The organism is Rubrobacter tropicus (genome assembly GCF_011492945.1).
GTDB classification, from domain to species: Bacteria; Actinomycetota; Rubrobacteria; order Rubrobacterales; family Rubrobacteraceae; genus Rubrobacter_D; species Rubrobacter_D tropicus.
Genome location: NZ_CP045119.1, coordinates 3758193 through 3873535 on the forward strand (window position 1 = coordinate 3758193; position 115343 = coordinate 3873535).

Here is a 115343-nt window from a genome sequence, read left to right on the forward strand (position 1 = left end):
ACGCAAACCTGCACAGGCGGCTGGCTCAACAGCGGATGTTCAAGCTACCCGAGCTGCGTCCCCCGGACGCCAAGGCGTTGAGCCGGCACTTGCGGCTCCATCCCGAGACGGGATCCGGCGGAGAATTCCGGGCCGCCCTCGATGCGGCTGCCGATAACCTCATCAGGGAAGAGGGACTTATCGTGGCGATCGAGCGGCTCGCCGGCCTCCCGGTTCCTTTGCCGAAGCCCGTGATAGAAGCCGTCGCGGCCATGTCCCCCGCAGATCGTTGTTCGCTCTTCCGACGATTGCTAACCGCTCCGGGCTCGCCACCCTCAAAGATGCAAGTCGTTAGGCTCTTGAGCCGCTTCGCCGAAGACACAGAAGCCTACTATCGGCTCGGGCGCCGGATCGCCGCTCGGTACTTTTCCCTCGACGGAGCAGAAGAGTTCGATGCCTTCCTCTCGATACTCAAGTGGGTCAACGACGAGTTCGACCGCTGGCCGGAGGCACGTTCCTGGAGCCATACCATCCGTTCGACGATGGTTTGGGCCCACGCCCACCGGCTCTTCGTCATCCTGGTCTCCACGGGGGCTCCCTTTCACTGGCTAGGTCGCACCTTCGCCCAACCCGGCGACAGGCGTATGACATCGGAAGTGTTCGAGCGGTCCCGTGAATACTGGTTGGATGTCACCCATCCGCGCCGAGTAACCAGGGAAGCTTTCCTGCTCGGGGGCCTGCCTTACGGCCTCGGCGACAAGGCCCAGAGGTTCGCCAACGAGGCCTCCTTGGAGACCGCGGACGGGATGCAGGGGGCTCAGCTGTTCCGGGATCCCACGCTGGCGCGCAACGACCTGAGCTCCTACTTGGGCGGGGACAGGGGAGAAAGACTATCGAGTCTCCTCGGTTCAGAGCAATCCGACCTCTACTCCCGGCAAGCCCTCAGATCGTTAGTGAAGGAGAAGCTAGACAGACGGGGGGGCCCGGAGCAGGAACACTTAATGTGGGCCTCGATACACGCCGTAATCGGCGACCTGCCCCCCTACGAAGACTTGGTGGCACCCCTCGACGAAGCCGTCAGACAAACGGATTTCGTCGTATTGACGCGAAAGAACGTCCAGACCGGAATCCTCGCGGTACACACAGCTTCGCAGCTGTCGCTGAACTTGGGCGACGAGGGCTGGAGAAGTCGTCTAAAGGAACAACTCGTTGGGATAGGAGCTCTCTTTGCCGAGTCGGACAGCGGAGCAGGCAGTGAGCAGGCCAGTGTTCAAGCTTTTACGGGAAACGTGAACTTTTCGGCGTTGGTGGACGCGGCACTTGCGGTCTGTTCTCCAGGAGATGTCCACCCCGAGTTCGCCGCGCTTGTCGATCGACTAGCAGGCGCCTGGCCCGCAACAACTCCCTTCTTCAGGCTCACGGTGCTACGCCTCTGCGAGGAGTTACCAGTTTCGCAGGCCAAGAACTACTGGCCCCTGCTCGTCAGGCTGCGCGCAGAATAGCAAGCACGCTCGCGTTCAGCGGCTCATGAGCCACTCGTCGACCTCCCTGACGTTGTAGAGGATCCCACGCTCGCTGACGTAGTGCCTGGGAAGGTGCGGCGCGATCCTCTCGAACTGCTTCTTGGTCCTTTTGAGGTGCAGCCGGATTCCCTCACCGTCCGCCCACTCTTCTCGCTGTATCAAAGCGAGCTCCCTGGTGGTTTGCGACAAGCTCTCGGCGACCTCCGAGAGAGTACGCGCCACGTCGGCGAGAGCCGAGGTCTCGAACTGGCGCAAGGCCTCCCTCGTCTCCGATAGGGTCGTTGCCGCCTCCACTAAAGAGGATGTGCGATCTGCGCCAACGGGTTCGCCGCTTCTCTCCTTTTCGCCAAGCACGCGAGCATATTACCGACATTGTCGGTAAAAATCTACCCGTGTCTTGAGTCCGGTTGGGTTCTGAGGAAAAGCAGGAAGCGCTATGACGCTCACTTTCGGAGGCTAGGGCGAAGGGCACCATGATTCGAGACGTTTCGATGGTTATCGAGCCAAGATTTGGATCTGAATTGTGCCGATTAGGTGAAACCGACGACCTCCGTCATCAGACTCTTTGGGGCCCAATGCATCGTCGTAGAGCCGAAACTGCCATAAGCGATACCGCCCCCGTCCCGGCACGAGTGCGGCAGCAACCTGACGTGTAGACACGAGTTTGAGGGTTCAATGGGTTCTACGAGCCTTGCCTGTAACGCCCAGAGAAGCTATTCTCAACCAACGCTCTCGTGCTCAGCGCAACGCGGCGTTGATGAGGAACGCCTCTACACGCAGGTCCCCCTGTGAGAGTTTCGCGGCTTTCGCGTTGAGCTTGCGCAGGGCGTCCTTCGGATCGCGCCGCATGGCGGTCTTGTGCCTCGGATCCTCTTTGTCCCATTGGGGACAGTTGAACCACCCAACCAGGTACAGCCCGTGCCTGCAGCGGTTGTCGCGCAGGTACCTGCCCGCGAGCTGCGCCTCCATCTCGTGGTACAGCCTCTGGTACCAGTTACCCTTGGCCTCGATGATGACCGTCACGGGGCCGTACTCCTCGGTGCGCGGGCCGCGCACCGTGGCATCCACGCGTATGTCGGTCCTTCGGCCTTTGCTTTCGCCTTCGCCTCGGCTTATGACAACCTCCCGATTTACGACCACGCCCCTGCGCTCCAGGTCTTCCTGAAGGTGCCTCTTCACGTAGTCGGAAAACCTTTCTTCGCCCTTCGGCCTCTGGGTCCCATCGTCGCGCTCGTTCCAGAGGTCGGGCGCCGCGGGGGTTTCGCCCCGCAGGTTGTCCTCCAGCCTGCCCAGCGACTCGATCACGACATCCAGGAGTTGGTCCCCGTTTCGCACCAGCCTCGCTGTCCGTTCTGCGGTCAGCTTGCGCACCCCGGTAGGATCAGGGGCGGTCCAGGTCTTGAGCCGCGCTTCGGCCCTGGCCTGGTACAGGGTCCAGCGCAGCGTCTCGAGGAGGGCGGGCAACGCCTCCATGATTCGTTCGATCTGCCGGCAGGCCTCGAAGGTCCCGCGACCGCGCAGGTTTCCGGGTATGTCGTCCCGCCACATGGCGATGCTCTCCTTGAGGCCGATGGCGGTCAGGTGCCCGTCGTCGCGGTACTTCATGAAGTATTCGGAGGGCGGGTAGCGGTCCATCAGCCAGATGTACAGGTCGGCCGCCTCCGACTCGGAGAGGCGCTTCTGCGGGCGGTTGGAATGGTGGGCCGTGCTGGCGATGGCGTCCACCAACTCGTCGGCGAATCCCTCGTCTCTTTGCAAGGCCGGCCACACCACGGACCAGCCCGCGTCGGCCGCGTGAAATATGAGGGCCCCCGCGGCCACCACCGCACGTGCCCTCGCTCCCTCTTCTTCATTCCCGGCCCCGGAGACGACAAGCGACTCCGCGAAGGCCTCCGCTTCGTCGAGTCCGTAGTCCAACAGGTCGTTCAGCAAGGACGAAAGGCAGGAGGGCTTCAGTCGTTCGTCCTGTGCCTTCCTCAGTAGGGCATGCGCGAGCCGATCGTCCCAGCACTTCTCAAGATCGCGGGTGACCGACAAGAAGCCCTGTTCTTCGTTCTCTTTGTCGATCAGGAACAGCGCGGTGTCGATGACCGTCCCGGGGGCGTGTCGGTAGGCCATCGCTACCAGTTCGTGGTGCGGCTTCATCCCTTCGGTGCTCGTCGAGATCGGGTAGCCGAGGATCGCGGCGGCCCATCTCTCCCACGCCTCGTCCGGGATCTCGGCGACGAAGTCCGGCGCCAGATTTACCAGCAGCCGGAGCGCACGGTAGCCAGCGTCCGTAGGGTGAGCCTCCCAGATCGAGCCTTCGCCCAACCAACCGTCTAGTTCCGGCTCGCCTTCCAGGACGTACCGCTCGGCCGCCCCTACTATCCTGTCCCTGGTCGCGGCGTCCGCGGCCTCCCACCCGGGCAGAGCGGTGAGGTCCCACTCCGTCGGGCTTACTCGGGAGCGTCCGTCCTCGTCGAACTTCAGGAAGTAGTCGACGCGCCGCCAGAACGCGCCCACGTCGCCGGCCTCGGCATCGTCCAGCGCGCGGAGAATCCTCTCCTTCAGTGGCGGGTCCGGCGGCGGAGACTCCTCGCGGTTCTCGCGCCAGCTTAGACTCTCGCGGTGGTAGCGACGCTGCTCCTCGGCCTGAGTGGACGATAGCTCGACCGGGTCGAAGAAGCGGCCGACCTCGTCGGCGAGCGCCGGTGTTCTCTGGTAGGCAAGGTACAAGAGCTCGTGCTGCTCGTCGCCCCAGCCGTAAAAGGATCGTCGTACGAGGGCGGCCAGGACTTCCCTTCCGCGTCCAGGGGGCGCGGCCTCCAGCTCCCCGATCAGCCACGCGGCGTCCTTGGCGAGCAAGAGCGGCGTCTTGTATTGGACGAGGAGCCAGGCCCCGTCGTCCTCATCCTGGAGCAGCCCGAGCATCTCCACCATCAGGCCACGCCGCTTCCGGTCGTCTGCGGCGACTCGGTTGCGGAAGGACGGTTCGTCGGAGTCGGACGCCACGAATACGGGCCTCCGCTCCTGCACTATCTCGTCGTGCTTCCTCAGACGCGCGAGGGCGGCCCTGGCGAAGGCTTCCTTGACGCCCGGATCGTCCAAGTGATCCCAAGCCCGCAGCATGATCTGGTCCATAAGGCCCGCGAGCCTGTAGGACGCCTCGTGGCGTCGCTGCTGACCTTCCACCCACGCGAGCGCCTCAGGAAGATCGGCCGGCCGTAGGCGCTCGGGCAGGTCGTCGTTGAGGAACGACGCGTAGGACCCGAAGTAGTTGTCGTTTGGCCTTGCCAAGGACCGGAACAACTCATCGGCGGTCAGGTGCTCGGGCCACAAGGCGTGGAGTCCCCACCCCCTGAGGTCGCCGTTCGGGTCTTCGCCGGCCTCTCCCAAAGCCAGCGGCCTGAGCAGAGACCTCGTCGGCCCGTCCCCGACGTGGGCCACGAACGACGCCGCTTCCTTACGGACGAAGTGGGGCTGAGAGGCGTCCAAGGCCACCTCGGCTGCCGTCCCCTGCAAGGTTCGCAGTTCGCACGCCTCTGCGATGTCCAGCGCGACCCTGCGCACCACGAAGTTACGGGTAGCGTCCGCGATGTAAGGTCTGAGCTGTTCCGCCAGGCCCGGATGGGCAAGCTTCCTGTAATCCTTGTGCGGGATAAGGCCGATGTCGAGCAATTTCCCCTCGTCGTACAGCCGAAGCATGGCGGCTACCAACCCCGCCCTGGCTTCCACGTCGGTGCTCGCGACGTCGCTCCGGAGTAGCACCTCGGGCTCTGAGTCCATCACGGCCCAAAAGAATTGGTCAGACACGCTCGCCAGCCAGGCCGCCGTCTCGTGCAGCTGCGGGACGAGCCTGCCTTCCTCGTCGTCGGGGTGCAGAATGAGCGACATCGCCTGTTCCACCCCTACGTCCCTGCGCGCTAGATAAAGGGCGGCAAGGAACTCCGCGTAGGTCTGGTGCGCCCAGCCGAGCCTCTCGGAGCCACGGGCGGAGAACAGGCCTGTGTCGAGGACCTCCCTTATCGCGGCCTCCCCCACGGGGAATTCTTGTCCGCTGACCGACTCCGCGCCGTAGGCAAGCTCCCTGACCGGGATGTCATCCTCCGCTTGGACGGCCCGCTCGAGTCCCGTCCAGACGGCCTGCTTACCCGAGAAGATGGTCAACGCCGCCATGCGGGCGGCGACTGCCAGCCGCTGATCGGCGCTGAGTTCCCCGACGAGCCCCCTGTCGACGCGGTCCTCGTTTCTCTCCTCGCACAAGCGCCGGCAGCCGTCGAGGTAGAGGTCGGCCTGGTGTTTCGGGAACCCGCCGGTTTCCCGGTAACTGTCAAGTAAGAACTCTAGCGTTACCGGTTTGATCGCCAGCGGCACGGCCTCCGCCTCGTTCACCGCCGCCAGGAAGCTATCCGGGCTCATGTCGTTGGTCTCGGCCGCCACGGCCACATCCACGCGCCGTAACGGGGCCAACTCGTACACGCCGACGGAGCCCTCTCTCCAGAGCTTGTTCATGCCTCCTTCCAGCTTCTTCGGCCAATCCGCCGTCCGACATCCAATACGTAGGGATAGGCGATCCACTGGGTGCTCCGCTAACTCTTCTAATAGAAGGTCCACCACGTTGGCCATGAGCAGGCGACATTCGTCGAGACCATCCAGGAAGACGTGGAGGCGGTAGTCTCCAGATCTCCACCCCGCGAACTCTTCACCGCCAAACAACCTGCGGGCGAGTCGGGTCTCACTTCCGTACCCGCCCAGGCTGATCCAGATAGTCTTGTCGCCACCGGCTTCGATCTTTTCCCACTCGTCCCGGAGGGCGGTCGTCTTGCCGATACCTGGTTCGCCCAATAAGGCAAGACAAGGCACGTCGGAGATGTGCTCGAACGGACGTAGGTCGGAGTTTGCGAACCGCCCGTAGGGACCTTCGGGATCAGTCAGGTACCCATGGTCACTCAGATCGAGGGCGCCGTTCCATGGACACCAGAATCGTTTCCAATCGTATCGAGATCGGGTCGGCGCGCTCGTGTCGCTCATCGCCCCCGACCGATCATGCGAATGTCTCCTCAAGGCGCCCACCGACGTCGCAGAGTTGCACCAAGGCTGAAAGCCACATCTCCGGCGAAGAGTGCAACGGCCGGGTTTCCTGATCTCGTGTCAGTGTCAGACCGCCGAAAGAACCAAGAAACACTGCCGGATGGTTCCCAAACTGCTCTACGTCCCTCTGGTGCAGACCGTCACCGTAAACAGCCAAGCTGTGCACACCCCTGCGTAGAAACACGGTTGCGCCGATCTTGATCGATTGTTTATGCCCCAAAAGGCCGCTACCTTCGGCCAGAAAGCGCTCCGCGCTCACAGGTCTATGTCCTCGTCGATCTCCTCGATACGCTCCTTCTCTGCCTTCTCTCGCAGGAAGGCCGCAAACTCCCGAAGCCAAGGCTTGGCAGCCTCGGGCGTTTCGCGATCCCCAAGGACCCTCTCAACATCTTCAAGCACGGATTCGGTTTGCCCGAACGAGGGGCCCCAGTGGGATATTATGCCTCCACGGATGCGATGGGCTCCGAGTGCTACGCCGTCCTGAATGTCCACGTTGTCGGGGTACCTCGCTAGCAAACCGACGGCCACGGGCCAAAATCCAGTTACTGCCGCGGTGATGCTGCGGGCGATCGTTTCGGCCTGTCTTTCGTCCTGATCGGCCAATGCTATCAGCAGGTCGCGGTCCGCTTCCTGGTCGAGCACGCCCTGCAGCAGCTGCGGGACGCCGATTATCCTGCGTTGCGGCCCAACCGCCGACGAGATCACGAGTCGGATAGCCCTCTCGCGATCGATACCTCGTAAAGTCGCCCAGAGTTCGTTCTCCCGACGGTCTCCGAAAGGCTCCCAACCCGCCGCATCAGCCCGTCTCAACAGCGTTTCGAGGAGCCGGAAACCCCTTTCGGGGTCCCGCCGGGCGAGCGCGGCGCTTAAGCGGTCGAGGTCGTAGTCATCATGATCGGAAGAGGATCGAGCCGCTTCCAAGCACCTCCACACGAAGTTTGCGAGCTCCCCTTCCAGAGGCTTCTCTATCAGATCCCAAAAGTTAGCCACCCTGACGGCGACCATCGCGTGTTCGAGATCTGGGGTCGCGAGCAGACGCAGCAGTTTCAGGCAATCTTCGGACTCAAGAGGCTCGGTCCACCGTCCGTGCAGGATCCGCTCGACCAACCCTGGGTTCGCACGCCCTTCCGACAGCAACACGCCGATGCGTTCGATACCAGGCACGCTGCCCCCCAGCCGGCTCGTAGCCACCAAGATGGCCAAGTCGCTGACCTCGCGCGTCTCGGATAGCTCGTCGAGCTGGTCCTCCACCGACGCGCGGTCGTGCTCCGCTAGGCCGGCCAGGTACGCCCCGAATGGGTCCGCCCCGCCGTCGCGAGATCCGAGACTCTCCACCTTCGCAAGCCAACGTTTTTCTGTGTCCAGCTTGCCGAACTGCCAGAAGAAAACGTGGCTCTTTTCGGCCTCCTGTGACAGCAGCCAGTCGAGTAGATCGTCCGTCAGCTGCTCCGGGTTATCCAAGATCTCCTGGGCAAGGTCCCGCAACTTCCGAGCGCCCCGTTCGAGGTTGTGCCCGTGCTCGTCGACCTCACGGTCGTAGTCTTCGAAGGTCCACTCGCCGGCCAGCCTCTTCAACCGGACCGGAAAGCTCCCCGAGTCGAGCCGCTCCATCAGGCGATCGACGTCTTCCACGGGTTTCTGGGTCTCACCCCCGGGCTCGGTCCCGGGCCGGCTCAGCCCGTCTCGCACCCGGCGTAGCTGGAACGCGAGGTCTGCCACGGGTATGGCCACCTCCTGGGTCAGCGCCCACTCGACCGCCGTCTCCAGACGCTCGACGGCGACGCGCGGTCGGGCGTAGAAGGCGGACGTGGCGATGGACTTCGGAAGAACGGCCATCGCCGCGTCGGCGGCCTCTGGATCGTCCGAGCGCGCGACGTCCATGAGCAGCCCGACCAAAGCTTCGACGTACCGCGAGATCTCGTCGCTGGTCATCGGGGGTGCCGTGTCTAGGGGCGTTGGCCCCTGACTGACGAACAGCATCATTCCCCGCTGCGGGATGCTCCCCTCGATAGCCTTGACCGCCAGCGTGCGCATCCCCACAAACTCTTCTTTCTCGAACATCTCCCGGAGTAGCAGTAGTCTCCTGTCGAGCGTCAAGGGAAACTGTGGATTGGTCCAGAAGAAGCTCTCGCAGAAGACGCTCGTGGCGTTGCTGCCGTGGTCGTCGGTCTCCGCCTCGGCCAACAAACCCAGGCACCGCAGCGCCGTTTGGGCGGTTTCTCTGCGGTAGAGGCATTCTTGCAGGGCCCACACCAGCTGCTGACGTTCATATCCCGCGATTTCGCGCCGCTCCTGCCGGCTCATCACCGATAGTCCCCTCCAGACCATGTCCACGAACCGCCCGGGCTCCGCGGAGGCGGCGGGCCGTAGCAGATCGGGAAGGGACCAAGCGCTGGGCAAGTCTCGGAGGGGGCCGCTCGAGTTGAGCATGGCGTCCCAGAACAGGGATGCCTCCTCGACGGTCAGGCCTTGCAGGCGCCGAATCATCCTCCGTCTCGCGCGGTCGCTCAGGGCGGAGAAGAGGCCAACGAGTTCGGAGGCCCGCCCGCGGAGGGCCATCGCGCAGAGGTGGTTGGCGAAGAAGGTCGGGGTCACCTCGGCGTAGGATCCCCTCGGGCGTACGAGGCCGGCGGCAACCAAGCTATCCAATGTCCCAAGAATGTCGTGCTTGGTTGCGCCATCGCCGAAGTTTTCTAGCACGGCTTCGAGCTCTTCGAGCGCCGCCCTGGCGACACCGACTTGCGGAAGCAGGCTGAGTAACGTCAGCACCTTGAGGGCTTCTTCTCCCAACTTGCGCTTGACCCGGCGCTCGAACGCCTTGCCCACCTGCTCGGAGAAGGAGCCTGCCCTGGCCCTAAGATCCGGACCGACGCTCGCGGCCGTAAGCAGGATGTCGGGGTTGCCGCCGGCCCGCTCGATCACCCACTGCTCCAAACCGAAGTCCAAACTTGGCCCGGCTGCCCGCAGCAGCTCCCCCGCCCGCTCTACTGGGAGAGGCTCCAGCTTGAGGGTTGACACCCGATCGTCTTGTCCGAAGTTGGGCGCGGGCGCGTCCTCGGGCGTGGGTAAGACGATGAGCAGCTTGAGCCCTTCGATGGCCAAAGCGCCGTGGACCAGCTCTTCGGCCTTATCGGGGTCTGGATCGTCCAAGATGAGGACGACTTCGTTGTCGCACGATCCGAGCATTAGCAGATCCCCTAGTTCGAGCGACCGCGGCTCGACGGCGACGATGGTCTCGAAGGGGCGGTTACGTTTCGCAGCTTCCAGAGCCAAGCGCGTTTTTCCCATCCCTTGCGGTCCCGCCAGAACCATAGCCCGAGCACCCTGGTCCTCTAAAAACGAGGTAACGCTCTCCATCTCCGTCGCCCTGCCGACCAGGTCTACCCCCGCACCGAACGGTTTTCTTGAAGCGTGCGCGTTCCACTCGGTCTCCACCGCAGAGAACCCGGGCGTTCCCAGGTAGGCGAAACGGAGGTGCGGCATGTCTGTGAGGAAGGTGGCGATCTCCGCCGCACCGGCGATCTCCACTCGTACGGCCTCCGGCTTATCGTAGCCTTCGAGTATGTTCTCCCTAAGCTGACGCTTCTCATCGTGAGTGAGATCAAGGTTGACGAAGAGCACGTACCTGTCGGGGCATCGTTTTGCGTTCTCACAAAGGTCCTTAATGGCGCCCTTAAGATCGCTCTTGAGCTTGGAGAGCAGCGTCCCCCTGTTTGCGGTAGCAATGTCCCTTTGCTTGTACTGGAACACGTTCCACCCGGATCCGAGTAACGCGGAGGTACCATCGCCCTCTGGCACCTCCGTCTCCCACTCCGCGTCGACGCCTCCGTCGGGCACGTTGACGCGCTCCGTAAAGGACGGGAGGGAGGAAGGCCTCCTTTTGGCGGACGCCCAGGCGATCGCATTGCACATGGAAGCGAACCCCGCTGGGCCGAAGTCGCGACCAGTCAACCTCTCGACTTCCTCGGAGGTCACCGCCCGTCCGTGCGCCTGCGCCACGCCGCAAAATCCTTTCCGTCACACATAACCTACCCCCCTCCCCTAACTATATTTCCTGGTGCGCCAGGAGAGCAAGGTAAGAGACATACTTTGGCTTCTTATTGTCTTGCCGTCAGTTGAGGAAGGCGACCGTCTACCTGTACCAATCGGCGGCTTCGAGCATCAAACCCTTGAGAGCAGGATCTCCGGTAAGCCCGAGGGATTCCTCCAGTACCGCACTCAAGGTGGGAGCGTCGGGAGACGCATGCACCCCTAAGTCGGCGTATGGGTGCCTATGGGCAATGGTACCGAAATGGGATTTCGCCCGTCAGGGAGCTAGAGGCGCCGCGCCGCCAAAGCCGAGAGTCAGGCCGCTCAATCGTAGAGCCGGGTCTTTTCGTAGCGAACGTAGGGCGGGGCGTCGCCCAGCAGCGCCTCTGCCTCTCCCATACCGCCGTCGTAGAATGCCCGTTCGCCGTAGATCGCCCATGCGAGGCGCTGGCCGCTTCCGTTGAGGTAGCGGTCCAGGTGGTCTTTGCGGATGAAGGTGAACTCTTGCATGTCCGACAACCCCTCACCGTGTGCGAAAGACAACGATGCTCGGCGCCCGTCGGAGGCGAAAAGGTCGTAGGTCTGCGGTCTGTTGGTCAGACCTAAGTCGTCCGCGATCTGCCGGGCGGGAACGCAAGGCGAAAAGTCTGGCGTGACATCGCTGCGACCGCCCGAGAATCTATGCCTGTTTACGGGCATCGTCATCTGGCGCGATTCCATATCGAGGCGTCGCTCGTTCACCGTGACCTCTCGCTCCAGCAACTCGATACCCCGCTCCTGCAAAGCGCGGCCGAATTCTCTGACCGCAGCTTCGTCATCATCTTGCGTTTCGGAAACATCATCCTCATCGCCTAGACAGTGGGACATCAAACGCGTAACCTCGGCGTCGCTGACGCTCTCGCCGTCGCGGACGAACTCGATCTCGACCTTTTTCGTAGCGACCGTCGTTTCGCCCAAGATCAGGGCGATCTCGGAGGGTTCGGTCGACGGGTAGGTTTCGCACCATGGTATCTCGCCCGCGTAGGCATAGTGGATCTCCGGGATGTCGGTAGCGTCAAGACGGTTCTCTTCGGCGCCGTTTACCGCGCCCAGGATCTCATCCGCGTCCGCAGCTTCCAACAGGAGGCCCTGCATGAAGCAGAACATGTACCGCCGGTGCTTCTCGTCGTGCTGCGTAACGTGGCCCCACAGAAGTACCCACGGCCCCCGTTCGCCGTCCAGTGTTTCCACCTCGAGGACGTCCTTGAAGGCGAAATTCGGACCGCGCGAGATCCAGTCTCCGAGCGGCTCACGCCGGTCCCCGAGCAGGTCGCCCGGGACGAGCAGGAGTTCGGGTGGTCTCTCGGGGAAGCTGGGGTCTATATCGACGTGCGACGGGTTCACCTCCCAGTCGCCTTCTTCCCTGAGCAGACCGAGGTCGTCCCTGTGGCCCGCCAGCTCACGGGTCGCCACCCGCACATACTTGCGACCGTACCCTTCCGCCCATCCGCGCCCGTCGTCGTAGCGTCTCGCGTAAGAAGCTTCTCTGTTTATTCGGGCGTCCACAGGGCCGAAAGCGTCAAACGAGTAACCGAGGTCGTAGACGCGCCACCAGAGGTTGGCCTTCGCCGTCCTGTACTCAGGCGCGCCAGAGTGGTACTTGGAGATCCCGCGTCCCAGTTGCCCCATGGGGTCGTCTTCCAACGGGTTGAAGGGACTGCCTCCGCCGCGGTAGCCGCCCTCGTTTCTGTCCTCGCTCTGACCCCAGTCCCTGAGTCCCCCATCTCGGTAGGGTGGCCTCGTGCGACCGAGCCGCTCATCCGTAAACACATCGGGGTGGTGAAGCGCGGCGATCTCGATCGTCCTCCGCGCGTAGTTCCTGGCAAGGATGTGCGTGGTCGCGTGCGGCGCACCCACCGCGAACATGGCGGCGTAGAGCTTCTCCGCCCACCTCAGTAGCGTGCCTTCTACGAATCCGCGGTCGGCCGGGTCGTACCGGCGCGCCATCGCGACACCGTAGCAAGCTGCCAGCATGCGCTCGGAGACACACGGGTCGTCGATCTCGAAGGACCCCTCAACGAGCGTGAAAAACTCTTCCGGAAAGCGCCTACCGTACCAATAGAGGGCGCGCGTCGCCCTGTCCCTGAGGTCCCTAACCGTGGATGTCAGCGTCCACATGGCGTACTCTGCCGTCAACCGCAGCCTGTCGGCGAGCTCTGCCGGGGCCTCATCCGTCTTGCTGCAACGTGCCTCCAACAAACGGATCAGTTGTGCCGCAAGCCCTTGCGTTGTGCGCAAGTGCTCGGACCACGACAGGTCCCTTTCCGGCAGCGGCAGTCTCTTCAGCTGCTCGTGCCAGAAGTCGGCGTTCAAGGGGTGTCCTGGGCGGACGATGATCGGGTAGGACAGGCTCAGGAGCTCCCGCCGACGCGCCTCCTGACCGAAGCGCTCGGCAACGAGCCGCACGCTCGACTCTCCGACGTGCTCCGCGGAAATCTCGAACAGAGCGCGTACCGAGTCCGAGACGGCCACCTCGTTGTCCGTGAGCTCGTGCAGGTGCCGGCCCTTAAGCCCGGGCGCGAGGGCGGCGAGCGATCGTCGGATGTCCTCGTGGAGCGGATGCCGCTGGCTGAAATCGCTCCCGTAGAGGAGCTCGACGGCACGGTTTGAATTAAGGAAGCCCTTGAGGTCGTCGTTCTGTCCGATTATGTGGCGGGCGATGAGGTACCCGGCCATGAGGTCGTAGGTTATGAGGTACGCTTCCCCTTCTCCCAGCAGGTCCCGGCACACCACCAAGCCTTCGCTCTCCATCGCGTTAGTGCGCGATACGTCCCAAACGAGGTGCTCCAGCTCCGCCCCGTCGACGAGCCTCGCGGCTTCCCTAATGGGCACGAACCGGCCGCCGTGCAGCCACAGGTGCGCCGCCAGCCTTTGGAGTGCTTGGCTGACCACTGGGGTGCCACGGCGAAGTTCCAGGCGACGGGCCGCCTCCGCGTCACACCGCCGCAGGTACTGGTCGAAGATCTCGAAGAGGGTCTCCTCGCCTACCTGCACGTCGACCCACTCCCGCCGCTTGGGGTTCTTCGCCTCGCAGAAGAGCTTGAGGTATATGGGGTGGGCGAACTGATCGAGCGGGGTCGCGGTGAGGTCGGCCCGTATCTTGTAGGCGGCGAAGTACCTGTCGATCGCCTCGTCGACCCCGTCGAAACCGAAGCCGTCGACGAAGATGGCGTTCTCGGGCACCCCGCCCTCGTTCGGCCAGATCGCATCTCTATACGAGGAGCGCGACGTGGTAATGAGCGTCACCTCGGGCGCCTTGGAGATCTCCGCCACGAGGCCTGGCAGGTGCCTCTCCCAGACCGTGGAAAACCGCCCATTCCTGACGGCCTCGTTCAATCCGTCTATCACTATGGGGATGCGGGTGCGGTGGGCTTCGGCCGCCGCCTCCAAAGCCCCCACGAAATCGTTCCACCCGTACGATGGCGGCAGGTCGAGCAGCTCGCGCAGTTGGGTTTCGAAGCTCCCCTCCCCGACGAAGTTCTTGCCGGGGAGGAAGATCGCCGGTAGGCCTTTGTCTATCCTCTCGTCGCATATCCAGCAGGCGAGGTGAGTCTTGCCCTGTCCCGGGTCACCCAGCGCGTGGAGATCCGGCTTGTTCAAGTAGTCCAACAGGGAGCGTATTCGGCGGGCCCCGTCGTGGATCTCCGCGGCGTAGTTCCACGGACCGCCCAGCGTGCGCTCCGCCCGGAGCTTGTAGTCCTCCTCGTGGTCGGGCGGCCCTGAGTAGCCCAACGACGCTACGTCGATCTTATCTCGTACGTTTTGGTAAGCGCTTAGCTCCACGAGCAGGGATTCGAGAGGGAGGTCGTGTGCCCCTTGCCGAACGAGGTCCAACTCCCCGCGTCGTACGTGCTCGCGGATTTCGGACAAGCGATCTAACAGTCCTTCAAGAGCCGGACGCATGTCTCGCACGGCTTTAAGTAGGCCCCCCCGGACGTCGCCGAACTCCACTTGCCTGGGTATGCCCGCCGCAAGTTCTTCGACCCGCCGGTCGTAGTCGGCCAAGTCCTGCCGGAGGACGCCTAGCCTTCGATCCAAGTCGTCCCCAAAAGCGTCGTCCGCGAGCAGAGCGTGGACCAGCACCTCATCGTGGGTCTCGGTATGGAGCGGTCGCTCGTACTTGTCGCGCACGCCTCGTAATTGCTTCTCGAACTGGCCCCGGAACCACTGCACGGAGAGCTCCAACTCGCCGAAGAAGTAGCGCCTCTTGCCCGCAAAGCGCTCCTCGCTGAGCTTGTCGGAAAGGTATTGGTGGCCGAGAAACTCCAACGTCACGCTTCGCCCTTCGGGCACCACGGTCCTACCGCCGAGGATGGACCCAGGCAACCTCTCTTCGAACCACTTCCGCTCGGTCGTTGTTAGCTCCCCGGGGACGCACAGAAACCATTTGGTTAGGTCGGGGTGAACATCGCAGGCCCTTTGTAAAGACTTCTTTATCTGAGCCTTACGGCCGGGGGTGAGCCGGGTATCGGGAAAGAAGAACTTGGCCTGCCATCCCCACTGCGTCTCGTCGGGGAAGGTTGCGTAGAACTCGACGCCGTCCCCACCGCCGCTGTCGTCCACGGAGACGAACCGCGCCTCGGAGCCGTAGACTCCCTTCTCCACCTGATAGCACAATTCCTCGAACCTTCCGGTCTTGTCGCGCTGCCCGGGTTCGAGCCTAGACCAGTCGATCATCCAGAGGCTCTCTTCGCCGATAACTGCAACGACTCACCGGGGCTTCGCAAGTTGTTCACCGTTCCACGCCACTCTCGTGGCCGTCATTACCGGGGTACCCATACAAAGTGGATCTCCGGAGAAAACTTCAGCGTCGCCCTGAACTCGGGACGGTCCGCCTTACGCGACGAGACCTGCTCCTCGAAGAACCGCTTGCAGCACAACACCTCGAGGTCCCTGCGTTGGATCTCCATATTTCAGTCTTTCTTATCGACCTTGAAGTAACTGGTCCTCACAGGCCTATTGTCCTAGAAACCTTACTGTGTGTACATATGGAGACTCTGGAGACGAGTTCCGGCATCGAGCGTAACGTAGACAGTACCGCCCTGGCCAACTCCCGTGTTGATCAACTCTGCCAGTGCCAGGTCGGGCCGAAGCTTTTCGACATACGTTCATAGAATTCGACCCTAACCCCATGCGTATCGATAGGGGTCCACTGGAGTCTAGCGAAAACATCGAAAACTGAAAGTCCCGTAGAATGGGGCCCAAGCGGGGCTGCCGGATCTGAATTCGAACCAGGACTAAGTGATCCAGAGTCGGGCGTAACCACCGTCATCGGCCTAGATGCCGTCAGGTATATTTATGCTTGTTTGCAGGTAATTTGCGATGCGCCCGATCGGGGCGTGTAGCTTCCTATGGAGGCATTTGACCATAACTCGACCATAACCGGGTAAACAAACCTCGCCACGGCCGACGGGCTCTGTCGCTTTCCTGGTGAACAGGACTTACCGTTGGGCTCCGTCGAGCCAAGTAAGGAGAAGCGCCGCCATGAGGACCGTGATCGCGACCCACGAACTGCTCCCCGAAGGCCTGCGACTCGAAAACCTCCGCATCGAGACCGGACACGTGAGCATCTCGGTGTCCTCCGGGTCGAGGAGATGCGTCTGTCCGCTCTGCGAGCGCGACTCGTCCCGGGTACACACAGTCGCTATTCACGTACGGTCTCGGACCTGCCCTGGCACGGCATCTCCGTGACGCTGCGGGTCCGCGCGCGGCGCTTGTTCTGCGACGAGGCCCCGTGCGAGAGGAGGATCTTCTGCGAGAGGCTGCCGGACGTCGCCGCCCGTGCCCGAAAGACCGGCCGTTTGGAAGGGGCGCTGCTGGCGATCGTCTTGGAACTGGGAGGCAGGGCAGGAGCCAGGCTGGCCGCGGAGCTCGGCCTCGTGGTCGGCCGAGACGCCCTGCTCCGAAGGGCGAAGAGCGCGCCGCTACAGGACCCGGGTAAGGTGCGGGTGCTGGGCGTGGACGACTTCGCGTTCCGTCGCGGCGCCCGCTACGGGACGATCCTGGTGGACCTCGAACGCCGCAGGGCGGCGGATCTGCTCCCCGAGCGATCCCAAGAAAGCCTCGTTGCCCGGTTGGGGCGGCACCCCGAGGTGGAGACCGCCGCCCGCGACCGCTCGAACATCTACCGCGAGGCCCTGGCCAAGGGCGCCCCCGAGGCCATCCAGATCGCCGACCGCTGGCACCTTATGCACAACCTGGCCCAGACGCTGGAGGAGTTCCTGCTCCGGAAGGGACCCGCGCTGCGCGCGGCTGCCTCGCCCGAGGCGGCCCCAGAAGACAGGAGCGACAGGTCCTTCGCTTCGGGACCCATCATGCCCAACCGACCGAGGAACCACGACCGCAAGATAGAAGAAGCCGCCAGGAGGCGCCACGAGCGGCTGGTCCGCCAATGGGAGGACATCCGCCGCCTTTACCTGGCAGGCGCGGACCTCCGCCACATCTGCCGGGTGCTCGGCGTAAGCGCCAGGACCGTCTACCGCTGCAAGGACCTCACGGAGCCCCCGCCGCGCAGGTCGCACGGACGCAGGAAGAGCGTCATCGACCCCTACGTGCCGTACCTCCTCGAGCGGTGGGGCGAAGGGTGCAGGAACGGCTAGCGGCTGTTCCGGGAGATCCGCGAGCGGGGTTACCGAAACAGCCAGGAGACCTGCGCTAGGTTCATAGCCCAGATAAGGCGCGCCGAGGCGAAAGGCAAACCGCCGTCCTCGGTGCCGCGGGCGAGGAGGGGCTCCGTGGCCGGGTTCTCCCCGACCACCAAGAACGTCGCCGCGCTGTTCGTGCGAAGGCAAGAGAAGCTCAGCGAGGAGCAGGAGGGGTACCTGGAAAGGCTGTGCGCCTCCGACCAGGCGCTCGCCGACGCCCGCAGGCTGGCGCAGGACTTCGCGGTGATGGTCCGCGACCTCGAGGGCGAGAGGCTCGACGGGTGGCTCCAAGAGGCCGACAGAGCCGGCCGACGCTACACATATCCGTCACCGGACTGGCAGTAACAGGGCGAGCGCCGAAGAACAGCTCTCGGGTAGCCCCTGACCGCCGGATGTGGCATGGTTCTTCTCCCAGGACCGACACGCAGGTCCACCGCGGGAGGGGCGGAGTATGGGCGAACGGACACGCCGACGGCGCGTCGAGCCGACCGACGACTGGGAACAGCTGGAGCTACTCTGCCGTTGGCCGGAGCAGTTGGCCTACGAGGAGCTCAGGCCTCTGGTTCTGTTCGGCATGCCCGTCGCCGAACGAGCCGCGGAGACGGGTTCCTCGCAGAGGACCTTGTACCGTAGGGTTTCTCGGTTCCGGTCGGAAGGCATGGACTCGCTTTTCGCCGCGGGAGGCGCGAAGCGGCGCTCCCTGCCGCCCGCGATGCGCCGCCTTATCGTGGACCTCAAGGCCGAGCACCCGCCCATGCGCCCCCACGAGATCTCGACCGTCTGCTACGTTCGGTTCGGCAGGAGGCCGGACTACCGAACGGTCGAGCGGGTCCTCGCCGAGGAGCCGATCCCCCTGCGCATGGTCCGCCGTTTCCCGCTTTACCGCGAGATGGGTGAACCCCGCGAGAGGCGGACGGCGGTGGTGAGGCTGCACGCCGAAGGCTGGAACGTGAAGAGCATCGCCTCATACTTTGGGACCGCCCGCTCCACGGTTTACCGGGCGTTCCGGCGCTGGATAGAGGAGGGCGTGGAGGGCCTCGACGACAGGCCCAACACCGGTGGGGGCGCGAGGAAAACCGACCTGAGGGCCTATGCTGCCGTGAAGAGCCTGCAGGAGAACCCCCACCTCGGCGAGTTCCGTGTCCACGCCGCGCTGGCGCAGGTGGGCATCTACCTCAGCCCCCGCACCTGCGGCAGGATCTTCTTGGCGGTAAACCGAAAACTCTACGGCCTGGAGAAGCCTAAGGGACCGGCCAAGGAGAAGAGGGAGATGCCCTTCCTGGCCGGGAGGCGCCACCAGTGGTGGACGGCGGACGTGCGCTACATACAGGACCACAAACTGGGCGGGGGCACGGTCTACGTGATCTCCGTCCTGGACAATTACAGCAGGGCGATCCTGGCAAGCTCCGTCTCGCGTGCCCAGGACCAGGCCGCCTTCCTGTGCGTTCTCCACCGGGCCGTGGAGGAGCACGGCTCCCCGGAGGCGCTCGTCACGGACGGCGGCGGGATCTTCCGCGCCAAGAGGGCCCTCGCAGTTTACGAAGCTCTGGGCGTCCGCAAGGAGGAGATCGAGAGGCGCCAGCCTTGGCAATCGTTCCATGAGAAGGCACTATCTTGTCAAGTGGCCGACGTGGCGGCCTGAGCGCTGGGGCGTGTCGTTGTTCGCCGTCGCCGCGTTTCCATCCGCAGTCCCTTCGGCCTCGTTTCTGTGGGCCGGCTGCACTATGGGGTCCGTCCGAGGGCCGGCGCTCGCCTAAGGAGGTGCTCTCGTGGGTCCCGGGGGCGGGCCACCGGAGGGAGCAGCTGGACCGGGCCTTCTTCTCCGAGCGTTTCGTCAGGGTGTTGAATCCCTCTGGCTACGTCGTGTGGCGGCGCTGGAAGGTCTACGGAGAGGAGAGCCTCGCGGGCGAAGAAGCCGCCCTGTGGCTCAGGGAGAAAACGCTCACAGTAGAGCACGCTGGCGAGCCCCTTTCCCGCTACGACGTGGAGTTTGCGGCCGGCACCGGCAAGCCGCGGGCGTTCTCGCGTCCCGTGCTCTTCGAGAGCACGACCGCGCTAGCGCAGCTGCAGCTGAGGCTCTTTGGTCTCGACTCCCTCGGACAGGACGGATGGCTCAAGGCCCTGAGGCTGGAAGACTACGCTCCGAGAAGACAGCTACCCGGGTCGCTGCAGCAGGCCCTGTTCCCTTACCGCGAGGCCTGGGGCTAACGTCGGATCGATCACATCGCCCGGACTTCGGCTTGTTGCCCTTCTTGGAAGTGTGGCTTCTATTCATTTCCTCACCCCTAGTCGCAAGAGCTTCCGCATCCGACTGCCAAACGCCCACAGCAAACCTTAACGCTTGCCTTTGCCAACTCCCGCAGCACCGAGCTCTCCGTTTGCTAGATGTGTACGGATAAAACATACGATGCTGCGCATTTGACCGGCGTCTTGTGACATTGCTAACATGCTATTCGCGTGGGGACTAGCCCAAACGGGCTCTTTGGTTTGGTCGCCGACTGCGGTCAACGGGAAGGACGTAGCATTAGCAACGTGGAGAACAGACCGCAGCACAGTTCCGGTCTCCCCAAGTACCTTATCAAGACGGGCAGGGACACGCATCGTAACGAGGTCCGAGGGGGTGATTGCTTGCCTAAGGGGGAGGATAGTTGCTCCTTCCGCCGATCGCTTCTTTGAAGGTGGATCAAGGAGGAGCACGTGGCATACAACGGCAAGGAGGTACAGTAGTGAACCCTCATGGAAATCGGCTGTGGAGCCTCGGCACGGTGTTCGCCGCGGCCCTTGTGTTGGCCGCCTTGATGCTCGCGGCTCTTGCGGTCCTATCTCCGAGGCCCGCAGCCGCACACTCCGGAGACCGTGATCACGTGCACTCCCCGTCCTACCGCGACCGCTTTGATGTCATGAAGGCGGCCAACGAGACGGGGACCGGTCTCGTCTCGGTGACGACGGCGATCGAGGACTCCGACAGGCCGACCGTCCACGACGCGACGATAGAGTTCGGTACCGCCGAGTCGTACCCCGCGGCTTCGTCCTACCGGTGCCGGATCGACGGCGGATCTTGGAAGGTTTGCACTTCGCCGGTCACCTACCGCGGGCTCGCCCTCGAGGTCGAGCACACCTTCGAGGTGAAAGGTACCAGCCGAGGGATCACGGGATCGCCCGTGGCGAGCACCTGGACCACCGTGAACGAGACTGCTCCCGAGCAGGGCCTGGGGTTAGTGATACCCGAGGTGTTCTACGGCCTGCAATTAGACGAAGTGTTCGGTCACGTCTTTGGCAACGAATACGCCGGACTCTCGGGGCACGACCATCAAGGCTCGCCCGCGTATTCGCGCTTCTCCGTGGGCGGATCCAGAGATGTGAGTTTCTTGTACGCCGGAAGCGAGCCGGACAGCGTAATAGAGGTATGCAACCGCACGCCCGACAACGCGTCCGCGAAAGGGACCGCCTGGAATAATCAGACAGCCAATTGGCACGTCGCCATCGCAAGAAACGACGGGAACTGCAACGCCACCTACACTAACGCCAATCACGAATCGCACTGGACCACCAACGCGCTGGTTGGATCGGGCGGCGAGTCTTTCCACTGATAAGAGTCCCTGGTCGGCGTATTGGGATCATCGCAGGAAACGAGAGCGAAAAGCAAGTTCTGAGCTAACCGGAAAGCCTTGTTAGCTGCCAGCCCCGCCCCGGCGGGGCTGGCATTTGTTCGAGGGTGTTTCTGGCCGTGGTCAACCGCGTATACTTTTCTAGTTGCCTGTTGACGCAGCGCCAGAAGAGAAGGGCATCGTGCTGGCGATGATGGACCGTAGAACGGCGAAGGTGGCGGCGGGGGCGGTGGTGCTCGTCGCGGTGGCCCTGATCGTGGCGAGTCTCCTGCAGACGCCCACGTACGAGGCGTCCGCCGAGGTGCTGGTAGGCTTGCAGCACGGGAATCGGCAGGGCAACCCGCCGGCGCGCGGCGAAGCGGTGGTCCTGACGGAGGGGCCCGACGAGTGGGTAGTGCCGCTCATAGGCGTCATCGACTCGCGCCCCGTGGCCGAAGAGACCGTCCGAAGCTTGGGGTCGGCCGCGTCCCCGGGCGAAGTCCTGGACAACGTGACCGTCGAGCAGGTCTGGGGCACGAGTTCCATACGCATTACCTACAGGGGCACCGACCCGGAAGCGGCCGAGCGGATCGCCAACGCGTTCGCCGCGGTGTCCTCCGAGCGCATCTCCGAAATGAGCGTGGGCGGTAGCAATTTTACGGCCGCCGTGCGCGAGAAGGCGACGGTGCCCGACGCCCCGGCTCCCCCCGAGGCATTGAGGAAGGTTCTCCTTGCGCTGGTGATAGCGCTAGCGCTCTCGGCCGTGCTCGCCCGGGCCCTGCCCGGCCCCTTGGCCGCGAGCGTCGCGGTCGAGCTTGGCGGGCGTATCCGTCGAGTGCGCCGAAGGGTCGGCGAAGCAAGGGTACCCGCCGCGGCGCCTATCAGCTCAAGCGTTGCCGAGGGTATCAAGGAGAGGGAGCTGCTGGAGGCGCTCGGGCGCCGCGGGAAGCTGACAGCGGCGGGGGCGGCGCTGGAGACGTCGCTCAGGGGGGAGGAGGCCGACTGGATGCTACGGCAGTTGGCGGCCGAGGGCCGCCTCGAGGTGAGCGTCGAGGACGGTAGGCAGATGTACGCCCTTTGGGAGTGCGACCGACCCCAATAGGAACCTCGCCAAGATGCCTGAACGCACCTTCCTTGGCCCCTCGGGAGCGAAGGGGCAACCTACTAAGTTCGAAAGAGCCCAAATCGTGAGCGTCCTAGTCTGGGCGGGATTCCCGGAGCTTTCGAATCGCCTTAGAAGGGCACAGGTAGTCCGAAGAAGGTGAGAAGGGAGCGTACCAGGGCGAGCAGGATGCCGAAGATGGGGAGGGGTGTCAGGAAGGCTATCAGTATTAGACCCAGCAGGATCATCGGTCCGTACTGATTCATGAACATCACGAAGCCGTCCAGGGCGCGGGGCAAAAACGGGAAGAGGACCTTGGCCCCGTCTAACGGGGGGATTGGGATGAGGTTGAAGAAGAAGAGCAGCGCGTTGGTGAACGCTACCATCGCCACGACAATCGGCAGGTAGCCGCTCTGAAAGACCGGAACGAGGAAAAGGGCGGCGCAGACGGCCACGATCAGCAGGTTCGAGACGGGACCGGCGAGCGCGACGGCCACCGGCCCGAGCACCCCGCCCCTCAGCTTGGAGGGCACCACCGGAGTCGGCCTGCCCCACCCAAAGCCGGCCATCAGCAGCATCAGGCTGCCGAGCACGTCGAGGTGCGAGAGGGGGTTGAGCGTCACCCTGCCGTCGCGATAAGCGGTGTCGTCGCCGAGCAGGTAGGCGGAGGTTGCGTGGGCGGCCTCGTGTATCGTTATGCCCATGACGAGGCCCAACAAGAAGGCTACCCCCACCGCCGGGTCAGCTTCGAAGAGGCGCAAGAACATAGCACTATGATACACATCAGGCGTGCGCATGTTGTGACCGGAGGAAGAGCGCGCCGACGAACCTCGGACGTGGTCGACAACGTCGGGTGCGTGAGAACTACCTGGAGATACATATCTCCGAAGTTGGGCGAATAAAGATGCGGTCCGCCGAATTAGTATGCGGATTTTGGGGGCTCCTGAAGAGGCAGTTGGGATATGTTTGGGGTCTGATTTCGGAGTGGTGTTACAAGACCGCATAAAGATTCAGACCCTCGAAGCGTAGCCTGTCCGGATTCTGGGCCACTGACGTTTCTCAAACCTCACGAATCGAGTCGGGTTGTGGGTGTGCTACTGCCAGTCCGGCAACGGGTATGTGTAGCGTCGGCCCGTGGCTAGGTTTGGGTAGGAAACCCTTAGTTAGGCTTCAGTCGACATCTTCGTCCGTCCACTCGCCAAACAGCTCGTCGAGGTTAGCGACGTAGGGGGCCTGCATGGTGGGCAGGTAGTGAGTATACGTGTCCAGCGTGATCTTGACGTCCTTGTGGCCGAACATGCCCTGGACCGCCTTAGGATGGGCACGTAGCTCGGAGAACATCACGGTCGCCAGGGTGTGCCTGAGGTCGTGGAACCTTATCCTCGGCAAACCGGCGCGCCGGAGGAAAGGCCGGAAGTGCTTGGCGGAGAGGTTTGAGGGATCTATATGGGTGCCGTTGCGGGTGGTAAAGACCAGATCCCCGAGGTCGTAGCGGCGGGACTTCTTCATCCGCGGGACGCCCCAACGGTCGCCGGCGGCCAGCCTCTCCCCCTCCTGCTGCTTCCGCTGACGTTTGAGGGCACCGACGCCCATCCGGGTCAGCTCCACGGGGCGGCCCTCGTCGGTCTTGAGGTGCTCGATCTCGACGCCGGTCGAAGAACGGACCAGGTTCCGCTGCACGCGCAGGATCGGGCCGTCCGAGGCATCCAGATGCACGTCGCGCCACCAGAGGCCGAGGATCTCGCCCTCGCGGAGGCCCGTCGTCGCCGCTAGCACGTACAGCGGCCCCATCCTGTCCAGTCGCGCGGCCCGGAAGAACCGCAGCACGTCCTGCAGGGTCCACACGTCGAGCTGCCGCTTGACCTTGCGCGGCGGCTTGACCGCGCGGACCGGGTTGGCAGGTATCGTGCCCCTCCCTACCGCGTATCCAAGGGCCTTACCAAGGGTCTGCATGGCGTAGCGCACGGTGCGGTTCGAGAGGCCGGAGGAGAGCATCTCCGACTTGAGGTCGAGCACGTGATCCTGGTCGAGTTCTTTGAGCCTGACGTGGCCCAGAATGGGCGCGAGGTGACGACTCGCCATGCGGGCGTAGCCGTCCCAGGTCGTCTGCTTCACCGTGTCGGCCACGACTTTCTCCAGCCACCACGGCAGGTAGTCGGCGAGTTGGGGGTTGTGCGAGTCCAGAAGGACGCTGTCGTCGCGATCCCCGAGGGCGCGGATGAGGTTGCGCTCGCACTCGGTCGGCGTCTTGCCGTAGACGGTCCTCAGCTTGGGCACCCTCCCCTTCGGCCCCCTGACGTAGACCGTGTAGTTGGAGTAGAAGCGTCCGTCTTTGCGCTGCTTCGGCTTGCTACCCAGGCCGTTGGCCCGTTTCTTGTCGGTCATCTTCACCCCTTCCAGGCTTCCTCATACGAACCGTGCGCGTCGCACAGGAGGTCGGCACACCAAATTATACCGACAATATCGGTATAGCCCATCATGTTATTGTCCGGTCTCTTGTCCGGCCGCCGCGGTCAGAGGCGAGAGACGACGATTGCTGGCGGCCTGTGCCCGCGACGTATCCTGTTGCCTCGCGTACTCTTCTGGGTTGCGTTGGCCCTTGCTGGCCTTCAGCCTGCTCCGACTTCGGCAGCCACGATCTTATTCCGCCGGGTGGCGCAGGAAGCCTTCGTGGACGGGCACGCCGAGGTCAAACTCCCGCAGCCCGCGTTCGATCTCCGTCCGAATCTCTTCACAGGCCTCTTGCTGCCGGTCTTCGGTCTTGGCGACGGTCTCGGGTAGTTCCACGGCGTTGGAGGTGGTCCTGGTGTAGGAGACCCGGTCCCTCCCGTAGGCGAAAGCGGCGATTATGTAACGCCTGACGAGCGGAAACACGAAGTTCGAGGGTTGCCGGTCCATCATCTGTGCAACGAACACGCCCTTTCCCGTGACGCCGCGTCCGTTATGCCGGTCATTCTCGTCTTCCCTCTCCTTCAGCAACCGCAGAAACTCCTCGACGTTCGCGACCTCTATTTCGAAACCAGGCTCAGCGTTGGTCATGGCCTCTCCCCTCTCCCGACGATCGATAGGGCAGTCAGTGGGAGAACGAGCCCTCATCGCTCAGTGCGTGCGGACGCAGGAACTCCTCATTCGTAGGTGAAACGGTCAAACGGTACCGGCCCACTCCAAGCACTCCTTCCGAGGCTTTCCGGGGACCCTCGCCCGAGAGGGGTCCCCGGAGAGGCGACGCAAAGAGGACATGTAAATCGTTGTTTTGCGGGTCTTATTATATTTAGTCTATAAACTCTTTGCCCGCGGCTCCCTACGCTCGGTCCCATGGCCGAGGAGGAGTTGGCGAAGAGGTTCGGCGAGCTGGTGCGGCGCCTGCGCCAGGCGAAGGGCTACTCGCAGGAAGACTTCTCCTTCAGGGTGGGGCTGCACCAGACCTACGTCAGCTCGGTCGAGCGGGGGGAGAGGAACGTCACCATCGGGACCGCAAACCGGATAGCGCGGGCGCTCGGGACCACGCTGGCGGATCTGTTCGTGGAGCTCGAGCGGAGGCCCTCTGGTCCCGACGACTGACTACGGCGCGGCGTCTCGGCGCGCAAGGCCGTCTCCTATCCAGGATGACGACGGCTGAGCCTCGTCGGGTGGGATCGTCGCCGCGCGGCTACCAGGTCGAGCGCGCTTCGATGCCGTGCCTCGATAGAGCGTGCGTTGCCCTGGCCCCCGCGGGTGGGAAATCTCCGGCGCCCAGGTCGAAGGCCAACTCTTCCACCACGGCCGCCAGGAGCTCGGCCGACCTGCACTTCCCGTCCCGGCGTGCCTCGCCGAGCGAGGCGGTCGCCCGGAGGAAAGCCTCCTCGTCGCCGCACACTCCTGCCTTCTCGACCGCCGTATGCGTGGCCATTGCTTACCCCCGTCTCCTGATAACGCCTCCCATACTAGGCCAGGGACGGGTACCGCGGGTTAAAGGACTGTTAGGAATCGGTTACGAAGAGAATAAGGCTGACGTCCTAGGAGCCCGTACCGCGGCACCTTTCCTCACCTGTTTACAGTTCGTCCAATGGGTAGACGGGCCGGCTCACGTTCTCGAAGGGCAGGCGCGTCAGGCTCTCGGCGCACGGCCCCGGGAGGTCCAGGACGTAGCTGGCCCTCGCTATGGGACCGTAGGCCCGCTCGTGCTCGGTGGCGGCCTTGACCGCGATCACGAACAGATCTTCGGGATCGATGCCCTGGCTGCGCCACTGCGCGAGGTCACACGAGGGTGTTCTCCGGCTTGTCAGCAGCACGCTCACGCCCCCGTGCCTGACGACGGCGCACGGACCCATGTAGGTCTCTCCGCCAGATGAGCCGGTAAGATGGCCCTCCCGGTTCTCCGCCTCGAACCGTCCGTCACTCCTGTAGACCAACTCCACCTCCAGGGGCAGAGGCCCCGAGCCGATCTCCCCGCTCTTGCCACCGATCTCGACGGCGCGGCGCTCGCCCAGCACCGCATCTCCCAGGACTGCCACGGTCTCGGGGTCGTTGATCACCACCCCGGCGTCGGGGACGCCGTGGTCCACCAGCGCGCGCAGAACGTGCGTGGCGTCTCCCGCCGCGCCCGCGCCCACGTTGTCCGAAGGCTCGACGAGCAAGACCGGACCTTCAAGATGATCCCCCAGGCGCGTCATCGCCTCCTCCAGAGTCATCAGGGAAGGGGTTCCGGCTTCGCGTAGGGAGGATGCCATCACGTTGAGTTCCCGCAAAGCGCCGCGCGAGAGCTCCAGGTCGCCCGTAGTCACGGCAGAGAAACCCACCCCCGCCTCGGGCACGTCGGCGTACGGGAAGCCGGCGAGGACGTTGACGGCCAGGACGTCGGGAAGCTCGGCTTCGATCTCCCTTGCGCGCCTTTCGAGGGGGAGCATGGGTTCCTCGTCCGTCGTCGTCCCGGAGGGCGGCCACATGATCGGCGGGTGGTCCCGGACGGTCGTCGGCCGACTCTCAGTCTGCATCAGCCCTTCGAGTATGTCGGCAGCGAGGGTCGCCGCATCCCTCAAATCCGTCGGAGGATTCTGCCGATGGGCGATAAACCCGTCCGACTGGCGCCCCATGGCCTCCGTGAAGTTGGCGTGCGGGTCTATCACCCCGCAGATCGGCACCTGGGAGAGGTGCTCGACGCCGCGGATGCGACGCAGCATCTCGCCCTCGACGTCCTGCAAAGACTCACTCACCATCGCCCCGTGCAAGACGAGGAAGACGCCATCGATACCATCCTCCGCCTCCCTGTCGGCGACCGCCCGGAACTCGGCCCAGAAGAGGTCCACTACGGCGTCGGCGACCGTCGGTCCTGAGATGGCACGCACGTCCACAACGGGCAGCGCCTCCCAGCCTTTGTCCTCCGCGACCTCCATCACTCCCGAAACCGGCGAGGCGCCGGCCCGCATGCGCAGCATCTCTCCGCCGCGATGGATCTCGAAGTCCTCCAGGTTCGTACGCCCCTCGACGAACGCGTTCGTCTGATGAACGAACCCTGCCACGAGCACCCGTCTGTTTGCGTACAGGTCCTCTTGGGCTTGCTCCAGCAGTCCCTCCGGATCGATCATAGCCCCCTCCTCCCCGTCTCCTCAGATTGCCGTCAGCACCTCTACTCCTCGTTCGTGGTAAGTTCCGGTCTCGTCGACGCCGTAGCCCGTTTTCGTTTCGCAGGCGTGCGGACAAGGCTTCCTCCTTCGTCTCTCGCGAACGGTCGCCGTCAACCTTCGAGCCGCCCGACCGCGGCGACCGGTTGCGGGTGGCACGTAATGCCGAGTCTCGCGACCCGACGGGTCCTGCGCGGTCTCCGAGGATTGCAGCGACCCCTCATCTCTGGTGCTCGTTGCGCAAGTAACGGGTCTGTGCGATGGGAACGGGCGTCTTCACATCATGCCACCACGCGCGTCTCCACCAGCCGCCTGCAGGGCCGCTAACACTGAGTTCAGGTTCCTCAACGAGCCGACCGAGGCGTCCGCCTCCGCTAGCATTCTGGCGGGGTGCGTGGTGGTGAGGGCCACCACCGACATGCGGGCCGCCCGGGCTGCCTGGACACCGATGGGTGCGTCTTCCACCACCACGCAGTCCTGTGGCCTCACCCCGAGGAGGGCAAGAGCGTTGCCGAGCCCAATCGAAGAGTTCGGCACGCCGGAGGCCTAGCCACGCTTGCCTTCTTCCACGCCGCCGGTAGCAGTCGACCACATCGGAACCTTCGCCGTCGCGAACCCGGACTCGTACACCACCGTGCCCACGATCACGACGAGGTGTGGTTCGGCACGAAGTCGAGCAGTACCCTGATGCTCCGCTCGTGCGCCGTTTCGAGGATCTCGTCAAATTCTTCTAGCGTGCCGAACATCGGGTGGACGTCCTCGTAGTCAGAGATATCGTAGCCGAAGTCTGCCATCGGGGACGGACAGATCGGGCCAATCCACGCGGCGTCCACCTCCAGCCACTCCAGGTAACCGAGCTTTTCGGCGATGTCCCCGAGATCGTCAACCCCGTCGCCGTTGGAGTCTTTGAAGCTGCGCGGGTAGATTTGGTAGATCACCCCCGACCGCCACCACGGCGGCTCCTGGAGCTCCTGCGGCCCCGCGGCGAAGCCCTTCCGGACTTCTGTGGTATCTGTCGTCGGACCCGGCTCAAACATCCTTGCGAGCACCTCCTTTCTCGGGTGCCGTTTCTTTTTGCCCGGTCGCAGCCTGGTGGGCCCTTCTTCGGAGGCTTTGCGCGGTAGCGCCCATGACGACCAAGACAGCCGGATAGAGCAGTCCCCAACCGAACGACCCCGCCACGAGCAAGCAAGGCAGGAGGGCGCAGAGCCCGAATGCTCGCGCCGGCCACGACCGGACCAAGCGCAGGTAGGCTCCGACGCTGAACAGGTAAAGCAGGAAGAAGTTTTGTCCGGCCAGGGAAAGCATCGCCTGTTGGGAGAAGGCGCCCGCGGCGTGGGCCGCCACGACGACCAAGAAGGCCGCGGTGGTGACCACCACCGCGTTACGTGGCAGCCGCGAACCGGTGGTCACTCGCGCGAGGCCGCCGGGGAGAAGGCCCTCTCTGGCCGAGGAGAAGGCCAAACGGGAGGCCGCCCAGGTGGCACCGTTGACGTTGGCCACCACGATCGCCACCCCTACCCCCGCCATCGTCCCGCCGCTCCAAATGCCGACCGACTCCTCGAGCACCGCCGCTATGGGAGCCGACGAGATCCGCGGGTCGTCCGGCGATAGCAAGAGTTGTACCGCCAGGGCTAGCGCCACGTACAAGCCGATCACCACGACGAAGCTGACCGCCACCGCTATCGGGTAGTCGCGCCTGGGGTTCTTGTACTCCTCCGTCGTGAAGGACAGCATCTCCCAGCCGGTGAACGCGAAGAACACCAGTCCGAGTGCCGGAACGGCACCCGCCCACGCCGAGAGCGGCGCGATACCGGACCCCGCCGCGGATCCCGCGCCGGAAAAACCGGCCGTCAGACCGGCGACGGCCACGCCACACAGCACGGCGACGAGCAGGTAGGAAACGATCTGCTGCACGCTGCCGGAGAGGCGCGCTCCGGCAGCGTTGGTCGTTCCGGCGAGTAGCACCAGCACCGCCGCGGCGGCCGACGCCATCGCGTCCCCCCCGCCGGTCAGGTAAGAAAGGTAGTCCCCGCCGACGATCGCTATGGCGGGGATACCGAGAGAAAAAGTGCCCAAGAGGAGGGTCTCAGTGGCGGCCCCGGCCCTCGGTCCAAAACCCTCCCGGACGAAACCCGCGATCCCGCCGGCCTGCGGGTGGCGTGAGCCCAGATACCCGAAGATGACGAGCAAAGGCACGACGATCAGGCCGTCGATCACCCAGGCGTACACGGCGGCCGGACCCGCTTCCCGGTACGCGAGCCCGGGCAGGGCGAGCAACCCCGCGCCGATTACCACGCCGAGGGCGAGGGCCACAGCCGAGGTCACCGTGAGGGTGCCCTCCAAGCGCTCCCCGCGCTCCTCCCGGGAACCCACGCTTGGGTCGGAGTCGAGTATCGGCTCGTTCGGTCCCCCGCCCGAATTCGGCGCCTTCGCTATGATGCCCTCCTCTCCGGGACCCCTTAAGGTTGGCCCGTGCTGCTCGCCCCCGACGACGCCCTACGCCACCGTTTCCAGCGCGATCACGTACACGCACCCTTCCTCGCCCGCCACGGAGGAATGCTTCGTGCCCTCGGGCAAAAGGAGGCGGTCTCCCGACGTGCAGGCCGCCTCCTCGTCGTCGTAGCGGAACGTGATCGAGCCGTCGACGATCAAGAGCGTTTCGTCGGTCGGGTGCGTGTGAGTCTCGTGCTCGCGCCCCGGGGTGTCGCGCTGAACCTCCACCGAACCCGTCTCTGGCAGCAGCTCCATCACCGCCATCTCAAGCTCGACGCCCCCGCCGCGGACTATCTCGGGCCTTCTGCCCGCCTCTTGCGTCATCGCGTCCTCCCTTCGGTCGCCTTTTTCCCGGGCCCGTGTCCGTTCTCCCGCCAGGCCGCCGCGCGTCACCGCACGGTCCGTCGCGGCGTGGAAGGGACAGCGCCCGGTCACGGGCGTGTTGTCGTCGGGCAGGAAGTACTGTTTCCACTCGTGCGATGACGGGTCCCCGTAGCTTCCCATGTCCGGGTGCGCCTCCATGCCCTCCCACGCCTCCATCCTGGCTCGGATGATCTCGCGCGCCCGCGTCCCGGCAGGCGTCCCGCCCTCTATTCCGTCGAAGACCCTCCTGGGCTGGAACAAGAGGACCAGCGAATCGCCCATATTCCTCGAATCCCGGAGACGATACGCCGGCGCCGAGGCGAACACGAACATCGGCTCCCCGGCGAAACAGAACTCCCACTTGGGATCTACAGGGTCGTACGGACGATCCTCCGGCCATGGACTCTCGTCCAGCCCGTGCAGGAAACGTAGGACGTACCAGAACCGCTCCTCGTAAAAAGATAGCGGCCTCCGCGCCCGTTCGGGCTCGAAGAACAGCGCCAGGGCGTGCCTGACCTGCGGGTTGGCCTTCGAGAGGGCGAGGAACTCCCGCAGCAGCGCGGGTACGTGTCCGACGTCGTCTCCTTCGACGTACCCGTAGCGCAGCTCCCCCCGCTTCTCCGCGGAGGTCCCGAAGTAGCACGGGTACTCGGGATCGAGGAGACGATCTCGGAAACGGCCGTACTCGCGCACGAGCCAGCGCGGCACCATCCCATCAGCCCCGGACACGTCCTGCCCTGTAAGCAGCAACCTTTGCTCGACTTTGACCAACGCGTCACCCCCCGCGACAAAGTAGGTCAGGGTTCTTACCTTGTTAATCGCACGTAAACCGGGCTATGCTTACCGCCAGTCCGGTATCCGGCGTTGGTGACATAGTCACATAGGTAGGTAGGTGTGTCAAGCGACCCGTACCAAAATCTGCTCAACGTGGACGCCTCCGTGGGCGTTCCGATCCACGTGCAGCTCGAAGAACAACTCAAGCACCTCATCCTAAGCGGTTACTTTGAGGAGGGGGGCGAGTTCCCCTCGAACCGCGAATTGGCGGGTTACCTGAGGGTCAACCGGAACACCGTCGCGCGCGTCATGTCCCGGCTCGAGCGTCAAGGGTACGCTGAGAGCAGGCGTGGTCTGGGCCGGCGCGTGAAGCGCCCGCCTGTGAACGTTAGGGAGGCCGAGAGAGAAAGGCTTGTGGAAGAGGTTCTCTGGTCGGCGGCGGCTCGCGGATTTTCCGCCGAGGAGGTCGGACGAGCGCTGCTGGCGCGCGCGGGGGGTCCCGCGCTTGAGAAGATCCCAATCGTCTTCGTGGAGTGCAATCCTTGGCAGGTTCAGAAGTTCAGCGCGGAGCTCGAGGAACGGTTGCCGGTCCAGGCCAAGGGCCTCCTGATCTCGGAACTCCGCGATGCCATCGGGCGCGGGGAGGAAGTATCCTCGTCTTGGGTGGTGACGACCTTCTTTCACGTGCGCGAGGTCGAGAGCCTAACAGAAGGTACTGGGGTGGAAACCGTCGGTCTGTTGTCGGTCGCGACCCTCGACAATCTGCAGCGCCTTCAGGACCTTGACCCCGGGACGACCGTGGCGGTCCTCGGCGACGTGCGAGAGGGCGTCTACAACTTGGTGCGCTCGATCAAGGGAGCCGGTCTGGACCATCTTGACTTGGTGGCGCTGTGGGAGAACGGTGACGAGATGCGGGAGGTCTTTGGTCGGGCGCAGGCCGTGGTGTGCTCCAGCCGCGTAGCCCGCGACTTGGCGCAGCTTGGTGCTCCCGCTGACCTGCCGGTTATCGTCGAAGACAGGACGCTAGATCAAGGCGGCATCGACATGCTCGGACGCCTGCTCAAGCAGTCAAAGCCTGAAGGCCGATCAAGTCTTTAATGAGGATCTAACTATGAATCGGACGCAGGCCTCCTCGCTGTTCTGGTAGCCCCGCTGTCGGATCTCCCGGAACAGCCGCTTGCCGTTGCGGCACCCTTCGTTCCAGCGCTTGAGGAGGTACGTGACGTACGGGTCCAAGGCGCTCGCCTTCCTCTTGTACGCCCGGCGCGGGGGAGATTCTGAGAGGTCCTTGCAGCGGTAGACGGTCCTGGCGCTTTGCCGAGCCTTCGGCAGACGTCGCGGAGGTCGGCCCCGGCCAGGTAGAGGCACAGGATGTCCCTCCACTGATCCACTAGCCGCTCGTGGCGTTTCCTCGCGGCCTCCTCGACTTTGTAGTCGTGCTTCCTCGGCCGGTTCGGCAAGATGGGCCCGGAACCGAGGGCGTCGTCGCCCTCCTGTCTGTGGGATAAGGGCAAGCCCGATGGTCACGAGGTTGCCGTTAGGTCCCGTGATACAGAGCCGGAGAGGTCTCGATGGCGTCCCCACAAGCCCGGACAACAGGTTCTTGACGTTCGACACGGGTCTACCTCCCCCTGACCGAGGCCGGAGGCGGACTCCCGGCCTCGGCACGCGTTTTTAACCCTGCGGGGACCACTGCTCGCGCCACCGCTCCATCTGCCCTGTTTCGCGCCTCTGGGCGTCCACGATGTCCCGGGCGATCCCTTTTGTCTGCTGGTTGTCGCTCTCCTTCAGGGCGACCTTCGCCATCGCTATGGCCGAGCGATAGTGCGGCATCATGGCGTCGATAAACGCCCTGTCGAGCGGCCTCTTGTCCGCGAGCTCCTGCGGGTCGGTCATCCCCATCGCGTCCATCTCGCCCTGGGCCATGGCGGAAGGGATCTCAGAGGTGCCGAACTCTTCGCGCTTTATGCCGCGAAGCTCCTCTATCTCGGCCTCCTGGGCGCCGACTATGTCCTCGGCGAGGATCCTTATCTCCTCGTGCTCGGCGTTCTCCAGTGCCACCTCGGCCATCTCCACGGCGCCCAAGATCGTCACCGGGTTGGGGGGCGAGCCCGGACCGTAGCGCCATTTCAGGAATGCCGCGTCCTTCTCCACCACACACGGAACCTCGGCGGACACCTCCTCGGAGAGCCCGTCGAAGAGCTTGCCGGAGCCGCCCCCGAAACCGAACAAAGGCTCGACGGCCGGCCCCCGCCCGAAGGCGGCCCCGAGGGCCCGATCCACGGCCCTGAGTCCCAAGGTCGGCACTTTCATCGCGGGCCTGAGCGGGGCGGGGACCCTCGTGGGCCGAGAGAGGTCGAGCGGCGCCCAATTCTTGAGAGGACCCACGGCGGGGGCTCACTCTCCGGACTCCGATTCGTCGGAGGCGAACTCGCCGTGACCGTCGCGATCGCAGCGCCGCCTTTTCCGTGATCATCAATCCTGTTTTCGTCCTCACTCCAGCGGAGGATCACCCGCACGGCACGGCCTCCACCACGAGCCTTTCGAGCTTAGGTACTGCGCGCCTAGCTTCCGCGGAGAGCCTCTCTCTGATCCTCGCGATCTCCGATGCACTCACGCCGCCCAGCACGCCGATCTCGACCTCCGAGTGGATGCGGTGGCCAACCCACCGCGCCCTGACCACACCAACCCCCTCTACGCCGGGGACGCCGGCGGCTACCTCCTCTATAGAGTCGACGACCTCTGGCTCGACCGCGTCCATCATCCGTCTCCACATCGAGCTCGCCGAGTCCTTCACGATGAAGAGGATGGCGACCGTGATCCCGAGTCCCACCAGCGGATCCAGGATCGGGTAACCGAACGCCACCCCCAAAGCGCCGGCCACGACCGCCAACGAGGTGAACCCGTCCGTCCTGGCGTGCTGGCCGTCGGCCACGAGCGCGGCGCTCCCGATCTTCTTGCCAACCCGGATGCGGAACTGAGCCACCAACTCGTTACCCAAGAACCCCACTACCCCCGCGGCGGCGACCCACCCGACATTGGAGACCTCCGAGCCGTTGATGAGCTTCGTCACCGACTGGTAGCCTGCCACGCACGCGGAGAAGAGGATGAGGCCCACGATCGCGACCCCGGCTAGATCCTCAGCCCGGCCGTAGCCGTAGGTGTAGGCCCTGTTGGCTGGACGTTTCGCGAGCGCGAAGGCCACCCACAGGGGCAGGGCCGTAAGCGCGTCGCCGAAATTGTGGATCGTGTCCGCGAGCAGCGCGACCGACCCAGAGAAGGCGACCACGACAGCCTGCAGGAGCGCCGTGACCACCAGCGCCACCAGCGAGATCTTGAGCGCCCGGATGCCCTCCTCGTTCGAGGCCAGGGCGTCGTCCACCGAGTCCGCGGCGTCGTGGGAGTGGCCGAACGGGTTTAGATGCGAGAGCACGTGCGAGAACGAACGACGCACCCCGGCCCACCCGCCCCCGTGGTGCCCATCGGCGTCGTGATGGTCATCCCCGTGACCGTGGCGACCGCTCATACTCGCCCACCCCCCGAAGAGAGGCGGGCGTGGTCCACGTGGTAGAGCGACTCTTTGAGGAGAACCCCGAGGTGGTCGTCGGCCAAAGAGTAGAAGACCCTGCGGCCCTCCCTCCGGCGCTCGACCAGCCCCAAGTCCCGCAAGACCCTCAGCTGGTGGCTCGTCGCCGACTCGCTCATCCCCACGGCCTTGGCGAGCTCCCCGACCGCGAGCTCGCCAGCACCCAGCAGTGCGAACAGCGCCCGGATGCGGGTGGGGTTGGACAGGGCGCCCATCAGCGAGGCCACCCTCTCGTCCACGCGTCCCATCTCGCCGCCCAACACGTCCCCGGGCTCCAGGAGCCTGGCGTCGGGCGGCGCGTCCTCGAAGTGTGCCATGCGAGAGATTGTATGAAAACATGAAGACTATTTCAAATTTTGTCTGCGCTGAAATCCCGAAACGCCCTACTGGGACATAGGACACGCACCTGAGCACGGGAGCAACGTGGTGAGAGCTACCACGCTGGCGTTAGACTTTAGTTGCGGTGCCCTTACTATGCGTTCTCGCCTCTCGGCATCCCGATGGCGTAGGCAAAATCGCTACGGTGCGGGAGCGGGACGGGAGATTAGATGCTCCGATGTCTCGTTGGGCCCTCCGTTGATCGTCCGCGCCGAGCGCCGAGCCGCTAGTGCTCGTGGCCCCCGCCATCGCCGCCGTTCTCGCCGCTCGTCGGTTCGAGGGGCAGGGCGACCGGATCTCCGCCGACCCCGAGGCTCAGCTCCAAACCGTCGGCGTCTTCGGGGGCCTGGAAGACGACGGTGCCCGATATCCTGCCGCCTGCGGGAACAGGGCCGTCCGTGAGGGTGGTCCGGAGGGGCCCGGCCCCTTCCATCCCCTCGCCCGTGAGCCGGAAGTCGTCCGCAGAGTAGGCGAGGTCGCCGCCTTCCCCGGCCGCGAGCGTGACGTCCACGGCGAAGCGCCGCTGCCCTTCGGGCGCCATGTCCATGCCCATCGGATCACCCATGCTCATTCCCTGCTCGGCGAACTTGTCCATCTGCATGGCCGCCATGCTCTCGGGGGCCACCCTGTCAACGCGAAGGAGCCCACCAGGCGCCTGCACCCAGCTTCCGACCCGGGCGGCGGGCGGCTCGGCGCCGAGGGAGGAGGAGATCCCCCAGCCACCGGCCGAGAGAGCACCGACGACTCCGAATAGGAGCAGGACGTGCCCGACCGCGGCCCGGTAGCGGCCCACGAGGAGCGTGATGACGGCGACGGCGAGAGCGACCTCCGAGGCCGTCGCGGCGAGGTCTAGCCCGCCTACCTTCTCCGGGTGCCACGCGTGCGGCCCCAAGAACGGCATGCCGACGGTGCGCGTAACGACGTACCCACCCGCGATGGAGAGGTTACCCGCCACCACTGACAGCAAGAATTGCTGTCCCGGTCGGCGCAGCAGGCCCGCGGCAAAGATCGCCTGGACCGCCGCGGTCGCAAGGAACATCGCGCCGTAGCCCCACCACTGCTGGAAGTGTTGGAAGGCGGCCCATACGTGGATGAGGACAGCCGCCACCGAGAGGGCTGCCGCCGCGCAAAGCACCGCCCTCTTGGGTGTGGCCGCCGCTTCGCCGTCTCTTACGTTTCTGGGCGAAGTTAACGCTGCGGCCATCGGCGCTGTCCTCCTGGTTTCGGATCTTGTCCGACATGGTCGCACGGCGCGTCAAACACGCCGTCGCGTCGATGGGCCATCTTTGCCTAGCCCAGGTGGGCTAGCCGGTCCAGGGCGATTAGGATGGGACCGAGTGTTCGCTCGTGGCGGACAGTACAGATGGGGACCGGCGACGCGCCGGTCCCCTCAGACCACGGAGTTCGTTGGACAGGGCGTCTAGCTTCTGGCTAGCCCTTCGACCACGTTGCTCAGGTCGGTGCGCACCTGCTTCGCGATCGGCTTGAGCGCTTCGTTGCCCACGATGGAGAGCATCCGCTCCGGTTCCACCGCGCTCACGTGCGTGCGGCCTTCTCGCTCGTAGACGACGACATTACACGGCAAGAGCGCGCCGAGATCCGGCTCGGCGTCGAGGCCTTGCCTTGCCAGCGGCGGGTTGCAGGCGCCGAGGATCACGTACGGTTCGCGTTCGATCCCGAGCTTCTCCTCCAGCTTGGCCTGTACGTCGATCTCGCAAAGGATCCCGTAACCGGCCTCCTGAAGTAGGGTGCGCGTCAGTTCTACGGCCTCCCCAAACGGCAGGCGCGTCTCGCTCGATAGGGTATAGCTCTGACTGGTTCCCACTTCGACCTCCCTCAATCATCTTTTCTCTTCCTCGAGAACCAACGCCGGACAGGTCGGTCTCGCCCATCACCCTTGCGGGTCGTCCGACCCATCGTAGGTTGGTTCACTAGCCCTGGCTTTCTGCGCGCTCGATCTCTTCCAGGTACCCTTGCATCAGCTTTATCTCGGCCGACTGTTCGTCGATGATCTTCTTGGCCAGCCCCTGAATCTCTGGGTGCTCGGCCTTGTCGAGTGCCTGCTCGGACATCTCGATCGCCTGCTCGTGGTGCGGGATCATCATCCTGAGGAACATCTCGTCGGCCACGTCCGCGCCCATTGACTCCTGCATGGAGCCGCCTGCCATACCTTCCATCATTCCAGAGTTCATCGTACCGCCGGTCGTGCCGTAGGCAGGTCCCGCGTCGGGGTACCAGCGCTGACGCCACTCCCGCATCTGCCCGATCTGGTCGGACTGGCTCTTCTGGATGTCGTCCGCGAGCTTGCGGAGTTCCGGACGGTCGGAGTCCGAGATCATGTGCTCCGAAGACACGATCGCCATCTGGTGATGCATGATCATCTCGTCTATGAACCGCAGGTCGAAGGGTTGGCTCTTATCGAGATTCTCCGGTCTGGGGCCGCTGAACGTCCCCGGACCGTTCATCATGTGACCCATCATAGAGTCGGAGCCGTTCACCATCCCCGAACCGTATCCTGTAGACTGTCCGCCCATCATGCTCTGGCCGCCCCAGGCGGAGGGTCTACCGTCTGCGTAAACCGTTCCGATCCCCGCCAGCAAGATGGCCAATACCGCCAGGACGGGTACCAGGTACTTCGCCGTCATCCTAGACACCACCTCTCAGATAGTTCTCTTCGCCATTGAGCGCTCTCATCGAACGTCCCTACTCTTCGGCGTCGATCTGTCCGCGGGCGAAGCGTTCCCGCAGGACGTCTTCGGCCGACTCCGTGGGCACCCCCTGGTGCAGGCGGCCACTGCCTGCGTTCGGCACGATCCTCGCTACCGCCCAGATCACAAGCGCTATGAGGCCGACCCAGAACAGCAGCGGGATGAGCATCCCGAGCCAGCCAAACACACCCCATCCGCCCATCACTCCGTCCAAACCGCCCATCATTGTCGATCGTCTCCTCTCCTGGGTTGCCTCTGTTTACGGTTCCAGTCTAGAAGACGGACCTCAAGCGTCCGTCGAACTACGATCAAGATCGGGTCAAGATCCGGGGCCGGCGGCGGGCAGGGTGAAACTGAACGTAGACCCCTTGCCCGGTCCGGCGCTCTCCGCGTGAATCCCGCCGCCCATGGCCCGCACGAACGCGTGGGAGATGGCGAGCCCCAACCCCGAACCTCCTCCCTCCCGCGAGCGGGATTTCTCGATCCTGTACAGCCGCTCGAAGACGTGGGGCAGGTGCTCGGACGCTATCCCCGCGCCCGTGTCCCGCACGCTGAATCGGATCTCGCCGTCCCGGTGCTCGGCCTCCACCGTGACCCTCCCGCCGGCCGGCGTGTAGCGCAGCGCGTTGGCCAGCAGGTTCGTCAGAACCTGGACGAGACGGTCCCTGTCCGCGAGCACCGGCGGCAGGTCTAGGCCAACCGCCTCATCGAGTTCGACACCTTTTTCGGCGAAGAGGGGGAGCATGCTCTCGGCGGCGATGCGCGCCGCATCATGGGGAGGATGAGTCGCGATCTCGAGAGAGAGTTGTCCGGCCTCAGCCCGCGAGAGCTGCTGCAGGTCGTCCACCAGGCGCCGCATACGCTCCGCCTCGGCGTAGAGAACCGCCCAGGTCTCCTGGGAGGGTTCGACGACCTCGTCCATGAGCCCTTCCATGTACCCCTGAAGCGTCGAGAGCGGGGTGCGCAACTCGTGGGAGATGTCGGAGATGAACTCCTGCCTGTGCCGTTCGGTCTCTTCGAGGGCGGCGGCCATCGTGTTGAGGCTCTCCGAGAGGTCACCCAGTTCGTCGCCCTCGCCCACCGGCACGCGCTCGCCGTAGCGGCCCGTGGAGATGCGGCGGGTCGCGTCCAGCATGTGGCGCACGGGGGTCCAGATCCTCCGGGCCACGAAGAGGCTCGCTACGCTCGCGGTGGCAGCCGCGGCGAGGGTTGCGGCGATCAAGGAGTAGAGAAGCGTCTGCCCGAACGCGCGGTAGACCGACGCCATCATATCCCCCATGCCCGCCATGCCCCCCGGCCCCATCATTCCGCCCATCAGGTTCCCGAATACGACCGGCGCCACGATGGCAACGGCGGCGAGGAACGTAAAGGCGCCAACCAGCGCGACCAGCACGTGGGAGAAAAAGAGCCTGGTTCCGAGGCTCCTGATCAGGCGGCGAGGCAGCCTTCTCACCGGCCGAACCTGTAGCCGACCCCACGCACCGTCCGGATGTGACAGGGGTTCGCGGGGTCGTCCTCGATCTTTTTGCGCAGGTTCGCCACATGTACGTCCACCACGTGCTCGTCGCCGAAATAGGTCTCGCCCCAGACGCGCCTCAGCAACTGCCCGCGGGTGAAGACCATGCCAGGCCGGGACACCAGGGCCGCCAGGAGGTCGAACTCCAGGGCCGTCAGACTTACCTCCGCGCCCCCCGACCGCACCTCCCGACGCCCGGGGTCTATGGTGAGGTCTCCGAAGCTGAGCGGCGCCTCGGCGGCCTCCGCACCGCGATCCCGCGGTCTTCGCAGCATGGCCCTGATGCGGGCCACGAGCTCGCCGGGAGAGAAGGGTTTGGTCAGGTAGTCGTCGGCGCCCGCGGAGAGGCCGACTATCTTGTCCACCTCCTCCGCGCGGGCGGTCAGCATGATCACGTACGCGTCCGAGAAGCGCCTCAACTCTCCCAAAACCCGTGTACCGTCCAATCCGGGCAGCATCCAGTCCAGGACCACGAGATCCGGCCCCACCCGCCGGGCCACCTCGAGGGCCTCGGGACCGTCGAGGGCCTCGTGGACCTCGAAACCCTCACGTTCGAGGTAACCGCGCAAGAGGTTCACGAGGTTCTTCTCGTCGTCGACTACCAAGACCCGAACGCTCATGCCACCATTCTAACCATCGCGTGCCCGGTTCCACGCCTGCGCGAACTTCTTCGCCAACCCGCAACCGCCAAGGAGGACCCGACCAGCGGCCCCTTTCTTCTAATGCCTGGGAGCCTCTAGTGCGTCGCCTCTTCCCCCTCCATGCCTACGAAGGCTCCGTGCCAGGTGTGGTACCAGACCTCTCCGGAGTACCCGTTGACGCTGAGCATCCCGGTCACCTCGCCGTCGCGCTCGGTGTGCAGGGTGTAGTAGCCGTAAAAGGTGTCCGGCTTCTCCGCCTCCGTACCGGGCGAGACCCGGTCGAGGTAATCTTCGGCGATCTTCCGGGCTTGCTCTGGGGTCACGGGCATCTCGTCGGACGGCGTCCCGGGTATCCTCTGCGGGGGGCCGTTCACCGTGCCGTTTCCGCCCGCGCCCATCATGGGCCCCATGCCGCCGGACATCATGCCGTATTTGGTGTTCCACATCATGTTCGGCCCCGGCTCAGGGTAGACTTGGCCCGTGCGTTTGTCTATCAGGAGCTCCATCGCGTAGATACCGGTGCCGGATTCTCTGACCTCAGCGTAGTAGTTGCTCGAGAACTCCATCACCTCCCCCACCTCGAGGTCGGCGTTGCCGTAGCCTTCCACGGCCCGTTCGAAAGTCTCTCTGGCCTCCGGGAGACTCTCGACGCTGCTCGCAGACGAGAAAGGGTTGCCGCGCGCGGCAAAGGCGCTCGCCAGGATCGCAAGGACCACCGCGGCGGCCATCATCCCGAGCCCGGCCAGGAGGAGGCCCCTGCCCCTTCGTGTTCCGTGGGCGGTGGCCATCCTAGGCACCCCCGTGCAATATCCGGCGCCGCTCCTCGTACTCCTCGGCATCGATCTCGCCGCGGGCGAAGCGGCCCCTGAGGATCTCCTCGGCCGATTGCGTACCACGTTCAAGAGGCTCGCCGCCCGTCCGCGCGCCCGGGAAGATGCGCATCACGGCCCAGACTATGAGGGTCAGCAGGCCGCCCCAGAACAGCAGCGCGACGATCATCCACAGCCAGCCGAAAGCGCCCCAGCCGCCCATCATTCCGCCGTCCCAACCGCCCATCATGGCCGATCACTTCCTTTCTCCTCGGTCTCCTTTACGTCCCGAGTGTAGGGTGCGGAGGTCAAGCCCAGATCCGGACAGGGTCAATGTTCGATCAAAATCCCCTGTGTCCTCTGAAGTACCTCCAGGGTAGAACGCCGTCGCCGCAACATTCGAAGCGGCCCTGCCCTCTCGAAAGCTGAGGGTCAGGTGCCCCCGTGCGCCGGGTGGGCCGGCTCGCAGGCCATCTTGCGCTGGCGGCGGATCTTGAGCGCCAGGTAGATGATCCCGGCGAGGTTCATGACGATCCCGACCCACAGCAGCGGCGTCTTGTACGCGTTCAGGAACACGGCCGCCCCCGAGAGGCCGACGATCGGCAACACGTCGGTCAGGTGGTGGGCGCAGCAGGCGAGCATCGCCGCCGTGCTGGTTCCCGTGCTCGCGGCGACGCCGCCGGCCGCCGCGCGGCTGTGCATCCCGCGCAGGTAGACGAAGAGACCCACCTGGGTGCCGAACCCCGCCACGATGGCCCCGACGAAAGGCAAATCTTCGCCGAGCTGCTGGACGGCGTGCGTCCAGCCCTGCGCCACGGTGATGACGCCCAGGTAGAAGACGATAAGCGCGAGGGCGGCAAGAGCCCCGAAGACAGCTGGACGCAGGAGTCGTGGCCCACCCGACAACCCCGTTCCTACAAATTCCATTCGAAGCTCCTCTCGGGCACGCCCGCCACGTCGCGGATGATCAGCGTGATCTCCCTGGTGTCTCTACCGATCACGGCGCCACCGTCTGAGGCCTTCTCGGGAAAACTCAACTTCCCTTCTCGGTGGTGCCCGCCCTTCGGCGCAGCCCACGCCCTGGCCCGGACCTCCTGCCCGCCATCGTTGCGCAGCACCGCGAGCTTCCTGAGATCGTAGCCGTCGAGGTCCACGGAATGCGTGTCCATCGTCACGTCGAACGTGGGTCCGGCGTCCCTGCCTTCCCACACAACCTTGATGGTCACTTCGCCACTCTCGTTCGTCCTGGTCGCGGCGCCCTGCTTCGCCACCCCGTTCCCGGCTTCCGAGAACGAATCGTCGGGCGACTTCGTCGCCCCGCACCCCGAGAACTCCAGCGCGAGCGCGATGAGCAGGCCGGTGACCGCCAGCGCCCGAAAGGGACGCCCGGACCATTTCCAGAGCGCCTCAGGCATCCCTGCTCCTGGCGGGAGAGGTAACCACATCGCCTGCCTTCTCACCCCGAATGGCCTTGACTACGGTGTATATCAGGCTGCCCACCGCCAGCAGGAACAGGGCGACCGGCAGGATGACGAGTAGCACCACGGCCAGGAGGACAAACACCAGCTCCATGTCGTTCGTCTCCTTCCGCCGGACCCTTCGCGGTCGTCCACGGTCAGCTCCGGCTGTCTCTGTCTGGAGGTTAACCACCCGTGCTGAAGAAGCCCTGAAGCGATCCTGAGCGTATGCTGAAAGAGAAGGAGAATGACGACACCGGTCAAAGCAACCATACGAGAGCCCTGGTCTAATCGGGTTCTCGGTCGACAGGGACGAAAGAAAGGGGCGATGGTGAAGGTAGAGGTCCTGTACTTCGACGGCTGCCCGACGTACCGGGAGGCGGAGGAGACCCTGAGGGAGGTGCTTGCGGAGGCGGGCGCGGGTGCCGGCGTGGCGCTTGTCGCCGTGAACACCGACGAGGAGGCCGAGAGACTACGCTTTCCGGGGAGCCCGACGATCCGGGTGGAGGGCGAGGATCTGTTCCCAGCCGGCGAGCGGGGGGAATGGCGACTGGGCTGCCGGGTCTACGCCACCCCGGAAGGGTTGAAGGGTTCGCCGACAAAGGAGATGCTCAGGCAGGCGCTGGAGCGCGCCGCCGTCTTGCCCTCCTGACGGGTCGCGAGCGCCACGCGATGGTAGGGGTGACCGTAGCGGGCATGCGTCCTGGACGTCTACGGTTCGCGTGGGCTGCCAGGGCGCGTTTGCCCGGCCTCTACGTGTCCCGCGATGCGCCCTCCCTCCCCTCCCCGCGGCCCTCCTTCGCTCGTATCGGCAGGATGCGCTCGACGGCGGACGCGAGCTCGTCCACGGTCTCGTCGGGTCCGAGGTCGTTCCCGGCGGCGCCGTGCAGACGGTGACCAGCATGGTACTGAAGGACTAGCAGCGCGACCTTCTCCGACGCGGCGGCTACGGCCCCGATCTGGGTGAGGATATCCGCGCACGGGGCATCCTCCTCGACCATGCGTTGCACGCCACGCACCTGCCCTTCTATCCGCCGCAGGCGTATCTTCAGCTTCTCCCTGTCGTCCGCGCCGATGCAGGCCTCACCCGGCCGCCCGAAGTCCCGCTCCCCGTCGTGCGCGATGGGACTCACCTCACACCGCTTTCCGGTTAGCGCGGCGCAGGCGCGGGAAAAAGGCAGGGACGAGCGCGGCGTACCTTTCGTACTCCTCGCCGAATTCCTCCCTCACCTCCCGCTCCTCGCGGCGGGCAAGCCTAACGTACATCATCACCAGCACGGGGAACATGGCGAGCGTGATGAGCGTCGGCCACTGCATCAGGAAACCGAACATGATCAGGACGAAGCCAGCGTACTGCGGGTGGCGCACGCGGGCGTAGGGGCCCGTCGTGGCGAGCCGCTTCTCACGCTGCGCCCTGTAGAGCACGTTCCAGGAGGCGGAGAGCAGAATGAAGCCGGCGGCGATGACCACGTTGCTCAGGACGTGCAGCGGGTTCAGGTGCGGGTTCCCCTCCCACCCGAGAAGCACCTCCCACAGGTGGCCGTTCGCGTGCGAGAACGGGTCGATACCGGGGTAGCGGCTGCCGAGCCATCCGGAGAGCAGGTAGATCGTGAGCGGGAAACCGTACATCTCCGTGAAGAGCGCCACCAGAAACGCAGAGAAGGCGCCGAAGGAACGCCAGTCGCGCTTCGTACGCGGTCGCGCGAAGCTGAAGGCAAAGATGATGAAAATCGCCGAGTTGATTATGACGAGCAGCCAGAGGCCGTAAGCGGGCGAATCGGAGATCATCGCGTACCCTCCTTAGGCGGCTTTACACGTTCATCGTCGTCGGCCGAATGTCCGCCGTGCCCTCCATGTCCGCCGTGCCCCCTGTGCATGAAGAGGTGGAACACGATGAAGAGCGCCACCAGCGCGTACGGCAGGAACCCGGAGAGATGGACCCTGTGCTCCAGGACCAGAAAGAAACCGGCGACGGCGAGGGAGGCTAGCAGGACCACCCCCGCGCGGGAGCGCAAGAAGGCGATCATCGCGTACCTCCGTTCGTCGCGGGGCGGACCGTCACCCGGTACAGGTCTTCCCGCGTGGGCGGCAACGGGCAGAGTCCGTCCTCGCCCGTTCTGCAGAAGAGCGTCTGGGTGACGCCGATCCGGCCCGTCGCGAACGCCCGCGCGCAGGCCGCCATGTAGAGCCTCCAGATCCGGTAGGTCCGCTCGCCCGCCAACCGCGCAGCCTCCTCGTGCCGGTCTTCGAGGCGCCGCACCCAGTGTCGTAGCGTCAACGCGTAGTGCTCGCGCAAGCTCTCCAGGTCGCGCGCCTCGAATCCGGCGTCTTCGGCGTAACGCAACGCTTCTCCCGGCGTCACCAACTCCCCGTCCGGGAAGACGTGGCGCTGGAGGAAGGAGGTCCTCGGTGCGAGCGCCCTCCCCAGGGCCCGCCTGGGCGCAGAGACCGGGGAGAGGAGGACGATGCCGTGGTTCATGAAGAAGCCTCCGGGTTTCGTGAGCCGGTAGGACCCTGAGAAGTAGGCCGGGAGCCTCGTGCGACCGACGTGCTCGAACATGCCCACGCTGGCGACCTTGTCGAAGGCGATGCCCCGCGGGAGGTCCCTGTAGTCACACACCTCGACGCGGCACCTGTCCTCCAGGCCGGCCTCGCCGATGCGGCGGCGGGCCAGCTTCGCCTGGGGCTCGCTGAGCGTGATCCCCAGAGCTTGAACGCCATAGTTCTCGGCGGCGTGCAGCACCAGGCTCCCCCAGCCGCAGCCGATGTCCAGCAGGGTCTCCCCGGGCGTGAGGCGCAGCTTGCGGCAGATGTGGTCGAGCTTGGCCTCCTGCGCCGCGTCGATGCTCTCCGTGCCCGTCGTGAAGTAAGCGCACGAGTACACCATGCGTTCGTCCAGCCAGAGCGCGTAGAAGTCGTTGCCCACGTCGTAGTGGGAGCGCACCGCCGCGGCGTCCCGGTCCCTGGAATGGAGCCTGCCGGTCGGGTGACGCGGGACATCTCCGCCGTCACCCTGCGGTGGATAGTCGGGGGGCAGCGTGCGGAGGCGTGCCAGCAGCCGTGCGAGCACTACCGGCGACCGGAGGCGGGAGGAGATCTCGCCGGCCAGGGCCGTCGCGGCCTCCGCGTCCCCCTCCACGTCGAAGTCGTCATGCAGGAAGGCCTCGCCCAGCGCGAGCTCCGTTGGCGGCAGCAGCATTCGCCGGAGCGCCCCCGGCCGCCGCAGCACGAGGGTAAAGGAGGGCTGCTGTCCGTTATCCGGTAGCTCGACCGAGCCGTCCCACAGCCGCACGGCGAACGTCCGCACGGCAGGCGGGCCGAACAGGTTCTCCAGTACCCCTCTAGCCGTCAGCACCGCCGGCGCAGCGGTCTCGACCTCCGCTCTAGGCGCTCGTGGTTGCGCTGTTGTCGGTCCTGGTCTCCTCACCGCGGACGCGGCCTTCCTCGTCCCGGTCCGCCGCCAGCGCGCGCCGTGCTCCAGCCTAGCTTGTTGTACAGCGGGCAGTAGCCCGTTACTCCGGTGTAGACGAAGTCCGAACCTAGCAAGACAAGCGCCAGTCCGAGCACCCCCGCGCCTACCGAGGCCGGGACCGGCAGCAGGAGCATCAGGCCGACGAGCGCCGCCAGTCCCCCGCCCACGATCCGCAACCAGCGTTCGGCCGTCCCCACGTTCTGTACCTTCCGCGCCACTTCCAACTCCTTCCGGCAAGAATGCATCGACCCGTGCTCGCCTCGGGTTTCAGGCTCTACCTGACGATCAGCCACACGACTATCGCTATCATCGGCGCGCAGCACAGGGCCATCAACGCCCAGTGTTTCCACCCACCGCCTCCACCGCCGTGGTTCATCCGTCACCTCCTCCCGGTCTTCCTACTCGACCACCAGCTTGCCGCGGATCATGCCCATCTGGCAGGCAAACCCGTACTCGCCGGATTCCTCCGGAAGGAACTCCACGGACACCGTCTCTCCCTCGGGCAGGCGCGCGCTCTTGTCGAAGTCGCCGAAGACGACCATCTCCGAGCAGGCTGCGCTCTCCTCGCGTCGGAAGTTGAGACGCACGGGCTTGCCGCGCTCCACCAGGATCACGTCCGGCGTGTACCCGCCCTTGACCAGCACCATTGCTTCCTGGTATCCGCCGGAAGTTACCGGAACCCGGTAGCCTCCCCTGCGCGGCCCCCAGAAGAAAAAGGCGATGGCGGCGATGGCGGCGAGACCGCCGATAACGACCAGTACGTCTGCGGTAGTCATGCTTGAACCTCCCTGGTCTTGTGGGGCGTCTCGACGGAGCACGTGTCCGGCAATGACCGCCACCCGGTCCGGCAGTGGAGCCTCATCGGGCCACCGCCGCGAGGACGAGGGCGATGGCCCACAGGCCTGCGAGGGCCAGGAGCGGTCGCTTGAAGTCCGAGTCGATCACGACGTTCACCAGCGCCATCCAGCCGATCGAGGTCGCCCATACCAGGGCGAGAACGACCAGCGCGCCGCCTTCGCCCGAACGCAGACTGGTGTTTGCCAGGTACGCGACGAGCACCCCGGTCGAGACGATGTAGCCGCCCATCACCCAGAACACGCGCTTGAGCCATCGAGAGAGGTCGGGCGCGGCCTTTAGGAGGGCAGCCTGAGTAGTGCCCATGAAACGGGCATCCTCGGGTAGCAGGGCCGGGCGGGCGATGATGAAGTACCCGCCGATCCCGACGAGGGCGAGGCCGGAGAGGGTCAGCAGCCAGGCGGCTACCGAGGTCACTCAGTCACCCCCTTCGCTTCCTTCGGCTTCCAGAGCTTGAGCCGGTTGGCGTTGGTGATCACGGTGATGGAACTGAGGCTCATCGCCAACGCCGCCAGCAGCGGCGAGAGCAGTATCCCCGCGAACGGGTAGAGGAGCCCGAGGGCCACCGGGATGCCGAGCCCGTTGTAGACGAAGGCCCCGAACAGGTTCTGTCGGACGTTGCGCATGGTGGACTTGGAGATCTCGACCGCCGTCACCACGCCCCGCAGGCTGCCGCTGATGAGCGTTACGTCCGCCGCCTCTATGGCCACGTCGGTGCCGGTCCCGATGGCGAAACCGACGTCGGCCTGGGCGAGCGCGGGGGCGTCGTTTATTCCGTCGCCGACCATCCCGACCTTCTTGCCTTCCAGTTGAAGCTTCTGAACGTTGTGGGCCTTGTCCTGCGGCAGCACCTCGGCGAGCACCCGATCGATACCGACCTGCCGCCCGATCGCCTCGGCCGTGCGCTGGTTGTCGCCGGTGATCATGGCGACTTCGAGCCCCAGGCGCTTGAACGCAGCGACGGCCGACACGGAGTCCTCCTTGATGGTGTCCGCCACGGCGATGACGCCCGCCGCGGCGCCGCCGATGGCGACGTACATCGGGGTCTTGCCGTCGTCCGCGAGCCGGCGGGCCTCAGCTTCGAGCCTTCCGAGGGCGATGCCCCGGTCGTCCATCAACTTCGCGTTGCCGAGCATGACGCCCCTACCTTCTACGCCGGCCTCAACGCCGTGGCCGGGGATGGCGGAGAAGCCCGCCACCTGGGGCAAGTCGAGCTCCCCTGCGCCCTCGACTATCGCGCCGGCTAGCGGGTGCTCGGAGTTGCGTTCGATGGCGGCGGCGAGCCTGAGGACCTCGTCCTCGTCGAAGCCGTTCTCGGTTACGACGTTTGTCAGCTCGGGTTTCCCCTTTGTTATGGTGCCGGTCTTGTCCAGGACGACGGTCTGGAGCTTCGAGGCGGTCTGGAGGGCGTCTCCGGAGCGGATCAGGATGCCGTTCTGGGCGCCCAGGCCCACGCCTGTAGTCAGGCTGACCGGTGTCGCCATACCCAGGGCGCACGGGCAGGCGATGATGAGGGTGGTGACCGCCACGATGAGGGCGTAGGCGAGGGCCGGAGCTGGGCCGAAGACGAACCAGACGACGAAGCCCGCGATGGCCAGGATCATGACCGCCGGGGTGAAGTAGCTAGAGACTGTGTCCACGACGCGCTGGATCGGGACCTTCGACCCCTGGGCGTCCTGCACCATGCGGATGATGTTAGAGAGCGCCGTGTCCTTGCCGACCTTGGTGGCCGTAAAGCGGAAGCTCCCGGTCGCGTTGATCGTCGCCCCGATGACCTCGTCGCCCTCGTGCTTCTCCACGGGTATGGATTCGCCGGTGATCATGGACTCGTCCACAGACGAGGTACCCTCCAGCACGACGCCGTCCACCGGCACCTTCTCTCCGGGACGGACGACCACGGCGTCGCCAACGAGCACCTCTTCGACGGGTATGTCCATCTCCCGTCCATCCCGGACCACGCGTGCGGTCTTGGCCTGCAACCCGATGAGCTTCTTGATGGCCTCCGACGTACGTCCCCGGGCCTTGACCTCGAGCGCCAGGCCTAGAACCACCAGCGCCGTCACCACCACGGTCACGTCGTAGTAGACGTCGGTCATCGCCTCGTCCGGGAAGATCCGGGGGAAGAGCAACGCGATGGTGGAGTAGATCCAGGCGACGCCGGTGCCGGTGGCGATGAGGGTGTGCATGTTGGCCTGCCGGCGCTTGATCCCCTGCCACATACCCACGAAGAACTGGCTACCGCTGTAGACGAGCACGGCCAGGCTGGCTATTCCCATCAGTCCCCAAACGACGCGCAGCTCGGCGCTTCCTCGGGGCAGGACGTCCCGCAGAATTGGGATGATCCACGGGTAGGACAGGATCATGGTCGGCCCGCCGACCGCGGCCCCGAACCACCACTTGCGCATCAGGCGCCGGTACTCCCGCTCCTGCTCGGACACCTCTTCCTCTTCGGCCCGTTCGCCGGGCTCTCTAGCCTCCTGTGCGATGTACGGGCCGGCGCTCTCCACCGCCCGCTCCAGTCCCTTAAGGTCCACTACACCCGGCAGGTAGTCCACCTTCACCTCCTCGGTGGCGGCGTTCATGGTGGCATCCAGCACGCCCGGTGCGGCCTTGAGGGCTTTCTCTATCTGGTCTATGCACGCCGAGCAATACAGGCCCGTGACCTTCAGACGCAACGACGCGCCGCCGGTGTCGAAGCCGGCGTCCCGTACCGCCCGCACCAGCCGCCCGACGCCGACCCGCTCCGGGTCGTATTCGACGCGGGCACGCTCCCCGCGGACGTTGACCCGGGCTTCGCCCACGCCGGGCACGGCTTCCAGCGCCCGCTCCAGAGCTGGGCCACCCGGACGGCTTCGCTCCAGGCCCGTGAGCGGCAGCTCGATCCACACCCGACCGCCGGTCTTCGGCGGGACTCCCGTCGTCGCCGACGGCGTGGCCATGGGTGTCCCGCGTGCGTCGTGTTCGTAGCCTCCGGCGTGGGTGTGTCCCGTGTGGGCGTGGCCCCCGGCGCGCATGTGCTCTCTCATGTACGTGGCCTCCATGTACCTCTGCGGCTCCGCGTCGAACCGCCTCGCGCATCCTTCCGAGCAGAAGAAGAGATCCGTCCCGTCGTGGCGGCGCGAGGCTTTGGCCTTTCTCGCGTCTATCAGCATCCCGCACACCGGGTCCCAGCCCGGGCTCGGAGACCGGTTCACGTCCGGATTCTCCATCAGGCCTCTCTTTCTCTCCGGCCGCAGTCTCGCATCCGGCCCTGAAGCCTCCCTGAACCGGACCTGAGGCTTCGCTGAACGGCGGGACGAGCTCCCGGCTCCTACGCCACCTTGATGATGCGCGTCATGCCCCGCTCGGCGTGGTAGATCTGGTGGCAGTGGAAGGCCCAGTCGCCGGGGTTGTCCGCCAGCCAGTCGAAGGCGAGCCTCTGCTTCGGGTCGACGAGCACGGTGTCCTTGATCGGGCCGCGACCGGTGCCGTTGTCCACCCTGAAGAAGTGGCCGTGCAGGTGCATCGGATGGGGCATCATGGTCGTGTTCTCCATCTCGAAGCGCACCCGCTCGCCGCGACCCGCCTCTATGGGGTCGGCGTCGGGGAAGGCCTGGCCGTTTATGGTCCAGACGTAGGTCTCCTCGTCACCGTTGAGCGTGATGGGCAGCACCCGGTCCGGGCTGCCAGACTCCGGGGCTCCGGCTTCCTGTGTAGCCCTGAGTGCATCGTAGTAGAGCATCCGGCCTGCGAGCTCTGCCGGCCTTTGGTCGGGCCTGGGCCTCGGGTCTTTCGCTCCTCTGTAACGGAAGACGGCGCGGGCCTGCTTCTCGGTGCCTTCGGCGTGCGCGGCGAGTTGCCAGGCGCCGGGATTACTCGCCTCCACGAGCACATCGTAGCGTTCGCCCATGCCGATGCGGATCGTCTCGACCTCCACTGGCTCTACCGGCTGGCCGTCGGTGTGGGTGACGGTCATGCGGTGGCCCTGCAACGCCACCCGGTAGATGGTGGCGGATGAGGGGTTGAGGAGCCTGAGCCGCACCTTCTCTCCCCGCCGGACCTCCAGCTCCTCCGGTGAATCGGGGGGCTTGCCGTTTATGAGGTACATGGGGTAGACGACGTCCGGCGGCCACTGGGGAGGCGCGTCTCCGCCCTCCGTGCCGAGCATCCCCTCCATGCCCTCCATGTCCGCCATCGCGCCCCGGTCGGACTTCAGCTTCTCCATCTCCTCCTCCGGGGTGCCCCGCACGCCGTCGAGCCAGTCGTCGAGCACGAGCGTGTACTCGCGGTCGTAGGAGAGCGTCTCGTTCCTGGGCTCCACGATCAGGGGCCCATACAGGCCGCGGTCGAGCTGCGTGCCGACGTGGGAGTGGTACATGTAGGAGCCGGAGACGGGCACCTCGAACTCGTAGACGAAGTCCCCTTCAGGCTTTATGGGCTCCTGGGTGACGCCCGCGACGCCGTCCATGCGGTTTGGAACCGGCAGGCCGTGCCAGTGGATGGTCGTGTCCTCCGGCAAGCGGTTGCGCACCTCCACGCGCAGGATCTCGTCCTGCTTGAGCCTTATCTCGGGCCCCGGCAGGTCCTTTCCGTACCCCCAGGTCGAGACCTTGCGCCCGCCCAGGTCCAACTCCAGCGCAGAGGCCTCCAGGGCGTATTCGGCAATTCTGGACGCGCTACGGGCTGTCGGAGGGTTCTGTCTCGCGGGTGACAGGACCCCACATCCGCCCAGGACGAGCGCCCCGGCCCCCAATCCTGCCATTCCAATGAATCCCCGGCGGGTCAACCTCGGCGGTCTTCTGGACTCCCTCATTCCTTCGCGCCTCCTCTCGTTTCGTGCCTTCTCTTGCGCTTGTGTCTTCTTCTAAGCGTGCAGTCTCGCACCCGGCACTGAGTCGTCCCTGAGTTGCTCCTGAGAACAGTCTGAACGCCCGACAGAAGGGCGGCGCGGCCGGCCGGTATCGAGCGTCTACGAGCTGGATGGTGCCAGGCTCGACCTGATGAGCGGAGCTTTGCCCATGGGCCCCTTCGGGATCTCGGATACACGCCGTACCTCCAACTTGGGCGTGATCGCCCCCTGCGCGCCCAGCTCTCGCCTGAGGGCGTCCGTCAAGACCCCGTGCGCGAAGTCTTTCGGCGCTCCACTCAACAACACAGTCAGGCCGCCCGGCTCCTGCACCACCTGCCAGCCGGCTGCCGGCACCGTGTCCATAACGCGGTGAAACACGATAGGCTGCACGGAGACCTCCGCTCCGGAGTCGGAAGAGAAGCGCAGCACATCCTCTACGCGGCCCTGGATGCCATCGATGAGGTCAAAGGGACGACCGCAAGGGCAGTGAGGAGCGGTAGCTGGGCGCACGCTGTCGCTCATCTCGTAGCGAATCAGGGGCATGGTGCGGGAGAAGAGAACGGTGGCAAGCACCTTATCGCCGTAGGTTCCCGGAGGAACGGGGCGGTTCTGCCCGTCGACCACCTCGGTGATCACCAGGTCCTCGAAGAGGTGCATGCCGGCATGCCGGTCGCATTCGGAGGCTATGCCGGCGGGTTCTGTGGCCGCGTAGACGTTGAAAGGTTTTCTCTCCCAGGCCTCCTCGGCACGGCGCCTCGTCTGATCCGTGAGGACCTCGGAGGCGCTGAATATGATGTCCGGTGAGATCCGCAAAAGTCCGGCGATTTGCTCCTCGGCCAGAAGGCGCAGCATCGAAGCGTAGGCCACCAGCACTTCGGGCTGCCAGTGGTTGAGCCGCTCGATGATGCTCTCCATAGGGTCTCCGGAGTCCAGACGCAGAGTCGGCACCCAGGGGCTGTGGACCGACGCGCCGACCCTTGAGGACTGGTGCCAGGGAGTGGTGGAACTCACGATCGCCATCTTCGTGCGGCGGGTCAGGCCGGCCTTCGAGCCAGCCCAATCGAAAGAGCGGTTGTAGGAGGCCAGCACGGTAATCCACTCGTCCAGGTCCCAGAGAAAGATGCCCCTCAGGCCCGTGCTTCCGGAGGTGGAGGCGACGTAATAGCGCCCGTGGAAGCGCTCGTTACCGCGCAGAGCGTTTACGTGCGCCTCGACATCGGTGAGGTGTACGGAGCGATCCGCAACTATTTCGTCAAAGTGCTCCATCACCAGAGCTTTTGTCAGGATCGGCAACTCGTCGAGCGGACGATCGGTCAGGCCCTTATGGAAACGCCGGTAGAACGGGGAGTGGGAGTAAGCATGCTCGCGCATCAGCCGGAGCGAGCGGGCCTGATGTGCCTCCAGTTGGCGGCGCGTCCACCGGTCTCGTCGGCGTAGTTGACGGCGCGACCACAGAACCTTCAAGATAATCCGGGTGTTCATCACAGACCTCCTACAGCCTTCACCGCTCCCGCAGAACGCCGATGACCGTGACACCGTCGGGATGAGCTGGCGCCTACCGTGATGGCCGCCGAGCCGGTCGTCGTTTTGGGCGGCGGCTTCACCGCGCGATGGGCTCTCCGGCCCGGAAGCCAACCCTCTCGACTGCCGCCACGAGCCTGTTCGCTCCTACGACCGCGGGGTCGTACTCGACGTAGGCCGTCTCCGTCGCGGGGTTGACGTACACTTGCACCACCCCCGGTACTTTGGCGAGCGCCCGCTCTACGGTCAGCGCGCCCCCTCCTCCGCACCCCAGCTCGTAGATGAACACCGTGACCCGTCGGGTCTTCACGGCTGCTCCTTTCGTCGTTCGAGCGTCCTCGACCGCCTGTTCAACTGCCTTTTCTGTCTTGCAGAATCGCACTCCGAGTTGAGGAACGGCTGAGGTTTTCCTGATTTGTTGCTGAGAGCGCCGAGGGATCGTGAAAGTTAGCATTTCGGGCCGTTGGCGACGCGAACTACGGCGTCATCTTCTTCCCGAGCGCAGGAGGCCGAAGAGCAGCCAGAGGCCGAAGAACACCGCGCCGATAAACGAGACGCCGAAGAACCAGCCGGCGTAGTCGCTGCTGGTCTCGGGCGCGAACATGTGCAGGAACAGGCTCAGGCCCACGATCAGCGATCCTACGAGGATGCTGACGGCCAGCCGGTTGACCATGGCCTGGATCACGGACAGGAACCTATCCATGTCGCCCAGCTCGACCCGCGCCCCGAGCTGGCCGCGCTCCGCCTGCGTCATGAACCGCCTGAGGTGGCGGGGAAGCGTCATCCCGAGATCGGTCATCTCCGCGACCCCTTCGGCCATCCTCTCCTTTATCTTCTCCGGCGAACGTTTCGCGAGCCAGAAGCGCTTGAAGTACGGCGTGGCGAAGGGCACGAACTGGAAGTCGGGGTCGAGGCGTGTGCCCAACCCCTCGCTCATCGCCATGACCCTCGCCATGAGGAGCAGATCGCTCGGAAGGCCCAGGCGGTGGCGCCGGGCCAGTCCGGTCATCTCCTCGAAGATGTGGGCGGCCTCGAGTTCTTTGGCGGAGCTGTTTTTGTACAGGATGATCATGTGGTCCAGGTCCCGCTTCAACGCGATCCTGTTTACCCGGGTCCGGGAGACGTCCATCGCCAGGAGCTCGTCCATCATCCGCTCGGTGTCCCCTTTGAACAGGGCCATGAAGAGCCGCGTGAGGCTCTCCTGCAGCGGATCGTCGAGGTAGCCGATCATGCCGAAGTCCATCATGCCTATGCCGCCGTCTTCCAGGACGAAGAAGTTCCCCGGGTGCGGGTCGGCGTGGAAGAAGCCGTGCAAGAACATTTGCTCCAACGTCAGACACACGGTGTCCGCGGCGAGCTTCTTGCGGTCGACTCCCGCCGACTCCAGCGCCGCGAGGTTGTCCGCCTTGACGCCCCGCAACCGCTCCTGGACGATCACGCGGTCCGTGGTGTAGTCCCAGTAGACATGCGGGACGTAGAAACCGGGTTCCCCCGAGAACGCCTCCCGGAAACGATCGGCGTTCTGTCCCTCTCGGGTGTACATCAGTTCGCTGCGCAGGGTAAAGGCGAACTCGTCGGCCAGCCCGGTCGCATCGTAATCTGAGCCGAAGGCGGTGTGGTCCTCGGCAAGCCCGGCGATCTCGGTAAGCACGTCGAGGTCTCGCTCCACAGCGGCCGCCACGCCCGGCCGCTGCACCTTGACCACGACCTCCTCCCCGCTGTGTAGCCGCGCGGCGTGTACCTGGCCGATGGAGGCCGAGGCCAGGGGGCTCTCATCGAAGGCGGCGAAGACCTTCTCGGGCGCCGCGCCCAGCTCGGCTTCGAGGACGACGGCCACCTGGGCGTAGGGCGCCGGCGGCGTCGCGTCCTGCAGTCTGGATAGTTCGGCGATGTAGTCGGGAGGAAGCAGGTCCGGACGAGTGCTGAGAAGTTGTCCCACCTTGATAAACGCGGTCCCCAACTCCTCGAAGGCAAGACGCAGGCGCGCCGGCTGCGTCACTTTCTCAGGCTCCTCCGCCCGTCCAAGCCGCTGGGAGAACGGCACGAGGTCCCGTAGCCCGAGCCCGGCTACAAGCCAGCCGAAGCCGTGCCGGGCGAGCACGGCGGCGATCTCCCGGTAGCGTCCGAGGTTCGAAGTGCCGGGTAGCGAGGTGCTCACCTAAGCGGCCTTCCTGGAAGCGCGTCGGGTATTCTCATTTCACGACGGCTCCCCACCGGGGGACGTATCGTCGGAGGCGACCGGCAGCCCGAGGGTCATCCAGTCGTGCAGGCCGCCCCGGTAGTAGAGGATCTTCTCCGGCGAGTGGCCTGCTTCGATCAGGGCCTGGATGGCCGCCGGGGACTGCCCGCACTGCGGACCGTTGCAGAAGAAGACCGTCGGCGCCTCCCGGTCCAGCTCACCCAGGCGTGCGGCCGTCTCCTTGAAGTGGACGTTCGTGGCGCCGGGGATGGTGGATTCTTCGTAAGAGTCCCGCCCCCGGGAGTCCACCATGGGCAGGCCCTGTTCCAGGTGCTCGATCACCTCCGCCTCGCCAACGGTGCGCACGCCACTGGCCACCGTCATCGGCTGGATGGTACCCCAGGTCGCGTCCACCTCTACCAGGCCGGGGGCACCTTCGACGGGTCGCGGGACCCTCCGCGGCTCCGTCCTCTTCATGGCCCGCTCTACTCCGGGCATGCTCTATCCTCTCCTACCCGGGCCCGCCGGGCACACCGGCGGCCACTGGTAGCTCTCTGCTTGAAGGGCGAGGACAGCGGGCGTTTTGCCCGTACGTCTTTAACGCGGTGACCGCACAGTCGAGATCCCTCTGAGCCGCCGGTGTGCCGGACCCGTCGGATTTCACCGCCGGCCTCCACCCACGATCAACATCGTCACCGCGGCAATCAATGCGACCAGGAAACCCCAGAAGAGCAGCATGAACAGCAGCCCGAAGGCGCCGCCGCCCCACATGCCCCCGCCCATCATGGAGCCCACGCCCATCATGCCGCCGCCGGTGAAGACGGCGAGCAAGAGGAGCAGTAACAACGCTCCGATCAGGACCCATACGATCGTCCTTCCATCGTTCATCGAGTGACCTCCCGGTCCTGGCGCTCCACGAGTTCTCCAGTCACGTTCTCCGGATCCTTACGGACTCGCGGAGCGATGGGTTCGAGCACCGCGTTGTGGGCTATGCCAGGGAGGGGATCCGGCTCCACGAAGCCGACGCGCATCTCAGGCACCACCTTTCACGCGATCCTTCTCACCCCGCAAGACGTCTAGGGATCTCTCGTACTCCTCGGCGTCGATCTCACCGCGGGCGAAGCGCTCGCGCAGTATCTCTTCCGCCGAGCCCGTACGGCCGGCCGCCCCGAATCCTTCCAGCCGTTCCCGCCAGTCGGGGAACACCCTAGCCGCGGCCCAGGCAGCGAGGACAAGCAACCCTATGAAGAACAATATGCCCAATCCGCCCATCATCTTCCGTCCACTCCTTACTCGTTGTCTTACGGTTTTAGTCTAGAGTGCCCTCATCAAGCTCCCATAAGGTCGACGTCAAGCTCTGCTCAAGATCGAACCAACACGGGTCACGGGTGTTCTCGAGGTCCTGCAAGAGGATCTTTCACCGCCGACCACCACCTTTGGCTACAGGTCCCTTCCATTGTGCCGGGACTCCCTGAGGCGTTGCTGAAACGAGACTGACGGTATCCTGAGAGAAGCTGGTTTACGGGTAGAGGGGCAGGCGCACCGTAACGGTCGTCCCCTCGCCCGGCTTGCTGTCTAGCTGTACTCTGCCTCCGTGCGCCTCGGAGATCCAGCGCGCAATAGGGAGGCCGAGTCCCGTGCCGCCGGGGTCGCGGGCGCGGGCCGGATCCGCCCGGTAGAAGCGGTCGAAGACGCGCGGCAGGTCCTCGGGGGCGATACCGACGCCGGTATCGCGGACGGTGACCCTCGCCGACGCGCCGTTCCGGCAGAGGTTCACGATTATTTGTCCGTCTGGCGGCGTGTACTTGATGGCGTTGTCGAGCAGGATAAGGAAGAGTTCCTTGAGTCGATCGGCGTCCCCTTCTACTATCGCCGGTTCCAGGGCCGCAAGCTCCACCTGCTGTCCGCGGGTCATATGACGCGCGGTGGAGATCGCCTCCAGCACCACCCGGTCCAGCTCGACCCGATCACGCCGGAGCGAGACGCCTGCGTCCGCGCGGGCCAGCGAGAGCAGGTCGGCGACCAGGTGAGCGAGGCGTCTGGCCTCGCGGTTCGCCTCGCTCACCGCCTCGCGTTGTTCGGCCGGTGGTTTGTCCGGGTGACGCTGCAGCAGTTCCAGGTTGCCCTGAATGGCGGTCAGCGGAGCCCGCAGCTCGTGCGAGGCGTCGGCGACGAATCGCTTCTGGGCCTGATAGGCTCCCTCCAGACTGTCGAGCATCCCGTTGAAGGTGGCCGCCAGCCGTCCGAGTTCGTCCCGATCTTTGCCCACGGCCACCCGCCGGCCGAAGTCCCGCGAACGGGCTATGGAGCCCGCCGTCTCGTCGAGGTCCGCAGCGGGCCTCAGGGCGCGTCCGGCCAACAGGGCGCTGGCGGCCATGGTCGTTGCGACCGCGCCCAACGTCAGAAAGGCCACGAGCCAGCGTAGCTGCGCAACCGTTGCATCGACGTCCGCGATCGGTGTCGCGAACACGAAGTACCGGGCCGGACCGTTGTCGGCCGGCAACACGTAGAGGCGCCAACGGTTACCGTCAGAATCCGAGGTAAGGCCGAACGCGCCGCGGCCGGCCTCGATCTCTTCGAGCTGCGGCCCGAGCCTCGCTAACGGATCAAAAGCCGGTCCGGACGGCCGGGCGAGCACCCCGCGCGGGTCCACCTCGGGCGCGCGCCCGCGGGCGTTCGGACCTTCCGCCAACATCCCTTTATCAGGACCGTAGACCCGCACCGCCATGCTCGGCCCCACGGGTACCGAGAGCATCGCGTCGAGCTGCTGTTGCGTTGGGTTCTCCGCGTACCTCCCGACCGTGTGTTCGGCGACCCCGGTCAGCATCATGTCGACGTCATCGTAATGTGCCCGAGTGTGTACGACGTAGACGATCATGCAGACCAGCACGACGACCACGCCCGTCAGCGCACCGTACCAGAGGGTCAGGCGTAGCCGTATCGGCACCGCCTACCCCTCCCGCATCACGTAGCCGGTGCCGCGCAGCGTGTGGATCAGGCGCGGCTCCCCCTCCGCCTCCAGCTTCTGCCTGAGCTGCTTGACGTAGACCTCGAGCACGTTGGTGTTGCCCCCGAAATCGTAACCCCAGACGCGGTCCATAAGGAAGTCCCTCGGCAACACGCGCCTCGGGTGCTCCATGAACTGGAGCAGGAGGTCGTACTCGGTCGTGGTCAGGTCGATCTCCCTCTTCCCGCGCAGCGCCTGCCGGGTGCCGGTGTCCAGGCAGAGATCCCCGAAGCGCAAGACCGCGGGCCGCTCGGCCTCCTGGCGCCTCAAGAGCGCCTTCACCCGCGCCAGCAGCACGTCGAAGGCGAAGGGCTTCACCACGTAGTCGTCGGCCCCCTCCCCGAGGCCCAGGACCTCGTCAGAAGGCGCGTCCTTCGCCGTCAGCATCAGGACCGGGAGCTGCAAGTCTGCGGACCTGAGCCGCTTCAGCACCTCGATGCCGTCCATGCCGGGCATCATGATGTCCAGGATCACGAGGTCCGGGTAGCGCTCGCGGGCGATTGCGAGGCCGTCCTCGCCGCTCGACGCCACGTCCACGTCGAAGCGCTCGTAGGAGAAGCCCCGTTTGAGAAGGCTGGTTACTGCCGGATCGTCGTCGATCACCAAAACGTGCGGCATGGGCACATCCTCCTTACAACGGAAAATGTAACGGCCGGCAGACGCACCGTCCTGAGCAACTTGGCCCAACTACCTGATGAGAATTGCGCTAAAGGCGACCACACCAGGTAGATTGCCCTTATCCGTCGGCAGGTCGTATGATCCCCCTTCTAACGCGTTCAGCAGCCGTTCAGGCTCGCTTCAGGTTCTTCTCAGAGGGCCATGCTAGCTTGGGTCTTCGCGACTTTCAGGACGGGAGGACGAGTGGAGAACCGGCGCGGGGGATCACACCTGAACCGTTACCGGCAGATAGCCGAGGCCCTCTCTCGCCACGGACTCGGGTACATGGTCGGCATCTTCGGGTTGGAGCAGTTCGTACCCTTCCACAGAGGGCTGTTTAGCCACGAGCGCCGCGAAGAACCCTACACCCGCCCCGAGCACCTGCGCCTGGCACTCGAGGACCTGGGAGCCACCTTCATCAAGCTCGGCCAAATCCTCTCCACCCGCCCGGATCTTCTGCCCCCCGACTACGTCTCCGAGCTCTCGAAGCTCCAGGACGCCGCCCCGCCCGTACCCGGAGAGGAGGTCAGGGGACTGCTCGTCGAGGAGCTCGGCCTTCCGCCGGAGAAGGTCTTCGCCAGCTTCGACCCGGAACCTCTGGCCGCGGCCTCCATCGGGCAGGCTCACGTCGCCACGCTGGCGGCCGGCACGGACGTAGTGGTAAAGGTAAGAAGACCCGGCGTCGTCGAGCAGGTCGAGGAGGACTTAATGATCCTCCAGAGCCTGGCCGCGCGGGCGAACCGCCGCTGGGAGGTGGCCGAGCGTTACGACATCGTCGCGCTCGCGCGGGAGTTCGCCGAGACGCTCCGCGCGGAGCTTGATTACGTCCGGGAGGGCAGGAGCGCCGGGCGCTTCGCGGAGAACTTCGCCGGGGACGAGGACGTCCACATCCCCCAGGTGTACCAGGAGACGAGCACGGCGCGGGTCCTCACCCTGGAGCGCATCCGCGGGATCAAGGTCAACGACCTGGCAGCCCTGGACGCGGCCGGTATCGACCGTACGGAGCTGGCCGGGCGCGCGGCCGGGATGGTCCTGGACATGATCTTCGAGCATGGCTTCTTCCACGCCGACCCGCACCCGGGGAACTTCTTCGTCGAGGAGGGCGGGGTGCTCGGGATCATCGATTTCGGCATGGTCGGCACGGTCGACGAGGCCACCCAGGAGCAACTCGCGCGCCTGCTGGTCGCCATCACGAGCCAGGACGCCGATAGGCTGGTCGACGCCTTTCTCGAGCTCGGTTTCGCGAAGAGGAGGGTGCGGCGCGACCTCCTGCGCCAGGACCTCTCTCGGCTGCTCTCCCGTTACAACGGGCTCCCGCTCGGTGAGATACCGCTCGGGTCTCTGATCGAAGAAGCCCTCTCCATCGTCAGGCGGCATCACCTGCAGTTCCCTCCCAACCTCGTACTGCTGCTCAAGATGACGATCATGAGCGAGGGCATGGGCACGCAACTCGACCCGGGCTTCAACCTGACCAGCGCGCTCGCACCCTACGCCGAGCGGCTCGTGATGCGCCGGTACTCGCCGTCTGTCGTGGCGCGGCGCCTGAAGGCGACGGGGATGGAAGCGGCGCAACTCGGACTGGACCTGCCCGAACAACTGCGCCGGATCGCCGGCGATATCGAGCGCGGCGATCTCGAAGTCGGCGTGCGCCCGGAGGGCTTCGAGCCGATGTTCGGGCGCTTCGAGCGGCTCGCGAACCGGATCGTGCTCGGCATCATCACCGCCGCCTTCATAAACGGGCTCGCGGTGCTCGTGTCCGTCTACCATCCGGGCGGGCCGGGGCGGTGGATCGGGCTAATGCTCGCCGCGGGCTTCGCCACGGCCGCCGCGCTCGGGCTGTACCTGGCCTGGAGCATCCTGCGCCCCGGCCGCCGTCGTTGAGCCGGGACGCCCGGAGAACCGTTGCGCAACCCGCGAACAAGAAGGAGAAAACGTGGCAGATAGGGCAGATCTCGTGGTCGTCGGGGCCGGACCGGCCGGCTCCTCCACCGCCTACCACGCGGCGCGCTCGGGACTGAGCGTGCTGCTCCTGGACCGCCAGGAGTTCCCGCGCGACAAAACCTGCGGCGATGGCCTCATGCCCCACGCCGTCTCGGAGATCTCGCTGATGGGCCTTTCGGACTGGCTATCCGATCCCCGCCACGGCAGGTTCCGCGGCTTCGCGCTGCATACCCAGACCGCCGACTTCAAGGAGCCCGTCCCACCCTCCATCCATGGCCCCCGAGGCTACGTCGTCCCCCGGATCGAGACCGACGCCGCGCTCCTCGAACGGGCACGTAAGGCCGGGGCGCGCTTCCGCGGCGGGGTGCATGTTACGGAGGTCGCGCGCTCGGCGGATGGTCGGGTGGCGGGCGTCGAGGCGGAATCCAACGACGACACTTCACGCTTCGAGGCCCCGCTGGTGGTCGTTGCCGACGGCTCCGGCGGTGGGCTTGTCCACGAACGCAAGGCCCACCAGAACGCCGTCGCGAGAAGGCAGTACTTCAGGAACGTCTCGGGGCCGGACAAGGACCACCTGCACATCTTCGCCACGAAGGAGCTAAACGAGCGGGGTGCGGGCTACGGCTGGATCTTCTACCTGGGCGACGGGCGTGCCAACGTCGGGGCCGGGCTCACGAACGAGGCCCTCTCGCGCTCGTCCTATACCCTGCAACAACTCTTCGACCGGTTCCTCAAGAAGCAGCCCGTCGCGGAATGGCTCGCGGACGCAAAGCCCGACGGCCCGGCCAGGAGCTGGTCACTCAAGATGGGGATGTGGGGGGCCAGGAGAGTCGGGCAAGGCCTCATGCTCGTCGGGGACGCGGGGAGCATGATCCACCCGATAAGCGGCGAGGGCGTCGGTTACGCGATCCAGAGCGGCCGGCTGGCCGCCGCCTTCGCCCACGAGGCGCACGCCAAAAGCGACTTCTCCGCGAGGCTCCTCTCCGGCTACGAGAAGGGACTCAGACGCGAGTGGGCCCTAAGATACTTCTCCGGGCGCGCGCTCGTCAAGGCCTTACCGAACCTGGCCGTCCTAGAGCCGATCTTCAAGGCCAGTGAGGTGGACCGCGAGCTGCGTCGGACCCTGATCGAGAGCTTCACCGGCGACGCCTCCGTCTTCAAGCTGCTCAAGCACCCGAAAGTTTTCGCGAGCCTAGTTCGAGAGCGAGCTCGAAAGGCCGGTTGAGCAGCGTCTTCGCGGTGGACCTTTGTATTACGAAACGCTAGGCTGTGTTCCCGGCATCGAGCAACGTTCTGGAGGCCGAGAACGGAAAGCATACAGAGCACCGAAAAGGTGAGCGAGGACTTCGACCGCATTGCGGATCTTTCGGGCACGGGCGGATGGGACCACAACGTCCACTACCACGCCTTCCTGCTGGAGCAACTCCCCCTACGCCTAGGTGAGGCCCTGGAGGTCGGATGCGGCACCGGCCAGTTCGCCCGCTCGCTGGCGGAGCGCTGCGAGCGGGTCCTCGCCATCGACCTCTCGCCGCGCATGATCGAGGTCGCCAGGGACCGCTCGAAGGAGCACGCGAACATAGAGTACGCCGTCGCCGACGCCAACTCGTGGGAGTTCCCGGAAGAACGCTTCGACTGCGTGGCCTCCATCACGACGCTGCACCACCTGCCCCTCGCGCCGACACTCGCCAGGATACGTGACGCCCTGAAGCCCGGCGGAACGCTGCTGGTGCTCGACCTCTACCAGGTGCGGAGTGTGGGCGACTACCTCGTGGGCGCATTGGGGTTCCCTGCGAGCAAGGCGCTGAAGCTGGCTAAGACCGGTAGGCTGTCCAACCGTCAATCTCCGGAGTTGCGGCGAGCGTGGGAGGAGCACGGCGCGACGGACCGCTACCCGACCCTCGCCGAGGTGCGCGGGGCCTGCGCCGAGGCGGGGCTGCGAGGGGCGAAGGTGAGGAGGCACCTCCTCTGGCGCTACTCGCTGGTCTGGCGCAAGCCGGATTCGTAGGGTAGCAAGGAGGAGGGGGCCTGCGCCGGCCCCCAGCAGCGACGGTCTTCGGCCCGAGCATCCGAAGCTCCAGGCCAGGCTTCCGCGCCCGAAGAGCACTCGAGCGACTTCCGCCGCGTGCCGCCAACGCACGGACGTAAGCCCCGCGGCGAGAGGGCGGAGGGCCACCCTGCCGTTCCGGTAATCGGTTGGCGAGGGCCCTCCGCGAGGACCAGTTATCGATCCCTACCACCAGCTGTCAGACATCGCGTCGAGCAACAAGGCCGCCGACCAGGAGAAGAGATCGGAGCCGTGGCCCACCCCGGTTCTGGGGTTGAAGTATTCGTAGAAACCGTTGTCCCGGACGAGGTTCACGATGGACTCGCGCAGGCCCCGGGCGTGTTTCTCGTACCCGTATCGCTCGAGCCCGCGCATGAGGAGCCAGTCTATGTTGATCCACACCGGTCCTCGCCAGTACCTGGACGGCGAGAAGCCGAAGCCCAGGGGGTCGTAGGAAGGCACTGCGATCATACCCTCGCCCCCCAAATCGAATCCTGTCGTCTTCAGACGCTCGACCATCCGCCGGGCACACTGCTCCTCCGGTATGCCCGCGAAGAGAGGAAGGAAGCCCGCCGCGGCGTAGACGCGGATGGGCTGTCCGGTCGCGAGGTCGAAGTCCAGGTAGGTTCCGTGCTCCTCGTCCCAGAGCTTCCGGTTCACCGCCCCTGCGGTCTTGCCGGCCCGTTCCTCGTTTGGCGATGGGTCTTCGCCGATAAGTTGGGCGATCTGCGCGAGATCCCTCTCTCCCTGACACAACAGCGAGTTGAAGAGCACGTCCTGCACCAGGAAGGGACAGTCCTCCCTTATGCGGGCTTCGTCGTAGTTCAGCCTGGAGAAAAGCTGAACCAGGTAGGCGAAGCGGTCGTAGGCCGCGCTTTCGGGGCGATCCGCCGGGGAGACCACGTGCGTGTCGACGCGCCGGTAGGCTGGGATCTCGTGGGAGCGGAGTTGCATCCGCAGCATGATCGCATCCCACAGCGGAGAGTTGTCCATGCCCGACTCCCAGGGATGACGGATGTAGACGAGCCCTTCGTTCTCCGGGTCCCGCTCCCTGTAGAGATAGTCGTGCCAGGCCACGAGACGTGGGAACGCCTCCTCAAGAAACGCCCGAGCGCCCGGGCGGTCTACGCCGTGCCGGTATACGTGGAGGGTCGCGGTGGCGTGGATGGGCGGTTGGACGACGCCTGAGGTCTTGTAGACGCACACCGCGCTCTCGCTGCACTCGGCGTGCCAGAAGTCTATTCCGGGGAAGTACTCGCCAAAGTGCGGGTCAAAGACTATCTGCGGCAACAGCCCGTTGGTCCACTGGTTATCGAAGAGGTGCCGGAGCTCCTGTATGGCCCGCTTCTGGTCGTAGCGGGCGTAGCCAAAGGCGATGAACGCCGAGTCCCAGGACCACTGGTGCGGGTAGAGCCTGGGGCCGGGGCGCGTGTACTCTCCGGTCCAATTGGAGTCCAGGACCATCTTGGCCTGATGGATGAGCGTGTCGAGATTCTGTGGCACGGATCTATTCTCCTAGTTTCCGCGGACTCCAATGCGACGTCTCGCCGGGCCGGGCCACGAAGGCGATGCCGGAGACCGTCACCACGACCCCGATGACGCTCAGAAGGCCGAGCGTTTCGCCAAAGAGGAAGGTGCCCACACCCAGACCGAAAATCGGCACCAGGAACAAGAACAGCACCAAACGGCCGACGTCGCCGCGCTGAAGGAGCCAGTACCAGACGACGGTGGTCAACGAGGTCCCTACCAGCGCCAGGAAGAGCAGCAGACCCACGAACTCGACGGTCCAGTCGACCGCCGCGTCGCGCTCGACCAGGGCTGAGATCGCCAGCAACGGCAGGCTGCCAATGGTTGACTGCCAGGCGGTCAGTATCAGCAAGTTGGGTGGCGTGCCCATGCGTTTGACGAGCACCATGCCGACGGCCAGGCTGACCGAAGCTACCAGCGCGAGCACCGCGCCCGAGATGCCGAAGGCGTCCGGCCCGGTCAGCGCCGGGGCGGCGATCAGCGCGGCACCGGTCAGCCCGAGCGCGAGGGCGACCGCCTTGTCGCGGGTTAGCGGCTCTCTCAGAAACAACCCGGCCAGCCCGATGACGAGCAAGGGCTGCAGGTTGCCCAGCAAGGAGGCGATCCCGACGCCCGTCCGGCCTGGACTCAGGAACATCGCGCCGAAGGCAAGGGTGGTCGCGGTGAGAGCCAGGGTGAGCAGTAAAGGCCACTCTCGGCGGGCGGGGAACAACTGCTGGCGCAGGATGATCATAAGTCCGAAGAGGGCCAGGCCCGCGATCAACGCCCTCAGGCCGCCAAACCACAGCGGCGGCGCGAACGGCAAGCCGGCCTTGACCGCGGCATAGCAGGTGGCGTAGATCGCGCTCAACACCGCCACTATCAGGATTCTCATCCGGACGACCGCCGTCCCTTACGTTGTCCCGGGCGATGCAGGCCGCGATCTCGACCCGAGGACACCCGGCAAAGCCTGCAAACAACACCGTCTTCCGTCTTTCGCCGAGCAACCAGCGACGAGCGTGCGACCGCTATTTCGGTATCTCTGCGCCGCTCTTGGCCGCTACGCTGATCAGACAGACGGCGTCGCTGAGGGCTTCGACGGCGTGGCGTACGCCGGGGTCGCAGGCAATAAGAGTCTCCGGCCCGGCTTCGACCACCTCGCCCGCCGCCGAGAAGCGGACGCTGCCCTCGCGCACGCCGAGGGAGTTGGCCCCGGGGGCGGCGTGCTCTTCGAGCCTGTCTCCCGCCCTCATGACCATCAGCACCACGTTCATTCCCTCCCCTTGCGCAGGGTGATCGCGTTGCGACGACCCTCGGTAAAGGCGCGCTCCCCGCGCAGACGGGCAAGCTCGGCCTCCAGGTCGAAGTGCTGAAGTGGCCCGTGCATCAGCCGCTCGGATTCCGGGTGGGGTCGGTTCGTCATCTCTCTCCTTCCTTCGACGCGCCGCTAGGGGAGGCTGACCGTGTCGAATTCGGTGCCACTAGGCGTGGTCACTATGCCCGGGGGTCGCCACGGACGTGGGGTGCGGGGTCTCGGGGCTGTCGCCGGGCTCGGAGCGCTCCACGCCGGGTAGACGGGCCCGCTTCAGGAGCAAGGCGTTGACCGCCACCAGTAGCGAGCTTCCGGCCATCGAGAGCGCCGCTATCTCCGGCCGCAGTAGCAGCCCGATGCTCGGATAGAAAACCCCCGCCGCGATCGGGAAAGCCACGGTGTTGTAGCCCACCGCCCAGAAGAGGTTCTGCTTCATCTTGCGTACCGTCGCCCGGCTGAGGGCGATGGCGCCGATCACGTCCGACGGGTCGCTCTTCATCAACACCACGTCCGCCGCCTCCATCGCGACGTCGGTGCCCGCCCCAATAGCGACCCCAACGTCAGCCTGGGCGAGCGCCGGGGCGTCGTTTATCCCGTCCCCGACCATCGCCACCAGCTTGCCTTCGTCCTGGAGCTCTCTCACCTTGTCCGCCTTCTGGCCGGGCAGCACCTCCGCGAAGACCGTCCCGACGCCAAGCTCTCCGGCGATCCGTTCGGCGGTGGCGCGGTTGTCGCCCGTCAGCATCGCCACCTGGACCCCCAGGTCGCCGAGCTCCTCGACCGCCTTCTGAGAGGTGGGCCGGATCGCGTCGGCGATCGCGATGAAGCCGGCGGCTTCGCCGTCCGCGGCGGCGTAGACCACCGTCCGCCCGGCGCCCTCCAGGCTCGCCGCCCGCTCGCCGAGACCGTCCAGCTCGACGCCGCTCTCGCGCATCAGCTTGCGGTTGCCGACCAGCAACGTCCGGCCGTCCACCGCCGCCCGCAACCCGTGCCCGGGGATAGCCTCGAAGTCTGTCGGCTCGGAGAGCGTCAGGTGTTGCTCCCTGGCCAGGTCCACCACCGCCTGCGCCAGCGGGTGTTCGCTCGACTGCTCTGCGGAGGCCACGAGCTTCAGCAACTCTTCTTCCAAGATGGGGTTGCCGGAGGCCGCGACCTCGACCACCTTTGGCTCTCCCACGGTAAGGGTACCGGTCTTGTCGAAGATGATCGCCTCCACCTTGCTGGCCTGCTCCAGGGCCGTGGCGTTCTTGTACAAGATTCCGTTCATCGCCCCCAGGCCCGTGCCGACCATGATGGCGGTGGGGGTCGCGAGGCCCAGGGCGTCCGGGCAGGCGATGATGACCACCGTGATCGCCAGGGTCAGGGCGAAGATCAGACCGGCGCCGGCAACCCAGTACCAGCCGGCGAAGGTCGCCAGGCCGAAGAGTACCGCCGCGGCCACCAGCCACTGCGAGGCCCTGTCGGCCAGGCGCTGCGCCGGCGCCTTGGAGTTCTGGGCGAGCTGCACCAGCTTCACGATCTGGGCCAGCGCCGTGTCCGCGCCGACCTTGGTTGCGCGGAATCGGAAGGTGCCCGTCTTGTTGATGGTCGCCCCGATCACCCCGTCACCCGGTTTCTTCTCCACGGGTACGCTCTCGCCGGTTATCATGGACTCGTCCACGCTGGAATCGCCCTCGCTGACGACGCCGTCGACCGGGATCTTGTCACCGGGACGTATCAGGACGGTATCGTCCATCACCACCTCGGAGGTCGGCACCTCGATCGGCTCACCGTCCCGGATTACCGTGGCCTTGGGCGGCGCGAGGTCCAGGAGCGCCCGGATCGCGTCCGACGCCCCGGCCCTCGCCCTCATCTCCATCCAGTGCCCGAACAGGACGAATGCCAGCAGCACCACCGACGCCTCGTAGAACACCTCGCTCTCGAACAGGAACGTCGCACCGACGCTGAACAGGTACCCCGCCCCGACCGAGAGCGCCACCAGCACCGACATGTCCAGGACGCGGTTCTTGAGCGACCGGTAGGCCCCGACGAAGAACATCTTCCCGCCCCAGAGCACCGCGGGCGTGGCGAGCACGAACAGCAGGATGTCGTCCGGTATCCCGAAAGGGATCGGCAGCCGGATCCCGAACACCTCCGTCGCCAGCGGCGAGTAGAGCGTGACGAGGATTCCCAGGACGAAGGCGACCCAGAAACGGTTGCGCATGTCGCGCACCATCTCATCCATGCCCATCCCGGCGCCGTGGCCCATCTCGCGCGCCATCTGCTCCGTCCGACCGGAGGGAGCCTCTTCTTCCAGGACCGGGGGCCCGAGTTCGGTGGCTACTTCCTCTGGACCGACGAGGTTGCGAGGAATCACCTCACCCTCGCAATGGCAGCCGAACTCCTCGATCAGACGGCGCACTTCGGCCTCGGAGACCTCCGCCTCATCGTACTCCACTGTCACCGTCTCGCTCATGTAGCCGGCTTCGGCGCGGCGGATGCCCCGGTGGCGGAGCAGGAAGCTCTCCAGCGCCGGTCCCGAGCTGCCCCGCAGCAACCCGCCGGCTTCGAGCACTACCTCTTTCACAAAGTTCCTCCTCTACTGCTACCCTTGTCTCCGGGCACGCGCGCCGTTCGGTCGCGGTTCGGCGGGCGCCCAAGACCCGTCCCTTCGCCCGAGGCCGTCCATCCAACCGACGACGACATCCAGCGCCAGGCCCGTGTTACCGACCTGACAGTGATTCTGGGCCTGTTCGGTCCGCGTGAAGATCCTGCCGGTTACGGACCCGGCGCCGGTGAGCGCCCGGATCTGGCGGTAGAACTGGGAGAGCGGCACGTAGTGGTCATCCGCCCCCGCGAGCAGCAGGACGTCGCACTCGACATGACGGGAGACGCGGGCGGTGTTGTAGCGATCCAGTTCGCGCAGGTACTCGTAGGGGCTCTCGACCCCGAAGACGTTCATTCCGTGACGCAGGCCCCACTGCAACATGAGGCTCTTCGATATAGTGCGACGGGCCAAATCGTTCACCGTGTCGGCGGCGTGCACCGCGAGCAGTGACCGCAGCGCCACCCGCACGATCGGGTTCGTCTGCCGGAGGTTGCACTCGAGGAAGTCGAGGAGAATGTCCCAGGCGACAACCCTCCGTACGCGCCGGTCGAACGCCGCCGCCCGGATCGCCAGCCCGCCCCCCAGCGAGAGACCGACGAGCGTCACCTCGTCGAGCCCGAAGTGGTCTAGTACCGCCCCGACCGGCCGCTCCCACTCGGGGGTCATGGGGAGCCGCGACTCCTCCAGGGCTCCGCCCTGCCCTGGTCCCTCGAACACGACGACCTGATAGCCGGACGCCACGAGGAAGAAGGCCATCGGGAAGAGTTCCTCCGCGTAGCTGTCGAAACCGCCGAACAAGACGACCGTCCCCTTCGGATTCTCGGGAACGAAGCGGTGGGCCGGCAGGGAGCCGCCATCGTAGGGTACGGTCTCCGCCGCGCCCACCCCGTAGGAGGACCGCGCCAGGGCGACGAACCGTTCCCGGGCGGGCAGCTTGTCGGGGTCGTCGGGCATCATGTAGAACTCCGCGGCCCGGAAGTAGTAGGCTGCGTCTAGCCTCCTCCCGCCCGTGAGTGCCCCTTCTGCCAGGCTCAGCAGTTCCCGTTTCCAGTCGCGGTGGTCCCGGATCCTGGGTGCCGCCGCCCGCACCTCCCGAAGGACCTCTTCACCCATACCCCCGAAGAACCGGTTGAGCTGGAAGTTGAGGCCCGCGTCTTCGTGCAACCGGTGGTAGCCGACCGGGAAGGCCGGTGCCATACGAACCTCGCCCACGCTCAGGGTGTTGTCATGGGTCATGCTGCTCCTTCCTGGTCGTGCCGAGGCTCGCACGGCCGGCCGGGTGTCTTTGCGCACCGCGTGCGACCGCCCGCGCCGGCGTACAGGGGCGACGGCCCCCGACACGACGCCTCCGCCTCGCTACGTCGCCGGCTACCGGCGCCTGGCCCCTTTCGCGGAAGGTGTGGGGCCGGGCTTCATCTCGAAGCGGTGCTGCTCGACGAGCTTCAGCAGGTCGAGGGAACTGAGCATCCCCACGATCTCCTTCTCGTGCGTCACGACGACGTGGTGGACGCGGCGGTTGCGCATCAGCCGCGCCGCATGATGCACGTCGTTGTAGGGCGGGATGGTATGCACCTCGCTCGTCATCACGCGGCTGATGGGCGTTGCGCCCTTGAGGTTCGCGGCGAGGTCCTTCGACGAGACGATGCCCGCAGCCGTCCCGTCCGGGTCGGCGACCGGCAGCGCGTGGATCCTGTGGCGTCGCATAAGCTCGCGCGCGTGCTCCACCGTGTTGTGCCTCTGGACCGCCACCACGTCTTCGGCCATAAGATCCGCGACCTTGACGTTCATGCTCTACCTCCTATGCTCGCCTTCTCATTGGCTCTCCGGACCTTCCGTCCTCCTCCGCACCCCGGGACGCGCCCCGACTCGCTGCGCGCCGTCCCGGTCGAATTCTCGGCCTTCCCGGGGACCGTCTCCCGGTCCCCGGCATGAGAGGTCGTCCTCGTCCGATCGTGCTCGCCCATGCGCAAAACCCCTCTTCACGCCCCCTCCGGCTCCAGCCCGGCCAGCGCCTCTTTCAGTACGGCGGCCGACCGGCGCAGGCCCTCTATCTCCTCCGGGTCGAGATCCGGCCTGAGTACCCGCTCCACGCCCTCCCGGCTCACCACTGTGGGCAGGCTCAGGCAAACGTCGTCGACGCCGTAGTAGCCGTCGATGAGGCTGGAGACAGAGAGCACGGTGCGCTGGTCCCGGAGGATGGCCTCGACGATGCGCACCAACCCGGCGGCCACCGCGTAGTAGGTGGCGCCCTTGCGTTCTATGATGGCGTAAGCGGCCTCGCGCGTCCGCCGGAAGATGTCGTCCAGTTCCGAGGTATCGTGGGCCAGCCCCTGGGCGGCGCAGAAGGCTGGCAGGCGCATGCCGGCTATGTTGGCCAGCGACCACACCGGCACCTCGCTGTCGCCGTGCTCCCCCACGACGAACGCGTGGACGCTGCGGGGATCCACGCCGAAATGCCGGCCCAGCAGGTAGCGAAAGCGGGCCGTGTCGAGGACGGTGCCCGAACCGATGACCCGCCGCGCCGGCAGCCCCGAGCTCTTCCAGGCAGCGTAGGTCAGCAAGTCCACCGGGTTGGTGGCCACGAGCAGAATGCCGTTCGGGTTGACGCGGGCCACCGAAGCCGCCACCTCCTGGATGATCGCCGCGTTCCGCCCGGCGAGCTCTAGCCTCGTCTCGCCCGGCTTCTGCGCCGCCCCGGCGGCGACTACGGTCACCACCGCCCCGGCACAATCTTCGTAGTCGCCGGCCCAGACGTGGGCGGGGGGCCCGAAGGGGACCGCGTGGCCCAGGTCCATGGCCTCTCCCTCGGCCCTGGTCCGGTTGCTGTCCACCAGCACGATCTCCGCCGCCAGCCCGCTCAGGAGCAGCGTGTAGGCGAAGGTGGCGCCCACGCTGCCGGCGCCGACGATGGCTACCCGGGTGGGATGTTCGTCTCCGGCGCGTTTCAACTCCCCACCGTTACACTGACCACGGGTCGGTCGGCTCCTCGGAACCCTTGAAGCCGGTCTCCCTGAACCCCACGTGCGCCGCCCGCACCGCGCCCATGCCGGGATGTCCGACCTCCGCGCCGGCCAGGTGCTCGACCGGCTGCGTGGTCGCCGGCAGGAAGGCCTTGGCGATCCCCATCGCCGCGTCGGTCTTCTCGATGGAGGCCGCCCCGTCGGGCTCGATCCCGGTCAAGGCCCGGACACAATCGATGGTCTCCGGCACTACGATGGCCTCGTTATGTACTTGGAAGGTCAGGTAGACCTCGCGCTCGTCGGCGGCCAGGGCGTCTTCCCACACCGCCACCTCCCACATGTCCCCGCGCGGGCGGTCCAGGTCGCGCATCAGCTCGATCACGGAATTGAGCGCCACGACCCCGTCGGTCGCGCGCACGAAGGCCACGCGTGGCGCGTCCCAGAGGGCGTCGCGCAGCTCGTCGAGGCTCACCGGCCTGGTGGTCTCGATCATGGCGAAGTGGATGTGGCTCAGGTTGTAAGGGCCCGCGCCCGCGACGGTGGTGATATCCAGGTCCGGGAGGACCGTTCGGGCGTCGGGCCCCTGGTGGCTCGGGACCTTGGTTTCGGGGATGACCGTGTTGATCATGCCGTTCTCGTGCGACTCCCAGGGGTCGGTGCCGCGCCTCAGGAGCACGGCACGCACCCTCTTCACCCAGCCGTGGCGGTGCAGGGCGTGGCTGATGCGGCTCAGGGCCGTGGTGTTGCAGGAGACCACGCGGGCCGAGTCGCGCCCGACGGCGCCCTCGTAGTTGACCTGCGCCACGAAGGAGTAGCCGGCCACCTCGTGCTTCTCGCCCCCCTGCCAGATCGACTTCACCCCCGCCTCCGCGTAGCGCGGCCGGTTCTGGACGCCCACCTTCTTCGGCGTGCAGTCCACGACCACGTCAGCCCGCGAGAGCAGGTCGTCGAGAGTGCCGGCGACCGGGATTCGGGCGGCCTCCATCTCGGCCCGGCTTTCGGGGGTAGAGGCGTGGACTGGGTAGCCGCGCTCGACGGCCACCCGGATGCGGTAGTCGTGCATCACATCGGCGACGCCTACCAGTTCCATGTCGTCTTGCAAGGCGACAGCGTCGGCGACCCGCTTGCCGATCACCCCGTAGCCATTGATTGCCACCCGCGCTGTCTGCGTCATCTTTGCACGCCCCTTTCTGTTTCGATTGACATCCCTGCCCCAGACCTTCTAACCGGCATGGACCCTATTCTTGCCCCTCGCTCCTCCGGCAGCCGCTCTGGCGAGTCCGGCCTGGCCGATATCCTCCACGGTAAACACGCCCAACAACTCGCCCCCCTCGACGACTGGGATGCCGCGCAGCCCGCTTTCCAAAAGGAGATTCTGTCCTTCCTCGAAGAGGTCGGCCGTGGGCGAGACGGTCGGGAACTCAGTCCTCATCAGGTCGCGGACCGTCGCGTAGCGCTCCGGAGAGTGGGCCGCGGCGAGGATCTCCCGGCGGGTGAGCATCCCGACCAGACGGTCCTCCTCGTCGACCACCGGGAAGTCCTCCTGGTAGCCGTGGATCACCATGTCCAGGACCTGTCCGAAGGTGTGGTAGGGGGTTACGGTCTCCGTGCGGCCCCTCGTGCCCATCACGTCCGCTACGGAGAGGCCGCGCATCGTCTCCCGCTGGCGGACCATCTGCGTCTCGCCGCCGGCCCCGAAGAAGATGAAGACGGCCACCAGGACTAGGACGAAGTTGCCACTCAAGAGACCGTAGAAGAAAAACAGGAAGGCGAAGGCCTTCCCAACCGCCGCCGCGGCCTCCGTTGCCCGTACCGCTCCCATCCTGGCGGCGAGCAGGCCCCTCAGGACCCTGCCCCCATCCATCGGGAAGGCCGGTACGAGATTGAAGACGGCGAGGACGGCATTGAGCAGGGCCAGGTAGGCGAAGACGGCGCCCCCGGTGAGGCCGGGCGCGTGGATGTCTACCATCTGGAGGGGGGCGCTCCCGAAGCCCAGGTAGGCTATGGCGCCCAACGCGAGCGCCAGGACCACGTTGACCAGAGGGCCGGCGAGGGCTATCTTCACCTCGTCGGCGGGCCTCTCGGGGAGGGACTTCATCCGGGCCAGGCCGCCTATCGGCAGGAGGGTTATGTCCAGGATCTCGGTGCCGAGCCGTTGGGCGACGAGCGAGTGTCCGTACTCGTGGAGCAGCACGAAGGCGAAGAGCGCCAGGATAAGCCCGGTCATCAGGACCGCTCCGGTCAAATTCCCTCCCTGCACGTAGCCGTAGCCGGCGAAGAAGACCAATAGGAACAGGAAGGTCCAGTGAACCCTGACGTCTATGCCGAAAGCCCGCCCTATCTTGAAAGACCCGCCGCCCAACACATCTCCGCTTCGGGGTGACGGGTTGCCGCCGACCCTGCCGCCGTTTGAAGTTGTCCGAGTCGAGTTCTCTTGCGCCATAATCCGTGCCCCTTTCTGTTCGGTGGACAACGTCAGCTTCCCGGAGGGAAGACCGCCGATAGGTGGCTGCCCGTGGCGAGGCATCGCTTCGATCAACCGAACGATGTCTTCAATACAGGCAGCGCCACCTTCGGATCCAGCAGCCCGTGATAGATTCCGGGGATCTCCTTATCTATGCTGAGCAATCCGTACACGCCGTGCATGGCGCCGCGCACCGAGTACTCCACGGTGAACACGACGTCCTCGGGCACCTCGGCGTACTGTCCGAGGAAGGCGAAATTCCTTGAGCCTTTCGGAACGACCTGCGGGCGATCCTCGGGTTGTCGCCTCTCGAACTGGCTGGTGATGTAGGGCATCATGACCGTAACCACGGAGGTCGTGCGGCGGATCTCCTCCAGTGCGTCCTCGAACCCGAGCTGATGGACCAACTCGGTGAGGATCTCCTGTCCGGTGGCCTCGGAGAACTTCTTCTTGACGTAGTCTCCCTCGTTGTCGATGAACAACGCGTATCCCCACAGGGTGAAGACGTCCTCGGGCTGTCCGGCGAAGTGGGGCTGGTGCGGAACGACGATCGACATGAGCCAGCTAGAGTCCTTGAAGGTCATCAGACCGCCAGTGCCGGGTAGGTTGCCTGAGAACTCCACGATCCGGTGCAGCAGGAGAGGGCTGTGCATGGTCAGCGTGAACGATTCCCATTTGGCCTCGTCGACGTTCCCGTTGAAGACGTTCGGCCGGCCGAAGTCGGGCGCCTTCGGCGCGATCGCCTCCCAGAGCCGCCAGCCGCCGTCCCGCTTGTCCCGGATCAACTCCGGCACGCTGTCGCCGTCGCCGTAGGTCGCGTCGGCCGTCATCGAGCCCAGCGTCAGGAACGCGTAACCGTCGGCGCCCAGCTCGATCGTGTCGTGTCGTGCGTCCCGCGTGACGTGCAGACGCTCCAGGCGCCGCTCCCCGTGCCCGTCCGTTCCGAAGTCGGCGTCCTCGACCCGGACTCCGTACTCGACCTTCGCGCCGCGTTCCGCGAGCCACCGCTCGATCGGGCGAACCACCGAGTCGTACTGGTTGTACTTGGTCCGTCGCACGCCGCCGAGGGTATGGAACCGTGGGAGTTCCTGAATGAAGCGGAGGCTATAGCGTTTCAGTTCGATGGCACTGTGCCAGTTCTGGAACGCGAACGTGGTCCGCCACATGTACCAGAAGTTCGTCCGGAAGAAGTGGTCGGAGAAGAAGTCCTCGATGCGCCGGGCGCCGATCACACGCTCGGGCGTCGCGAGTAGCCGGGCGAATTCGGCGCGGTCACGGGCATTCAGTTGCAGGTCCGACGCATCGACGATGGCGTGATTCTCGTCGATCAGCCGCGCTTTGGAGTTCGACTTCCACTTCGCGTTGAACTTCCATGTCTCGTCCTTGACCGACGTGGAAGGATCCTCGAGCGAAGGAATGGTCTCTAGCAGGTTCCAGAGGCAGACGTAGGCCTCTTCCGTGAGCATGCGTCCACCGCGCGTCACGTACCCGCCGTCGGGCACGTTGGGCAAAGTGGTGCCGTCGAGCGAGCCGCCCGCGATCGGCAGTTCCTCCAGAATATGGACGTTCTCGCCCTTCAAACCGCCGTCGCGAATCAAGAACACGGCGGCGGCCAGAGAGCCGATGCCGGCGCCTACGAGATAGGCTTTGGTCTCTTGGTGGCTGTCTATCATTTTCGGACCGCTTCCCTTCTGCTGGGGTGTTTGGCACCCGGTTCCTACGCGGCCGTCCGCGCCAAGTCATCCCGCGTCACGTCCCGTTACTGCGGAAGCATAGGAGGACGCGCTGATGGAAGACTGAGCGAAGGCTGAGTGTTGGCTGAGGGAGCGGGGTTCACGGCGTCCAGACCCAGTCGCGTATCTCCGGCGGGTCCTCCAGGTGCTCGCGCGAGTAGGCCGTAACTCTGGAGATCAGAGACTCAAGCTCGGAGGTCAGAGTCGAGGCGCACGAGTGCGCCCGGCACCCAGGCCCGACGCATTTGAGGGCGTCCATCGCAAGGTGGTAACGGCTCATCTTGTTGAGAACGACCATATCGAACGGCGTCGTGGTGGTGCCCTGCTCGTTGAAGCCGCGAACGTGGAAGCGGTCCACGTCGACGTGGCCGTGCACGATCTCGTGTATCGCCCTCTGGTAGCCGTGGAACGCGAAGACTACCTGCTTGTCGGGCGTAAACAGCTCTACGAAGCGTGACTCACTCATGCCGTGCGGGTGGAACTCGCGCGGGAAGAGCGTCATGAGGTCCACGACGTTGACGACCCGCACCTTGAGTTCGGGGGCGTGCTCGCGCAGCCAGTGGGCCGCCGCGACGGTCTCCAAAGTGGGGATGTCCCCGGCGCATCCCAGCACGACGTCGGGCTCCTCGCCATCGGGCACGTTGGACGCCCACTCCCAGATCGAGACACCACGCGTGGCGTGTTCGATGGCCGCGTCCATGTCGAGCCACTGAAGCTGGGGTTGCTTGTCTATGACGATCAGGTTCACGTAGTCGCGGCTGCGAAGGCAGTGATCCGCGACCGAGAGCAGGGTGTTGGCGTCTGGGGGCAGGTAGATGCGCGCGACGGTGCCCCTCTTGGAGAGCATCACGTCTATGAGGCCAGGCCCCTGGTGGGAGAAGCCGTTGTGGTCGTTGCGCCAGGCCGTGGAGGTCAGGAGGATGTTGAGCGAGGAGATCGGCTCCCGCCAGGGCAGGTGGACCGCCTCCTCCAGCCACTTGGTGTGCTGGACCACCATCGAGGCGGGGATCATCGCGAAGGCCTCATAGGTGGCGAACAGGCCGTGTCGTCCGGTCAGCAGGTAGCCTTCCAGCCACCCCTCGCACAGGTGCTCGCTCAAGACCTCCAAGACCCTCCCGTCCGGCGAAACGTGGTCGTCTATCCGGATCGTCGGCCCAACAAAGCAGCGGTCCTCGACCTCGAAGACGGCGCCGAGGCGGTTGGAGTTGGTCTCGTCCGGGCAGAAGAGCCGGAAGTTCCGCCGCGCGGCGTTGAGCGTGAAGGTGTCGCGCAAGAGATCCCCAAGCTTGCGTGTGGACTCCTGGCGCATCGTGGCTGGCGCCGGTACCCCGACGGCGTAGTCGCGGAAGTCGGGAACTTCGAGATCCTTTAGCACCCGACCGCCGTTGGCGTGAGGGTTCGCGCCCATGCGCCTATCCCCCTCCGGGGCGAGCGCGACAAGCTCGGGAATCAGACGTCCCTCTTCGTCGAACAGTTCCTCGGGGTGGTAGGAGCGCATCCATTCTTCGAGCCGCGCGAGCTGGTCCGGGTCTGACCTCACCCTGGAGAGCGGCACCTGGTGGGAGCGGAAGGTACCGGTGGCCGGCAAGCCGCTCACCTCGCCTGGGCCGGTCCAGCCCTTGGGGGTGCGGAGCACGATGGCCGGCCATCGCGGGCGTTCCGAGATGCCATTCTCGCGTGCCTGACGCTGGATAGCCCGGATCTCCTCGTAGCACCGGTCGAGAGTGGCAGCGAAGGCTTGGTGCACGCGAGCCGGGTCGTCCCCCTCGACGAAGTGGACCCAGTAGCCGTGTCCCCTGAGGATGGCGCGGACCTCGTCGTTCGATGCGCGGCCCAGCACGGTGGGGCCCGAGATCTTGTAGCCGTTCAGGTGCAGTATCGGTAACACCGCCCCATCACGCGCCGGGTTGAGGAAGCTCGTGGACTTCCAGGAACCCTCCAGAGGGGCGGTCTCGGCCTCGCCGTCTCCGACCACCGCGGCGACGAGGAGGTCCGGGTTGTCGAAGGCGGCGCCGAAGGCATGGGAGAGCACGTAGCCCAGCTCGCCGCCCTCGTGGATCGAGCCGGGAGTGGGCACGCTGACGTGGCTCGGCACGCCCCCGGGCGTGGAGAACTGGCGAAAAAGCCTTTGCATCCCGGCCGCGTCCCCGGAGACCTCCGGGTAAACCTCGGAGTATGTTCCTTCGAGGTAGACGTTGGCCAGGACGGCCGGGCCCCCGTGGCCTGGGCCGGCCAGGTAGATGGCGTCCACGTCGCGCTCCCGTATGAGGCGGTTCAGATGCACGTAGACGAGGCTCAGGCCTGGGGAGGTGCCCCAGTGGCCGAGCAGGCGCGGCTTGATGTGCGAAGGGTCCAGGGGGTCGCGCAGGAGTGGGTTGTCCTTCAGGTAGATCTGGCCGACCGTCAGGTAGTTGGCGGCCAGCCAGTAGCGGTCTATTTTTTCCAACAGCTCCGGCGAGAGTGGCCCTTCCACCGGCGTTTCCCGTAAACGGGGCGGTGGGCCGCCGTCGCTCTCGACCGCGCTGGAGATATTGGGGTCGAAACGGTACGCGGGGCTCTCCTTCATACTACGCTCCTTCCTGTGACGTGAACCTTGCGAGTTTGTAGGTGTGGCGGGCGATCGTCAGGTCCTCGTCGGCGGGGATCACGTGAACGGCCACCGGTTCGCCGTCGCGGGAGACGACGGGCGCGTTCTGCGCGTTGCGCTCCGGGTCTAGCCGGATACCGAGGAACTCCAGCCCCTCGCAGATGCGCCACCGCACGGCCGACGCGTGCTCCCCGATGCCGCCGGTGAAGACGAGCGTGTCCAGCCCGCCGAGCGCGGCTGCTAAAGAGCCCAGGGACTTCTTCGCCGCGTAGCAGAAGAGGGCGACGGCCTCGGCGGCGCGCGGGTCTTCCGCCACGCGCTCCAGCAGGTCGCGCATGTCCGCGCTGGTCCCCGAGACCCCGAGGAGCCCCGACTCCCGGTTGACGAGTTCGCGCAGGGCGCCGGGGTCCATCGACCGTAGCAGGTGGAGGATCACACCGGGGTCGAGGTCGCCGGGCCTGGTGCCCATCACGAGCCCGCCCGAGGGGGTGAAACCCATCGTCGTGTCCACGCCCACGCCTTCTCTTACCGCGGCCATGCTCGCCCCGTTCCCGAGGTGTGCTATGACGACGCGCCCGGCCGCCGCCTCCGGGTCCAGGCGGCGCAGCTCGCCCACCACGTACTCGTAGGAGAGACCGTGGAACCCGTAGCGGACAACGCCTTCGTCCGCGAAGCGGCGCGGGAGGGCGAAGAGCCGGGCGACGTGGGGCATGGTCCGGTGAAAGGCGGTGTCGAAGGCGGCCACCTGCGGTATCTCCGGCCCGAGGGCTTCACGAACGGCCCGAATCGCGGCGAGGGCGGGTCTGTTGTGCAGGGGCGCGAGCTTTCCCAGGGCTTCGATCCCTTTTAGCGCCGCGGGATCCAGGAGCGCCGGCCCGGAGAAGCGCGCCCCGCCGTGGACGATCCGGTGGCCGACGGCCCCGACGCCGTCCAACAGGCCGCAGCGGTCGAGCTGTCGCATCACCAGGAGCGCAGCCCAGATGTGATCGCCCGCCGAGGCGGGCCGTACCGTCTTCTCGCCCCTCTCGCTGTAGATCTCGACGTTTCCGCCGGAACCCCCGATCCTGTCCACGGCCCCGCGGACCAGAAACCGCTCGCCCTCCGACTCGAAGAGCCCGAACTTCAACGTCGAGCTTCCGCAGTTGATAGTGAGGACCCTCATGACCCCGCGACGGCCCGAAGAAAGTATTCCGGTGAAGCCTCGAACTGACCCCGGCAGGACTCAGAGCAAAAGTCGTAGCGGTGCCCGCGGTACTCGTACCCGAACGCCGGTGTCGGTCCGAGCAGCATCCCGCAGACCGGGTCCCTATCCTCCCTGCCGAGACCCGCCTGGGCGACCGCCACGTCCGGTTGCCGCGCCCCGAGTAAGGCCCCATAGAGCCTGAGCTCGTCGGCGATCAGGCGTGTAAGCAGGAACCGCCCGCGCACGAGCTCCCGACCCATCCCGGCAAGCTCCGCTCCTTCCTCTGGATCTTTGAGCAGGCGCAGGGTCTTCGCGGCGCACTCCTCGACGGAGTCAACGAGGAAACCGCCGGCCCCGCCCTGCATCTGCAGCGGGATGCCCCCGGCCCGGCCGGCCACCACGGGCGTCTCCTTCCACAGCGCCTCGGAGACGACCAGGCCGAAGCCCTCGCGGATCGACTTCTGTATCACCACGTCGGAGAGGCGTTGGAAGGCGTTGACCTCCACGTTGCCCACCCCGGTGAGGTTGGTAAAGAGGTGGATGTGGAGATCGGACTTTGAGGCGGCCTGGATCCGGCGGTAGATCTCCCACCCCTCAGGATCGTCGAGCGCCATCGAGCCGACGAGGGCCAGTTGCAGGTCGGGCACCTCCTCCCGGACGAGCCGGTACGCTTCCATGACGCCAAGGGGGTCCTTCCAGGGGTCGAAGCGCGAGACCTGGGTGACGAGGGGTCTGGCCGTGTCAACCCCGATCCAGGCCAGCACGTTCTGCGCGGTCCTACGGTCGAGCCTCATGTTCTTGGGGCTCTCCGGGTCTATGGCCGGAGGTACGATCTCCACCCTCCCCACCGGCACGTCGGGCGGCGCGAAGCTCCCCAGGGTGAAAACGGCCGCGTCGTAGCCCTCGAGGTACTGCCGCAAGAAGCCCCAGACCTGCGGGTTGGGCTCGGCGGTGTCTATGTGACAGCGCCAGACCCAGCGCGAGCTGCCCTTGCCCCGCAACTTCAGGAGCGCGAGAGGCTGCGGGTCGTGGACGACGATCAGGTCGTACTCCTCCTCCAGGAGGGAGGCGTTGCGGGCTGAGTAGGTCAGGTAAGTCTCCCGCTCGGCCGGTGTCAACTCGCGTTCGGCCCCCTGCAAACCGTTGTGCATGGCCTTCGTCACGGAGAAGAAGGGTTCGTCTCCGGTGATTAATCTCCAATCCGCCACGATCCCGAGATCCCTCAAAAGCGGTATCTCGGAGCGCAGGATCTCGGCCACCCCGCCGCCGTAGGGCGTCGCGTTGAGGTGGAGCACCCGCGCCCCGCGCAGGGGCTCCGCCAGCTCCCTCAGTTGCGCCACGGCCTCAGCCCCTGCGCTCGATTCGTAGAGGTTTACGTACTGCCTCCCAACGTCCACGGTCTCGAGCACCGTTACCTCCCTAGTCCGTCTGCAAGGTGCTTCCGCCCGATAGAGCTCGGGCCGGCTCTCTCACGGTAGTGCCCCGAAAGCACTTAGCGCGGCACCACCCGGAGGCCCGCCTCCTGTTCTCCCCGTGCTCGCTTCTCGATAGCCCTCACGTCGCACAGGACAGGACTTTACCCGTGGAACCTGATGGCCGGCTGAGTTCTGGCTGATCGGTAACTGAGGGCCCGTCGTGGCGGGCCGACCCATCAGCCGCGGCGCAGGCGCAGGACGGAGAAGGACGGCAGGCTGCCCGGCCAGCGGACCTCCTCTACCGTACCCCCGCCGAACGGGCTCTCCCCGGCCAGATCCAGGAGCCGCTGCCGTCCGCGGGCCGGGGGCCACAGCCAGCCGGCGAGGTCGTAGATCCGGGCCTCCGCGCCGGGCTTGAGGACCCGGTGGATCTCGGCAAGCCCGCGCGCGGCGTCAGGCCAGTGGTGCAGGGAGAGCGTGCTCACCACACCGTCGAACGAGGCATCGGGAAAGGGCAAAGCGCCGACGTCGCCGGTCACGAAACGCACCCGTTCTGCAAGGCCCGCCTCCTCCGCCCGCAGCGCGGCGCGCTCGACCATCCCGGGGGAGATGTCTACACCGATCACCACGAGGCGGTCCGCCCTCCGCCCCAAGCCCCCCACCGCGAGTCGCCCGGGACCGCTACCCACTTCGAGGATCTTTCCGCCTGGCGCATCGGCAACGACAACCTCCCCGGCAACGCGCTCGTAGAACGGCTCCAGGACCGCCCCGATCAGCGCGTCGTAGAGACCGACACTCGGCAAATCGAAGTCCCGGACGTTGGCGGAGGCCCGGCCCAGAGAAGCCCGCAATCGTCTGCGGTAAAGGATGGTCACCCCCGCCACCGCGAGCAAGACGATCGAGGCCCGCTTAGACATCGGCATAGTTCCCTCCCAATGCGGTCGAGGGGCAAATAAGAGCGTCCAGCCGTGCTCCTACGCCTTCTGGTGGCGAACGGGCAGGTGTGCGAAGAAGAGGCCCAGGGCCGCCAGCACGCCGAAGAGCGCCACGAGGCCGATGCTCTGGCCCAGCGGACGAGCCTCGATCACCGGCTCCGCGCCCATCGCGCCGCCTGCTTCGGACCCGGGAGCTCCGGAGACCGAGATCTGGGTCGTCGCGCTCTCTTTACCGGTCGCCTTTACTTTGTAGTTGCCCGGCTCGAGATCCGCCGGAAGCCGAAATTCCTGCGTGAAATCCCCCTCCGCGTCGGCTTTCACCTCTCCCAGGTCCACGGTCTCGCCGTTGCCGATGACCAAGACCTCCACCTCGCTGTTCGGGCCGAGCAACTCGCCGTTGACGGTTATGGGCTCGTCCGGCCGCGGTGAGAGCGGCGAGACCGTGACGCCCTTCACGCCGTCGGCCAACGCGAGGCCCGGCGCCAACGCGAGCATCATCAGCGCCAGCAAGCCCCCCATCAAGATTCGGATCTTCATGTCCTACCTCTCTTTCGGAAGTCCGCTCCCATGGTCTCCTCTACTCCAGATGCGACACGACCGGGGTCACGGCGGTGATGATCGTCAGGACCGTCAAAGCGACGACCAGCACGCCCCCGAGGCCCAGCATAAGCGGCCTCCGTCGCAGGCGACGGAGCGGCGTTCGGTCCAAGAACGGCACGAGCACGAGGAGCCCGAAGAAGACGATCGCGGCGTACAGGACGCCGTTGACGCCGAACCACGCCTCGGGGGTGTACATCCAGTAGTAGATCGGCGACGGCTTGGTGATCTCCATCGCGGGATCGGGGGCCGCGCCGATGGCGCCCGGCAAGAGCACCGCCAAGGTTCCGGCGAGACCCAGGACGACCAGCCCGTAGCCGAGCATCTTCCGCGCGTGGGTCGCGTAGCTGGCGGTCTGCCTCTCTTTGGGCAGCTTCCCGCCGGGCGCCTCGCCGGCCTCTTCCTGGGCCGGGGTCGGGGAGATGCCGTGGTACTTGATCAGGAAGATGTGGGCGATAAGCAAGAACACCAAGAGCAGCGGGACGATGCTGACGTGCGCGATGTACAGGCGCGGCAGCATGGAGACGCTCGTCGTGAAGGCGTCCGAGAAGAACCCCCCGAAGGCTCCGAGCAGGCTCGCCAGCTCCATGTTGTGGACCATCGCCTCGTAGGCCTCCTGGTCCCAGCGCAAGACCGTCCCAGTAAAGAAGGCGCCGAACATGATCAGGCCCAGCAGACCCACCCCGACCAACCAGTTGACCTCGCGCGGGGCCTTGTAGGAGGCGGTGATGAAGACCCGGACCATGTGCAACACGGCACCGATGACCGCTATGTAAGCCGACCAGATGTGTATGCCGCGCATGACGTCGCCCAGAAGCGCCTCGTTCTGGATAAAGAGCACGCTCTCCCTCGCTGCGGCCGGGTCCGGGTTGTAGTACTGGGCGATCCAGACGCCCGAGGCGACCGAGATGAGAATCGCCATGAAGGTGATGCCGCCGAGGATGTACCAGATCGTGTTGGCGTGCTCCGGTACCGCGTATGCGAGAGCCCGGATGCCCGTGCGGCTCTCGATCCAACCCCACAGCCTCCCTGGCCTCGTCCCCCTCTGCCCCGCGCCCGTGAAGGTTCTGGCGCTCCTCGCGGTACCGTCGCCACGCGCAATCTCGCTGTCCTGGGCCATATCTTGCCTCCTTTGGCCCGCGGCCGGCGCGAGGGCCATCCTGGACGTAGGAGTACCAGAGCATCCTTAATGTTTTCTGATTTGTGGCTTAGTTTTTCCTGAGTATTATCTCTGGGCGGACCGCAGACCGGACTCCGTGTCGGGCTCAGAAAACGCGGCGGAGTGGAAGGCCAAGACGCTACCTGGAGAAGAGATCTCCGGCGGAGATCTCGAAAGGAGGATGCGGGCCCGATGAGGCTTCGCATCCTCCGGTAACTCACCGCTACATGTGGTGGTGTGGGCCGAAATGCACCATTGCCATGCCCGGGGCGGCGTGGGCGTGGACCGAACCGGCGTGCGCCATCGCCTCGCCACCACCGGCCTGCGCCATCACAGAACCGGCGCCCGCCATGACCGTACCCGTACTCGCCATCGCCGGAGATGCTGCCACCAGCATCGTCGCCAGAACGGCCGCCAGCGCGATCAACTTCCTCATCTTGTCCTCACTCTCGCCTGGATCTGCTTCGTCTCCGAAAGTCCCTGCCGGGAGACTGTTTCTCCTGCTTCCACCTCCTCTGCGATTGGCCGTAGGGTGAATAAACGATCTCTCGTCTGCAATTCTCGTACCACACGGCCCTGAACTCCCGCTGATGCGAAGCTGAATGCTTCCTGAAAACCGCCTGGCGACAACAAACGATGTGGAGCGAAATCCTGGGCGGATCCGAACCTCCAGGCAGGTTGACCGTACCGTCACCCGCAGGTTCTCTTGCGAACGCGCCGCATTTAGCACCGCGACGATCGTCACAATCCCAGGCACGTGGCATCGTAACGAACCGCGGGCGATAAACTTGGCGGCGATGGACAGGGTTCTCTCCCTCATCGAGCACTACGGCTACCTGGTCGTCTTCTTCGGCGTGATGCTGGAGAGCACGGGCGTGCCACTGCCCGGCGAAACCATTCTCCTGGCCTCCGGCCTGCTGGCGCAGCAGGGGCACCTCGACGTGGGCGACGCGATCCTGTTCGGCGTCCTTGGGGCCGTGGTCGGCGACCAGATCGGCTACTGGGTGGGCAGGGAGAAGGGCAGACCGTTCGTGCTGCGGTGGGGCAGGTACGTGCGGATCACCCCCGAGCGCCTCGACCGTGCGGAGGCGTTCTTCTCCAGCCACGGTGGCAAGGCCGTCTTCTTGGCCCGCTTCTTCGCCGGCCTCCGAGTGTTCGGCGCGCTGGTGGCCGGCATAAGCAGGATGCACTGGCGGACCTTCGCCTTCTGGAACGCCCTGGGTGGGATCGTTTGGGCTTCGGCGGCGGTCCTCGTCGGCTACCTCCTGGGCGGCAGCCTCGATGTGGTCGAGCGGTGGCTGGGGAGAGCGACGCTCCTGCTGGCCCTTGTCGTCGCCTCGGTGGCGGGCTTCTATCTTGCCTACCGTTGGGTTGCGGCCCACCGGGCGCTACTCGTGTCATACGGCGAGGTCGTGCTATCCTGGCCTCGGGTGGCCAGACTGCGGGTCCGCTACGACTCCCAGCTCCGCTGGTTGCTGCGTCGCCTGACGCCGGGACAGTACCTCGGGTTGCACCTCACGCTCGGCCTGTCCTTCGCCGGCGGGTGCCTGTGGCTGTTCGGCGGGCTGGCCGAAGACCTGCTGACGAAAGATCCTCTCGTCCGCTACGACCATGCGATAGCCGGCTACCTGCACTCCCTGGCGAACCCGCCACTCACGACCTTCTTCCTCGGGCTCACCGCCCTGGGCTCCATCGAGACGATGGCGCTCTTTGGGGCGCTTGTCGCGGCGTACTTGGCCTGGAGGCGGCGTTGGCTGTTCTTTGGGATCTGGGTTGCCGCGGTTGGGGGCAGCGCGGTGCTCGACCAGCTCCTCAAGTCTTTATTCGCCAGGCCCCGCCCCGTCTTCGAACACCCGTTGCTGCTGGAGACTTCGTACTCTTTCCCCAGCGGGCACGCGATGGTGTCCTTCGTCGTCTACGGGATGCTTACCTACTTCGCGGTTCTGGCCCTAAAAACCTGGCGTGCGCGGGTAGCCGTCGTGTTCGGGGCGGGGCTCCTCGTGCTTCTGATCGGCTTCTCCAGGATGTACCTGGGCGTCCACTACTTCAGCGACGTGGCCGCCGGCTACGCCGCCGGTGGCGTATGGCTAAGCGCGCTCATCACGGGCGCGGAGACCGTCCGACGGGGCAACGGAAGATCCGAGCCATCCCGAACCGGTCTTGCGAAAGAGCACTGAACGGGCCGAGCTCCACCAGTTAACCAGGTCTATCCTGGCAAGGACGCCAGCCCGGGATACGGGCATGCCGCGGTTCTCTCATCGACCGCCGGGTGCTCGCTACTGCGCCTCAAGCGACGCTTCCCAGCAACACCTGGGCCGCAACCCCTATGGCCACCGTGAACGCTAGCGCCGCAACCCAGACCACCGCGACCGACGGTGGAGAGACCGGTGTCTCTTTTGCCCGGCCGTACATAGGGACCACGATGCGCAGGTACACCGCCAGCGAGACGACGCTGTTGAGGATGCCTATCACGGCCAGCCAGGTAAACCCGGCCTCGATGGCCGCGCCGAAGAGCAAGAATTTCCCGACGAAGCCGCCCAGGGGAGGGATGCCGACGAGCGAGATCAGGAACACCACCATCGCAACCCCAGCGGCCGGCCTGGCACGCCCGAGTCCGGCGAAATTCCTCAGGGTGGTCCCGGACAGGGCGACGATGGCGAACGCACCAATATTCATAGCCGCGTAGGCGGCGGCGAAGACGACCAGCGACCTCACCGCGAGCCTGCTCTCCCCCACGGCCACGACGCCGAGAAGAAAGTACCCCGACTGCGCGATCGCGGAGTAGGCCAGGAGCCTCACCACGTTCTCCTGGACGAGCGCCGTCAGGTTACCGTAGGTCATAGAGATCACGGAGAGGACGGCGACGGCGAGCGGCCAGCCCGTCTCGGCCGGCAGGTCGCGCGCGATCTGGGCCACGGCGAAGATGGCGCCGACCTTCGGAACCACGGACAGGAACGCGGCCACCGAGACCGGCGCTCCCTCGTAGGCGTCGGGCGCCCAGAAATGGAACGGGACGAGAGAGGCCTTGTAGCCCAGGCCGACGAGCACCGCGACGAGGCCGAAAGTGGCGGCGAGCGGGATGGCCGTGAGCCCGTCCAGGTCTACCAGCAGGGTGGAGCCCGCCGCTCCGAACCAGTACGTGAGCCCGAAGATCATCACGGCCAGCGTCACCGACCCGAACACGAAGAACTTCATCGCCCCCTCCGTGGCCCGGTCGTCTGCCGGGTAGGCGACCAGCGCGAAGGAGCCGACGCTGGAAAGCAGCACGCCCAGCACCAGGAACATCACGTCCCCCGCGCCGGCCAGCACCAGCGCCCCGAGAGCCGTCAACGAGAACAGCACGTAGACCGTCCCCTCCCGCTCGGTGTCCCTGACCTCCGGGTACGCGAGGACGACGCTCAGGATGGTGGCCGGAAGCAGCGTCAGCTTGGCCCACTCGGAGAGGGCGTCTATGCGGAACGTCTCGGAAAAGACCGTCGTCTCCGTGCCAAGGAGCGGCACGGTCAGGCCGGTGGCGACGAGAAGACCTACGATGGTGAGCGGCAACGCCACCCTCGGCAGGCGCAGCATCTCGAAGAAGAGGGCGCCGACGGCGGTCAGGACAACGACGATCTCGGGAGCCAGAAGCGACAGGTCACGCGCCACGCGCCCCTCCTATCTCCAGCGCCGGGTTCACGGGAACATCGCCTGCGTCGCGCGGTGGATCACGTCCAGCACCACGAAAGGTACGACCCCCAGCACGACGGTGAGCGCGAGCAACGGGGCTATCGCCAGAACCTCCCGCGCGTTCAGGTCCTTCATTCCGGACCACCTCCCGGAGATCGTGCCCAGGAAGGTCCTCACTATAGCGAGCAGGTACAGGCCCGCCGTTACCACGATCCCCAGCACGACCACCACCGCGACCGGGTAGACCTGGAGCGTGCCGAGGAAGATCTGGAACTCCGCCGGGAAGTGCGCCAATGCTGGAAGACCCAGGGACGCGAACGCGGCCAGGACAAACCCCCAACCGAGGACGGGCGCCGCCCGCAATATCCCCCCGAACTCCCCCATCTCGCGCGTGTGCGTCCGGTCCTGCAAAGCCCCGACCAGCAGGAAGAGAACGCCGGTGACGACGCCGTGGCTCACCATCTGCAGGACCGCCCCGTCGAGCGCCAGCGCCCGGACGCCCGCGTCCGTCGCAGCGGCGGCCACGCCGACGCCCACTACGACGTAGCCCATGTGGTTCACGCTGGTGTAGGCGACGAGGCGCTTGAGGTCCGTCTGGGCCAGGGCGACGAACGCGCCGTAGAGGGCGGAAAAGACGCCGAAGATCACGACGACCGGGGCGGCGGCCCGGAAGGCGTCCGGGGTCATCTGGAGGGCGAAGCGGACCAGGCCGTAGGTGCCGAGTTTCAGCAAGACGCCGGCCAGGATCACGCTCCCCGCGGTCGGGGCCTCGGTGTGGGCCAGCGGCAGCCAGGTGTGGACCGGGAAGACCGGGGTCTTCACGAAGAAGGTGACGAGCATGGCGATCAGGGCGAGCATCGCCGCGAGCCCCGTCAGGGGAGGACTCGCTATGTACTCCCGCATATCGAAGGTATTGGGGTCGCTAGCGAGATAGAGGCCCAGAATCGCGAGCAAGAGCGGCAGGCTCCCGAGCAGGGTGTAGAGGAAGAACGTCAGGGACGCCCGTCGTCGTCCCTCGTATCCCCAATCGGCGATGATGAAGTACATCCCGACGAGCGTCACCTCGAAGAAGACGTAGAACAGGATCGCGTCGAGCGCGACAAACACCCCGATGGAGGCGGTCTCCAGCATCAGGAAGAGGGCCACGTAGGAGCGGGCCCGCTCGGTGATCTGCGTCGAGAAGACGAGGGACACCACGAACAGGACGGTCGTGAGGAGCACGAGCGGCAGGCTCACGCCGTCCACGCCGACCCGGTAGGCGGCTCCTATGGAGGGGATCCAGGCGACCTCCTCGACCTGCGAGAAACCCGGACCCGAGGGCACCCCGCGCGCCCACATGACCCCCGAGCCGGCGAGGGCGAGCCCGGCGGCGGCGAGACCGATCGCGTGCGCGACCCGCGGGGAGGCGCCCGGCAGCGCCACCAGCAAGATCGCCCCCAGGAGCGGGACGAAGAGCGTCAGGGATACGATGGGGATCATCCGAACCTTTCTCTAGAGGGTCACGGCACCCAGCGCCAGCAGCGCGAGCAGGACGGCGCCGCCCGCGACGGCGAGCAACAGCTCCTTGTGAACTAGCCCGGACTGCAAGACGCGGGCCCGGCCACCGAGGTCTCGCGTGCCCCTCACCAGCGCGGAGATGAGGCCGTCTATCCCCCGCTCGTCGGAGATCCGCGTCGCGTCCGCCAGGGCGAGGGAGCCCCTCCCCACGCCGAGGACGAGGGCGTGTATGCCGCGGTCGAACGCGTCGAGAGCTCTTGCGATCTCCATCGCCGGACGCGCAACGAGCCCGTCGAAGCCGCCGCCGAAGCGGAACCCGCGTCCGGCGGCGCCGCGTAGCGGGCCCAGGAGACGGCCGGCAGGGACGGACCATCCCAGCGGCAGCCCGACCAAGGCCAGCACGATGCCCAGGCCCGCGACCAGCAGGTCCTTCGGCACCTCTTCTCCGAGCAGTGCTGCGAGCGGTTCGAGCGCGAGGCCGAGCGTAGCGGCGAGGACGACGAGCGTCGCCAGGCCCGCGCCCATCCATCCCGCGCCCGCGACCCGCTCGTCTCTTCCCTCGCCGCGCCACAGCAGCGCCAGCGCCCGGCCGACGTAGACGGCGGTCAGGAGCGTTCCAGCCAGGAGCAGGGGAGCGAGGAGCCACGCGTGCGCGGACCCGAAGACGGCGGCCAGGACGGCGTCCTTCGACCAGAACCCGCTCAAGGGCGGCACGCCGGCGAGCGCCAGGCCCGCGAGGACGAACCCGGCGAAGGTCCATCGCCGCCCGCGGCCCGCGCCCTCCAGGTCGCCGAAGGCTGTGGAGCCGCGGGCGTGCTGGAAGACCCCGGCGCCGAGAAACAGGGAGCTCTTCATCGCCGCGTGGGCGATAAGGTGGACCGTCGCGGCCACAGGGGAGCCCGCGCCCACGGCCAGCAGCATGAAGCCGTACTGGCTTGAAGTGGAGGCCGCGAGCAGGCGCTTCAGGTCGCCCTCGCCGACGGCTATGAGCCCGGAGACGATCGCCGTGACGCCGCCGAGGAGGCCGACGACGAGCAACACCGGGGGCGGGAGGAGCGGGGAGGTGCGGATCAGGAGTATGGCGCCCGCGGCGACCAGCGTCGCCGAGTGGAGCAGCGCCGAGACCGGGGTGGGGCCGACCATGGCGCTCTGGAGCCAGCCCTGCAGAGGCGCCTGGGCCGACTTGCCGGCCGCGGCCAGGAGCAGGAAGAGGCCCACGATTATCGCCGCCGTACCGCCAACGTCCAGGGTGGCCCGGATCCCGCTAGTCCCGGTCTGCGAGATAAGGACGAAGATCGCCCCGTAGAGGCCCAGGTCAGCAGACCTGGTATAGAGGAAGGCGCGCATGGCCGCGCCGCCCACGCCCGGCCGCTCGTAGTAGAAGCCAATCAGGAGAAAAGAGAGAAAACCTATAATCTCCCACGCCGCCAGCAGGAGCACCCAGTCTCCGGCTACCACCAGCGCCTGCATCGCCGCGGCGAAGAGGCTCATGCCGGCGAAGAAACGTGGCTTGCCACCCTCCTCTTTCATGTAGCCGACCGCGTACACCATCACGAAGAAGCTCACGACCGCGACGAACGTCGCGAGCACCGCGGTCAGGGGGTTGACCACGAGCCTGAGCGGCAGGTCGGGCAGACCCGGCAGCGTCGCGGAGTAGCGCCCCCCGTCCGAGACACGGACGAGCGTGACGAGAGCGCCGAAGAGTGCGACCCCCGTACCGAGTAGGGCAAACGCCGATGCACCGCGGCGCAGGAGGAGGATAACGGTAGCCGCCGCAAGCGGGCCGAGAATTGTCAGAGCCGCGATGGTCATCCCTTGAGCTCCCTGGCCTCTTCCATCTCGACGGAACCCCTCGCCCGGAAGCGGCTGGTGGCTACACCGAAGCCGACGGCCATGTCGAGGGCCATCACGGTCATGATAATGAGGAAGAACGTCTGCCCCGGGTATTCGGTGGGATGCAGGAAGCGCCAGAAGGCGACGAGGTTGACCAGCGCCCCGCCGAGCATCACCTCGACGCCCATCATGATCATGACCAGGTTCGTCTGGCTCAGAGCTCCGTAGAGCCCTATCCCGAACATGACGGCCCCGACGACGAGCGCGACGTAGAGCGGCGTCATTCTCCCTCCTCCTTTTGCTCCGTGGCGCCCCTCGTGGCCACCGCGACGGCCGTGGCCGCGATCATGGCCGTGAGGATGGTCACCCCGGCGGTCTCGAAGATCAGCATCGAGCGCTCCATCAGGTCCAGACCTAGGCCCCTTAGCTGCGCCTGCGGACCGGGCGCGGATTTCGCTGGCGTTCCCCAGCCGGCGAGGAAGGCGACGCCTAAAGCCGCGAAGGCCCCGAGGACTCCGGCCACCTGCGAGACGCGCTTCTGGTGGGTCATGTCCATCTCGCCCAGGCCGCCCGGGTCCATCATGAACATGACCATGAAGATCGCCATGATCGACATCTCCGTCGCCATCATCATTATCTGCAACACACCGAGGAACTCGGCCTCCATCGCGAGGAACATCGCGCCAAGGGCGGCCTGCGAGAACAGGAGCGCTAAAGCCGAGCGGACCATCGAATAGGTCCGGAAGACGACGACGGCGAACCAGATCGCCGCGAGCCCGAAGAGGCCTATAAAGATGGTCTGCAGGATCATCCGGTCACCAACCCTTACCAGGACTACATCGACATCGAGGACGGCTCCCCGACTACAAGAACGACGCCAACGTAGAGAATGTTCAGGAGCGCTAGGGGTATGCCTATCTTCCAGTACCAGGCCAGCATATGCTCCTCGCGCACCCGCGGCACGTATCGACCCGCCACGAGCATCACGGCCGCCACCGCGAGCGTCTTGGCTGCGGTCCAGGCCCAGGGCGGCAGCACGGGACCGTTCCATCCGCCGAGGTAGAAGACCGTGATGGCCGCCGCGAGCGTCACGACGAGGACCGCGCGGGCGAGGCGCACCACCGCCAGGCGCCAGCCGGTGTACTCTGCCATGGTCCCGCCGGCGAGCTCCCCGGGCGCCGTGGGTAGGTCGAACGGCGGCAGGAAGCACACTGACATCGCCGCCACAGAGAAGACCACGAAGCCGGCGGGCTGGTAGATCGCGTTCGGCAACGCGGCCTGGGACTCGACGATCGCCGTGGTCAGCAGCGACTCGGCGCGCATCGCCACGCCCACTATGGCCATGACGATCGGCATCGAGTAGCCGATGAGCTGCCCCAGGAACCGGAAACCGCCGACCATGGCGTAGGCCCCGTCGGGCCCCCATCCGGCCATCACGAGCGCGACCATCACGTAGGCCAGCGCAGCGTTGACGAACAGGGCGCCCGTGGCGAGGTCCGCGACGATCAGGCCCGGAGCGAGCGGCAGCACGGCGGCCGCGAGGACCGCCGAGACGAGCAGCAGCACCGGGCCCACCTCGAAAAAGATCCGGTCCGACTTCCTCGGGACGATCGACTCGCGCCCAAGGAGCGCGATCCCCGAGAGGAGCGGAGATGCGAAGCTGAGACGCCCGGTGGTGGTCCAGGCTTCCAGTACGGCGACGAGGTACGCTCCCACGATCAGCGCGAAAACGACGATGACGGTGGTCATCGCGTCACTTCCCAGGGCGAGAGGTCGAGCGACGCGACCCCGGTTAGGGCATCGCCCAGCTCCCTTTGCTCGGTGACGGGTCCGATGAGCTCTATATGCCCCGTCGAGGGTGTGTGGAGCTCCACGACGACCACCTCGCCGCTTTCCAACGTCACCGCGAGCGTCGCCGCCCCGCGAGGCGTCTCCAGGGTGGCCTCTCCCCTTCCGGCGGATGCGTTCTCCGGAACGGCGCCGGAAGCGGATGCGCCTCCTACCTTCTCCACGAGTTGGAGGCTCCGCTCCGTCTCCGCCAGCCGCACCCGCAGCCGCGCGAGGGCATCGCCCCCCTCAACGACGACCGGCTCGAAACCTAAAGACCGGTACGCGTCCTCGCCCACGCGAGCGTCGATCGACCGTCCGTCGGCCCGCGCCACCGGCCCTGACGCCCCATCGAGGTCCGGCACCACGCCGACCCCATCCAGCTTGCGCCGCAGGAGCGGCGTCCGCTCCAACCGACGGACGAGTCGTCGCACCTCCGTGCTGATACGCGCGGTCCCCTCGTTGCCCGTCCGCAGGAGGGCGAGCTGCAAGACTTCAGCCCGCTTCGCGAGCCAGGAGTAGCCAATCAGGTAGCCAAAGCCCGCCATCCAGTTCAGATGACTCACCGCCCGCTCGCGCTCGAGCGCCCCCACCCGAGCCAGCGTCACCTCATCGGCCGGCTTCACACCAGTCGCGCTCTCGACGGCGCGCATCGCCAGCAGACGGTAAGAGACCGGCGCGAGCGGGTCGAGCTCCGCGAACCGTTCCACGAATTCCCCGATAGGGCCGCGCGGATCCTCACGGCTCTGTACGGCCACGGTCGAGGCCGCCTTCGCCTCCGCCACTGTGTCGCCGTCGAGGGTGAGGATCAGCGAGAGCCCGCCCGGCAGCCCCTGAAACAGCGGCCCGAACGGCGCTTCGACCCACTCCATCTGCAGCCCGTCGGAGCTCCTCGGCGTCCCCTCAGTCATCTCGACCATCGACATGAACTCCATATCCCCGTGGTCCATGCCACCGTGGTCCTCGAGGGCATGGTCTTCCCCGTCGTGGTCCGTGCCGCCGTGTCCGCCGTCGTGATCGGCGCGTCCCTCGTGGCCGTGCGCCCCGCCGTGTTCGACGGACCCTTCGGTGTGCTGTGCCCCTTCATGCTCCGCTTCGATATCCTGGCGGGAGTGTCCCGCACGCCCTTCTCCCGATTCGGTGGCCTCCGCGCCGTGGTCTGTATCTTCGTGTTGTACGTGGCCTTCGTGGTCGGCGTTCTCTGCCGCGCCGGCTTCGGCGGTCTCACGCGGGACGAGGTCCATCCCGCACCTGGGGCACGTGCCGGGCTCGCCCTGGACGACCTCCGGGTGCATCGGGCAGGTGTACTCGGTCCTGCTCCGGAGCGCGGCGGGCTCGAAAGGTTCGGCCGTCGGGCCGAAGGATCCCTCCGCGAACCGGCGTCGCAACTTGGCCACGCCGGCAACCAACTCGTCCTGATCCGGGCCCACGGACACATCCGGTACGGGAAGCGGCAAGACGTCTTCCGCGCCGACTGCGAGCACCGCCCGCGGCCGGGGCATCTGGGCGTAGGCGACAGCCGCCGCCTCCCTCAAGCTCTCCGGCACCTGGCCCACCACAACCAGCACGTTCGCGTGGCGCGGGGTGGGAGAGAAGTCCAGGCCTGCGGCCCGCGGATCCAGGGCGCGGGCGCGTACGACCTCGGGCCCGGGGACGAAGAACGCGGAGAGATCCCGCGCCAACGTCCGGGAGACCAGCCTCCCGAGCCAAGACACCCGCGCCCCCCGAGAACCGGAGAGCGAAGCGTTCGCGGAGACGCTCGCTCGAGAACTCACTGCCGTCTCAGCGCTCCCTGGCTCCATCCGTAGAGGAGCCCTAAGAACAGGATCGCCAGGAAGACGCCCATGTCCAGCAGGGCGACCAGGCCGAGTTCCCTGTAGACTACGGCCCACGGGTACATGAAGGCCATCTCCATGTCGAAGGCCAAAAAAAGCAGGGCGTACCCGTAGTAGCGCACGTGGTAGCGTGCCCACACGGGGTCCCTGTGAAGCTTGCCGGAGGTCGCAGGCACGTCCTTACCCTCCTCCTCGCGCGGCTTGCCGAGCGTGCGGGAGATCGCGCCCAGACACAGCGCCAGCCCCACCGTGGCCACGGCCATGCCGAAGAGGAGCGCGTACTGCTGCAGAGATTCCATGACCCGCCTTCCTAGAGATCCGCTCCGGCGACGCCCGGCCCTGCGGACGCCTCGAACCGCGCCGTCCGCCGCAACATCGAGTTTATGCCCCTGCCCCCCACCTCTCCAACCCCGCGAAGGTTCCCGCGGGACAAAGTGGTCCCTTTGGGCCAGGCCGCTTGCCGGACGAGGGGGTCGGTGGCCGTCATGCGGCGGTCGGCTTTCCGGGCGACGTTTCGGAGGACGGCGGCGCGTCTGAAGACCCCGCGAGGAAGGCCACGAGCATTCCGACGGCGCCGGCGAGCACGACGGTCCCGGCCCAGAGTTCCACGGGCCACGAGAGGCCGCCGGTGAGGGCCAGGGCGGCAAAGTACAGCGCATAGAGGCCGGCGGGCGCGGCGAAGGCGAACAGGCGCGGGGCGCCGGATCGGCCGGCGGCCGGGTAGCGGAGCAGGACGTCAGAGATCAGGCCACCCAGAACGGCGACGGGGACGAACAGGTAGTACCCGTGCGGGAAGACCGAGGGGACGAGCGCGAGAGAGAAGACGAGCGTGGCGGCCCCAAAGGGCAGCACCCAGCGCCGCGCGGCCAGGAGCATGGCGCCCATCAGGATCCCAGCCTGCAGCAGGATTCCGGTGACCCCCAGCGCCCGTCCCAGGCCCTCGGTGGCGGCGTAGACCGGCCCGTCCTGGGATCCGCTCTCTGCTGGTACGACGGAGAAGTCGAACCGTGCGAGGTTGAACTGGCTATCGGGCCACGGGATACCGAAGGGGTTGGCGTACGCGGTAAAGAAGACGAGCACAGAGACGGTCAGGCCCAGCGACAGGAGCGCAGGAAGCGGGACGGCTCCCGAACGGCTCCCCGGACGCAACCACGCGGCCCGTAGAGGGCCGCTGGCCACGAGCGTGGCGCCGGCGGCCAGGAGCAGGTGCGTGGGGCTCAACAAAGCCTCCAGTCCCACCTCTATCCCGAAAAAGACGTGCCAAAGCATGTCCCCCACGCCGCCGGCGGCGAAGGCCGCCACGCCGAGCGCGGAGAGACCGTATCCATCAGGCAACGCCCCGCGCCAGGAGACCCCCCGCGCGTGGTTACGGATCGCGGCCCAGGACAACGTCACGGCCGCGGCAAGGAGGCCGGCGTAGAGGATAGCGTGCCACGGGGTAAAGAACGTCTCAAGCGTCGCGGGGAGGTTATCGTGCGCCCAGGCGTCAAGCCACGCGCCACCGACAAAGAGAATTGAGGCGGCGGCCACCGCCCAGTCCAGGCCGGTGGCGCCCGTACCGCGTGCGGCCTTTGTGCCGGCAGCCCCGACGATAGAAGTATCCATGTCCATCTCCGTTCCTTTCAGCTGCTCTTTCGCGCGTCGGTTCGCGGTGACCGGGAACGCCCCGCGAAAGCGACGGACTCTATGCGACCTTCACGACCCGCATCATGCCCCCCTCCTGGTGGTAGGCCTGGTGGCAGTGGAAGGCCCAGTCGCCGGGGTTGTCCGCCAGCCAGTCGAAGGCGAGCCTCTGCTTCGGGTCGACGAGCACGGTGTCCTTGATCGGGCCGCGACCGGTGCCGTTGTCCACCCTGAAGAAGTGGCCGTGCAGGTGCATCGGATGGGGCATCATGGTCGTGTTCTCCATCTCGAAGCGCACCCGCTCGCCGCGACCCGCCTCTATGGGGTCGGCGTCGGGGAAGGCCTGGCCGTTTATGGTCCAGACGTAGGTCTCCTCGTCGCCGCGGAGGGTGATGGGCACCACGCGGTCCGGGCTGCCGGCCTCGACCCCATCGATACCCGGCGCGCTCCTGAGCGCGTTGTAAGAGAGCATCTCGCTCCCGAGCTCCCGCGGCTCGAGGTCCGGCGGGGGCTGCGGGCCGTTGGTCCCCTCATAACGTAGGACCGCGCGCGCCATCTTCCGCGTCCCCTCGGCCCTTGCCGCAAGCTGCCAGACGCCGGGGTTTGCGGCCTTCACGATCACGTCGTAACGCTCGCCCATGCCGACGCGCAGGGCGTCCGTCTCCACGGGCTCCACCGGCTGGCCGTCGGTGTGGGTGACGGTCATGCGGTGTCCGGCCAGTGCCACCCGGTAGATGGTGGCGGAGGAGGGGTTGACGAGGCGCAGCCTAACCGTGTCGCCGCGGCCGACCTCGAGCTCCTCCGGCTCCTCGGGGGGCTTGCCGTTGATCAGGTACACGGGGTACTTCACGTCTGGCTCGGGCTCCGCGCCGCCCGTGCCCCCCATACCCGACATACCCTCCATCCCGGCCATCTCGCCCTCGCCAGCCCTGAGCTTCTCGTATGTATCCTCGGGGACACCGTCTACGCCGTCGAGCCAGTCGTCGATCGTCAAGACGTACTCGCGGTCGTAGGAGAGCGTCTCGTTTTCGGGCTCCACTATCAGGGGCCCGTACAGGCCGCGGTCGAGCTGGAGCCCGGAGTGGCTGTGGTACATGTAGGTGCCCGGATCGTCGGCCCGGAACTCGTAGGTGAAGCTCTCGCCCGCCGCCACGGGGTCCTGCGTAACGCCGGGCACGCCGTCCATCCCGTTGGGAAGCGGCACCCCGTGCCAGTGGACGGAGGTGCCCTCGGGCAGCCGGTTGCGTAACCTCACGCGCAGCGTCTCGCCCTGCTGTAGTCTTATTTCAGGGCCAGGCAGTCCCTCCCCGTATCCCCATGTTTCGACGCTCGGCCCGCCCAGGTTCAGCTTCAAGACAGAGGCCTCCAGGACGTATTCGGCGACCTTGTAAGTGCTGCGGGCCGTTGGCGGGTTTTGTCTCGTGGATGACAGGGCGCTGCATCCGCCAAGGACCAAGGCGCCGGTCCCCAGCCCCGCGAGCCCCAAGAAATCGAGGCGCGTGAGCCCACTTCTTCGCGCGCTATTCTCCCTCATATCCGCACAAGCCCTTTCCTCGTCGGAACCGCGTCAAGACGCCTCCCGGGCGACACTCGACGACAGAGAAACCGTTCGATCCCCCGACGTTGGCCTCGTCGTGGTCCGGCGTCTTGTCTAGACCCTCAGGAACCGCTCGACCGCTGCGGTCAGCTCCTCGACCTTCTCGTCGGCTTTCTGCCGGTCCCCGCTCTCGATGGATTCGCGAACGCAATGCTCGACGTGGTCCCTTAGGATGATCGTGCCGACCTTCTCCAGGGCGGAGACGACGCTGGCGACCTGGGTGAGGACGTCCACGCAGTAGGCCTCCTCTTCGACCAGCCGTTGTAGCCCGCGCACCTGCCCCTCGATGCGCCTCAGGCGGTTCCTGAGCTTCTCCTTGTCCCCCTCCTTTATGTACCCGTGGGGAGCGCCGGCCGTCTCGATCCCCCGCTCGTTTCCCTCTACTGTCTCCATGCCTTCGTCCCTTTCCCTAGACATCCGTCGCCTCCGCAATCTTCGTGATGCTCGACGCCGGGGTTACCACCGTCGCCTTCTTCCCCGGACAAATAGCCCGCCCAGCGGGCCAGCAACCACGAGCCTACCCGCGAAGGCCGTTCCGTCACCGAGGCCACGAACCCGGCCAACGGCCGCCCGCATCCAGACGCCCACTTTATACCCCTGCCCCCTATTTTGCAAATCGACGTACGAGCGGGCGCGTGTTTCTTGGGCGTTTCGAGACGGCTGGCATCCTGACCGCGGGAACCGTCGAAGGAGGTTCGAACCTCGCGAACGCCGCCGTCGGATACTCCCACTGGGTTGCGCGACGTCCCCGGCGTTGACGGCTAGACAGGGTTATCGACCCACTCGGGGTCGGGTGTGATCTCCGCCTCGGGTTTGCGCCCCGGACCCCCGGCGCCCATGGACGTGACGGTGGCCAGGGGCCTCACCTTCACGTCGTGGTCGGCCACCGCCTGGCACGAGAGCCGCGCCTCCCCGAGCAGGCCTTTCTTCTCCAGCACCTCGAGCTCCGCCCGCGTCATCTTCTCGGGCTCGCCCTCCAGGTACTCGACGCGGCAGGTCGTGCACCGGGCGTAGCCCCCGCACCGGTGCATGATGTCCACGCTCGCATCCTCCTCTATCGCCAGGACCAGCCTCTTGCCATCCTCGACCTCGAAGGCCCCGACACCATCAACTTCAACCCGCGGCATCCCGTACCCTCCATACTCTCCGCCCGTGGAAAAGGCGCCCGAAAAACGATCCACCCGCCAAAAAGTCGGGCGGGGAGCCGCGCTCCCCGCCCAGGCCCGCCGGAAACCCAGCCCGCCTCAGGACTTGAGGGCGTAGCCGGCCTCCTCGACGGCTCCCCTGAACTGCTCGTCTGTGACCTTGCCCTCCTCGTATGTGACCTCGACATCACCGGTGTTGCGGTCCGCCCTTGCCGCCCGCACGCCGTCGAGCTCGTCGAGCGCCTCCTGGACGCTCATCTCGCAGTGCCCACACGTCATGCCCTCAACCTTCAGCACCGTCGTCGTCGCCATCCTTCTCTCCTTCCGTTCCAAGGGTCTATCCGCGGTCCATTTTACCCATACCCCTTATGGGTATCAACTATTCGGTCTCTCAACTTTGCGGGTACCACTCGGTCCTCCACTGCTCAAGTTGCCGGATCTCGCGCTCCTGCTCCTCGACGATGCCCCTGGCGAGCTTGCGGATCTCCGGGTTCTCGCTCTCGTCGAGGACCACGTTCGCCATGTCTATGGCGGAGCGGTGGTGCGGGATCATGGCGTCTATGAAGGCCCTGTCGAAGGGACGTTGCCCAGCGAGCTGACCGGGATCCGTCATACCCATCGCTCCCATGCCGCCGGCGTTCGAAGGGATGGCGGAGGAGCCGAACTCGCGCTCTCTTATGTCCTTCAGGTCCTCGATCTCGGGCCGTTGAGAGGAGACGATGCCCCTGGAGAGGTCGAGGATCTCGGGCCGCTGGGACTCATCCAGGGCCACCTCGGCCATGTCGATCGCGCCCTCGTGGTGCGGCACCATCGCGTCGATGAAGCGCTCGTCGGAGTAGCGGCCGTTCTGGACGAGCATCTCGCGGGCCATGCCGCCGGAACCGTCCGCGTTCGCCGCCGCTCCCAGGCCGCCGCGGGATCCGCCCGTCTCCGACGGCATCTCCATCCCGGGCATCGCGTCCCGTCCACCGTCCATGTTGCGGTGCGGTCCCGGGGCCAGGAAGAAGGCCGCGGCGCCGATGGCAAGGGCTACCACGGCGATGCCGCCGAGGTAGGCGACCTCGCCGACGCGGGCGCGCAGTGGCGGGTGCAGGATCTCTTCCGCGCTCTTCGGCCGTTCGAAAGAGCGGAGGCGGAGGGCGTTCGTCACCACGCTTACCGAGCTCATCGCCATCGCCGCCGCGGCCAGGATCGGGCTCAGAAGCACACCGAAGAACGGGTAGAGGACGCCCGCGGCCACCGGGATCAGGGCGACGTTGTAGGCGAAGGCCCAGAAGAGCCCCTGCTTGATCTTGCCGACCGTCTTTCGCGAGAGCGAGATCGCGGCGACGATGTTCCTGAGATCCCCCCCGATCAGGGTGATGTCGGAGGCGGCCATCGCGACGTCGGTGCCGGTGCCTATTGCGACGCCGAGGTCGGACCCGGCGAGGGCGGGGGCGTCGTTGATGCCGTCCCCGACCATCGCCACGGTCTTGCCCCGACTCTGGAGCTCGGCCACCTTCGCCGCTTTCTCCTCCGGCAGCACCTCGGCCAGGACACGATCCCGGCCTATCCCGACCTCGGCGGCTATCGCCTCGGCGGTGGCGCGGTTGTCGCCGGTGAGCATCCAGGCTTCGAGGCCTAAAGCCCCAAGCTCCGCGACCGCCTCGCGCGATTCCGGCTTGAGGGTGTCGGCGACGGCGATGAGGCCCGCCCACTCGCCGTCCACGGCGACGTACATCGGCGTAGCCCCGCCCCGAGCCAGCTCCCCGGCACGCCCCACGAGGCCGTTCGGTACGATGCCCGCCACGTCCATCATCGCGCGGTTTCCTATGAGGACCTCACGCCCCTCAACCCTCGCCCTGACGCCTTTGCCTGTCATGGACTCGAAGGTGGAGGCTCTTGGAAGCTCAAGGCCCCGCTCCTTGGCCCGCGCCACGATCGCCTCGGCCAGGGGGTGCTCGGAGCCGACCTCCGCGGCGGCGGCCAGCCGCAACAGCTCCTTCTCGGGGACGCCGTCAGATGGTACGACCTCTGTCACCGCAGGCTTGCCCCGCGTTAGGGTTCCCGTCTTGTCGAGGACGATGGCGTCTATCTTGCGGGTCATCTCCAGCGCCTCGCCCCCCTTAACCAGCACGCCGTTCTCGGCGGCCTTGCCGGTGCCGACCATGATCGCCGTCGGCGTCGCGAGGCCCAAAGCGCACGGGCAGGCGATGATGAGCACGGCGATGGCCGCCGTCAGCGCGAAGATGGGCGAGGGGCCGAAGACGAGCCAGACCGCGAACGTCAGCACCGCCAGCACGAGCACGGCCGGCACGAAATAGCTGGAGATGGTGTCCACCATCCGCTGCATCGGCGCCTTCGAGCCCTGCGCTTCTTCGACCATGCGCACGATCTGGGCGAGCGCCGTCTCACTACCGACCTTCTCTGCCCGCATGACGAACCCGCCGGTCTTGTTGAGCGTAGCCCCTATGACCTTGTCGCCCACGTCCTTCTCCACCGGCAAAGACTCGCCGGTCAGCAGGCTCTCGTCCAGCGCGGAGGCACCCTCCATCACGATGCCGTCCACGGGCACCTTCTCACCGGGACGCACCCGGACCAGGTCCCCGACCCGCACGTCCTCGACCGGCACGTCTACCTCCGCACCGTCCCGGATAACCCTGGCCGTCCTCGCCCGCAAGCCCATGAGCGCCTTGATCGCCGCCCCGGTCTGCTTCTTGGCCCGCGCTTCGAGCCAGCGACCCAGCAGTACGAGGCCGATAACGATGGCCGAGACCTCGAAGTACAGGTAGAACGGGAAGCCCCACGCCGCGCTGAGCTCGGGCCACAGCGTCACGAAGGCGCTGTAGCCGTACGCCGCGCTCGTGCCAACGGCGACCAGCGTGCTCATGTTCGTCCCGCCGTGCCTCGCCGAAGTCCAGGCAACCTTGTAGAACGTGGACCCGGCCCAGAACTGCACGATGGTCGCCTGGATCAGAAGTAGTGGGGCGACGACCTCCATGCCGGGTCCGAAAGGCAAATACATCTCGGCCATCATGATGACACCGAGCACGAGGCTGACGATCCACTTGTTCTTCAGATCCTTTAGCTCCGCCTCGCGTTCCCGCTCTCTCGGGTCCGCCTGCGCGTCGGCCGGCCGAGCGGAAGGTGTCTGCCGCGGCTCTGCGATCTCGCCGACCTTGTAACCGGCCTTCTCCACGGCGGCCCGCAGGTCCTCGACGCCGGCCCCCGCCTCAGGGTCGTAGACGACCTTGGCCTTCTCGGTCGCCAGGTTGACGGTCGCGTTCTCCACGCCCGGCACCTTCAGGAGCGCCTTCTCAACCCTGCCGACACACGAGGCGCACGTCATCCCCTCCACCGGCAGCAGCACCTCGCCGTCGGCGCCCCCGGCGTCATGGGCCCGCGACACGGGCGGAGCAGCAACGGGGAGCTCACGCACCCGGTAGCCCGCCTTCTCGATGGCCGACTTCATCGCCCGTGGGTCGGCGATCTCCGGGTCGTAGGAGATTCGCGCCTTCTCGGTGGCGAGGTTGACGCTCGCCTCCTCGACGCCGTCCACCTTGCCCAGCGCCTTCTCAACCCTGCCGACACACGAGGCACACGTCATCCCTTCTACCGGGATCTCTAACGTGCTCCGTTCGCGCTCTCCAAGCACCGCTTTCTCCTCTTTTTTCTCGTACATACTATACCCCTCCACCCCATGCTACCATGGATGGCGGGTCGAGCGCCGCTTGCGTCTCGCCGGCTCTAGAGACCGTCTCTCGGGATGGTACGCGCGGTCGTGGCCGCTTCCCTGGACGCGGGCTCCACCGCCACCCCTCCCTTGACCAATCGCTCCAGCCGCGAGGCCTTGAGCCTCAGCCGTCGGGCCTCGGAGATCAGCCGTTCCGCGAGATCATCGTCGGTGCCGGCGGAGGCGCATCCGAAGCACACGAGACCCAGACGCCCTCCCCCGATGCGATGGGCCACTAGACGGGTCTGGCCGTTCTGGACGCCGAAGTTCCGGCCGCACAGCGCGCATGGCCCCATCAAGCAGATCGTCCCCACGTCCCCTTCGGCCCGGATCTCGACGGCCGTCTTCTCTGCGACCCTGCTCATCCCTAACCCACACTTGGAAGGCCGGCCCTGGCGAACGCGCGGTCGATGGTCGGCGGGTGGAACCCCACGACCCAGGTGTCCCCGATCTTTAAGGCAGGCACGGCCGACTGGCCGGTCGCCTCGACCATCTCTTCGGCCGCCGCTGCGTCGCGCTCCACGTTGACCTCCCTGAACGAGAGGTTTTTGTTCGCCAGGTACTCCTTGGCGCGTCGGCACCAGGGGCAGGTGGACGTGGTGAACACCAGCACTTCGGCCATCGTCTTCTCCTTTCTCGATTCTTCGTTCGGCTATTCGGTTAGGTCTTCGATGCGGCGACGGACCCGCTCAGCAGGCCACGACGCCGACCACGGCCTCCGTGCAGGAGTATCCGGGCGCGCAGGAGCAGACGTCTGAGCCGCACCCGCAGGCGGGCGGACCGGTTTCGTTGTCCCCCATCTTCTCGCGCACTAGGCCGGCCAGGATCTCGACCCCGCGCCGCGCGAGGCGCGGCTCCGCGAAGGAGAAGCTCAGGCGCAGGGCGTTCCTTCCCTCCGTACCGCCCCACCCCCCGGGATAGAAGTCCGCGCCGGGGACGTAGGCCACGCCGCGTTCGGTCGCCTCGGGCAGCATCCCCGCCGCGTCGATACCCTGGGGTAGCGTCACCCAGACGAAGAACCCCCCTGAGGGGCTCGTCCAGGAGACCCCCTCCGGCATGAACTCGCCGAGGGCGCCGAGCACGGCGTCCCGACGTTTCCGGTAGCGTCGCCCGAGCCTTCCCAGGTAGGTCTTCCATTCACCGCTCGCGAAGTAGGCGGCGGTCACGGTCTGAGAGAGGACCGAGGGGCCGAGGTCGGCGCCCTTCCTGGCGGCACGCATCGCGCCGAGGATCTCGGGGTGGGCGTGGATCCACCCGAGCCTGACCCCGGGCGCGAAGACCTTGGAGAAGCTGCCCAGGTAGACCACGCGCTCGGGTCCCCCGCGCTCGCGCATCTCCAGGGCGGCCAGGGTCGGCACGGCGTCCCCCTCGTAGCGCAGGAGGCCGTAAGGGTTGTCTTCGAGGATCAGCGCGTCGTGCTCACGCGCGATCTCGAGCAGCTCCCGCCGCCGCTCGAGCGCCATCGTCGCGCCGGTCGGGTTCTGGAAGGTCGGTACGACGTAGATGAACTTGGCCCGGTAGCCGGCACGACGCTCGTGCGAGAGGATCTCCCGGACGGCCTCGACGTCGAGGCCCCGACGGTCCACAGGCGCCGTCATGACACGCGGCCCGTACGAGGAGAAGGCCTGAAGGGCCCCGTGGTAGGTTGGCGATTCGATCAGGACGAGGTCGCCCTCCTCCAGGAACGCCCTGCCCGCGAGGTCGAGACCCTGTTGCGCCCCGCTGGTCACCGCGACGTGCTCCGCGCCGACCGGCGTGCCCTCGGCAGTCATTACTTCGGCGACCGTCTCCCGCATCACCCCCGTACCGTCGGTGGAACCGTACTGCAGCGCCGCAGCGCCGTCCCCGACCACGGCCGAGGCCATCTCCCGTAGCGTCTCTTCCCCGAAGATCGACGTGTCGGGGTGCCCGCCAGCCAGAAACACCACGCCGGGCTTCGGCGCACGGCCTCCCGCACCCCCGTGCGCCGCACGCGACCCGCGAAGAGGGGGTCGAAAACGCCCGCGACGCTACCTCTCTGGAACACCACCGTTATCCTCCTCTTCGACCTCGGCCGGACCCGACACGTGGGCCAACGGCACTCCATTACCTAACCATTTCTCAAGCACTATACCATACCCCCCTATAGTATTTCAAGAGAGACTTTGCCCCTGCTGCCTCGCGGTGATCGCTTCGAACGCAGCTCCACCTCTGTGCCAAGGGGCGTCGTAGCTGGCCTCCGGGTTCGTCGGGGCTTCGGTGTCTACAGGACGCAAGAAGACCTGGTCGGAACCGCGCGACGAAGCTGGGCGGTCCCTGCCAGGCGGGGTTTGCCCAGGGGGTATGATTGCTGAATACTTGCCATTGTCTAGATATCCCGGGGGTAAATGGGTTGCAGGGGTACATAAAGGCGCAGAACAAGGAGAAGCTGGCCCGGCGTTTGGACCGCATAGAGGGCCAGGTGCGGGGCGTCAAGAGGATGGTGGAGCGTGAGGCCTACTGCATAGACATCGTCACGCAGATCACCAGCCTCGTCGCCGCCTCCGACAAGGTCGCCTCCATGCTGATAAAGGACCACGTGGAGCACTGCGTGAGGGGCGCGATGCGGGACGAGGATAAGGCGGACGAGAAGATCGCCGAGCTCACCGCCGCCGTCGAGCGGTTCTTGCGGGTTTAGGCCAGGATCCTGAAGGATCGGTTTGGGGACCGCGTGGCGCGGGGAACGGTGAGCGCGATGCCAATGGGGACGAGGTTCACTCGGCGTACCCGGACGAACCTTTGGGTTCCGTCCGGAGGCGCGTGCGCGGCGTTCCTCCTGGCGATCGCGCTGCTGCTGTGCCACGGCATCTTCGGAGCCGAGCACCTTACCCCCCCGTACCACGCTGGCGCGACGGACCACGTCGAGCGGTCACCGCTGCTCACCGTCGAGGACGAGCTCGGGGGATGGCCTCCCCTCGACGGTGGGGACGACGCAGCATACTACGCCACGCTCCTCGCGGCCCTTCTCCTGCTCGCGGCCGTGCTCGGTCCCGGCCTTCCGGTCGTCCTGTGCGGGGTGCGCGGGCACCGGATGTCGTTCTGCCATCCTCCCCGCGTGCCCCCTCCCCGCGGCCCCACGGCCCCGCTGCTCCAGGTGTTCCGCCTGTAAGTCACCGTGCACTGAGACGCTTCACCGAGAGCGGGGCAAGAATAGCTCCGCCCGCAAGGAGACGAGCGAGGAAAGGAGCCGCATGGTCACTTACGCGCGGCAAATCATCCAGAACAGCCCCAATCAGGCCCTCACGGACGACGTCGTGCTGGTCGAGTGCATAGAGGCGTGCTTCGACTGCGCCCAGGCCTGTACCGCCTGCGCCGACGCCTGCCTCGGCGAGGGGGACCCGGCCGGCCTGGTCAAGTGCATCCGCGACGACCTCGACTGTGCCGACATCTGCGTCGCCGCGGGCAGAGTGCTCTCGCGTCAGGCGCAGCCGAGCGCTGCGGTAACCCGGGTGGTCCTCGAAGCCTGCGCGGCGTCGTGCAGGCAGTGTGGGGATACGTGCGCCGAGCACGCCGAGCATCACGAGCATTGCCGGGTGTGCATGGACGCCTGCCGCCAGTGCGAGGTCGCCTGCAACAACGTCCTCTCCGCCCTGGCCACTTAGGGGTAACCCCTGGCTCCCCGGAACTGCCCGCTCTACGGGTCCGCGTGCGTGCGGCGCGCGGGCCGTGGCGTCTGTGACGCCGTAGGAATAGGGAGGATCCCGCCGTGAGGAAGAACGCTCCAGCGCTGCTGGACCCCCCGTGGGTGTTCGCAGTGGCCGGCCTTCTCGCGTCTTTGTCCATCGGCCTCGTCGCGGCCATGGCCAGCTACCTTGCAAGCCTGATAGTCCCCGAAAGCACCGTCGCACAGCTGGTTCCATGGGCGGTCTACCTCGTCGCGGCGGCAGCGCTCAGCGTCTCGAGGATCGCCGTGGCGGGCGACAAAAAGAGGCGACTCCCATGGCCTTTCGCCCTGGGTGTGCTGTCCGGCCTGGCGCTTTTCGCCTCCTACTACTGGCCGGCCTGACAAGATCACGCCAGTCTACGTGAAGGGCATGCAGCCTCGCAGGCATCGGTTTGTGGTGCCTCCCCTTGCTGCCAACACTAACCACGTCGCGCGGCGGCGAGGCCCGTTTCGCGCGGGCTGCCGGCGAGGACGCCGGTCTGGCGTCGGAAACCCGGTGGCGCGATGCAGGCGGTCACCAGAGGGTGGACGCCGCCAGGGCCACCGCCGCGTACCGCACGCCCTTGCCGAGCGTCACCCAGAACACGAAGGCGCCGAACGGCACCCGCGTCATCCCTGCGAGCGCGACCAGCACGTCACCTAAGACCGGGAGGGGGGACAAGAGCAGGGCCGGCCCGCCGTGGCGCCGGAGCAACCGTGCCGCCCGCGCTTCCCCGGCCGAAGCTTCCCAACGACGGCCGAAGACCCTGGAGGACTTGCGGCCGAGCCAGTACGTCGTGCAGGCGCCGAGGACGTTGCCCGCGGTCGCCACGAGCAGCGGCCCGACAAGCTGTCCCCGGGCGCCGACGGCCGCGGCCAGCGCCGCCTCCGAGCCTAGCGGCAGCGCGGTCGCGGCCAGGAAGCTCCAGGCGAAGAGGCCCGAGTGCGCGAGAACCGACAGGGCCGTCTACCTTCCCGCCGGGCCGGCGGGAGACGGGGTTGCGCGTTCCCGTCTCCCGCCGGCCTCTCGACTCAAAGCGCGAGAAGCCGGGTTCAACACGGTGCCCGAAAGCGGGCGAGACGACCTAAGGGATCGCCGACCCGGCGCTCGAAGGCCGGTCTCACCTTCTCCGCCCGTCTCCGGAGCGCCACCTTCACGAGACCTCTCTCCGGGCAGCTCGTTCGCAGAGGGCTCCGAAGAGCGCATCGAGCCCGGTCCAGAAGACGAGCAGCGTGCCCAAGGAGGAGAGCCGGAAGTCCCACAGCAGGCCGGCCGGGAACCCGCCGGGGTCCGCGCTGTCCGGTAGCACGGCGAAGAGCACCAGCACGCGGAGACCGCGAGCACGAGCCCCACCGCCACGTGGCGGACGGGGGCGCTCACGCCCCTACCACGGAGGGCCCTGGCCGCGTCCCAGGCCGCCAGCACCGTCAGGAGGGAGAGCGCCACCATCGCGAGGTAGGCGCCGGTGCGCCCGACGATGGTGGCCGGGTCGCCCACGGTCGGGGGGTTAGCCGGGTCCTTCAGGAAGGGTATGAGGATCGCCCCGGTGAAGATCGCGGCCGCCAGCGAGAGGCTTCGGGTCCAATCGCTCTCCGAGACCAGGTGCCCGCGAAAGTGGGCGAACACCAGCGCGAACAGCCCTCCGACGAACGATCCTGCGAGCCCCGTGACGAAGAAGAGCCCGACCTTCTGGGCCATCCGGCCGACGAGTTCGGCGTCGGGCTGACCCCCGGCCGCGCCCTCCAGCTCGACCGCCCGGTCCAGGGCCGACTCCCCGAAGAGGAGCGCGAAGAGCCCCGCCAGAAGGTCCGCCGCGAGCCCCCGACGCAGGTACGCCGCCACCGCGTAGGCTCAGCCCCTAGTGGCAGGGGACGGCCATCAGGTGGCGGCCGTCGTGGGCAAGCTCGTGCAGGCAATCGGTGGCCCCCGCCGCCTGCCCGAGCAGCGGCGCGAGCAGGGCCCCGCTGGCGAAGAGGAGCAAGAAGAGCGCGACGACAAACAGCGCCGCCAGGAGCCAGGCCCACAGCAGCAACCTCCCGGACGGGCCGGCGCTCCTGGGTAGGGCTCTCCATCGAATCCTCCTCGGGACCCTCGCCCCGGTCGGGTGTTTGAGGGCGGCGGGCCGGTATCCTGGCTCCCGGATCCACGCTCACCCCGGCCTTCCCACCGGCCTGGTCTCAGGCTGCCAGTGGCCCCACGCAGGGCTCGCTCCCCGGTCACAGTGGCGGGACCGCGCCGGACTCCAAACTGGCTTCCCGGGCTCACCGCCCTTCTCACGTGGTCGGCAATATACAGGCCGGATAGCCGCCGGGCAACAGCACCGGCGGGCCTCTTGGAACGCGGTGTCCCGCCGCCGGCTTCTCGTTCCGGCGCGGGCAAGGCTCCGGACGCCGTCGGCCGGCCTTGTGCGCCACGTGGCATACGTGTATGCTTCCCGCCATCTTCGGTGCTCGACGAAGGCGCGGGGCGTCGTGTAGGGCCTGGGGCCGCAAAAGAGAGAACGGAGAAATCCCTTGCGTAGGAGAAGATTGTTCTTGCTGGCCTCGTTCGTGTTGGCAGTTTTGGTTTCGGCCGCCGGTGTAGCGCTAGCGCAGCCGAGCCTGGATGAGCAGCAAACCGTCCAGGCCCAAGAACAGCAGCAGGCCAGCCTGCTCGACGACAAGGAAGGGGTCATTGACACTGCCGGCGAGGCCCACGCCGAGCACGACGAGCAGCACGGCGGCCAGCAGGGCCACCTGCCGCCGAGGCGGAAGGACATCAGGGTGGTGGGCAAAGCCGCGATAGATTCGCCCGTCGAGGGCAGGGTCTCCGACGTAGGGGTCTTCGGCAACTACGCCTACCTCGGCGCGTTCAACGAGCCCGACTGCCAGAGGGGCGGCGTCTACGTCTTCAACACAAAGGACCCCACCTCCCCCAGGCAGGTCAACTTTATCGAGGCGGCGCCGGGGTCCTACGTCGGCGAGGGCGTGCAAGTCGTGTACGTGACGACGCCCAAGTTCGACGGCGACCTGCTGATCCACAACAACGAAATCTGCTCCGACGATCCGGCCGCGGAGGGCGGCGTCTCGCTCTACGACGTCAGCGACCCGAGGAACGAAGAGAAGCTCGCTAGCGGCGTTGGCGACGAGGATCCTGAAGCCGCGGCCGGCACCGGCGCCCACCAGGTCCACAGCGCCTTCGCCTGGGACGTGGGCAGGAAAGCCTACGCGGCGCTCGTGGACGACGAGGAGGGTGCCGACCTCGACATCATGGACATAACGGACCCGCGCGCGCCGAAGCTTATCGCCGAGTACGACCTCAACGAGCGGTTCCCGCAGATAGTTCAGGAGGACCTCGGCACCGCCGAGTCATTCCTGCATGACATGGTCGTCAAGAAGATAGACGGCCGGTGGGTCATGAGCGCCTCCTACTGGGACGGCGGCTACGTCACCCTCGACGTCACCGATCCGACGAACGCCACCTATCTAGCCGACTCGGACTTCAAGAACCCGGACCCCGAGGCCAAGGAGAGCGGCCTCACCGTCGCGCCCGAGGGCAATGCCCACCAGTCGGAGTTCTCGCTTAAGAACAACTTCATAGTCGCCGCGGACGAGGACTTCTCGCCCTACAGCGTGGAGGCCCGCAACACAACCGACGACGCCGAGTTTGACGCCACCCAGGGCTCGGACACCCCGCAGGTGGACGCCGACCGCTCCCTGGAGGGTCAGACCGTCTTCGTGGGGCGGGCCTGCACCACAGACACGGCGGTCCCGGCTGGAGACGGCTCCCAGGTCGCCGTCGTCGAGCGCGGGGTCTGCGGCTTCACCGAGAAGGTCCAGAATGTCGAGAACGCGGGCGGCTACGCCGGTGTGATCGTGATGAACCGCGAGGGCCCGGACGCCTGCTCCGACCTCTTAAACATGGACGTCCAGGGCACCATTCCCGCCCTCTTTGTCGGGCGCGACACGGGCTTCGCCTTCTTCGACGCCGCCTACGACGAGGACGCCTGCCGGGTGGGAGACGGCACGGCCCAGGCACCCATAGAGGTCGGCACGACAGGCGACACCGTTAGCGTCCGGGCGGTCTTCGACGGGTGGGGCTACGCGCACCTCTTCCGCAACGGGGAGGGCAAACTCCGCGAGCTCGACACCTACGCCATCCCCGAGGCCCACGACGAGCGCTTCGCCGAAGGCTTCGGTGACCTCTCTATCCACGAAACCGCGATGAGCGGCGAGCGCAACGACCTGGCGTACCTCTCCTACTACTCGGGCGGCTTCAGGGTCGCGAAGATCCAGAACGGCAACCTCCGCGAGGTCGGCAGCTACGTCTCCAGAGGCGGCAACAACTTCTGGGGCGTGCAGACCTTCGGGAAGAACGGCAAGGAGTACGTCGCGGCAAGCGACCGCGACTACGGCCTCTACGTTTTCGAGTACACCGGCCCGCGTTAAACGGTCGGCGCCGTGGCAAGCGGGGGCAGTCCTTCGGGGCCGCCCCCTTTTCGTGGCGCGCAGAGACCGGGGTCAAACCAGATGGGAGGCCGCGCGGCCTCCCGGCAGCCCCAAGGACGGGCATTGGGAGGAGCGGTGTGTCGCGTCGGGTTCAGCCGGCGAAGAAGGTCTGGTAGAGCAGGAAAACGTTCAGGGAGACGATGAGCGCCACCACGACCGCGGCTATCGTCGTGGTGAGGCGATGGTTGACCAGGGCGCCCATCACGTTACGGTTGCGGCAGAAAATTAGGAGCGGGATCAAGGCGAACGGGATGCCGAAGGAGAGCACCACCTGGCTTATGACCAGCGAACGGCTGGGGTTGAGGCCCACGGCCAGGACGATCAGGGCCGGGGTCATCGTTATCAGGCGCCTGAGCCACAGCGGGATGCGGCGGTTTATGAAACCCTGCATGACGACCTGCCCGCTCAGGGTGCCGACCGAGGAGCTCGAGAAGCCGGACGCGAGCAGCGCCACCCCGAAGAGGGTCGCCGAGAGGCCGCCGACCTGCTCGCCCAGGGCGACGAAGGCCTTGTCTATGTCGCCCACCCCCGTGAGGCCCTCCGCGTTGAAGAGGGCGGCGGCCATGATGAGCATGCTGGCGTTGATCGTCCCGGCTATGGCCATGGCGATCACCACGTCCACGAGCTCGAATCGGAAGATCTTTTTCCTCTCCGCGTCGGTGCGGCCCACCACCCTCCTCTGCGTGAGGGCGGAGTGGAGGTAGATGACGTGGGGCATCACCGTGGCGCCGAGGATGCCCGCCGCCAATAGCACGCTGTCGGTGCCCGCGAACTGCGGGGTGAAGAGCCCGGCCAGTATCCTGTCCCCCTCCGGCTGGGCGTAGAACATCTGGAACGCGAAGGAGAGAACTATCACCCCCACGAGCGCTGCGATGCCCGCCTCCAGCGGCCTGAACCCCCGCCGCTGGAGCTCCAGGATGGCGAAGGCCCCGACCGCCGTCAGGAGCCCCGCCGGAAAGAGCGGGATGCCGAAGAGGAGGTTCAGGGCGAGGGCAGCACCTATGAACTCGGCGAGGTCGGTCGCCATCGCGATCACCTCGGCCTGCACCCACAAAAACAGGGTGACGGGCCTCGGGAAGCGCTCGCGGCAGACCTCGGGTAGGTTCTTGCCCGTCGCGATACCCAGCTTGGCCGACATGGACTGTATGAGCATCGCCATCAGGTTCGCGGTAAGGATCACCCACAAGAGCATGTACCCGTAGCGCGCCCCGCCCGCGATGTTGGTTGCGAAGTTGCCCGGGTCGACGTAGGCCACCGCCGCGATGAACGCAGGACCCAAGAACGGCCACAACCGCGCCAGCCCCCTGCGCTTGCCCCTCAAGGAGGCGTGCGCCGCCCTCGCCGTGGCACTCTCGCCCGGCAGGACGCTCTCGACTATCCCGTTGCCGTTGTTCTCCTTTGGGTGCTCGCTCACGCACTCCCTTTCCGGCATTACAAATTAGTCATGTCTAACAATAATATCTGTTTGTTCAAAAAGTCAAGATTCTCGACACTTGATCCAGGAATTTTGGTCGACTAATATGGACGGCAAGATGGACGGCGCCACGATACCCCGGTCCCCCTCATCCTCGGTAGGCGACTACTTGAAGGCAATATGGGAATCTGCCGAGGCGGGGCCGGCCTCCACCAAGGAAGTTGCAGAAAGGCTCTCGGTGTCGAAAGCGTCGGTCACCAACATGTTCGCGCGTTTGCGGGAGATGGGGCTCGTCGAGTACGAGCGTTACCGGGGCGCCTCGCTGACCGAGGAGGGCCGAGTCGAGGCGCACGGGTTGATCAGGCGCCACCGCCTGATCGAGACGTTTTTGCTGGAGCACCTCGGCTTACCCGTGGGAGGAGGTGCACGGGGAGGCCGAGAGGCTGGAGCATGCCGTCTCCGACTCCTTCACCGAGCGGCTGGCAGAACTCCTCGGGCACCCCGAGCGCGACCCCCACGGCGACCCCATCCCCGGCGCGGACGGGACGATCGCACGGCCTTCCTGTAGCGCTTGGCCTGCATGATCGTCTTGCCGCCCTTGAGAGGGTCGGGGTTTATCACCACGGCGTCGACGCCCTCGTCGCGGCTGGCCCGGGTGACGTTGACCTCGGTGCCCTCGTCGGAGAAGACCTTCTCGAAGACGTCGCGCACGAGCATCTCGAAGTCCTGCCAGTCCATCGTGATCAGGTTGCTCCCCGCCTCGAGCTCGTCGAGCACCTCGCGCGCCTCGATGAACCTGGGGTCCTCCCGCTCTATCCTGCGTATGGGCGCCACCGGCTTGAGAGAGGCGAGCCGCGAGGCGCCCAGGCCCTTGAGCTGCCTGAAGCAGGCCTCCGGTTTCACCCTGCTCAGGTCGATCTCCGAGAAACCCTCGCGCTCGGCCTCGCAGGAGGCGATGCACGAGCGGAAGTCCCTGCCCGTGCTGGGGTCCACCCCCTGCACCCAGCCGTTGACCACCGCCGCTTCGCAGACCCCGGCGTAGTCGCCCTCGAAGACCTCGTGGAGGGTCCTGAGGACGGTCTGGTAGACGAGCCCGTCGTAGTACCCCTGGAAGTCAGAGTCCTTCATGCGGGCCTCGTCTACCGTCTTGCGCGAGGCGACGTACTTGTACTGGACCACCCGGGGCACCGCCTCCGGCGAGGGCAGCTCCAGGTCCACCACGACCGTCCGCTCCTCGGGCCGGTACTGCACGCCGAACTCCCGCGGGAAGCCTTGCGGGTAGGCGGAGTTGGCGAGCACGAGCGAGACGTACTTCTCGACCGACTCGGGCTCCCCCGACTCGTAGCCCTGGCGAAGCCCTTCGACCTCGGCGTTCTTCGCCGCCCGCTCTTCGTCGTGGCGCCTCTCCGCCTCCTCATGCTCTCGCTTCAGCCTCCGGTACTCCTCGCGCGCCGCGTCCTCGGCCGCCTCCCGCTTGGCGGCGAGTGAGGGCCTAAGCCTCTCAATGAGGACCCTCTTCTCGGGTACCCCGAGGCGCGTCGCCACTTCCTCGGGCGTCGGAGGTGTCCCCGGATAGGGATCGCGGTCCTCGAGGTCTTCCCAGTCTATGCGGTCGTCCACGGCCATAGTAGCCTGGAGGATGCCGCGGTGCTCCTCGATGCGGGCCAGAGCGTCGTCGGTCGCAAGCTCCGCGCGCTCCTTCAAGTCGGCGACCGCCGCCCGTTCGCGAGCGCGTTCCTCTTCCTGGGCCCACCGAAGCACCTGCTCCGTGGCCTTGGCCTCGACCTCCCTGGGCGTGCGCCCGGTCACGCGCTTATGCTTGCCCAGGTACTCGTTGCCTATCTCGACGTAATAGCTGTGGCCGGCCACCCGCCCCTCCCCATCGACTCGCCGATCGATACGCATTCCACTATATCAAGGGGGCCACTTCGGGCGCTATCGTGATAACCGAAGGGTAATCACTAACTTGCTTTCGACCTTGGGCGCTTTCAGAAGAGCTTCCCTTCAGGAGTCACCGGGTCTCCTAGTAGATCTCGTACGCCAAGAATCACCCGTCATCATTCGCTGGACCCTCCGCCTCGAAGCTCCAGGGGTACTTAGGGCGTGAGGATCAATTGGTTTGCGCTGAACCGAGGAGCCGTTCGCTCTCTGCCATCCACGTGGCTGTCACAGTACTACTCTGGAAAAAATGAACGGCAAGGAGATCCTCTACCGGACTGGATGGTCGCTAAGTTCCGTGGGGGAAACCGTCATCCGGAACGGAGGTGCTATCCAGAGGCCTTCCTGTTCGACAGCTCGACCAACCGGGGCACGACGTAGTCTCTGATCCATCTGAAGGGCGGGAACTCGAGCTCGTAGCCGACCGCCCGGACGTACCTGGCCCGCGCCTCCTCCATCCGCGGGAAGCTGAGGGCCACGCCGAGGGGCATCTCCTCGTCCTTAGAGATGGGCGCCGTGTTCCAGGCCTCCGTCATCGCGGAGCCCGCTTCTTCTCTCGTGGCCCGGAGGAGGGAGTCGTAGACCTCCGTGACGCGGTGAGATTGGATGCGTACCCAGTTCTTGTGGAACAGGAGATCCTGCTGGACCTCGTGTATGAACTCGGCCATACGACCGCGCACCTCCGGCGTCGAGCCCTGCTGGCGCCTGATCCGGTAGGGCAGCTCCGCGTAGCGCTCCACGGCGGCGAGGGCTTTGGCGAAGTCCTTGCGCCGCGCATCCTGCCGCGCCTGGTACTGGTTCACGGTCAGCACCACGAGCGCCACCAGGCCGGTGACGATCGCGGCGATTACCGGCCCGCTTACCCCGGCCGAGGTCGAGGCATTCAACCGGCGGCCCCCGCCTCGTTCGCGGTCTCCTCGGCTTCCTCCTCGCCGGGATGGATCTCGGGACCGAGCCACTCCCCGACGTCCCACCCGCCGGTCCGCCTCCAGTACTCTTCGCGGAAGAGGTGGAGGCGCGCCATCTCGATCAGGCCCACCAACCGGTGCTCTGGCAACCAGCGGAGCTCCGGTGGATCGGCCGGGTACCACATGCACAACCTCCTCTCGCCGTACCTGTGCGGCGACTCCGTGGGCCCGTCGGCGAACACCTCCACGCACGACGCCGGTTCGCCGGCCTTGAAGACTATCGTTATCCGCCGCGCCTCGTAGACCTCGAGGTCGAGGTCCAGTTCGTAGGTGAGCTTTTTCGCCGATCCTGAGATCTCGATGCCGGGGTACCGCGATCGGATGCCGGCCTCCATGCGCCCCCGGGCGGCGACGTCCCGACGCCACCAGGGCGCTTTCAGATTACCGGGTCTGCTGGTTCTTATCACCGAAGGACCTCGCCGACGGGATGTCCTCCCTGAGCTTGCCGGAGACGCTCAAACCGCCCGCTCCGCGGTACACCCAACCGTTGCCCTTGCGGGCTCCGGCCGCGATCTCGGCCTCCAGGTCTTCGCCCTTGGGAGGATTAACGGCGACGGGCAGGACCTTCGACCAGTTGCGCTGGGCCTGCGCCGTCTGCCCGTCGGCGTCGAACTCCAGCGCCTGCTCGGCGAGCTCGGCAAGACCTTTGAACTTCCTGGCCGCGTCCTTTCTACGAGGCACGTTCATCTTTATCGGGCCGGAGACGCCCGCCGGGTCCTCGGTGAGTCCCTCATTCAAGCTATCCGCGGCGTGCCGGAGGAACAGGGCGAGCCCTTCGGGCAGGGAGACCTTCTCGGCGACGGCCTCGAGGCCGAGTGCCGCGACGTTGAAGGAGACGATGGTCTTGCCGTTGTGGGCGTTGGCGTGCTTCGCCAGACGCAAGATCCTCGCGA

General features: G+C 66.2%; 108 protein-coding genes, 2 pseudogenes and 1 riboswitch (2 of these 111 cut by a window edge). Of the genes and pseudogenes, 21 read left to right on the forward strand and 89 right to left on the reverse strand.

Translation table 11 applies throughout. The features are described 5' to 3' along the window. A protein-coding gene (locus GBA63_RS18745; RefSeq protein WP_166178556.1) for an HTH domain-containing protein crosses the window boundary here: on the forward strand, nt 1-1481 show its 3' portion. Its footprint begins 4684 nt before the window's first position; the window shows 1481 of its 6165 coding nt (coding positions 4685-6165); its start codon lies beyond the left edge, outside the window; the stop codon is at nt 1479-1481. Between the two features lie 15 nt (nt 1482-1496). On the opposite strand, the gene GBA63_RS18750 is transcribed toward GBA63_RS18745, so the two are convergent. From GBA63_RS18750 to GBA63_RS18770, 5 genes are all read right to left on the reverse strand, one after another. Further along, the gene (locus GBA63_RS18750; protein ID WP_166178558.1) at nt 1497-1757 is read right to left on the reverse strand and encodes a hypothetical protein; all 261 of its coding nucleotides are present in this window, start codon (nt 1755-1757) and stop codon (nt 1497-1499) included. Between the two features lie 483 nt (nt 1758-2240). Beyond that, a complete protein-coding gene (locus GBA63_RS18755) occupies nt 2241-6329 on the reverse strand; it encodes an NACHT domain-containing protein (RefSeq protein WP_207956914.1) in 4089 nt (1362 codons plus the stop codon). 501 nt (nt 6330-6830) lie between these two features. Beyond that, complete coding sequence (locus tag GBA63_RS18760; RefSeq protein WP_166178562.1) at nt 6831-10550, reverse strand: ATP-binding protein; 3720 nt, start codon at nt 10548-10550, stop codon at nt 6831-6833. A gap of 378 nt (nt 10551-10928) precedes the next feature. Next, the gene (locus GBA63_RS18765; RefSeq protein ID WP_166178564.1) at nt 10929-15320 is read right to left on the reverse strand and encodes an NACHT domain-containing protein; all 4392 of its coding nucleotides are present in this window, start codon (nt 15318-15320) and stop codon (nt 10929-10931) included. 86 nt (nt 15321-15406) lie between these two features. Beyond that, a complete protein-coding gene (locus GBA63_RS18770) occupies nt 15407-15553 on the reverse strand; it encodes a recombinase family protein (protein ID WP_166178566.1) in 147 nt (48 codons plus the stop codon). A 684-nt stretch (nt 15554-16237) separates the two neighbouring features. Here GBA63_RS18770 and GBA63_RS18775 point away from each other — a divergent pair. The 6 genes from GBA63_RS18775 (at nt 16238) to GBA63_RS18800 (ending at nt 21976) form a co-directional block, all read left to right on the forward strand. After that, a complete protein-coding gene (locus tag GBA63_RS18775; protein ID WP_166178568.1) occupies nt 16238-17242 on the forward strand; it encodes an ISL3 family transposase in 1005 nt (334 codons plus the stop codon). A 135-nt stretch (nt 17243-17377) separates the two neighbouring features. Continuing rightward, the gene (locus tag GBA63_RS18780) at nt 17378-17632 is read left to right on the forward strand and encodes a transposase (RefSeq protein ID WP_166178570.1); all 255 of its coding nucleotides are present in this window, start codon (nt 17378-17380) and stop codon (nt 17630-17632) included. Between the two features lie 106 nt (nt 17633-17738). Then, nucleotides 17739-18929 carry a helix-turn-helix domain-containing protein gene (locus tag GBA63_RS18785; RefSeq protein WP_166178572.1) on the forward strand — a complete coding sequence of 397 codons (1191 nt, stop codon included), beginning with the start codon at nt 17739-17741 and terminating at the stop codon, nt 18927-18929. Nucleotides 18930-19048: 119 nt separating this feature from the next. Continuing rightward, nucleotides 19049-19495 (forward strand): hypothetical protein, encoded by a 447-nt coding sequence (locus tag GBA63_RS18790; protein WP_166178574.1) that lies wholly within the window; start codon nt 19049-19051, stop codon nt 19493-19495. A gap of 518 nt (nt 19496-20013) precedes the next feature. Next, a complete protein-coding gene (locus tag GBA63_RS18795; protein WP_166178576.1) occupies nt 20014-20877 on the forward strand; it encodes a hypothetical protein in 864 nt (287 codons plus the stop codon). Nucleotides 20878-21040: 163 nt separating this feature from the next. Further along, nucleotides 21041-21976, forward strand: a complete 936-nt coding sequence (locus GBA63_RS18800) for a YveK family protein (protein WP_166178578.1) — start codon at nt 21041-21043, stop codon at nt 21974-21976. Nucleotides 21977-22107: 131 nt separating this feature from the next. Here GBA63_RS18800 and GBA63_RS18805 read toward each other — a convergent pair whose 3' ends face one another. The 3 genes from GBA63_RS18805 to GBA63_RS18815 form a co-directional block, all read right to left on the reverse strand. After that, nucleotides 22108-22710 carry a site-2 protease family protein gene (locus GBA63_RS18805; RefSeq protein ID WP_166178580.1) on the reverse strand — a complete coding sequence of 201 codons (603 nt, stop codon included), beginning with the start codon at nt 22708-22710 and terminating at the stop codon, nt 22108-22110. 436 nt (nt 22711-23146) lie between these two features. Next, on the reverse strand, nt 23147-24361 hold the full coding sequence (locus GBA63_RS18810; RefSeq protein WP_166178582.1) for a site-specific integrase: 1215 nt from the start codon (nt 24359-24361) through the stop codon (nt 23147-23149). A 255-nt stretch (nt 24362-24616) separates the two neighbouring features. Then, nucleotides 24617-25015, reverse strand: coding sequence for a hypothetical protein (locus tag GBA63_RS18815; protein WP_166178584.1), 399 nt, complete (start codon nt 25013-25015; stop codon nt 24617-24619). 291 nt (nt 25016-25306) lie between these two features. Between GBA63_RS18815 and GBA63_RS18820 the strand changes: the two genes are divergently transcribed. Further along, the gene (locus GBA63_RS18820) at nt 25307-25537 is read left to right on the forward strand and encodes a helix-turn-helix transcriptional regulator (RefSeq protein ID WP_207956915.1); all 231 of its coding nucleotides are present in this window, start codon (nt 25307-25309) and stop codon (nt 25535-25537) included. Nucleotides 25538-25625: 88 nt separating this feature from the next. Here GBA63_RS18820 and GBA63_RS18825 read toward each other — a convergent pair whose 3' ends face one another. The 6 genes from GBA63_RS18825 to GBA63_RS18850 all read right to left on the reverse strand — a co-directional run bounded on the left by GBA63_RS18825 (nt 25626) and on the right by GBA63_RS18850 (nt 31206). Beyond that, nucleotides 25626-25865: a hypothetical protein gene (locus GBA63_RS18825; protein ID WP_166178587.1), complete on the reverse strand. Its 240-nt coding sequence runs from the start codon at nt 25863-25865 to the stop codon at nt 25626-25628. Between the two features lie 142 nt (nt 25866-26007). After that, nucleotides 26008-27540, reverse strand: coding sequence for a M81 family metallopeptidase (locus tag GBA63_RS18830; RefSeq protein ID WP_166178589.1), 1533 nt, complete (start codon nt 27538-27540; stop codon nt 26008-26010). A gap of 312 nt (nt 27541-27852) precedes the next feature. Further along, nucleotides 27853-28113: an HAD-IA family hydrolase gene (locus tag GBA63_RS18835; RefSeq protein WP_166178590.1), complete on the reverse strand. Its 261-nt coding sequence runs from the start codon at nt 28111-28113 to the stop codon at nt 27853-27855. A 107-nt stretch (nt 28114-28220) separates the two neighbouring features. Then, nucleotides 28221-28613: an alpha-amylase family glycosyl hydrolase gene (locus GBA63_RS18840; RefSeq protein ID WP_166178592.1), complete on the reverse strand. Its 393-nt coding sequence runs from the start codon at nt 28611-28613 to the stop codon at nt 28221-28223. Beyond that, a complete protein-coding gene (locus GBA63_RS18845) occupies nt 28606-29922 on the reverse strand; it encodes an APC family permease (RefSeq protein ID WP_166178594.1) in 1317 nt (438 codons plus the stop codon). Before GBA63_RS18845 ends, GBA63_RS18840 begins: the two co-directional genes overlap by 8 nt. A gap of 153 nt (nt 29923-30075) precedes the next feature. Continuing rightward, on the reverse strand, nt 30076-31206 hold the full coding sequence (locus GBA63_RS18850; protein ID WP_166178596.1) for a YqcI/YcgG family protein: 1131 nt from the start codon (nt 31204-31206) through the stop codon (nt 30076-30078). A gap of 156 nt (nt 31207-31362) precedes the next feature. Between GBA63_RS18850 and GBA63_RS18855 the strand changes: the two genes are divergently transcribed. Beyond that, nucleotides 31363-32307, forward strand: coding sequence for a GntR family transcriptional regulator (locus GBA63_RS18855; RefSeq protein WP_166178598.1), 945 nt, complete (start codon nt 31363-31365; stop codon nt 32305-32307). On the opposite strand, the gene GBA63_RS18860 is transcribed toward GBA63_RS18855, so the two are convergent. The 15 genes from GBA63_RS18860 to GBA63_RS18930 form a co-directional block, all read right to left on the reverse strand. After that, the gene (locus tag GBA63_RS18860; RefSeq protein ID WP_166178600.1) at nt 32296-32445 is read right to left on the reverse strand and encodes a hypothetical protein; all 150 of its coding nucleotides are present in this window, start codon (nt 32443-32445) and stop codon (nt 32296-32298) included. The genes GBA63_RS18855 and GBA63_RS18860 overlap by 12 nt on opposite strands. A 438-nt stretch (nt 32446-32883) precedes the next feature. After that, nucleotides 32884-33507: a DUF305 domain-containing protein gene (locus tag GBA63_RS18865; protein WP_166178602.1), complete on the reverse strand. Its 624-nt coding sequence runs from the start codon at nt 33505-33507 to the stop codon at nt 32884-32886. Between the two features lie 211 nt (nt 33508-33718). Further along, nucleotides 33719-34735 carry a cation diffusion facilitator family transporter gene (locus GBA63_RS18870; RefSeq protein WP_166178604.1) on the reverse strand — a complete coding sequence of 339 codons (1017 nt, stop codon included), beginning with the start codon at nt 34733-34735 and terminating at the stop codon, nt 33719-33721. Continuing rightward, nucleotides 34732-35112 (reverse strand): ArsR/SmtB family transcription factor, encoded by a 381-nt coding sequence (locus tag GBA63_RS18875; RefSeq protein WP_166178606.1) that lies wholly within the window; start codon nt 35110-35112, stop codon nt 34732-34734. The genes GBA63_RS18870 and GBA63_RS18875 overlap by 4 nt, the downstream gene beginning before the upstream one ends. Nucleotides 35113-35399: 287 nt before the next feature. Continuing rightward, nucleotides 35400-36377: a DUF4352 domain-containing protein gene (locus GBA63_RS18880; RefSeq protein WP_166178608.1), complete on the reverse strand. Its 978-nt coding sequence runs from the start codon at nt 36375-36377 to the stop codon at nt 35400-35402. 216 nt (nt 36378-36593) lie between these two features. Next, the gene (locus tag GBA63_RS18885) at nt 36594-36998 is read right to left on the reverse strand and encodes a DUF302 domain-containing protein (protein WP_166178610.1); all 405 of its coding nucleotides are present in this window, start codon (nt 36996-36998) and stop codon (nt 36594-36596) included. Between the two features lie 106 nt (nt 36999-37104). After that, nucleotides 37105-37818, reverse strand: coding sequence for a DUF305 domain-containing protein (locus GBA63_RS18890; RefSeq protein ID WP_166178612.1), 714 nt, complete (start codon nt 37816-37818; stop codon nt 37105-37107). Between the two features lie 58 nt (nt 37819-37876). Beyond that, nucleotides 37877-38107 carry an SHOCT domain-containing protein gene (locus GBA63_RS18895; protein WP_166178614.1) on the reverse strand — a complete coding sequence of 77 codons (231 nt, stop codon included), beginning with the start codon at nt 38105-38107 and terminating at the stop codon, nt 37877-37879. A 93-nt stretch (nt 38108-38200) separates the two neighbouring features. Continuing rightward, the gene (locus GBA63_RS18900; RefSeq protein ID WP_166178616.1) at nt 38201-39334 is read right to left on the reverse strand and encodes a sensor histidine kinase; all 1134 of its coding nucleotides are present in this window, start codon (nt 39332-39334) and stop codon (nt 38201-38203) included. Then, nucleotides 39331-40017: a response regulator transcription factor gene (locus GBA63_RS18905; protein WP_166178618.1), complete on the reverse strand. Its 687-nt coding sequence runs from the start codon at nt 40015-40017 to the stop codon at nt 39331-39333. Before GBA63_RS18905 ends, GBA63_RS18900 begins: the two co-directional genes overlap by 4 nt. A gap of 116 nt (nt 40018-40133) precedes the next feature. Beyond that, entirely contained in the window at nt 40134-40835 is a 702-nt protein-coding gene (locus GBA63_RS18910) for a hypothetical protein (RefSeq protein ID WP_166178620.1), read from the reverse strand. After that, nucleotides 40828-41097, reverse strand: coding sequence for an SHOCT domain-containing protein (locus tag GBA63_RS18915; protein WP_166178622.1), 270 nt, complete (start codon nt 41095-41097; stop codon nt 40828-40830). Before GBA63_RS18915 ends, GBA63_RS18910 begins: the two co-directional genes overlap by 8 nt. A gap of 182 nt (nt 41098-41279) precedes the next feature. Beyond that, entirely contained in the window at nt 41280-41774 is a 495-nt protein-coding gene (locus GBA63_RS18920; RefSeq protein ID WP_166178624.1) for a hypothetical protein, read from the reverse strand. Continuing rightward, a complete protein-coding gene (locus GBA63_RS18925) occupies nt 41762-42262 on the reverse strand; it encodes a hypothetical protein (RefSeq protein ID WP_166178626.1) in 501 nt (166 codons plus the stop codon). Before GBA63_RS18925 ends, GBA63_RS18920 begins: the two co-directional genes overlap by 13 nt. Beyond that, nucleotides 42255-42419: a hypothetical protein gene (locus GBA63_RS18930; protein ID WP_166178628.1), complete on the reverse strand. Its 165-nt coding sequence runs from the start codon at nt 42417-42419 to the stop codon at nt 42255-42257. Before GBA63_RS18930 ends, GBA63_RS18925 begins: the two co-directional genes overlap by 8 nt. A gap of 213 nt (nt 42420-42632) precedes the next feature. Here GBA63_RS18930 and GBA63_RS18935 point away from each other — a divergent pair, with 213 nt between their 5' ends. Beyond that, complete coding sequence (locus GBA63_RS18935) at nt 42633-42956, forward strand: DF family (seleno)protein (RefSeq protein ID WP_207956917.1); 324 nt, start codon at nt 42633-42635, stop codon at nt 42954-42956. A 100-nt stretch (nt 42957-43056) separates the two neighbouring features. On the opposite strand, the gene GBA63_RS18940 is transcribed toward GBA63_RS18935, so the two are convergent. The 17 genes from GBA63_RS18940 to GBA63_RS19020 all read right to left on the reverse strand — a co-directional run bounded on the left by GBA63_RS18940 (nt 43057) and on the right by GBA63_RS19020 (nt 58784). After that, nucleotides 43057-43380: a metal-sensitive transcriptional regulator gene (locus GBA63_RS18940; protein WP_407690858.1), complete on the reverse strand. Its 324-nt coding sequence runs from the start codon at nt 43378-43380 to the stop codon at nt 43057-43059. A 58-nt stretch (nt 43381-43438) separates the two neighbouring features. Then, nucleotides 43439-44092 (reverse strand): methyltransferase family protein, encoded by a 654-nt coding sequence (locus GBA63_RS18945; protein WP_166178632.1) that lies wholly within the window; start codon nt 44090-44092, stop codon nt 43439-43441. After that, a complete protein-coding gene (locus tag GBA63_RS18950; RefSeq protein ID WP_166178634.1) occupies nt 44089-44331 on the reverse strand; it encodes a DUF2933 domain-containing protein in 243 nt (80 codons plus the stop codon). Before GBA63_RS18950 ends, GBA63_RS18945 begins: the two co-directional genes overlap by 4 nt. Then, nucleotides 44328-45659, reverse strand: a complete 1332-nt coding sequence (locus tag GBA63_RS18955; protein WP_207956918.1) for an SAM-dependent methyltransferase — start codon at nt 45657-45659, stop codon at nt 44328-44330. The genes GBA63_RS18950 and GBA63_RS18955 overlap by 4 nt, the downstream gene beginning before the upstream one ends. Before the next feature lie 68 nt (nt 45660-45727). Then, a complete protein-coding gene (locus GBA63_RS18960; protein ID WP_207956919.1) occupies nt 45728-45994 on the reverse strand; it encodes a YgaP family membrane protein in 267 nt (88 codons plus the stop codon). A gap of 180 nt (nt 45995-46174) precedes the next feature. After that, on the reverse strand, nt 46175-46552 hold the full coding sequence (locus GBA63_RS18965) for a cupredoxin domain-containing protein (protein WP_166178638.1): 378 nt from the start codon (nt 46550-46552) through the stop codon (nt 46175-46177). A gap of 82 nt (nt 46553-46634) precedes the next feature. Beyond that, nucleotides 46635-47048, reverse strand: coding sequence for a hypothetical protein (locus GBA63_RS18970; RefSeq protein WP_166178640.1), 414 nt, complete (start codon nt 47046-47048; stop codon nt 46635-46637). Then, nucleotides 47045-49840, reverse strand: a complete 2796-nt coding sequence (locus GBA63_RS18975) for a heavy metal translocating P-type ATPase (protein WP_166178642.1) — start codon at nt 49838-49840, stop codon at nt 47045-47047. Before GBA63_RS18975 ends, GBA63_RS18970 begins: the two co-directional genes overlap by 4 nt. A gap of 101 nt (nt 49841-49941) precedes the next feature. Continuing rightward, nucleotides 49942-51423: a multicopper oxidase family protein gene (locus tag GBA63_RS18980; RefSeq protein WP_166178644.1), complete on the reverse strand. Its 1482-nt coding sequence runs from the start codon at nt 51421-51423 to the stop codon at nt 49942-49944. 156 nt (nt 51424-51579) lie between these two features. Further along, a complete protein-coding gene (locus GBA63_RS18985; protein WP_166178646.1) occupies nt 51580-52941 on the reverse strand; it encodes a phenylacetate--CoA ligase family protein in 1362 nt (453 codons plus the stop codon). 118 nt (nt 52942-53059) lie between these two features. Then, a complete protein-coding gene (locus GBA63_RS23390) occupies nt 53060-53290 on the reverse strand; it encodes a cation transporter (RefSeq protein WP_207956921.1) in 231 nt (76 codons plus the stop codon). Between the two features lie 174 nt (nt 53291-53464). After that, on the reverse strand, nt 53465-55138 hold the full coding sequence (locus tag GBA63_RS18995) for an ABC1 kinase family protein (protein WP_166178650.1): 1674 nt from the start codon (nt 55136-55138) through the stop codon (nt 53465-53467). A 39-nt stretch (nt 55139-55177) separates the two neighbouring features. Further along, a complete protein-coding gene (locus GBA63_RS19000; protein WP_166178652.1) occupies nt 55178-55657 on the reverse strand; it encodes a rhodanese-like domain-containing protein in 480 nt (159 codons plus the stop codon). Between the two features lie 162 nt (nt 55658-55819). After that, the gene (locus GBA63_RS19005; protein ID WP_166178654.1) at nt 55820-56047 is read right to left on the reverse strand and encodes a hypothetical protein; all 228 of its coding nucleotides are present in this window, start codon (nt 56045-56047) and stop codon (nt 55820-55822) included. 144 nt (nt 56048-56191) lie between these two features. Continuing rightward, nucleotides 56192-56434: an SHOCT domain-containing protein gene (locus tag GBA63_RS24095; RefSeq protein ID WP_166178656.1), complete on the reverse strand. Its 243-nt coding sequence runs from the start codon at nt 56432-56434 to the stop codon at nt 56192-56194. 244 nt (nt 56435-56678) lie between these two features. Continuing rightward, nucleotides 56679-58106: a sensor histidine kinase gene (locus GBA63_RS19015; RefSeq protein WP_207956922.1), complete on the reverse strand. Its 1428-nt coding sequence runs from the start codon at nt 58104-58106 to the stop codon at nt 56679-56681. A gap of 3 nt (nt 58107-58109) precedes the next feature. Then, nucleotides 58110-58784 (reverse strand): response regulator transcription factor, encoded by a 675-nt coding sequence (locus tag GBA63_RS19020; RefSeq protein ID WP_166178657.1) that lies wholly within the window; start codon nt 58782-58784, stop codon nt 58110-58112. A 243-nt stretch (nt 58785-59027) separates the two neighbouring features. Between GBA63_RS19020 and GBA63_RS19025 the strand changes: the two genes are divergently transcribed. The 3 genes from GBA63_RS19025 (at nt 59028) to GBA63_RS19035 (ending at nt 62769) form a co-directional block, all read left to right on the forward strand. Further along, nucleotides 59028-60704 (forward strand): ABC1 kinase family protein, encoded by a 1677-nt coding sequence (locus GBA63_RS19025; RefSeq protein ID WP_207956923.1) that lies wholly within the window; start codon nt 59028-59030, stop codon nt 60702-60704. Between the two features lie 52 nt (nt 60705-60756). Further along, complete coding sequence (locus tag GBA63_RS19030; RefSeq protein WP_166178661.1) at nt 60757-61989, forward strand: geranylgeranyl reductase family protein; 1233 nt, start codon at nt 60757-60759, stop codon at nt 61987-61989. A gap of 108 nt (nt 61990-62097) precedes the next feature. Beyond that, nucleotides 62098-62769 carry a class I SAM-dependent methyltransferase gene (locus GBA63_RS19035; RefSeq protein WP_207956924.1) on the forward strand — a complete coding sequence of 224 codons (672 nt, stop codon included), beginning with the start codon at nt 62098-62100 and terminating at the stop codon, nt 62767-62769. A gap of 225 nt (nt 62770-62994) precedes the next feature. On the opposite strand, the gene GBA63_RS19040 is transcribed toward GBA63_RS19035, so the two are convergent. From GBA63_RS19040 to GBA63_RS19125, 18 genes are all read right to left on the reverse strand, one after another. Further along, a complete protein-coding gene (locus tag GBA63_RS19040) occupies nt 62995-64311 on the reverse strand; it encodes an amylo-alpha-1,6-glucosidase (protein WP_228282174.1) in 1317 nt (438 codons plus the stop codon). Between the two features lie 4 nt (nt 64312-64315). Then, a complete protein-coding gene (locus tag GBA63_RS19045) occupies nt 64316-65209 on the reverse strand; it encodes a DMT family transporter (RefSeq protein ID WP_166178663.1) in 894 nt (297 codons plus the stop codon). A gap of 133 nt (nt 65210-65342) precedes the next feature. Continuing rightward, on the reverse strand, nt 65343-65582 hold the full coding sequence (locus GBA63_RS19050) for a cupin domain-containing protein (protein WP_166178665.1): 240 nt from the start codon (nt 65580-65582) through the stop codon (nt 65343-65345). A gap of 2 nt (nt 65583-65584) precedes the next feature. Continuing rightward, nucleotides 65585-65737, reverse strand: coding sequence for a hypothetical protein (locus GBA63_RS19055; RefSeq protein WP_166178667.1), 153 nt, complete (start codon nt 65735-65737; stop codon nt 65585-65587). Between the two features lie 58 nt (nt 65738-65795). Then, nucleotides 65796-68192: a heavy metal translocating P-type ATPase gene (locus GBA63_RS19060; protein ID WP_207956925.1), complete on the reverse strand. Its 2397-nt coding sequence runs from the start codon at nt 68190-68192 to the stop codon at nt 65796-65798. A gap of 18 nt (nt 68193-68210) precedes the next feature. After that, nucleotides 68211-69449 (reverse strand): alpha/beta fold hydrolase, encoded by a 1239-nt coding sequence (locus GBA63_RS19065; protein WP_166178669.1) that lies wholly within the window; start codon nt 69447-69449, stop codon nt 68211-68213. Between the two features lie 132 nt (nt 69450-69581). After that, nucleotides 69582-70001 carry a CBS domain-containing protein gene (locus tag GBA63_RS19070; protein ID WP_166178671.1) on the reverse strand — a complete coding sequence of 140 codons (420 nt, stop codon included), beginning with the start codon at nt 69999-70001 and terminating at the stop codon, nt 69582-69584. A gap of 191 nt (nt 70002-70192) precedes the next feature. After that, complete coding sequence (locus GBA63_RS19075) at nt 70193-71161, reverse strand: L-lactate dehydrogenase (RefSeq protein WP_166178673.1); 969 nt, start codon at nt 71159-71161, stop codon at nt 70193-70195. A 10-nt stretch (nt 71162-71171) separates the two neighbouring features. After that, the gene (locus GBA63_RS19080; RefSeq protein ID WP_166178675.1) at nt 71172-72347 is read right to left on the reverse strand and encodes a type II glyceraldehyde-3-phosphate dehydrogenase; all 1176 of its coding nucleotides are present in this window, start codon (nt 72345-72347) and stop codon (nt 71172-71174) included. A 48-nt stretch (nt 72348-72395) separates the two neighbouring features. Then, complete coding sequence (locus GBA63_RS19085; protein ID WP_166178677.1) at nt 72396-73535, reverse strand: site-2 protease family protein; 1140 nt, start codon at nt 73533-73535, stop codon at nt 72396-72398. A 173-nt stretch (nt 73536-73708) separates the two neighbouring features. Further along, entirely contained in the window at nt 73709-75310 is a 1602-nt protein-coding gene (locus tag GBA63_RS19090) for an oleate hydratase (RefSeq protein ID WP_166178679.1), read from the reverse strand. 160 nt (nt 75311-75470) lie between these two features. Then, on the reverse strand, nt 75471-77936 hold the full coding sequence (locus GBA63_RS19095; RefSeq protein ID WP_166178681.1) for a phosphoketolase family protein: 2466 nt from the start codon (nt 77934-77936) through the stop codon (nt 75471-75473). 1 nt (nt 77937) lies between these two features. After that, nucleotides 77938-79119 (reverse strand): acetate/propionate family kinase, encoded by a 1182-nt coding sequence (locus GBA63_RS19100; protein WP_166178683.1) that lies wholly within the window; start codon nt 79117-79119, stop codon nt 77938-77940. Beyond that, nucleotides 79116-80549, reverse strand: coding sequence for a glycosyltransferase (locus GBA63_RS19105; RefSeq protein ID WP_166178685.1), 1434 nt, complete (start codon nt 80547-80549; stop codon nt 79116-79118). The genes GBA63_RS19100 and GBA63_RS19105 overlap by 4 nt, the downstream gene beginning before the upstream one ends. A gap of 242 nt (nt 80550-80791) precedes the next feature. Next, entirely contained in the window at nt 80792-81478 is a 687-nt protein-coding gene (locus tag GBA63_RS19110) for a class I SAM-dependent methyltransferase (RefSeq protein ID WP_166178687.1), read from the reverse strand. 51 nt (nt 81479-81529) lie between these two features. After that, a complete protein-coding gene (locus GBA63_RS19115; RefSeq protein ID WP_166178689.1) occupies nt 81530-82027 on the reverse strand; it encodes a hypothetical protein in 498 nt (165 codons plus the stop codon). A gap of 40 nt (nt 82028-82067) precedes the next feature. Beyond that, on the reverse strand, nt 82068-83207 hold the full coding sequence (locus tag GBA63_RS19120; protein WP_166178691.1) for a cytochrome b N-terminal domain-containing protein: 1140 nt from the start codon (nt 83205-83207) through the stop codon (nt 82068-82070). A 262-nt stretch (nt 83208-83469) separates the two neighbouring features. Further along, the gene (locus GBA63_RS19125) at nt 83470-83682 is read right to left on the reverse strand and encodes a hypothetical protein (RefSeq protein ID WP_166178693.1); all 213 of its coding nucleotides are present in this window, start codon (nt 83680-83682) and stop codon (nt 83470-83472) included. Between the two features lie 361 nt (nt 83683-84043). Here GBA63_RS19125 and GBA63_RS19130 point away from each other — a divergent pair, with 361 nt between their 5' ends. Further along, entirely contained in the window at nt 84044-85423 is a 1380-nt protein-coding gene (locus tag GBA63_RS19130; protein ID WP_228282624.1) for a bifunctional DedA family/phosphatase PAP2 family protein, read from the forward strand. Nucleotides 85424-85532: 109 nt separating this feature from the next. Here GBA63_RS19130 and GBA63_RS19135 read toward each other — a convergent pair whose 3' ends face one another. The 17 genes from GBA63_RS19135 to GBA63_RS19220 all read right to left on the reverse strand — a co-directional run bounded on the left by GBA63_RS19135 (nt 85533) and on the right by GBA63_RS19220 (nt 103909). Beyond that, nucleotides 85533-86891, reverse strand: coding sequence for an NADH-quinone oxidoreductase subunit N (locus GBA63_RS19135; RefSeq protein WP_166178697.1), 1359 nt, complete (start codon nt 86889-86891; stop codon nt 85533-85535). 27 nt (nt 86892-86918) lie between these two features. After that, nucleotides 86919-88391, reverse strand: coding sequence for a complex I subunit 4 family protein (locus tag GBA63_RS19140; RefSeq protein WP_166178699.1), 1473 nt, complete (start codon nt 88389-88391; stop codon nt 86919-86921). 12 nt (nt 88392-88403) lie between these two features. Continuing rightward, nucleotides 88404-90221 carry an NADH-quinone oxidoreductase subunit 5 family protein gene (locus GBA63_RS19145; RefSeq protein WP_166178701.1) on the reverse strand — a complete coding sequence of 606 codons (1818 nt, stop codon included), beginning with the start codon at nt 90219-90221 and terminating at the stop codon, nt 88404-88406. Further along, nucleotides 90218-90526, reverse strand: coding sequence for an NADH-quinone oxidoreductase subunit NuoK (gene nuoK, locus GBA63_RS19150; protein WP_166178703.1), 309 nt, complete (start codon nt 90524-90526; stop codon nt 90218-90220). Before nuoK ends, GBA63_RS19145 begins: the two co-directional genes overlap by 4 nt. Next, nucleotides 90523-91053, reverse strand: a complete 531-nt coding sequence (locus tag GBA63_RS19155) for an NADH-quinone oxidoreductase subunit J family protein (protein ID WP_166178705.1) — start codon at nt 91051-91053, stop codon at nt 90523-90525. Before GBA63_RS19155 ends, nuoK begins: the two co-directional genes overlap by 4 nt. A gap of 23 nt (nt 91054-91076) precedes the next feature. After that, complete coding sequence (locus GBA63_RS19160; protein ID WP_166178707.1) at nt 91077-91991, reverse strand: complex I subunit 1/NuoH family protein; 915 nt, start codon at nt 91989-91991, stop codon at nt 91077-91079. Continuing rightward, a complete protein-coding gene (locus tag GBA63_RS23395; RefSeq protein WP_207956927.1) occupies nt 91988-93784 on the reverse strand; it encodes an NADH-quinone oxidoreductase subunit D-related protein in 1797 nt (598 codons plus the stop codon). Before GBA63_RS23395 ends, GBA63_RS19160 begins: the two co-directional genes overlap by 4 nt. Nucleotides 93785-93840: 56 nt before the next feature. Further along, complete coding sequence (locus GBA63_RS19175; protein ID WP_166178709.1) at nt 93841-94203, reverse strand: NADH-quinone oxidoreductase subunit A; 363 nt, start codon at nt 94201-94203, stop codon at nt 93841-93843. Nucleotides 94204-94387: 184 nt separating this feature from the next. Beyond that, nucleotides 94388-95509 carry a hypothetical protein gene (locus GBA63_RS19180; protein ID WP_166178711.1) on the reverse strand — a complete coding sequence of 374 codons (1122 nt, stop codon included), beginning with the start codon at nt 95507-95509 and terminating at the stop codon, nt 94388-94390. 79 nt (nt 95510-95588) lie between these two features. Further along, nucleotides 95589-96881, reverse strand: coding sequence for a multicopper oxidase family protein (locus GBA63_RS19185; RefSeq protein ID WP_166178713.1), 1293 nt, complete (start codon nt 96879-96881; stop codon nt 95589-95591). Between the two features lie 297 nt (nt 96882-97178). Then, nucleotides 97179-97517 (reverse strand): metal-sensitive transcriptional regulator, encoded by a 339-nt coding sequence (locus GBA63_RS19190; protein WP_166178715.1) that lies wholly within the window; start codon nt 97515-97517, stop codon nt 97179-97181. Nucleotides 97518-97885: 368 nt separating this feature from the next. Further along, nucleotides 97886-98251 carry a 2Fe-2S iron-sulfur cluster-binding protein gene (locus GBA63_RS19195; RefSeq protein WP_166178717.1) on the reverse strand — a complete coding sequence of 122 codons (366 nt, stop codon included), beginning with the start codon at nt 98249-98251 and terminating at the stop codon, nt 97886-97888. 117 nt (nt 98252-98368) lie between these two features. Next, nucleotides 98369-98581, reverse strand: coding sequence for a cation transporter (locus tag GBA63_RS19200; protein ID WP_166178719.1), 213 nt, complete (start codon nt 98579-98581; stop codon nt 98369-98371). Between the two features lie 79 nt (nt 98582-98660). Further along, on the reverse strand, nt 98661-101930 hold the full coding sequence (locus GBA63_RS19205) for a heavy metal translocating P-type ATPase (protein WP_166178721.1): 3270 nt from the start codon (nt 101928-101930) through the stop codon (nt 98661-98663). 65 nt (nt 101931-101995) lie between these two features. Beyond that, nucleotides 101996-102346, reverse strand: a complete 351-nt coding sequence (locus GBA63_RS19210) for a hypothetical protein (RefSeq protein WP_166178723.1) — start codon at nt 102344-102346, stop codon at nt 101996-101998. Between the two features lie 2 nt (nt 102347-102348). Then, nucleotides 102349-102603 carry a glutaredoxin family protein gene (locus GBA63_RS19215; protein WP_166178725.1) on the reverse strand — a complete coding sequence of 85 codons (255 nt, stop codon included), beginning with the start codon at nt 102601-102603 and terminating at the stop codon, nt 102349-102351. Nucleotides 102604-102670: 67 nt separating this feature from the next. Next, nucleotides 102671-103909: an aminotransferase-like domain-containing protein gene (locus tag GBA63_RS19220; RefSeq protein WP_166178727.1), complete on the reverse strand. Its 1239-nt coding sequence runs from the start codon at nt 103907-103909 to the stop codon at nt 102671-102673. A gap of 443 nt (nt 103910-104352) precedes the next feature. Here GBA63_RS19220 and GBA63_RS19225 point away from each other — a divergent pair, with 443 nt between their 5' ends. The 4 genes from GBA63_RS19225 (at nt 104353) to GBA63_RS19240 (ending at nt 106005) form a co-directional block, all read left to right on the forward strand. Continuing rightward, nucleotides 104353-104637 (forward strand): metal-sensitive transcriptional regulator, encoded by a 285-nt coding sequence (locus tag GBA63_RS19225; protein ID WP_166178729.1) that lies wholly within the window; start codon nt 104353-104355, stop codon nt 104635-104637. A 63-nt stretch (nt 104638-104700) separates the two neighbouring features. Further along, entirely contained in the window at nt 104701-105108 is a 408-nt protein-coding gene (locus GBA63_RS19230) for a hypothetical protein (protein ID WP_166178731.1), read from the forward strand. Between the two features lie 82 nt (nt 105109-105190). Then, on the forward strand, nt 105191-105601 hold the full coding sequence (locus GBA63_RS19235) for a four-helix bundle copper-binding protein (protein WP_166178733.1): 411 nt from the start codon (nt 105191-105193) through the stop codon (nt 105599-105601). Between the two features lie 104 nt (nt 105602-105705). Then, nucleotides 105706-106005, forward strand: coding sequence for a hypothetical protein (locus GBA63_RS19240; RefSeq protein ID WP_166178735.1), 300 nt, complete (start codon nt 105706-105708; stop codon nt 106003-106005). A gap of 172 nt (nt 106006-106177) precedes the next feature. Here the strand turns inward: GBA63_RS19240 and GBA63_RS19245 are convergent, their stop codons facing one another. Genes GBA63_RS19245 through GBA63_RS19255 form a run of 3 tightly spaced genes read right to left on the reverse strand, consistent with a single transcriptional unit; the run spans nt 106178 to nt 107675 of the window. Beyond that, a complete protein-coding gene (locus GBA63_RS19245) occupies nt 106178-106603 on the reverse strand; it encodes a YqaA family protein (RefSeq protein ID WP_166180413.1) in 426 nt (141 codons plus the stop codon). A gap of 6 nt (nt 106604-106609) precedes the next feature. Then, nucleotides 106610-107485, reverse strand: coding sequence for a CbtA family protein (locus GBA63_RS24595; protein WP_166178737.1), 876 nt, complete (start codon nt 107483-107485; stop codon nt 106610-106612). A gap of 16 nt (nt 107486-107501) precedes the next feature. Next, complete coding sequence (locus GBA63_RS19255) at nt 107502-107675, reverse strand: CbtB-domain containing protein (protein ID WP_207956928.1); 174 nt, start codon at nt 107673-107675, stop codon at nt 107502-107504. Between the two features lie 71 nt (nt 107676-107746). Further along, nucleotides 107747-107966: riboswitch (cobalamin riboswitch) on the reverse strand. 190 nt (nt 107967-108156) lie between these two features. Between GBA63_RS19255 and GBA63_RS19260 the strand changes: the two genes are divergently transcribed. Continuing rightward, nucleotides 108157-110070, forward strand: coding sequence for a PA domain-containing protein (locus tag GBA63_RS19260; RefSeq protein ID WP_166178739.1), 1914 nt, complete (start codon nt 108157-108159; stop codon nt 110068-110070). 151 nt (nt 110071-110221) lie between these two features. Here GBA63_RS19260 and GBA63_RS19265 read toward each other — a convergent pair whose 3' ends face one another. Next, nucleotides 110222-111562 carry an Nramp family divalent metal transporter gene (locus GBA63_RS19265; RefSeq protein WP_166178741.1) on the reverse strand — a complete coding sequence of 447 codons (1341 nt, stop codon included), beginning with the start codon at nt 111560-111562 and terminating at the stop codon, nt 110222-110224. A gap of 100 nt (nt 111563-111662) precedes the next feature. Between GBA63_RS19265 and GBA63_RS24535 the strand changes: the two are divergent. Beyond that, a pseudogene (locus GBA63_RS24535) lies at nt 111663-111932 on the forward strand (metal-dependent transcriptional regulator); the annotation flags it as partial. Nucleotides 111933-111966: 34 nt separating this feature from the next. After that, nucleotides 111967-112128, forward strand: coding sequence for a metal-dependent transcriptional regulator (locus tag GBA63_RS24540; protein WP_407690860.1), 162 nt, complete (start codon nt 111967-111969; stop codon nt 112126-112128). Here the strand turns inward: GBA63_RS24540 and GBA63_RS19275 are convergent. The 4 genes and pseudogenes from GBA63_RS19275 to GBA63_RS19290 form a co-directional block, all read right to left on the reverse strand. Further along, a pseudogene (locus GBA63_RS19275) lies at nt 112103-113449 on the reverse strand (restriction endonuclease); the annotation flags it as partial. The gene GBA63_RS24540 and the pseudogene GBA63_RS19275 sit on opposite strands and share 26 nt — an antisense overlap. 362 nt (nt 113450-113811) lie before the next feature. Then, nucleotides 113812-114369, reverse strand: a complete 558-nt coding sequence (locus GBA63_RS19280; protein WP_166178747.1) for a hypothetical protein — start codon at nt 114367-114369, stop codon at nt 113812-113814. Then, on the reverse strand, nt 114366-114857 hold the full coding sequence (locus tag GBA63_RS19285; RefSeq protein ID WP_166178749.1) for a hypothetical protein: 492 nt from the start codon (nt 114855-114857) through the stop codon (nt 114366-114368). The genes GBA63_RS19280 and GBA63_RS19285 overlap by 4 nt, the downstream gene beginning before the upstream one ends. After that, nucleotides 114832-115343: the 3' portion of a hypothetical protein gene (locus GBA63_RS19290; protein WP_166178751.1), read on the reverse strand. It continues 436 nt past the right edge of the window; 512 of the gene's 948 nt are visible here — the last part of the coding sequence; its start codon lies beyond the right edge, outside the window; it ends in the stop codon at nt 114832-114834. Before GBA63_RS19290 ends, GBA63_RS19285 begins: the two co-directional genes overlap by 26 nt.

What these genes read in the sequence shown, in the direction of transcription:
- GBA63_RS19115 (WP_166178689.1), bottom strand. Translation starts at nt 82,027, where the DNA reads ATGAAGATCCGAATCTTGATGGGGGGCTTGCTGGCGCTGATGATGCTC.
- GBA63_RS18945 (WP_166178632.1), bottom strand. Translation starts at nt 44,092, where the DNA reads ATGATCTCCGATTCGCCCGCTTACGGCCTCTGGCTGCTCGTCATAATC.
- GBA63_RS19230 (WP_166178731.1), top strand. Translation starts at nt 104,701, where the DNA reads ATGGGGACGAGGTTCACTCGGCGTACCCGGACGAACCTTTGGGTTCCG.
- GBA63_RS24095 (WP_166178656.1), bottom strand. Translation starts at nt 56,434, where the DNA reads ATGATGGGCGGATTGGGCATATTGTTCTTCATAGGGTTGCTTGTCCTC.
- GBA63_RS18785 (WP_166178572.1), top strand. Translation starts at nt 17,739, where the DNA reads ATGGGCGAACGGACACGCCGACGGCGCGTCGAGCCGACCGACGACTGG.
- GBA63_RS18770 (WP_166178566.1), bottom strand. Translation starts at nt 15,553, where the DNA reads ATGGAGATCCAACGCAGGGACCTCGAGGTGTTGTGCTGCAAGCGGTTC.
- GBA63_RS19200 (WP_166178719.1), bottom strand. Translation starts at nt 98,581, where the DNA reads ATGGCGACGACGACGGTGCTGAAGGTTGAGGGCATGACGTGTGGGCAC.
- GBA63_RS19130 (WP_228282624.1), top strand. Translation starts at nt 84,044, where the DNA reads ATGGACAGGGTTCTCTCCCTCATCGAGCACTACGGCTACCTGGTCGTC.
- GBA63_RS19090 (WP_166178679.1), bottom strand. Translation starts at nt 75,310, where the DNA reads ATGATAGACAGCCACCAAGAGACCAAAGCCTATCTCGTAGGCGCCGGC.
- GBA63_RS18830 (WP_166178589.1), bottom strand. Translation starts at nt 27,540, where the DNA reads ATGATCGATCCGGAGGGACTGCTGGAGCAAGCCCAAGAGGACCTGTAC.
- GBA63_RS18925 (WP_166178626.1), bottom strand. Translation starts at nt 42,262, where the DNA reads ATGCCTGAGGCGCTCTGGAAATGGTCCGGGCGTCCCTTTCGGGCGCTG.
- GBA63_RS19265 (WP_166178741.1), bottom strand. Translation starts at nt 111,562, where the DNA reads ATGCCGGAAAGGGAGTGCGTGAGCGAGCACCCAAAGGAGAACAACGGC.
- GBA63_RS18935 (WP_207956917.1), top strand. Translation starts at nt 42,633, where the DNA reads ATGGTGAAGGTAGAGGTCCTGTACTTCGACGGCTGCCCGACGTACCGG.
- GBA63_RS18920 (WP_166178624.1), bottom strand. Translation starts at nt 41,774, where the DNA reads ATGGAATTTGTAGGAACGGGGTTGTCGGGTGGGCCACGACTCCTGCGT.
- GBA63_RS19020 (WP_166178657.1), bottom strand. Translation starts at nt 58,784, where the DNA reads ATGCCGCACGTTTTGGTGATCGACGACGATCCGGCAGTAACCAGCCTT.
- GBA63_RS18775 (WP_166178568.1), top strand. Translation starts at nt 16,238, where the DNA reads ATGCGTCTGTCCGCTCTGCGAGCGCGACTCGTCCCGGGTACACACAGT.
- GBA63_RS19190 (WP_166178715.1), bottom strand. Translation starts at nt 97,517, where the DNA reads ATGGAGACAGTAGAGGGAAACGAGCGGGGGATCGAGACGGCCGGCGCT.
- GBA63_RS19120 (WP_166178691.1), bottom strand. Translation starts at nt 83,207, where the DNA reads ATGGCCCAGGACAGCGAGATTGCGCGTGGCGACGGTACCGCGAGGAGC.
- GBA63_RS19100 (WP_166178683.1), bottom strand. Translation starts at nt 79,119, where the DNA reads ATGAGGGTCCTCACTATCAACTGCGGAAGCTCGACGTTGAAGTTCGGG.
- GBA63_RS18765 (WP_166178564.1), bottom strand. Translation starts at nt 15,320, where the DNA reads ATGATCGACTGGTCTAGGCTCGAACCCGGGCAGCGCGACAAGACCGGA.
- GBA63_RS19005 (WP_166178654.1), bottom strand. Translation starts at nt 56,047, where the DNA reads ATGAACGATGGAAGGACGATCGTATGGGTCCTGATCGGAGCGTTGTTA.
- GBA63_RS18840 (WP_166178592.1), bottom strand. Translation starts at nt 28,613, where the DNA reads ATGTTTGAGCCGGGTCCGACGACAGATACCACAGAAGTCCGGAAGGGC.
- GBA63_RS19175 (WP_166178709.1), bottom strand. Translation starts at nt 94,203, where the DNA reads ATGGAATCTCTGCAGCAGTACGCGCTCCTCTTCGGCATGGCCGTGGCC.
- GBA63_RS18875 (WP_166178606.1), bottom strand. Translation starts at nt 35,112, where the DNA reads ATGGCACACTTCGAGGACGCGCCGCCCGACGCCAGGCTCCTGGAGCCC.
- GBA63_RS19160 (WP_166178707.1), bottom strand. Translation starts at nt 91,991, where the DNA reads ATGACCACCGTCATCGTCGTTTTCGCGCTGATCGTGGGAGCGTACCTC.
- GBA63_RS18815 (WP_166178584.1), bottom strand. Translation starts at nt 25,015, where the DNA reads ATGACCAACGCTGAGCCTGGTTTCGAAATAGAGGTCGCGAACGTCGAG.
- GBA63_RS19045 (WP_166178663.1), bottom strand. Translation starts at nt 65,209, where the DNA reads ATGAGAATCCTGATAGTGGCGGTGTTGAGCGCGATCTACGCCACCTGC.
- GBA63_RS18980 (WP_166178644.1), bottom strand. Translation starts at nt 51,423, where the DNA reads ATGAGGGAGTCCAGAAGACCGCCGAGGTTGACCCGCCGGGGATTCATT.
- GBA63_RS18825 (WP_166178587.1), bottom strand. Translation starts at nt 25,865, where the DNA reads ATGGCCACGCATACGGCGGTCGAGAAGGCAGGAGTGTGCGGCGACGAG.
- GBA63_RS19215 (WP_166178725.1), bottom strand. Translation starts at nt 102,603, where the DNA reads ATGGCCGAAGTGCTGGTGTTCACCACGTCCACCTGCCCCTGGTGCCGA.
- GBA63_RS19155 (WP_166178705.1), bottom strand. Translation starts at nt 91,053, where the DNA reads ATGATCCTGCAGACCATCTTTATAGGCCTCTTCGGGCTCGCGGCGATC.
- GBA63_RS18895 (WP_166178614.1), bottom strand. Translation starts at nt 38,107, where the DNA reads ATGATGGGCGGTTTGGACGGAGTGATGGGCGGATGGGGTGTGTTTGGC.
- GBA63_RS19055 (WP_166178667.1), bottom strand. Translation starts at nt 65,737, where the DNA reads ATGACGAACCGACCCCACCCGGAATCCGAGCGGCTGATGCACGGGCCA.
- GBA63_RS19140 (WP_166178699.1), bottom strand. Translation starts at nt 88,391, where the DNA reads ATGATCCCCATCGTATCCCTGACGCTCTTCGTCCCGCTCCTGGGGGCG.
- GBA63_RS18950 (WP_166178634.1), bottom strand. Translation starts at nt 44,331, where the DNA reads ATGATCGCCTTCTTGCGCTCCCGCGCGGGGGTGGTCCTGCTAGCCTCC.
- GBA63_RS19095 (WP_166178681.1), bottom strand. Translation starts at nt 77,936, where the DNA reads ATGAAGGAGAGCCCCGCGTACCGTTTCGACCCCAATATCTCCAGCGCG.
- GBA63_RS19125 (WP_166178693.1), bottom strand. Translation starts at nt 83,682, where the DNA reads ATGAGGAAGTTGATCGCGCTGGCGGCCGTTCTGGCGACGATGCTGGTG.
- GBA63_RS18870 (WP_166178604.1), bottom strand. Translation starts at nt 34,735, where the DNA reads ATGAGCGGTCGCCACGGTCACGGGGATGACCATCACGACGCCGATGGG.
- GBA63_RS18965 (WP_166178638.1), bottom strand. Translation starts at nt 46,552, where the DNA reads ATGACTACCGCAGACGTACTGGTCGTTATCGGCGGTCTCGCCGCCATC.
- GBA63_RS19080 (WP_166178675.1), bottom strand. Translation starts at nt 72,347, where the DNA reads ATGACGCAGACAGCGCGGGTGGCAATCAATGGCTACGGGGTGATCGGC.
- GBA63_RS18905 (WP_166178618.1), bottom strand. Translation starts at nt 40,017, where the DNA reads ATGAGCGTTCGGGTCTTGGTAGTCGACGACGAGAAGAACCTCGTGAAC.
- GBA63_RS19000 (WP_166178652.1), bottom strand. Translation starts at nt 55,657, where the DNA reads ATGCCCGGAGTAGAGCGGGCCATGAAGAGGACGGAGCCGCGGAGGGTC.
- GBA63_RS19070 (WP_166178671.1), bottom strand. Translation starts at nt 70,001, where the DNA reads ATGAACGTCAAGGTCGCGGATCTTATGGCCGAAGACGTGGTGGCGGTC.
- GBA63_RS18930 (WP_166178628.1), bottom strand. Translation starts at nt 42,419, where the DNA reads ATGGAGCTGGTGTTTGTCCTCCTGGCCGTGGTGCTACTCGTCATCCTG.
- GBA63_RS19195 (WP_166178717.1), bottom strand. Translation starts at nt 98,251, where the DNA reads ATGCCGCGGGTTGAAGTTGATGGTGTCGGGGCCTTCGAGGTCGAGGAT.
- GBA63_RS19110 (WP_166178687.1), bottom strand. Translation starts at nt 81,478, where the DNA reads ATGCCGATGTCTAAGCGGGCCTCGATCGTCTTGCTCGCGGTGGCGGGG.
- GBA63_RS18890 (WP_166178612.1), bottom strand. Translation starts at nt 37,818, where the DNA reads ATGACGGCGAAGTACCTGGTACCCGTCCTGGCGGTATTGGCCATCTTG.
- GBA63_RS19180 (WP_166178711.1), bottom strand. Translation starts at nt 95,509, where the DNA reads ATGGATACTTCTATCGTCGGGGCTGCCGGCACAAAGGCCGCACGCGGT.
- GBA63_RS18975 (WP_166178642.1), bottom strand. Translation starts at nt 49,840, where the DNA reads ATGGAGAATCCGGACGTGAACCGGTCTCCGAGCCCGGGCTGGGACCCG.
- GBA63_RS18985 (WP_166178646.1), bottom strand. Translation starts at nt 52,941, where the DNA reads ATGAACACCCGGATTATCTTGAAGGTTCTGTGGTCGCGCCGTCAACTA.
- GBA63_RS19235 (WP_166178733.1), top strand. Translation starts at nt 105,191, where the DNA reads ATGGTCACTTACGCGCGGCAAATCATCCAGAACAGCCCCAATCAGGCC.
- GBA63_RS19205 (WP_166178721.1), bottom strand. Translation starts at nt 101,930, where the DNA reads ATGTACGAGAAAAAAGAGGAGAAAGCGGTGCTTGGAGAGCGCGAACGG.
- GBA63_RS18880 (WP_166178608.1), bottom strand. Translation starts at nt 36,377, where the DNA reads ATGGCCGCAGCGTTAACTTCGCCCAGAAACGTAAGAGACGGCGAAGCG.
- nuoK (WP_166178703.1), bottom strand. Translation starts at nt 90,526, where the DNA reads ATGACGCCGCTCTACGTCGCGCTCGTCGTCGGGGCCGTCATGTTCGGG.
- GBA63_RS19145 (WP_166178701.1), bottom strand. Translation starts at nt 90,221, where the DNA reads ATGACCATCGCGGCTCTGACAATTCTCGGCCCGCTTGCGGCGGCTACC.
- GBA63_RS18915 (WP_166178622.1), bottom strand. Translation starts at nt 41,097, where the DNA reads ATGATGGGCGGTTGGGACGGCGGAATGATGGGCGGCTGGGGCGCTTTC.
- GBA63_RS18810 (WP_166178582.1), bottom strand. Translation starts at nt 24,361, where the DNA reads ATGACCGACAAGAAACGGGCCAACGGCCTGGGTAGCAAGCCGAAGCAG.
- GBA63_RS19065 (WP_166178669.1), bottom strand. Translation starts at nt 69,449, where the DNA reads ATGACCCATGACAACACCCTGAGCGTGGGCGAGGTTCGTATGGCACCG.
- GBA63_RS19210 (WP_166178723.1), bottom strand. Translation starts at nt 102,346, where the DNA reads ATGAGCAGGGTCGCAGAGAAGACGGCCGTCGAGATCCGGGCCGAAGGG.